Raw genomic sequence first — 101,354 nt, forward strand, 5'->3', positions numbered from 1 at the left:
GTCAGCAAACGCATCCATGATCGACGGCATCTCTCGTTCCGGCAAAAAGCGAGAGTAAACCTGAACACGCCGCAACGAACAACCGCTCCAGCCCTTTAGCCACGGGCCTCTTCATGCGGAAGCCCTGGTGTGCACGGCCGCCTGCTTGCGCCGCTGGGCCGCGCCGGCAAGCTCAGCTACGAGCTGTACCTGTTCCACCTGATCGTGCTCGGCGGGCTGCGCACGTTCTGGCCGCCGTCGGCCACGCATGGCGATGCGAAGCTGGTCTTGCTGATTGCGTATCTGGTGTTGTCGGCGGCGCTGAGCGCGGCGATCGCGCGCGGCTATGCGACACCGCTCGACCGCTTCATCAAGCGGGTCGCGTCGCGGCCCTCAACGCGCGTGCCGGACGGCGCGCGCTTCTAGCGCGTCATCGGCCGTCGCTGCCGGGTCGCCGGGAGAAGAAGAAAAAATCGGCCAGGGCCCGGCCGTATCGCTTGACGATACCGGCCGGCCTGACCGCAAGCCCCGCGTACAGACGGTCGACATCGTCGATCAGTCGAGATAATCCGCGTATTCCTTGCGCGTATAGCTGGCGAGCGTCTGCCACGGCAACGTCTCGCGCCGCGCGGCCGGTGCCGGTGTCAGCGTCAGCTTGCGCACGACGCGGCCATCGGCGCTCCGGTATTCGACCGACAGCGGCGCCTGTAGCGTCTCGCTCCACAGGATCCGGTTCACGCCGCGCGCGCCGGGCGTGTCGACCGCCTGCTCGTACCAGCGGGTGCCGGGGACGTCGCCGCGCTTCACCACCGCGAGCCGCTTCAACTGCGATGGCGGCGTGACGTAGTACGCGTTGTCCCACGAGCCGTCGAAGCCCGTGGTCTCGTACTCGGCCGGCGGCACGCTGACGACCGTCCGGTTCGCCGTGTCCACGTATTCGATGCGCGCCGTCTTGCCGTCGTACGTCACGTGCCGCGCGGCCGCCTGGAAGTTGAAATGCTTGTGGCCTGCATGGGCAGAGGCCGGCTGCACGCCGGCACGTTGCGGCGTCTCGCGCGAACCACCCGCGTCGTGGTCATGATCATGGTCGGGATCACTACCGTGACCGCCCGCCGCCGCGACGGGCAGCACGCGCTCGACCCACACGTGAGCGTCGCGCCGCACCATCCGTTCGCGATACATCGTCGTGCGCGTCACGCCATCGGCCGACACCGTGCGGCTCTCGTGCACCAGCACCGCGTCGAGATCGGCCGCTGCAAGGGCCGGCAGCGCAACCCACCCGCAAGCGAGCGCGCAGAGAAGCTGACGTTTCATCGGGCGTTCCCGTTCCTCATGCAGTCAACGGATTCAGAAACCGAACGCCGAGCGCACGAGACCGAACACCTTCGTGTTGTCGATCGTGCCCTTGAACGCCTTCGCGTCCGCGCCGTCGGCGAACAGCATCACGTCGCCGCCGCCGTGCGTCTCCGAGCCCGCGCTGCCCATCCGCACACCGACTTCCTGCAGATACGCCTCGTTCGTCGCGGTGGCCGAATCGACCGACGCGCGCACGTTCGGCCGGTTCGCGCCGTTGCCGAACACCAGCGTCGTGTAGGTGTTGCCGTCGGCGTCCTTGCTCGGCTGGCCGTCGCGATAGTTGCGGCTGATGTCGAGAATCGGGTTGCCGCGCTTCGAATAGCCGTTGATCGTCATCGTGTGGTCGTGGTCGGCCGTCACGACGATCAGCGTGTTCGACAGGTCGACCTTCGACAGCGCGACGCGGATCGCTTCATCGAACGCCGCCGTGTCTTCCAGCGCGCGCTTCGCATTGGTGCCGTGCAGCGCGTGGTCGATCCGGCCGCCTTCGACCATCAGGAAATAGCCGTTCGAATGCTTCGACAGCACGTCGATCGCCTTCGACGTCATCTCCGCGAGGCTCGGCTGCGTCGGCCCTTCGCCCTTGCCCGCGACACGGTCGAGTTCGTACTCGAGATGGCTCGTCGAACTGAAGAGACCGACCAGCTTGCCGTTGCCCGCCTGCGCGAGCTGATCCCGGGTCGCGACGACCGTGTAGCCCTTCGCCTTCATCTCGTTGAGCAGGTTGCGGCCGTCCGCGCGGCCGCGCTTGTTGGCCACCGGATCGAACGGCGTCCAGTGGTTGCGGCCGCCGCCCATCAGCACGTCGACGCCGTCGCCGAGCGCCGCGTTGTAGCCCGCGCCGCCCGGCGCCGCCTGCGCGGCGATGTCGTACTGCGCATCGCGATGGCAGATGTGCGAATAGGTCGCGGCGGGCGTCGCATGCGTGAGTTCGGTCGTCGTGATCGCGCCCACCGCCTTGCCGCGCGCCTTCGCGAGCTCCAGCAGCGTCGCGACCGGCTGGCCATTGCCCGGCGCGCAGTTGTTGACGGTCTTGTTGCCGTTCGCGTCATTGCCCGGCGCGACCGCGCGCGTGTCCGACGACATCGACAGCACTTCGTTGTTCATCTTCACGCCGGTCATGTACGCGGCCATCGACGGTGCGCTGTCGGTCGTCTGCGCGTCGTTCGAGAAGGTCTTGACGCGCGCGGTGCGGGCCAGCTTCTCCATCGTCAGTTGTCCCGACTCACCGACCTTGTAGATCCGGCTCGCCGTCACCGTCGTCGGCCCCATGCCGTCGCCGAGAAAGAAAATCACGTTCTTCGCCTGGCCGGCGGCATGCGCCGCGCCGCACGCGAAACCCGCGACGGCCAGCGCCGCCGCGATGCACTTGATGGTCGACATCCTGTATTCCCCTGTACCCGTATGGTCGGCGCTCACAGCTGCACCGCGTTGCGCACCAGCTCGAAGACCTTGTTGTTCTCGATCACGCCGTGGAACGCATCCGCGCCGCGGCCGATCGCACCCAGGAACACATCGGTGCCGCCATGCGTCTCGCTGCCCTTGTCCATGCGCACGACCGCCTCCTGGCGATAGTCGTCGGCGCCCGTCACCGCATCGGTGAGCGCCGTGCCCGCGCGGCTGCCCTGCACGCGGTTCTCGCCGTTGCCGAAGCCGATGATCGTGTACGGCGCGCCGTCCGCGTCCTTCGCGACCGAGCCGGTCTGGTAGCTGCGCAGCACGCCGAGCACGCCGGGCTTGCCCGCCTCGGTCTTGCCCGTGCGCGCCGCATAGCCGTTCAGCACCAGCGTGTGATCGTGATCGGCCGTGACGACGATCAGCGTGTTCTTCAGGTCGGGATCGGTCTTGCGCACCTTGTCGATCGTGGCCTTGATCGCGTTGTCGAACGCGACCGTGTCCTGCAGCGCGCGCTTCGCATTGGTGTCGTGCAGCGCGTGGTCGATCCGGCCGCCTTCGACCATCAGGAAATAGCCGTTCGGGTTCTTCTGCAGCACGTCGAGCGCGCGCGTCGCCATGTCGGTGAGGCTCGGCTCCTTGGTCGCGCCGCGATCGAGGTCGTAGCTCATGTGGCTCGACGAGAACAGGCCGACCAGCTTGCCGCCCTTCGTCGCGTCGGCGGCCAGCAAGTCGTCGCGGTTCTGCGCGACCGCATAACCTTTCGCCTTCAGTTCGTTGACCAGGTTGCGGCCGTCGGTGCGCTTGCCGCCGCCGTCCTTCGGCACGAAGAATTGCGTGCCACCGCCGAGCACGACGTCGACGCCGTCGCCCAGCGCGCCGTTGTAGCCCGCGCCGCCCGGCACGAGCTGCGCGGCGATGTCGTTCTCGGCGTCGCGATGGCACACGTGCGCATACGTCGCCGCGGGCGTGGCATGCGTGACGCGCGTGGTCGTCACCACACCGGTAGCCAGCCCCTTCGCCTTCGCGATCTCGAGCAGCGTCGTCGCCGATTTGCCGTTGTTCGCACCGCAGTTGCCGGTGAGGCTCGCGGTCGGCTCGATCGCCTTCGTGTCCGGCGACATCGAGATCACTTCGTTGTTGGTCTTGACGCCGGTCATGTACGCCGACATCGACGGCGCGCTGTCCGTCACCTGCGCATCGTTGGAATAGGTCTTCACGAACGCGGTTTCGGGCAGCGTGTCGATCGTGAGCGCGCCGTCTTCACCGACCGCATAGATGCGCGCGGCCGTCAGCGTCGTGATCCCCATGCCGTCGCCGAGGAAGAAGATCACGTTGCGCGCGGCCGCCTGCGCGGGGCCGGGCGCCGTGCTGGTCGGGCCGTCGTCGCTGCCGCATCCGGCCAGTGCAAAGGCGCCGGCACACAGCAGCGCCGCCAGTTTGATTCGATTCATGTCGCCGGTTCCCCCCGCCATTGATGCTTTCGAAATGAAAGGCGATGGTAGGAACCTGATGTGACGGCAATGTGAAGGGTGGCTGGAAGGATTCGAAGGGATTATGAAAGGAGGAGGCGAGGCGCCACGGCCGGGCGCCCCGCGCGCGGCGGCGTCATTCCGCGTGTTCGGCGGTGACGCTGCGCACGGTCACGATGCGCGCAGGCGGTATGTTTGCCCACACGATCCGGCTGCCGCAGGCAACAAATGCCGAGTCGCCGAGCGGATGACGGCCGGGCGGCCGCAGGTCGTACGTGAACTGAATCATCACGCCGTCGGCGGACAGCACGCGATGGCACTGATCGACGATCGCCGTCACGTCCTGACGCGGCAGCGTGCGCAGCGGCAGGCACGACACGATCGCGTCGACGCGCGCATCGGGCGGCAGCAGCCGCTCGAGCTGCCGCGCGTCGCCCGACACGATCGAGATGCCCGGAAAGCGTCGCCGCAGATGCTGGACAAACGCCGGCGAACGTTCGACCACCACGAGCCGCCGCGGCGCGACGCCGCGTTCGAGCAACGCCGCGGTGATCGCGCCGGTGCCGCCGCCGAGCTCGACGACCAACCCGTCGCCGTCCGGCACCGCGTCGGCCATCTCGCGCGCCAGCTGCCGCGAACTCGGGCACAACGCGCCCACCGCGGCCGGACGGCCGACCCACTCGCGCACGAACAGTGCCGAGACACGCCACGCGTTCGGCCACATCATCGGCGGGCCTCCGGCGCTTGCGCGGTCAGCGGCGGCGTGCCGATGACCGCGCGGAACTGGGCTACGGCGATACGGGTAGGGTTCATGCGCATCCTCCTGGGCGAATCGGTCCGTCGCTGTACACGCGACGGTCAATCGATTCTAGGAAACGCAAACTTAAGCTGACGTGAAGATTGACCCTGATTTGCCTGACCAATTCGTGCCGGATCAGCTGGCGCGCGCCCGGTCAGCGGTCGATGCGCTGCTGGAAATGCACCGGATAACGCTCGCCGACGATCCGGATCTGCTGCAGTGCAGTATCGATCGCGACGAGATCGTCGGCCGTCGGCATGCCCGCTCGCTCAGCGCGTCGCGCGCATCAGGATGTTCGCGAACGGCAAGCCTTCGTCATCCTCGTCGCGCCGCGAAACCTCCTCGAAGCCGAGCCGTGCATAGAACACGCGGGCATCGCGATTGTCGGCGTACACCTCCAGATCGAGCGCGCCCTTGAGCGCGAGCGCATGCTCGACCAGCGCGCGGCCGATCCCATGGCCGTGCAACGCCGGTGCGACGAACAATCCGCCGATTGAACCATCGAGCAGACCGATGAAGCCGACCGGTTCGCCTGCCCGGCACGCGACCCAGGTTTCCGCCTGGGGTAGATACACCGCTTCGATCAGCTTGCGCTGCTCGCGCAGCCGCGCCTCGCCGAGAAACGGATGCGCGAGCAGCGATGCATCGAACCAGATGGACGACAGCGTGTGCAGGTCGGATGCCTCGTAGGCGCGAATCTCGATTGCCATGTTTCTTGTGTTGTTCGATGCGTGTTGCGGACGCGAACGCACCCCGGCACGTTCGTCGATGCGTTACGCCGCGCGCGCTGCCCGAAGCATCGCGCGCGGTACCGCATTACCGCAGATTGGTTCTCGCGAGTTCGACGATCTCGTCGCCGCGCCCGCTGAGGATCGCGCGCAGCATGAACAGGCTGAAGCCCTTCGCATGCGCGAGTTCGATCTTCGGCGGCATCGCGAGCTCGTACTTCGACGTGACGACGTCGACGACCGCCGGCCCGTCATGCGCGAACGCCATGCGCAGCGCTTCTTCGACGTTCTCCGAATGCTCGACGCGCACGCTGAAGATGCCCGCGCCCTTCGCGATCGCCGCGAAGTCGGTCGGGCTCAGGTCGACGTTCGTGTCGAGATAGCCGGCCGCCTTCAGCTCCATCGACACGAAGCCGAGCAGGCTGTTGTTGTACACGACGATCTTGATCGGCAGCTTGAGCTGCCGCGCTGTGAGCAGATCGCCGAGCAGCATCGACAGCCCGCCGTCGCCGGACAGCGACACCACCTGCCGCCCCGGGTGCGCGCCCTGCGCGCCGAGCGCCTGCGGCATCGCGTTCGCCATCGAGCCGTGATTGAACGAGCCGTGCAGTTGCCGCTTGCCGTTCATCGTCAGGTAACGCGCGGCCCACAGCGTCGGCGTGCCGACGTCGGCCGTGAAGATCGCGTCTTCCGCCGCGACTTCGTCGACGATCTTCGTCAGGTACTGCGGATGGATCGCGCGGCCCGGCGGCTCGGCCACCGCGAGATCGTCGAGCCCCTTGCGTGCCGCCGCATAGTGCTTCAGTGCATTTTCGAGGAAGCGCCGCTGCGTCTTGCGCGTCAAGCGCGGCAGCAGCGCCGCGATCGTTTCCTTCACGGTGCCGACGAGGCCGAGCGCCAGCGGCGCGCGATGGCCGAGCTGCGAGCCCTTCCAGTCGATTTGCGCGATCTTCGCGTTCGACGGATAGAACGGCCGGTACGGGAAATCCGTACCGAGCATCAGTAGCGTGTCGCACGATTCCATCGCGTGATAGCCCGAGCTGAAGCCGATCAGCCCCGTCATCCCGACATCGAACGGGTTGTCCCATTCGACGAACTGCTTGCCGCGCAGCGCATGCACGACCGGCGCGCCGAGCGTGTCGGCCAGCGCGACCACTTCATCGTGCGCGCCTTGCGTGCCGCTGCCGCACAGCAGCGTGACCGCGTCGGACCCGTTGAGCAGCGCCGCGAGCCGGTCGAGATCGGCATCGGCCGGCAGGATTGACGGTGGCGCCGATTCGCTCCACGCCGGCGCCTCTTCCGGGCCGTCGCCGAGCGCGATGTCGCCGGGCAGCACGATCACCGCGACGCCGCGCTCGTCGATCGCGGTGCGCATCGCGCGCGCGAGCACGCGCGGGAACTGCGACGCGTTCGTCACGAGTTCCGCGAAGTGGCTGCATTCGCGGAACAGCTCCTGCGGATGGGTTTCCTGGAAGTAGCCGAGGCCGATCTCGGTCGACGGAATGTGCGCGGCGATCGCGAGCACCGGCTGGTGATTGCGGTGGCAGTCGTAGAGGCCGTTGATCAGGTGCAGGTTGCCGGGGCCGCAGCTGCCCGCGCACACCGCGAGCCGACCGGTCGACGCGGCATCCGCGCCGGCCGCGAACGCAGCGCTTTCCTCGTGACGCGTATGCATCCAGCGGATCGAGCCGATCTGGCTCAGGCTGAACGACAGGCCGTTCAGGCTGTCGCCCGTCACGCCCCAGATGCGCTCGACGCCCGCTGCCGCCAGCGTCTTCGCCAGATATTCCGCCATCGTCTGTTTTGCCATGCTGTCCTCGCTCGTTGATGGGTCGTCACACGAATGAATCGGCTGCGATGCCCGCCTTCGCCACCGAACGGACGAGCATACGCGATCGTTTCGCGACGCGTCGTGAAGGTGCGATGCGCTTGCGCGCGTGTCGTTCATTCCCTTTCGGCGGCGGCGGGCGACTGCCGCGCATACGATCCGGCATTCACCTACGAAGTCGCGACGATCATCGACTCGGGCACGCGCGAGATGGTCGAGCAGCAGCGCGATGCGTTCTGTTACGTAACCGTCACAAATAAAAACTACGCACAGCCGTCGATGCCCGACGACGATGCGGCCGCGCGACGCGACGGCATCCCTAAGGGCATGTATCGACTGCCGTCCGGTTCACACGCAACGGCGCGTGTGCAATTGCTCGGCGCGGGCGCAATCCTCGGCGAAGTGCTCGCCACGCAGCGGATGCCGAAAGACGACTGGGGTATCGATGCGGCCTTGTGGAGCGGGACGAGTTTCAGTGAACTGCAGCGCGACGGGATAGCAGCCGAGCGGCTGTCGCGGCTCGGTGCGACGACGGACAAGCCCTATGTCACGCGAATGCTCGATGCAACGCAAGGCCCAGTGATCGCCGCGACCGACTACGTGCATGCGGTGTCCGAGCTGATCCGTGCGTACGTGTCGCGCCGCTACGTGATGCTCGGCACCGACGGGTTCGGGCACAGCGACACGCGCGAAGCGCTGCGCACGTTCTTCGAGGTCGATCGCGCGAGTATCGTACTCGCCGCGCTGAAGGCGCTGGCCGATGAAGGCGAAATCAATGCAGCCATCGTCCGCACTGTGCGCGAACGGCTCCGCAAGATCATGCAGCAGCCCGGCGCGCCGTGGCAGCACTGATCGAGCGACACGAGCGCGCAACAGTTGCCGGCGATTCGTCGATCAAAACAATACGGCAGACTAACCGAAGAGGCGAGGATCCAGCGCGAACTCTTGCTTACTGATCACTTTCACACTCGAAGTAAAATCCGCATGCATCGGGTTCAGCAACAAGTTGAAGTCGGTTGGGCAGACGACGGATGGCACCCGCATCGCCAAGTGCTCGCCTGCTTCAAGCCAACGCTGCCCGATCCGAGTCGTCGAATCTGGATCCCGAGACAGTACCGCCCAATCGTCCGGCAGCTCCGGCTGGTACGCGTTGTCATGGATGGTATCGGGTACTTCCAGGGTCACTAGAAAAAATCCACCGGCGGGAAGCAAGCCGGACATATGGACGAGCGCCTCGAGCAATGACGTCGACGCGTGGCAACAGGTATACAGCACACGCATGCCGCGAGGATTCCAGCGCCCACCCGCGATCGACGCGCCGTTCCCGCTCAAGTCGTCAGCCAGATAACGCCCCTTCCGTTCTTTCGCGAGACGATACAGCCTCACGCGGTGACCCCGAATTGGGCGCGGCTCAGAATGTCGCGCACCCGGTCATAGCCGGGCTGTACGTCAAGAACTTCAATCGGCTTCAAACCGTCGAGCTCTGCGTTCACCCGACTCATCCACGCCGCCGCGCGCTCGCTGTCTTCAAACAGATCGATAGCGAGATTCAATATATAGAGCACGCGCGCAACGCGATCAGACTCGTTTTGTGACAACCGATCGTGTTTGGCAATCTTTCGCAAAATGGTCGAGCTGGGAAGGCTCAGCGCGCTCAAGAGGGACTGAACCGGCACACCGAGTAACTCACGTGCAACGCGCTCGATGATAATCGCATCGAAACCATCCGCGATCGCACGCCGCTGCGACATTGGTGCCATTTGACGAAAGGTGTCGAAATCGCCCTTGCCAGCGCCCAAACCTTTCAAGTTGCCCGCCGACGCCGTCGCGCGGGGCGCACCAGCGCGCTTGGCCAACTGACGGGCTGCAGGTGTGCTTGCTGTCATCGCGACTCCCGAATGGGATAATTTGAACTCCCATTATATACAACCAATCGGGAATTTTCAATCGACCAAACGGCATGGGTGTGACCAACTGGAATCGACGGTACTTCTCGCTATAGCGGGAGTGCATGTGTCGACAGGATCTCCTTGAGTACCATGAACGAGCGTACCTGCCGCACGCCTGGTAGGTAAAGCAGCTGCTCGGCGTGCAGCCGGTTGAAGCTGTCGTTGTCTCGCGTGCGCACCAGCATGAAGTAGTCGAATTCGCCGGTCACGACGTGACACTCGACGCACCCCGACACTTTCTGCGCGGCCTTCTCGAACGCGGCGAAGGCTTCGGGTGTCGAGCGATCCAGCACGAAGCCGATCACGACCAGCATCCCCGCTCCGAGCGGCTTCGGGTCGAGCAACGCAACGATGCCGCGGATCAGCCCCATTTCCTTCAGCCGCTCGACGCGCCGCAGACACGCCGGCGCACTCAGCTTCACCTTCGCCGCGAGGCTCACGTTGGAGATCGACGCGTCCTGCTGCAGTTGCCGCAGGATCGCGCGGTCGATGCGATCGAGCGCCGGTGCGGCGTCGGCCGGCGATGCGCTGCCTCGATCTAATTTCATTGCGTCATCCTCCTGCTCAACGAATCAAAATTGTTTAAGGCGTTTCCGTATCGTCGATAACGTAGGCCGCTGCAATTTATTTCGCAAGCTCATTTCTCGTGCTTCTGCCTATCATTTTTCTCGTCGGAACACGGCCTGCCGGCCGCGCCCGAACGATCCGATTTCCCGCCCCGTCCACTGCCTTCCGGAGCCCGCCGATGAACCTGCAACGTTTCCCCCGTTATCCGCTCACGTTCGGCCCGACGCCGATCCAGCCGCTCAAGCGCCTGAGTGAGCACCTCGGCGGCAAGGTCGAGCTGTATGCGAAGCGAGAGGATTGCAACAGCGGCCTTGCGTTCGGCGGCAACAAGACGCGCAAGCTCGAATACCTCGTCCCCGACGCACTCGCGCAAGGCGCCGACACGCTCGTGTCGATCGGCGGCGTGCAGTCGAACCAGACGCGCCAGGTCGCGGCCGTCGCCGCGCATCTCGGGATGAAATGCGTGCTCGTGCAGGAGCATTGGGTCAACTACGAAGATCCGCTGTACGACCGCGTCGGCAACATCCAGCTGTCGCGCATGATGGCCGCGGACGTGCGGCTCGTGTCCGACGGCTTCGACATCGGCATTCGCCGCAGTTGGGAAGAAGCGATGGAGAGTGTGCGGCAGGCGGGCGGCAAGCCTTACCCGATTCCGGCCGGCTGCTCGGAGCACCCGCTCGGCGGGCTCGGCTTCGTCGGTTTCGCGGAAGAAGTGCGTGCGCAGGAGGCCCAACTCGGCTTCAAGTTCGACTACATCGTCGTATGCTCGGTCACGGGCAGCACGCAGGCGGGGATGGTCGTCGGCTTCGCGGCCGACGGGCGCGCCGACCGCGTGATCGGGATCGACGCGTCGGCCACGCCCGAGCGCACGCACGAACAGATCACGCGCATCGCACGGCACACCGCCGAACTCGTCGATCTCGGCAGGCCGATCACCGAAGCGGACGTGGTGCTCGACACGCGCTACGCCGGCCCCGAATACGGACTGCCGAACGACGGCACGCTCGAAGCGATTCGCCTGTGCGCGCGGCTCGAAGGTATGCTGACCGACCCGGTCTATGAAGGGAAGTCGATGCACGGGATGATCGACAAGGTACGGCTCGGCGAAATCGAGCCTGGGTCGAAGGTGCTATATGCGCATCTCGGCGGCGTGCCTGCGTTGAGCGCGTATAGCGAGATTTTCCGGAACGGTTGACGAAATCGAGATGAAACGCCGTCGCGCCGAGGGTCGCGTGCCGGCACCTTGATCGCAGGGATCGTCCGATTGGTGACGAACGAAAGCAAGCGGGGCGGTCACCGTCTTACCGGTGCCCACCCCGCTGCGGAAAAGACAGGAAAGCGGCCGCGCGACGCAGCCGCCTGATTCGCTCAGTTCTGCGTAAGCGGATTCAGTGTCGTGCACAGGAAACCCGTGCAGTTCTTCGGCGTGAAATAGAACGACGCCATCGCGAGCGGCGGCGTGGTGCCGAGCGCCATGTCGCTCAGATACGCACTGCCCTGCGCGCCGAACGTGTTCGACTGCTGGACGAAGCTCGCGCCGGTCGACTGGATCGCGGCCGACTGGTACGTGAAGGTCGGCGACTGCGTCTGGTCCTTCACGTAGACCCACGAGATCGCCGTGCCGAACGCCATCGCGCCCTTCGCGCGATACCCCTTCGCCCCTTCGCTGTTGGCCTGCGCGATGAAGTCGCCGACGGTCGACGTCGGTGCCAGCGCGTCGTACGTATAGGTCGCGCTCGACGCGTTGTTCTTCATGTAGATGTTCGCCTGCACCGATGCCACCGCGATCGGCCCCAGAAACCAGTAGCCCGACTGGCCCTGGCCGTTCGCCTGGGTGAGGAACGCATTCGCGTCGGCCGGCAAGCCCGTCGTCGTGTACGTGTACGTGGCCGACGAGCCGCCATCCTTGCGATAGAGATCGCCGTACGTGAGCGGCCCTTCGTAGCGGTAGCCGCTCGACCCTTGCGCGTTGGCCGTGTTGACGAAGGACGTCATGTCGGCCGGGGCGTTCTGCAGCTGGTACGTGTAGGTCTGCGCGGTGCCATCGTTCACGAAGATCGATTGCGTCCCGCCGTTGCTCGAGCTGTAGTAGTAGTCGCCCAGATAACGGTAGCCCTTCGCGCCTTCGCTGTTGACCAGCGTCAGGAAGCTCGCCTTGTCGGCCGCGACAGGCTGCGCCTCGTAGCGCCATGTCAGCGTGCCGCCACCCGAGCCGCCCGAGCCGCCGGAACCACCCGAACCGCCATTGCCGCCGCTTCCCGCCCCGCCCGAACCCGTGCCGCCGGCGCCGCCATTGTTGCTCGAACCCGATCCGCCGGACGCCGCGGGCGAGGAATCGTCGCCGCCGCAAGCGGTCAACGCCAGACAGGTCAATGCAATCAGAGCAACGGCTTTCATCGGGATCACCTCGATGCAGAAAGGATGAACGAAACCGGTACGCGCGGATCACACCGCGCGCACGGAGGGTCAGGAATCGGGAATCGGCCGGCGGCGCACCGCCGGCCCGGGAACGTCAGTTGACCTGGAGCTGGCCACCGCGGCCGAGGCCGCCCTTGACGTCCTGCGCCTTGTAGCTGCGCAGTGCGACGACCATCTTGTTCCACGCATCGATGAACGCAACGACCGTCGCCTTGCCTTCCGGCGTCGTCGAGAAACCGGCGAGCCCGCCACCTACGCCGCCGCCGAAGCCACCCAGCGCCGCGCCGTAGTTCGTCGCCGTCGAGCTGCCTTCCGACGCCGCGATCTGCACCGCCGAGCGCACGTCGAACAGCGTCAGCGTCACGACCGACGCCTTTGTCTGCAGATGGCCCGCCACCGCGGCCACCGCGCTGTTGCCGATCAGCCCGCCGATCATGCTGCCGATCCCGCCGATCGGCGAATCGTTGATGACGATCTGCGGTTCCATGTAATAGTCGGCCGCGACACGCTGGCCCTTCTGCTGCTTCGAGCCCGCTCGGTATTCGCCCGAGTTGCGCTGCAACTGCGTGATGCGCGACAGGCGCGCGTCGCTCTTCTGGTTGCCGATCGACGTGATCACGAAGCAGTTCGACTGCTGCACCGCCAGGCGCAGCAGCGGGTCGATGCTCGTCACCTTGGTCGCACTGCCGAACGGGCCCCACCAGTCAGCGTTGCGCCCGTCGTCGACCGCGATCGTGCCCAGCGGCGACGCGCAGCGCTGCAGCTGCGAATCGGCGCCGGCGCTCGCGCCGCCGGCCGCCGCGCCCGTCACGCCGGCGTTCTGGCCGCCGGGCGTCACCACGCCGCCGCAGCCTGCGACGGACGCGCAAAGCGCTGCCACCAGCGCACCTTGAGTGAGACGTTGGGAAAGGATGGTCTTCATGTCGTTGTCGATCGATTAGAGTCGTTGTTCGGCTTATGTGTTCGTGCGAACTTCGATAAGCCCCCCGGCTGGCGCGCGATGGTGGTCTCCCCGCTGCTGCCCCCGTTGCTTCAGGCCCGGTCAGTAGTACCAGTACGTCTGCTGCCAGACGCCGTAGTACGGATAGCCCGAGTACCAGTAGCCGTAATAGCGGTCACGCCATTCCGTGCGCCATTTCCAGTCTTCTTCGTCTTCCTTCTTGGCCTTGCGCGCCAGGTCGAGCAGCTTCTTCGACTCCTTGTCGCCGCGCCCGGCCGCGATCGACAGCCATTTCTCCGCCTCGCGTGCGTCGGAGCCCATTTCCTCGAGGCCGAACAGGTAGAAACTGCCGAGCGCCTTCTGCGCCTGCAGGTCGCCACGCTCGGCGGACTCGCGCATCCACTTGAGTGCCTGGTAGCTGTCCTGGCGCACGCCGTCGCCGCGGAAATAACGCAGGCCGAGGTCGTAGGCGGCCTTCGGCTGGGTCTTCGCGGTCTGCTTCAACGCGGCGATGCGCGGGCTTTCCTGGTCCTCCGAATCGTCCCTTTTTTGATAGGACACCTGATCTTTAGGACGGTCGGAACAACCTGTGTCGTCGCAGATCCGCACCGTGTTGCTTGTGAGGGACGGATCCTGCGCGCACGCGGCCAGTAGCAACAGCAGCCCCGGTGCGATCAAACGGCGGTACATTGTTACTTTCCTCAGGTTTTATTGGCGCCGCAATTCTTCGAGCTATCCACCCCCGCGAGCTCGCACCCGGTGGCGTGCGGCGCAACGGATACAATCCGCCGACGCCGACACGCAGTCCAAGGCTCTCTCAGGTTCTCTCTTCGAATCGTTCCGTCACTGCTTCATTGCTGTCGCTTTTCGCCGGTCCGACTGTGGCCGTCGGTGATCTCCAAACATGACGCGACAAACAATAGTGACGTGGTGAGCAATAATAATGAAGAAAAAAGGCATGTCAAGGTCATTCGCTTTTTCAAAGCTTGCATGACACGTCAGTTTTGATATGCTCACCCTCGCCAAAACCCCCTGGAGACCCCATCGAGATGCCCAACAGCGAGCAGGCCAACGTCGATCTGATCACCGCCAACAAGGTGCGCGACCTACTGAACCGGAACGGCATCCCGCCGCGAAGTCACAACACGACGATCGCGAACGTGCTCGGCCTGAGCTTCTCGGTCGTCACGCGCAAGATGAAAGGCCTGATCCCGTGGAACCTGTCGCAATTGCAGGACATCGCGACGCACTTCGGCGTGCCGCCCGCGATCCTGCTCGACGACAAGGGCACGCAGCCGGCCGCCGCCGAGATGATCGACGCGACGCTCGTGATCGAGTCGCGGCGCTTCCGCTGCCGCGCCGCGATCTCGACCAAGGCCAGCAGCCAGAGCGAGACGGATTTCGTCGCGCTGCAGTGGCAGGGCGAGTGGCTCATCACCGAGCGTCAGCACGCGCGCGAGGGCCGCACGTATCCGGTCGACGTCATCGAGCTGCGCTCGACCCAGCCGAACGTGTATGCGGCGCGCATCGCCGTGGTCGACGATTCGCAGGACGTCGCCGAAACGGTATGTGAATATTTCATCGAAAAAGGTGTGAACGCGATCCCGTACTTCGACGGCGCGGCGTTCCGCAAGGCACTGGAGGTCGAGGATTTCGACGGCTACATCCTCGACTGGATGCTCGGCGACCAGACCGCCGCCGAACTCGTGCGCGGCATCCGTTCGAGCGAGAACAGCGGCGCGCCGATCTTCCTGCTGACCGGCAAGATCTCGACCGGCGAAGCCAGCGAGGACGAAATCGCGCACATCGTGTCGCACTACAACGCACGCTGCGAGGAAAAGCCGGTGCGCCTGCCGATCCTGTTCGCCGAAGTGGCGCGCGAACTGAAAATCACGCTGCCGGCCACGGCCGCCGCGAACTGAGACCACGGACAAATCACCATCGCACGACCGAGGGCAAGACATGCGAATCTCGACCATCTGGACCAAGTGCCTGCTGACGGCCTGCCTGCTCGGCATGGCCGCCGCGACCTGGGCCGCTTCGTCGTTTACGTTCACCGTCGACGGCAAGATCGACAAGCACAACCAGCAGGGCAAGACGGCGTACGTGTTTTCCGAGCAGGCGCTGATGGCGCTGCCGCAGCATACGATCGTCACGTCGACGAGCTGGACGCCGAAAGCGGCCTTCACCGGCCCGCGCCTGTCCGACATCCTGAAGGCCGTCGGCGCGCACGGCACGCAGATCGAGTTCCGCTGCATCGACGAGTACACGTTCACGATCCCCGTGTCCGACGCCGATCGTTACGGCGTGATCCTCGCGCGAACGATGAACGGCAAGGTGCTCGGCAACGACAACTATGGCCCGCTGTGGATCATGTACCCGCGCGACCAGTATCCCGATGAACTGAAGACGCCGCTCGGCGAAGCCAAGTTCGCGTGGCAGATCATCGGCCTGACGGTGAAATGACACGCCGGCGATGGAAAAATAGAAAAATCATCCTGGTCCTCGGCTCGCTGTGGATCATGGGGTTCGCCGCGTGGGCGTTCCTGCTGTGGGACCTCCTCGCCACCTCGGTCAACGAGGGCGTGCTCGAAGGGCCACGCGAAGGCGTGTTCTGGACGGCCGCGCAATACCGCAACGTCTATACGCGGTTCGACCGGCAGCTGATCCTCTACGCGACGCACCAGGACGACGATTTCAATCACGTGCAGATGCAGCTCGACAGCCTGTCGGTGTCGTTCGGCTTTCTGCAGCGGCCGTCGGAAGTGTCCGAATACTGGCTGCGCATCCCGCGTGCGCGCAACGAGATCAACGCGCTCGGCGAATTCATGACGCGCCTGAAGCGTGAAGTGCCGTTGCTGAGCGATTCGCCGAAAAGCGCGCAACAGGTGATCGACGAGGTCAATGCGTACTGGCCGAAGGTCAACGGCCTCGCGAACTACTTCCGTGCGATCGAAATGGCGCAGCGCGACTTCACGTTCCATCAGCTGAAGGAAAAGCAGCGCGCGATCCTGATCCTCGGCATCGTGCTCGGCGTGATCCTGTGTGCGCTGTTCCTGCTGCTGTTCTATACGATGCGCACGCGTGACGACCTGCTCGAGCGGCAGGACGCGGCGCTCGACGCGGAACGCAAGGCGTCCGACCGCGCGTTCGAAATGATCGAGGCGAAGAACGCGTTCCTCGGGATGGTCAGCCATGAGTTGCGCACGCCGCTGCAGGCGATCTGCGGATCGGTCGAGATCCTGCTCGCGCGCCCGCAGTCGGATGCGAACCTGAAGACGATCCGGCGGCTGCAGAATTCCGCGTTGTCGCTCGAGGCGCTCGTCAAGGATCTGACGGACTACATCAAGCTGCGCTCGACGAAGCGCCTCGCCGAACGGGAAACCGTCGGCATGGCGTCGCTGCTCGCCGAGGTGCTCGATCCATTGCGCGAGAAGATCGCGGCCAAGCGGATCGCGATCGCGCAGCAGGTCGAGCCGCACGACCTCACGATCCGTTCGGATCGCAAACTGCTGCGCCAGGTGCTGTCGAACCTGATCGAGAACTCGGTCAAGTACACGCTCGGCGGGTCGATCGACGTGTCGATCACGCTCGCCGATGCGCCGGCCGGCCCGCAATTGAAGATCGCGGTGCGCGACACGGGCGCCGGCATCGCGAAGCCGCACCTGTCGAAGATCTTCGAGCCGTTCTATCGCGCGAACGACGCGGTCGGGCTGCATGTGGACGGGATCGGCATGGGGCTCGCCGTCGTGCGCGAAATCGTGACGACGCTGCGCGGGCATGTGGACGTGCGCAGCGTCGTGGGCGAAGGCAGCGAGTTCGTCGTGACGCTGCCGGCCGAAGTGCCCGGCATCGACACGGCCGGCAACGCGGCCGGCGACGCGCTCGCGCTGCCGCACGCGGCCCAGCACCGCGACCGGCGCGCGCTGGTGGTGGACGACGACGACAACGCGCGCGAAACGCTCGGCGCGATGCTGTCGGCACTCGGCATCGAAGCCGATCTGTGCGGCACCGGGCAGGCAGGCGTCGCGCGCTTCGGTACGGGCCGTTACGACATCGTCGTGATCGATCTCGAGCTGCCGGACTTGAGCGGCTTCGAAGTCGCGCGGCGCATTCGCACGGTTGCGGTACCCGACGACGATGGCCGGCATCCGGCGATCCTCGGCGTCAGCGCATATGAATCGGCTGCGCTGCGCGAGAACAAGCAGGTATTCGACGCATTCCTGCCAAAGCCCGTCCACCTGCGCGAACTCGGCGCGCTCGTCGAGAAGCTGCTCGCCTGAGCCGGCGCGCCGGCGATGCGCCGCTGGTTGCCGCTTACTCCCCGATCAGGTGCAGCACGATATCCCGGCGGTGCGCCGCGCGGCGATGCTCGAACAGGTAAATCCCCTGCCACGTGCCGAGCACCATGCGCCCCTGCTCGACCGGAATCGACAATTGCACCTGCGTGAGCGCCGTGCGCAGATGCGCCGGCATGTCGTCGGTGCCTTCGGTGTCGTGCTCGTAGCGCGTGGCGTCCTCGGGCGCGAGCGTCGCGAAGTAGCGCTCGATGTCGCGCTGCACCGACGCATCGGCATTCTCCTGGATCAGCAGCGACGCCGAGGTATGGCGACAGAACACGGTGAGCAGGCCGGTACTGATGGCCTGCTGGTCGACGAACGCACGCACCTGCGACGTGAATTCGACGAGGCCGCTGCCGCGCGTGTCGATGCCGATATGCGTGATCGCCTGTTGCATCGTCGTGACCTCACTCAGGCCAGCGCGGCGAAGCCGTCGGCTTCGATCTGCTTCGCGTCGGCAGGACGCACGACGCGCGCGACTTCGACACCATCACGCAGGAACACCAGGGTGGGCCACAGCTTCACGCCGAACGAGCGGCCGAGCGGGCGGCCCGGGCCGTCCTCGATCTTCAGGTGTCGCACGGCGGGATGCGCGGAAAACGACGCCGCGATCGCCGGTTGCGCGCCCGCACAGATCCCGCACCAGTTCGCGCCGAATTCGATGACGGTCGGGCCGCCCAGTGCGTCGACTTCCGCGCGCGTCGGCGCGTTGGCGGTGTAGCGTTGCTCGGTATCCATCAGGCCCTCGTGTGCGTTGGCGGAACTAGGCCGCGCGTGCCCGTGTGACGCGGCGGGCGCGGCCTGCGATTTCCTACTGTAGCGGAAAAGCGCGCGCGATGCCGGGCGGTCCTGACCGGCGCAAATGGCGTTCCCGCGCACCTTCCGGAATGACACGACAAGATTCGGAGCGCCGTGCCGCCGCGACAGGATCAGCATGCGGACTGATCCCTCAACGAAGGCACCGATCATGAACGCTCCGCATTGCGTCACCGAACCGAACATCCTCTATTTCGGCACGCCCGTCGTGCTGGTCAGCACGCTGAACGAAGACGGCACGGCCAATCTCGCGCCGATCTCGTCCGCGTTCTGGCTCGGCTGGCGCGGCGTGATCGGCATCGCCGCCAGTTCGCAGACCACCCGCAACCTGCTGCGCACCGGCGAGTGCGTGCTGAACCTGCCGTCATCGGCACAGGCACACGCGGTCGACCGGATCGCGCGCACGACGGGCACCTACCCGGTGCCGGACGGCAAGCGCGCGAAGGGCTACGTGTACGAACCCGACAAATTCGGCACGGCCGGGCTCACCGAGGCGGTGTCGCAAACCGTCGCGCCGCCGCGTGCGCTCGAATGCCCGGTGCATATGGAAGCGGTCGTCGCGGCCACGCACGGGATCGGTGAGGAAACGCTCGACGTGCGTGGCCACATCCGCGTGTTCGAGTTGCGCATCCAGCGCGTGCACGTGCATCCCGACCTGCTGATGGACGGGCATCCGGACCGCATCGATCCGGACAAGTGGTCGCCGCTGATCATGAGTTTTCAGAAGTTCTACGGCCTTACGCCGCATCAGGTGCATGCATCGCGGCTCGCCGAGATTCCCGAGCGCGCGTATCGCAGCCCGGACATCGAGCGTGCGCGTGAAGCGGGCGTGTTGACCGGCACCGGCCGGTAACGAAGCGCCCAGGGGGATGCCAGGGAACCCGGCGCTTCGTCGCGCCTCCGCCGGCGGTGTCGATGCGGCTGGGCCGTCCCGGCACCGCCTCGTGCTGCCGGCCCTGTGCATCGCGGTGTCGATCGCGCGGATCGACACCGCGATCGGCTATCTCTCGACCGAACCGATCGGCACCGCGTTCGGCGCGCGTGTCGGTGCGCTGCCATGGGTCATCGATGCGTACAGCCTCGCGTATGCGGTGCTGTTGCTCACAGGTGAGCCTGGAAGTTGTGCCGCGTGGTCTGATCTGCGGGCCTATCCAGCCTCTCGGCTCGCCATGCCTTCCATCCATTCCTCGAACGCGGACACTGCGGCATCGTCGGCACGATCGGCGTTCGTCACCAGCATGTAGTCGTCGGCACGCCAAACAGGCGATGCGATCGGGCACACGAGGCGCCCCTCGGCGAGATCGCGCCCGATCAGCGGCAGGGAGGCCAGGGCCACGCCGAGCCCCTCGATGGCCGCGCCGAGCTGCAGATTCACATGATCGAATTCGACATGGCGCGCGGCCCGCAGATCGGATGCACCGGCTTCCCGCAACCAGTGCGACCAGGCAGAGCGCGTCGTGGCCGAATGCAGCAGGACATGATGACGCAGGTCGGCCACGCTCTGTATCGGATGCTGGCGCAGTAATGCGGGATTGCAGGCCGGCACGCGAAGGTCGGGCATCAACGGGCGCGATACGACGCCCGCACCTTGCTCGGGACCGGAACGCACACCGATATCGAAGGCGTCGGCGACATAGCGCAACTTGCGCGATGTCGTCGACACCCTGACGTCGATTTCGGGGTACCGCGAATGGAAATCGGCGAGCCGCGGCAGCAGCCAGCAAAGCGCAAAGCTCATCGGCACATTCACCCGCACGACGCCCGATATCCGGTGCGTGAACGTGTCGTGGCGCAGCCGCACCACCGCGGTACCGAGGCGCTCGAACGCGTGGCTGACGTCATTCAGCAACGCGGCCCCTTCGTCGGTCAGCACGACACCGCGCGGACGACGGTCGAACAATGGCAGGCCGAACCAGTCCTCCAGCAACCTGATCTGCTTGCCTACGGCCCAATGGGTGACATGCAGTTCCACCGCGGCCCTCGCGAAGCTGCCGTGCCGCGCGACCGCATCGAAAGCGCGCAGCGCGTTGAGCGGGGGCAACTCGCCCCAGTGCTTCGCAGCGTCCCGGTTTCCGCTCATGACGTGACTTTTTCTCTCCATTGACGCGATTTTAGCTCAATTGAACATACTGCCGCCTCGACCATAAAATTGCCCTATCGAGCGCGAAAGCGATACCGCCAGCGGCTTCCGCTGACCGCTCGCACGGAGCGAACGACGATGCGCCTGCCGGTTTTTTCCCCTCTCGCGATGCAGGAGACCGCGCCACCCCGACGGCGCGTGCTATGGCTATCCTGCGTTGCGCACGCCATGCACGATGGCTATACCGACATGATCTACGCGTTGTTACCGGTGTGGCAGTCGGAATTCGGGCTCGACTTTGCGGCCCTGGCGATCCTGCGCGGCATCTATGCCGGCACGATGGCGACGCTGCAGTTGTCCGCGGGGCGTCTCGCGCAACACCTGGGCAGCCGCACGACCCTCACAATCGGCACGCTGCTCGCCGCGCTCGGCTATGCGATCGCGGGCATGTCGGGTGGCCTGCTCGGTCTGGGCGTGGCGCTGGCGATTTCGGGCGGCGGATCCAGCACGCAGCATCCCATCGCGTCGGGCGCCGTCTCCCGCATCTACGGACGCGACGCGAGAGGCCCACTGAGCATCTACAACTTTTCCGGCGACCTGGGGAAATCCGCGCTGCCGGCCGCCATTTCGCTGCTCGTGACCCTGATGCCGTGGCGTCACGCGCTATGGATCGTCGCCGGTTTGGGCTGCGTCGTGGCCGCCGTCATCGCGCTCTGGTTTCCCGCCGTGCCGCGTGGCGCCGGAAAGCCGAGGGCCAAAGAGCACGCGTCCGCTCGACGCAGTGGCACCGGCGGAAGCGGATTCCCCACGCTGTTTTCCATCGGCGTGCTCGATACGGCGGTACGCATGGGACTGCTTACCTTTCTGCCTTTCCTGCTCAAGGCAAAAGGCGTCTCGCCTCAACTGCTGGGAACGGCCCTCGCGCTCGTTTTCATCGGCGGCGCGGCCGGCAAATTCATGTGTGGCTGGCTGGGCGCACGCATGGGTGTGGCCGGTACGGTATTGCTCACGGAGGGCGGTACGGCCGCGTGCATCGTCGCGGTGATGTATCTCCCGTTGGCACTGACCATGGTGCTGCTGCCGATTCTGGGTATGATGCTCAACGGCACGTCGTCGGTGCTGTACGGAACCGTTCCGGAGATGTCCGCGCCCGAGCGCACCGAGCGCGCATTCGCGATTTTCTACACGGGGACGATCGCATCGGGCGCGCTATCGCCTGTTCTCTACGGGTTCCTGGGCGACAGGATCGGTGTGCATGGCGCCACGTATGCGACCGCGTTGACCGCCCTCGCGATTTTTCCGCTCGCCCTCGCGCTGCGCCCGCATCTGGCGGATGACTCAACAGGATGAACACCATGACGAAGTCTGACTACCCGACCGTCGGCCTTGTCGGCCCGGGCGCAATCGGAACGACCGTCGCCGCGGCCCTTCATGAAGCCGGACGCACGCCGGTGATCTGCGGCCGCTCGGCGCACGAGCAGTTGAAATTGCGCTTCGATGGCGGCGAGATCGTCGTGCCCGGGCCCGTACTGACCGACCCGCAAGCAGTCAAGGAAAAGGTCGATCTCGTATTCGTTGCAGTCAAATCGACGCAGGTGGCGAGCGCGGCACCCTGGGTCTCCGCGCTATGCGATGCGAATACCGTCGTCTGCGCGCTGCAAAACGGCGTCGAGCAACAAGCCGCGTTCGCGCCGTATGCGGCCGGCGCCACGGTCGTGCCATCGGTCGTCTGGTTTCCGGCGCAGCGCGAATCGGGCGCATCGGTGTGGCTGCGGGGCAAGCCTCGGCTCACTCTGCCCGATACGCCGGCGAGCAACGTGGTGGTCTCGGCTTTGCACGGCACGCGCTGCGCGCCGGAGGTTGCGGAGGATTTCATCTCCCTCGCCTGGCGAAAGCTTTTGCAGAACGCGGTGGCGGGACTCATGGTGCTGACCGGTCGCCGCGCCGGCATGTACTCGCGAAGCGACATTACCGAACTGTCGCTCGCCTACCTGCGGGAATGTCTCGAGGTCGCGCGGGCGGAGGGCGCGAAACTGGGCAATGAAGTGCCGCAGGAGATCATCGACGGATTCCATGGCTTTCCGCCCGATTTGAGTACGTCCATTCTTGCCGATCGGCAAGGCAACCAACCCCTCGAATGGGACTGCCGGAACGGCGTCGTGCAGCGATACGGACGATCTCACGGCATTCCGACGCCGATCAGCGATCTGGTCGTTCCGCTTCTCGCCGCCGCCAGCGATGGGCCAGGCTAGCAACCAGGAAACCCGAGCGGATCGAATCGCCCGCGGAGTCACCGCGCCCGGCAACCGCGGACAACACAATCATCCTCAATGACATCCGTCACTTCACAACCTGTTCGTGCTGCCGTGTGGCAAACCGGCAAGCAGGCGCCGGTGTTCCCAGGATAGTCGACGAATCGGATGGTCGGACCAAGTGCAAATCGCTCGGTTACGTCGAAAAATGCATCGTGGCCGATCGGATAACATACGGCCGGCCACCTTCCCATGATCAAACCGACGGAGTGTTTTCAGTGATTCAACCGACCCAAGTATTCAAGGACAACCTCGCGCAACTGCCGGCCATCGACGGCGTCGCGCGCATCGATCTCGTCGGCGCGAACGGCGACGTGGTCGCAACCATCGAGAACCAGCCGGGCAAGCAGGGCTCGCTCGCGGTGTACAACTACCTGAAGCAGGCGTTCGGCACGCTCGACGCGAACGCCGCCGAGCACGGCCTCGCGATATTCGCCGAGCATACGGCCGACGCGCGCAACCGTCCGGGCGCGCACCCGAACGTCGATCGTCTGCTGGCGATCGCCGCCGGCGGCGAAGCGCTGCGGATCGACGTCGTCGCGAAAGGCTGAGTCGTCGGCGGCACGCGCGCGGAAAGCCGCGATCGTCGCGTCCGTATTCCTCGCTCCGGAGACTGCCCGCGTGCCGCGTTTCATTGCCCTGCCGTTGGTCCGCCGTTTCGCTACTGCCGCCGCGATCGCGGCCGTTGCCTGTACCGCATTCGCCGGCACGGCATCGGCCGGTCCGCTGCGAACGGCCTCCGAGATCGCCGGCGCATCGTTGGTGCCGCTCGGCGTGCTGCCGCATTCGCCGGAGAACGGGTCGCTCGATTCGTTTTGCACGCAATATCGCGCGAAGACGACCACCGCAGCCGGCCGCGAAGTCGCGAAGCGCGACTGGATCGTGACGTCCGAGGCGTCGCTCGGGCGCTACACGGTCGTCACGTTCTCGAGCGGCTTCAGCGCCGGCACGAGCGCGATCTGCTTTGCGCGCAACGGCAACATCGGCGTGTTCGACGGCACGACGCTCGTCGCACTCGGCTATACCGCGCGCAAAGCCGGCTGGCAGCTCGGCTCGGCCGACCGGCTGGACAGCGGCGCGCTGCTGATCTGGGGCGGCGACGGCCCGGCGCCGCCGGTCGGCGAACTGCACGAAGACAACGGCGGCCTGCGGCTGACCCGTGTCGCCGCCGAAAGCACGCACTGCAACGGCCGCGCGGTCGTGCCGAACGTGTACGGCAAGCCGCTCGACGCGGCACGCACGATCCTGATCGCGCATGGCTGGCAACCGCTGCGCCCGCGCGAAAAACCGGACGCGACGGACGGCGCGGCGACGCTCGCGAAGCACGGCATTATCGAAGCCGAAGCGTGTTCGGGCACCGGGATGGGGTATTGCGCGCTGCGCTACCGGAATGCGGCCGGCGTGCTCGGCGTGACGACGGTCGGTGGTGAACCGGACAAACCTTCGGCGAACACCGTGATCGACTATCAGGTGGCATGTCGCAAGCAGTGAGTGGTGCGCCGATCGCGCGTGCGCAATGCATGCGTCGCGATACGATCCGCACCGTCCGGCCATCGTCCGTTCGTTCGATTGACCGGCCCCGCGCGCGCTCCTAAACTGACCTCCCATTTACGTCGCACCGACAAAAGGGACGGCCATGATCGACCTCTCCACGCTCGCGCTGTTCTCCGGCGCGTGTCTCGCACTGACCGCCACGCCGGGCCCCGACATGCTGCTGATCGCGTCCCGCAGCGTGAGCCAGGGCCCGCGTGCAGGCTTCGCGACACTCGCGGGCATCCAGGCCGGCACCTACTGCCATGCGCTGGCGGCCGCGCTCGGGCTGTCGCAGCTTTTCGTCGCGGTGCCGCTCGCCTATGACGTCGTGCGCTTCGCGGGCGCCGCCTATCTGCTGTATCTCGCGTGGAAGACGTTCCGTTCGGATGCGACCGCACTGTCGCCCGTCGCGTCGCCGCGACGCCACTCGACCGCGGCGATCTTCCGCCAAGGGCTGACGACGAACCTGCTGAACCCGAAGATGGCGCTGTTCGTGCTCGCGCTGTTTCCGCAGTTCGTGCGGCCCGGGCACGGTTCGATCGCCGTGCAGATTCTCGTGCTCGCGACGGTGCTGAACCTGATCGGCATCATCGTGAACGGCGCGGTCATCCTGTCCGCGAGCCGGCTGAGCCAGCGGATCGGCGCGCGCCGCCGCCCGTCGAAGCTGCCGCAGTACCTGCTCGGGTCAGTGTTCGTGGGGCTGGCGGCGCGGTTGGCGGTGGCGGGGCGGAACTAACCCCCCCTCTTCCATCGCGCATAGCGCGCGCCGTCAACGAATTACGCACGTCGCCGACTCCGGATTGCCTGAGAACAGCCGGGCACACACATCCTCGCCGAAGCCCCCAGCTTACGTAACGGCGACTCCAACCCACCCGCACGTCTGACCAGCCGCCCTCATCCGCAGTCGCGGCTGGTCACTGTTCTTGCATCAACATAACATATTTGTTACTATGATGAACAATGCGTACGAAGTCCGGTTCGTCAATGAGCGTGTCGAAAAGGGAGTGGCAGCGCTACCCAAGACACTCATCGCCCGGTTCTATGCGCTCGTTGACCGCATGGAACAGTACGGCCCGAACCTGGGCGAACCCCACACGCAATCGATGGGAAACGGACTCTACGAAATGCGATTGAAGGGCGCGGAAGGTATCGCCCGGGTGTTTTATTGCGCAATCGTCGAGAGGCGTATCGTCATGCTTCATTGCTTTGTGAAGAAGACGCAAAAGACACCACCGAAGGAACTGGAAACGGCGCGCCGTCGATTGAAGGAGGTTCGAGATGGCAACGTATAAGGAACTGCGCGAGCGTGCATTGGCTGATCCCGAGGTGCGCGCCGAATACGAACGACTGAACCGCGAGGAATTCGCACTGCTCGACGCCATGCTGGCTGCCCGACGAGAGGCCGGACTGTCTCAAGCCGATGTGGCGGAGCGTATGGGTACGAAGGCACCGGCCATCACGCGACTGGAGCGCGCGCTCGCAACGGGCCAGCATTCACCGTCCATCGATACGCTGCGCAAGTATGCGGCGGCTTGCGGTAAAAAGCTCGTGATCAGTTTCGCCTGAACGTTTCGCAAACCGACGCATCGAAACGCTATATTCCACCACGTCGGCAGGCAGGGGCATCACCGAGTCCCACTCCGTCATCCTGCGTCACCAGCGCGCGTATCCGCCACCACCCGCAACGCCCCGCTACCCAGCAAACTCGCCGGCGTCACCGTGTGGCGGCGCCACGGAATCCGGCCGAAGTACCAGATCCTCCAGAAGCCCAGCGGATGGTCCGGATTCCGGCGCAGCAGCATGTCGAAGGTCTCGACGTCGCCGAGCACGATCCGCGTCGCGTCGCGCACGACTTCGCGCACGAACCGCGAGCAGAACTGCCGGCGCGACGCAAGATTGAACCCCGTGTCGTAGACCACGCCGATCCGGCGCATCGCAGCGTCCACGAGCCGGCGCCGCTGCGCGGCATCGAGCGGCTGCTTCAGCCGCGCGATCACGCACGCGCCGCGATCGGAGCGCGCAAGAAACCGCGACATCGTCGTGACGCGCGACAACGGAAATGTACTCTCCGCAATCAACGGCTCGCCGCCGCGCTCGCCGACGACGATCCCGACGTGATTCGTCCACGAGCGCGTCGCGCTCGCCACTTCGAGAAACGGTCGCACGGTGACGCGGATGAAGACGATGTCGCCGATCTCCGGCTCGATCGGCAGCGGCATGTCATGCGGATCGTGAGAACCCACGGGGAAGAGACGCCGCCGGCCCGCCGCGGGTGAGCGGATCATGAGCGGCCGGCAGCCGGTATCGACAACCATACGGACCTCGCGCGAGTGGAGATGACGCGAGCATGTCAGCAGCAGCCGGGTTCCGCATCCGCTTCATGTGCGGGAGCGGATATTCGCGCCGCCCAGTGGCGGATTTCGATACCGGCGTGAAGCGGTGCGCAGGTGCCAAAGCCTTCAGCGTGTCGCGCCCAGCGCCACGCGCAGCCGCTCCATCAACTGTGTGTAATACCGCAGCACGTCGTCCTTCGGCACGACATTCGCAGTCGCGAAACGGTCCGACCACGCCGGTTTCCATTCATACGAGCCGTGCACGCTGCGATCGCCGTCGGGCGCCTGGACCAGCGAACGGATCCGCGCATCGCGGCCCGGGCCCGTATGCACGTCGAACAGCGCGTGGATGTACGTGTGATACGCGTCGTACACGTCGTCGTCGAACAGGTAGCGGTAGATGTGGAAGGTGCGGTCGAGGTCGCGCTTCGCGCGGATCACGTCGTCCGGCGAGATGTCCTTCCAGTAGCCGATCCACGTGTAGAAGCACAGCAGCGCATTGAGCTGCGGCGCGACCGCGTCGTACAGCGCGAGCCGCTTCTCGATCAAGCGCTGGTTGGTCCACTGCACGAGTTCGAGCCGCTTCAGCCGGCGTGCGACGAGCCAGCCGAGACACGCGACCGACAACGGCGTCAGCACGCCCAGCACGAGCTTGACGATTTCCAGCGAATTCCACGGAGTGTTGATTGGCTGCATGAATGGCCCGACAAGAAATGACGCATTCGCGCCGACGCACGACCCGGCGCGCAGCGCCGCCTGCCCGATCGCGTCGACATTGACCGTTAGTTGCTTGCGCATCGAACGTCGCGCGCCATCACAGGCGACATGCTCGAAGCGGCGTGATTCGTCAGTCTATCGGGCGATTGTCACCGAGCCGTGACCGTTCGTCGACCCGTCCGTCTCGTAGCCGCGCACCCGCGTCGCGCTAGGTCGGTAGCGCCGACGTGAGCTTGACCTTCTGCATCGGGATGTCGGTCTTCACACTCAGCACCCCCGGAATACGCGTGAGGTATTCCATCTGGAAGCGCCGGTAATCGTCGATGTCGGCCGCGACGACACGCAGCAGGAAATCGCAATCGCCCGCCATCAGGTGGCATTCGACGACTTCCGGCATCTGCTGGACGGCCTCGGCGAAGCGGTTCACCGATTCTGCGTCCTGCCCCTTCAGCCACACGCGCGTGAAGATCGTCAGCCCCTTGCCGACTTTCGCGGGATTCAGCACGGCCACGTATTTCTCGATCACGCCGGCTTCCTCGAGGAGGCGCACGCGCCGCAGGCACGGCGACGGCGACAGCCCGACCTCGTGCGCGAGTTCCACGTTCTGCATGCGGCCGTCGCGCTGGAGCGCGCTCAGGATCCGGCGGTCGATGGCGTCAAGTTTCATTGGCATTCAATTCCAAAAAATTTGCGTATCACGTGTTCAATGCCAAATTTTGAGAAAAATCTGGCCACAACGCAACCCGATTCGAGTCAAAAAAGCAGACAATTCCTCCCCCGAAGGAGGAGTAATGAGCAGTAGCGTTTCAACGTCGTCAGGGCTTCGCGACAAGCCCGCCTATGTCGCCGAGATGGGCCGTGGTTTGCGCGCGGCGCTGCCCGTCATGCTGGGTTTCGTGCCGTTCGCGCTCGTGCTGGGCGCGCAGGCCGCGCAGAAAGGGCTTAGCCTGTTCGAAGTGCCGATGATGACCGGCATGAACTTCGGCGGCGGCTCCGAATTCGCGGCGATCCATCTGTGGTCATCGCCGCCGCACATCGCGCTGATCGTCGCGATGTCGTTCCTCGTGAATTCGCGCCACATCCTGATGGGCGCCGCCTTCGAGCCGTATATCCGCCGCCTGCCGCGCCGCCGCGCGTTCTTCGCGCTGTTCTTCATGTGCGACGAAAGCTGGGCGATGTCGCTCGCCGACGCCCGGGCCCGCTCGGCCACGCACATCAGCGTGCCCTATTACGCGGGCATCTGCGTGGGGCTCTACCTGACGTGGATCTCGATGACCACGCTCGGCGCGGCCGTCGGGCCGACGATCGGCAACGTCGAGCAGTACGGCTTCGACATGGCGTTCACGGCCGTGTTTCTGGTGCTGCTGCGCGGGATGTGGAAAGGGATGCGCGCGAGCCGCCCGTGGTTCGTGAGCCTCGTCGTCGCGGCGGCCACGCACCTGGCCGTGCCCGGCGCGTGGTACGTCGCGGCCGGCGCCTGCGCGGGGCTGATCGCCGCGCTGCTGTGGGAGCCGCGCGATGCCTGATTTCCCGGATTTCAGCACGGTCGCGACGATCGTGCTGATGGCGTCGACCACCTATCTGTCGCGTATCCTCGGCTACGTGCTGCTGCGCAACCGCACGCTGAGCCCGCGGATGGCGTCGGTGATGGAGAACGTGCCCGGCTGCGTGCTGATCTCGGTGATCGCACCGGCCTTCGTGTCGACGCGCCCGGCCGACCTGCTCGCGCTGGCCCTGACGCTGATCGCGGCGACGCGCCTGTCGATCCTGCCGACCGTCATCGTCGGCGTCGTGTCCGCCGGCCTGCTGCGGCACCTGCTCGGCTGAGCGGCTCCGACCCGCTGCGCACGCCGCGGCACGAATACCGACGAACGGGCGCGCGATGCGCCCGTTTTCACATCCGCGCCCGTCGCGCGACACGACGATCCTCACGCGGGAATGCTAGCCTTGTGGCTTGCGCCACGCTGCATTCCCCTCTCATTGCCCAACTCCGCGAGGATCGTCCCGATGCAAGAAACCCGCCCGCTGTTCGACCGCGTCCTGCTCACCAACGACGACGGAATCGACGCCCCCGGCCTTGACGTGCTCGAACAGGTCGCCACGCAACTGGCGCGCGAAGTGTGGATCGTCGCACCGGCGGAAGACCAGAGCGGCACGTCGCACTCGCTGAGCCTGCACGAACCGCTGCGCGTGCATCGCAAGGGCGAACGCCGCTTCGCGGTGCGCGGCACGCCCGGCGATTGCGTCGCGATCGCGATCAGCCACCTGATGAAGGGCGCGCGGCCCGACATCGTGCTGTCCGGCGTGAATCGCGGCGGGAACCTCGGCACCGAAACGGTGTTTTCCGGCACGGTGGGCGCCGCGATGACGAGCATGCTGGTCGGCGTGCCGGCCATCGCGCTGAGCCAGGCCTTCATCGATCGCAACGCAGTGCCGTGGGACACGGCACGCGCGCTTGCGCCGGACGTCATTCGCCGGCTCGTGGCCGCGGGCTGGGACAGCGACGCCTGCCTGAACGTGAATTTCCCGCCGCGGCCCGCGCAAGACGTGCGCGGCCTCAAGGTGACGAACCAGGGCGCCGGCACGCTGCAGGGTGTCGAGATCGTGTCAGGGTGCGACCCACGCGACATCGAGTATCACTGGCTGAAGCTCGCCCGCGCGCCGCGCGACGACGATGCGGATTCGGAAACGGTCGCGCTGGGTGAGGGGTATGTCGCCGTCACGCCGCTGAAATTCGAGCGCACGCACGATCAGGCACTTGCGCAACTGCGGTCGCGCCTCGGCTGATCGCGTCGGTCGGCAAGTTAGCGGTCGCGGCAATCGCGCGTGTGGCACCTGTGCGCGGGTGCGCGGCCGCATCCGCCTTCGGTGCTTCGGTGCTTCGGTGCTTCTGCGCTTCTGCGCTTCGGTGCCTCGGTGCCTCGGTGCTTCGGTGCCTCGGTGCCTCGGTGCGTCACCGACTCTCGCCTCACGTCAGATTCATTCCCCCGTCGAGCATCACGATCTCGCCCGTCACGTAATCGGACGCGACGAGCATCGCGACCGTCTGCGCGATGTCGTCCGGTGTCGCCGCACGGCGCATCGGCGCGCGCTCGCGCCAGAGCTGCTGCGCATCCGTCCAGTCGGCCGTGAGCGGCGTATCGACGAGCCCCGGCGCGACCGCATTGACGCGAATCGCCGGCGCGAGCGTTTTCGCAAGCAGCCGCGTCGTGTGATTGAGCGCCGCCTTCGCCGCCGCATACGGAATCGACGCGCCCTTCGGCCGCACGCCCGCATGCGAGCTGACGTTCACCACGCACCCGGCCCGCCCATGCGACGCCGCCTCGCGCAGCGCAGCCTCCGCCTCGGCGACGAGCCGGAATGGTGCGATCACGTTGATCTCGTGCATCTCGCGCCACACGTCGGGCGTCGCCGCAGCGAGATCGTCATGCGGAATCACGCGGCTCACGCCCGCATTGTTGACGAGCACGTCGAGCCGCCCGTGCACGGCAACGGCTTCGCGGATCAGCTGCACACGCTCGGTATCGTCGGCGAGATCGGCCTGCACATAGGCCGCACCGAATTCGCGCGCCATCGCGCGTCCCACGTCGGCCGAGCGGCGCGAATGCAGGATCACCGCGTAGCCGTCCGCCGCCAGGCGGCGCGCGATCGCCGCGCCGATCCCCGACGTCGATCCGGTGACGAGCGCGACCGGCCGATGCACGCGCGACGCGCGCGGCTCGGCGACGGTTTCGGTTTCAGGTTCCGTTTCGGAAATCGGGGCAGACATCGGCGGGAGCGGCGCGTCCATATCGGGGAACCCTGTCAGTGGCGTTCCCGCATCATAAGCGCGACGACGCCCCATGACACGAACGTGACGGCGGCCACCACCGGGATTGAATCGGTGAAGCCGAAGCGGTCGGCCGTCAGGTGCCCGATCCGGTCGATGCCGAGCCGGAGCGGCATGAGCGCGTTGCCGGCCGGGACGGGGACCGTCGCCTGCTGTCGCGCGCCCCGTTTGCGAGTGGGCCGCCGAAGCAGTCACCGCGTTGGCGCATGGCGTCCCCGCCGTGCGGCCCAAGGACAGATCCCCGGGGCAGGCCGCTTCCTGCCTCGCGGCCGCGCCCCGCACCGTCAAATGAAGGGAAGGAGAAGCGGCCCGCGTCGCAGCGGGCCGCTTGCGGCGGCTACTTGCCTGCCAACGCCAGCGACGGCGCGAGCGCGCTGTTCGGATCCTGCCCGTTCCAGGTGCCGACCCAGGCGTCGTTCGGCGTCGACCCCATCACCAAGTCGAGCGTGCCGCCGGCCTTCATCTCGTCGTACGTGATGTACGGCCGATGCAGCGGCGTGCCGTTCAGGCTGACCGACTGGACGTAGCGATTGACCGATGACGGCGCGCCGCCGCCGGCCGCATGCGCGGTCACCTTGAAGCGCCGCGTCGCGCCGAACTTCAGGCTCTTTCCGTCCCCGCCGCCCGACGCCACCGGGATGTCGATCGTCGCCTCCTCGAACAGCGGCGTGCTGAGGTAGAACACGCCGCCCACCGGATTCAGCGAATAGATGCCGAGCGCGGACAGCACGCACCACGCGGACAACTGCCCGCAATCGTCGTTGCCGGGAATCGCCGAATCGCGCACGCGGCGCGGATCGGCCAGCGTGGCCTTCAGGCTGTCGCCGCTGAGCAGCGCGCGATCACCGGCCGTCAGCGTCAGCGAGTACATGTCGTCCATCACCGAACGCACGCGATCCTGCGTCTTCGACGGCATGCCCGCGACGTCGCGGCGACCTTCGCCAGCGTCGCGGTGTCGACCGGCGCCAGCGTCGGCAGGAACCGCCCTTCGCCGCCCGAGCCGATACCGGTGCCCGACAGGTGCGTATGCGTGAAGCCGGTGATGAACGGATCGTCGTACTGGTAGCCCGACGTGCGATCCCAGTTCCACGGCAGCGTGTGCGCGCCGCCGGTCGTGTCCGGCCCGAGCTGCACCATCCCGAACGGCACGGTCGCGCCCGGGTACACGTGGCCGTGGCCCCGCACGCCGCTGCTCCAGTCCGCGTTGATGTCGAGATTCGCCGTGCCGATCATCGGGTCGACGCTGTGCAGCACCGACCGTTTGGTCGCGCCGCCGTTTTCGCCTTGATCGTTCTGATCGCCCTGGTCGTTCTGGTTGCCTTGATCGTTCTGGTTGCCCTGCGCGTTCGACCGCTGCGCGAGCACGCTCGCATCCGTCGAGCCCTGATCGCCCCCGCACCCCGACAGCACGGCAAGGCACCCGATACCCACCACATGACGTAGCTTCATCCGTTCGTCCATCCCTCTCTCTGCGTCGATCCTGCTGGCAAGAACCGTTCGTTGATCTCCCCCGGCTGTTACGGCGCGCTGGCCGCCTGCGGGAACGACGGCATCGCGGATGCGTCGGTGCCCCACGTCGTGGCGTTCGCGTCGGCCGTCATCGCATACGACAGCTTTCCGCCCTTCGCGATCTGCTCGAACGGCAGCCACGCGGCGGAGTAAGGTGCGCCGCTCAGCTTCAGCGACTTCACATAGAACGACGCGTTGTCGCCCGAGCCTGCCCCCGGCGCGATGATGTGCAACAGCCGGTAGCTGCCGTCCTTCTGCCCGACGCGCACCGTGATCTTCTCGAACTGCGGGCTCGACAGCGCGACGCCGCCCACGCCCGGCACGACCGGATAAAGACCAACCGCGGCCCACACGTACCAGCCCGAGATCGCGCCGAGATCGTCGTTGCCCGGCAGCCCGGCCGCGCCGGTGCCGAACTCGTTCGCGAGCGACGCATGCAGCACGCGCTGCGTATGGGACGGCGCACCGGCCCACGCATACACCCACGGCACGGCCATCGTCACTTCGTTGCCGACGTAGAAATACGGCTGCACGGTGCCGATGTTCAGGTGCGTGAAGAACGTGTCGAGCCGCTTGACGACCGGCGCGGCGCCGCCGGCCTGCGCGACCACGCCGGCGAGATCGTGCGGCACGTACCACGTGTATTGCTCGGCATTGCCTTCCATGAAGCCGGTGCCGTCGGTGACCCATGCGCCGGCCGACGTCTTCGGCTGGATCGCGCCCCGGTCGAACAGGTTTTGCCAGTTACCGCTCGACTTCAACAGCGTGCCGGCCGTCGCGGTATCGCCGAGCGCCGTCGCGAAGCGCGACACCGCGAAATCGCGCACCGCGTATTCGAGCGTGTTCGAGGCGGTCTGGTTGTCGCCCGAGCCCGACGACGGCACGTAGCCGAACCGGTCGTAGTCCGCGCGACTGCCCATCACCGGCGTGCCGGCGCACGCGGCGCCCGGCGCCGTGCTGTTTTTCATGATCGACAGCGCGGCCTGCGTGTCGAAGTTCGTCGCGCCGAACACATGCGCGTTCGCGACGATGATCGAGCCCGCGTCGCCCGGCATCACGGCCGTCTCGGTATTGAAGTACGCCCAGCGCGGGAACGCGCCGCACGCCTTCGCATCGAGCACGAGCGACTGCACGATGTCACCGGTCCGCACCGGGTCGAGCAGCGCCTGCAACTGGATGAACGAGCGGTCGATGTCCCAGCCGGAGAAGTTCGCGTACATCGTGCGGCCTTTCTCGACCTGACGTGTCGGCGCGGCCGCTGCGCCGTTCGACGCGTAGAAATCCGGGTATTGGCCGTTCACGTCGTTGAACACGTTCGGGTGCAGCGACGCGTGATACAGCGCGGTGTAGAACTTCGTCTTGTCGGCGTCGCTGCCGCCCGTGACCTGGATCGCGTTCAGGCGCGCGTTCCACGCGGCGCTCGCCGCGCCGCGCACGGTGTCGAAGCGCCAGTTCCGGCTGCCTTGCGCATCCGTCTCCGGATTCTCGGCACGCAGGTTCGCCTTCGCATTCGCTTCACTGACGAACGAGATGCCGAGCTTCATCATCACGTCAGGGTGCTTGCGGTCGACATTGAACGTCACGGTCATCGGGCGGTTGTTCGACAGCGCCGGCTTCGCCGCGAACGGCTGGCTGAATTCCGCGTAGTAGTAAACGGGCACCGCATGCCCGGCCCAGCAGAATCCGCCGCCCGCGATCGTGCCCGACAACGCGCGGTCGCCGACCTGGCTGATCGTGTCGCTCGTCGTGCCCTGCGCACGGTCGTTCAGCACGGTCGGATCGATCGCGATCGTCGCCTGCTGGCTCTGCGCGAGCGCCGGATACGTGAAGCGCGCGAAGCCGGTGCGCACCGTCGTCGTCAGCTCGGCCTTGATGCCGTTGCCGAGCGTGACGCCGTAATAGCCGGCCTGCGCGGTTTCGTTCGCGTGGCTGAAGCTGGCCGGCGTGCCGGCGTCGCCGGGCGCGAGCTGCGGCATCACGTTCAGGTAGCCGCCGTTCGCCCAGCAGCCGGTCCCGCTCAGGTGCAGGATGCTGAATGCGTTGATCGACGTGTCGCCGTACCAGTAGCCGCCGGAGAAGCCGGAGCCGTCGCCCTTGCTGCTGTCGTATTGGGCGGTCGGCGTCATCGGGCTCCATTGCATCATCCCGAACGGGACCGTCGGCCCGGGGAACGTGCCGCCGCCGAGGCCCGAGCCGACCGGGTCGGCCGGCTGGTCGGTCGCGTAGTCGGTGCCGATCAACGGATTGACGTATTGCGCGACGCGGATGTCGGCGTTTTTCTTCGACGACTCGTTGCTGTTGTTGTTGTCGCTTTCGTTGCCGTTTTCGTTGTCGCCGTTGCCGTTCTGGTTGCCCTGTGACTGCGCGGCAGCCGACAGGTTCGCCGCGGCCACCGACGGCGAATCGCCATCGCCGCCGCAGGCAGACAAGACAACGCACAGCGCCAGCAGCGCCGTTCCCAACCCCCAGTTCCTGGACATCGCCCGTCTCCGTATCGTTCTTGAATCAGGATGTTGATTCGAACTACTGAGCTTTAAATCAGGATGCTTTTGATGGATTCCGCTTGCCCGGACGATCGGTCGAAAATCCCGGGTGCGTGTCGTTATTTCCGAATGCGCGCACCTGGAAAAAGACGCGCCGGCATGTCGAAATACCGGCGCCCAGGAGCGGACAATGCGCACAAGCGTGCCCAAATAAACGCGCTTTCTCTACCCCGTGTTTTTACGAATTTTTATTTTGTTTATATAAACACGAGGTTATTGATTCGGTTTTTATGTGGAATGGAGCGTCAAATGCACGATTGGCGATCAAGGCTGCTTCGGCAGATCGACATAGTCCTCGAGTTCGCCAGCGATATACAGCCGCTTGCCGAGTCGCGGGTATTCGCAGACGTCGTGTTCGAGCCGCTGCCCGCCGACGAGCAGTTCCAGCGGCGTATCGCCGGTGTTCTGCACCGTATGCGCTTCACCACCGCGCGGAAAGCCGATGAAATCGCCCGGCCCGATTTCACTGGCGCGTTCACCGATCGTGACCGCGCCCGTACCTGACAGCACGTAGACGAACTCTTCTTCGTACAGGTGACGGTGATACTCGGCCGATTCGTGACCGGGCATCAGCGTGAGCAGGTGAATACCGATTTGCGTCAGGCCGGTCAGGTCGCTGAGTTGTCGCTTGAAGCGAACGGCATTGGGATTCAGCGAATGCACCGCGCGCGTCGGTTCCATCTTCGCAATATCGGCGGCCTTCAGCAGTTCCCGGGGAAAAGGAGTCGACATGGGGATCTCGCAAGCGTGAATGCTTCAGTTGAACGCGGCGCCAGCGTGGCGCGCGCAGCGGCCATTGTCCGACATTTTCACGCTTGCGGAGGGGTTGCGAGCCCCGCCATCTCGAGCGGCTAGCGCGCGTGAGTATGTGAACCTCCGCGCGCGCCGCCACTGCACTGTCGTCGCTCAGCGCACGTGCACGCCGCGCAGTTCCGTCAGCAAGGCCACGAGACGATCGATGTGCGCGTCTTCGGTACGCCATGACGACACGCTGATCCGGAACGCCGGCCGCCCTTGCCACACCGTCGCGCCGAACCACACGTCACCCGACGCCTGCGCGGCCGCGAGAATTGCCGCCGTTTCATCGTCGGTGCCGGCGCGCACGAGCACCTGGTTCAGCACGACGCGGTTCAGCACGTCATAGCCGGCGGCACGCAGGCCGTCCGCGACCCGCGCCGCCTGCGCGCAATGCTGCTCGACCATCGTGGCCACGCCGGCGCGGCCGAGCGAACGCAGCGCGGCCCACACGGGGATGCCGCGCGCGCGCCGCGAGAATTCGAGGTTCAGGTTCTTCTGCGCGTCCTGCGCGCCGCTCAGGTACACGGCGTCGCTGTTCATCGCGGTCGCGAGTGCGGCCGCGTCGCGGCAGATCACCATCGCGCCGTCGTACGGCGTGTTGAGCCACTTGTGGCCGTCGGTGGTCCAGCTGTCCGCGCCGTCGATGCCGTCCGTCAGCGCGCGCTTCGACGATGCGCGGGCCCACAGGCCAAACGCACCGTCGACGTGCACCCACGCGCCGGCCGCCTTCGCGGGCGGAATCAGCGCCGCGAACGGATCGAACTCGCCGGTGTTCACTTCGCCGGCCTGCACGCAGAGGATCGTCATGTCGTCGAGCGCCGGCAACTGCGCCGGGTCGATCCGGCCGTGCGTGTCGACCGGCGCGACGACGAGGCGCTTCATCCCGAAACCGAGCACGCGCAGCGCCTTCTTCACCGTGATATGCGCGAGCTCGGAGATCACGACCTTCACTTCGGGTGCGCCGATCAGACCATCCGCGTCGACGTCCCAGCCCTTGCGCGCGAGCAGCGCGCGCCGCGCGGCCACCAGCGCGACGAGCGTGCAGGCCGTCGCGCTCGTGCCGAAACCGACCGCGCTGCCTTCGGGCAACCCGAGCACGTCGACGACCCAGCGCGCGGCCTGGCGCTCGATCGTCGCGGCGACCGGTGAATTCGCGTACGACGACGCGCACTGGTCCCACGCGAGCATCAACCGCTCGGCCGCCGCCGCGGCCGGCAGCGCGGCGCCGATCACGAAGCCGAAGTAGTTCGGTCCGTTCGACGCGACGGTCGCGGGCGTGCCGCGCTCGTCGAGCAGGCGCAGCACGTCGTCGGCCGGGCGGCCCGTATCGGGCAGCGGCTCGTCGAACGCCGCCAGGCCGGCCAATGCGGTCGCGTCGGGAAACGCGCGCCGCTCGTTCGTCGCGGCCAGATACGCGTGCGCGCGCCGGTCGGCGTCGGCCAGCAATGCAAGTTCGTCCATGTCGGTTGCCTCGGTGGGAATCAGAGTTGCAAAAGATCGCGGCCGAGCTGCTGCAGCGCGCCGTCGATCCGCTTGTAGTACGTGAACTTGCCGGCGCGGGTCGCCTGCACGAGCCCGGCATCCGCGAGGATGCGCATGTGGCGCGTGGTCGTGGCCGGCGCGATGCCGAGCTTTTCGGTGATGTACGTGCAGCACACACCGAGTTCGTCGAAATCGCCGTGCGGCTGCGGCGGGAAATGCTTGCGCGGCTGCTTGAGCCAGCGCATCACGGCCAGACGGCTTTCGTTGGCCAGTGCGCTGATGCGGGTGACGTCGTCCATGGGGGCGGTTTCATTTAACGTTTCGAATATTAGCTAAATGACGAAATGTGTGCAATCGAGCGAACGCCGGCTTTGGCTGACGACGTCGCGCGCCGGATCCTCACGCTGGCCTTCGCTGCGAGCGTGGCAAGACAAACTGCCGCAACGCTCGGCGGATCGCATGAACCCTGCCTGTTCCTTTATGCGCCGCCCAGCGCCTGCGCCAACCTGTCGATCAGCGCCCGCACGCGCCGCGGCTGCACGGCGTTGCCCGGATAGACGATCTGCAAATCGACGTCGCCCGGCGAGAACGCACGCAGGACCTCGACGAGCGCGCCGGACGCCAGATCCTGCTCGACGTCGACCAGCGACTTCAGCGCAACACCGTGCCCCGCGACACACCACGCGCGCACGAGCGCGCCGTCGTTGGCCACCCGCCGGCCACGCACCGTCACACGCCGGGGTTCGCCATCGATGCTGAACGGCCATTCGGCATACAGGTCCGGCCCGAAGCGCATCACGATGCAGTCGTGCGCGGCGAGATCGTCCGGATGTCGCGGCGTGCCGTGCGCCGCGAGATACGCGGGCGACGCGCACACCACGCGCCGCGCACGGCCGAGCGAACGGCTGCGCAGCGAACTGTCGGCGAGTACCCCGCGACGGATCGCGAAATCCAGCCCCTGCCCGACGACATCCACGTAGCCGTCACCGAGATGCAGATCGACCGTGACGCCCGGATGCTCGGCCAGAAACGCGTCGACGACGGGCACCACGCGCTCGCGCCCGAGATCGGCCGGCGCGCTCAGGCGCACAGGGCCCGACAGCGTCTGCACGCCGAGCCGCACGCGGCTTTCGAGTTCGTCGGCTTCGGCCAGCAGGCGCCGCGCGCCGTCGACGAGCGTACGGCCTTCGTCGGTCAGGCTGATCGCGCGTGTCGTGCGCGTGAGCAGCGCCGCGCCGTAGTGGCGCTCGAGCGCGGTCAGCCGCTCGGACACGGTGGCCGGCGACAGCCCGAACTCGCGGCCCGCCGCGGCCAGTCCGCCTTTCTCCACGATGCGCAGGAACAGCGCGAGATTGTCGAGCAGCATTATTCGCTCCTTCCGAACGATATTTTCGAAGTCTGCCCAATTATCCGAAATATCCGCAAGCGATACAGTGTGCCAACGCGTGGCCTCGCGGCCACCCTCGACACGTCGATCACCCAAAGGAAACCCGCCATGGAATACCGCACCCTCGGCCGCTCCGGCCTGAAGGTTCCCGTCCTGAGCTTCGGCGCCGGCACGTTCGGCGGCACCGGCCCGCTGTTCAGCGCCTGGGGCAACACGGGCGTCGATGAAGCGCGCCGCCTGATCGACATCTGCCTCGAAGCCGGCGTGAACCTGTTCGACACGGCCGACGTGTATTCGGACGGCGAATCCGAGCGTGTGCTCGGCGCCGCGATCAAGGGACGCCGCGACCAGGTGCTGATCTCGACGAAAACGGGCCTGCCGACCGGCAGCGGCCCGAACGATGCGGGCACGTCGCGCGCGCGGCTGGTCCGCGCCGTCGACGACGCGCTGCGCCGCCTCGGCACCGACTACCTCGACCTGCTGCAACTCCATGCATTCGATGCGAGCACGCCGGTCGAGGAAGTGATGTCGACGTTCGACGATCTCGTGCGCGCGGGCAAGCTGCGCTACATCGGCGTGTCGAATTTCGCCGGGTGGCAGATCATGAAATCGCTGGCGGTGGCGGATCGGCACGGCTGGTCGCGTTACGTGGCGAACCAGGTCTACTACTCGCTCGTCGGCCGCGACTACGAGTGGGACCTGATGCCGCTCGGCGCCGACCAGGGGCTCGGCGCACTCGTCTGGAGCCCGCTCGGCTGGGGCCGGCTCACCGGCAAGATCCGGCGCAACACGCCGCTGCCCGAAGGCAGCCGCCTGCATGAAACAGCCAGCTTCGGGCCGCCGGTCGACGACGCGCGCCTGTACGACGTGGTCGATGCGCTCGACGCGATCGCGGAGGAAACCGGCAAGACCGTGCCGCAGATCGCGCTGAACTGGCTGCTGCAGCGCCCGACGGTATCGTCGGTGATCATCGGCGCGCGCAACGAGGAGCAACTGCGGCAGAACCTCGGCGCAATCGGCTGGGCGCTGACCGACGCGCAGGTCGCGAAGCTCGACGCGGCGAGCGCGGTGGAAGCGCCTTATCCGTACTTCCCGTATCGCCGCCAGCAGGCGTTCGCGCAGCTCAATCCGCCGCTGCGCGGGTAAGCGCCGACGGCCTGCGGAGCCGGCGAACGTGGCCGTGCAGCGCTAAGCCGGCACGCGCGCATCGCCGAGCCGCACGACCTTGTCGGCCGGCCCGATGACCGAGCGCCGGTGCGTGATCGCAACGACCGTGACGTCGCGCGCCAGCAGCCGCATGTGTTCCATGATGTCGCGCTCGGTGGCTTCGTCGAGCGCGGAACTCGCTTCGTCGAGGAACAGCACGGTCGGCTCGCCGTACAACGCACGGGCGATCGCGATGCGCTGGCGCTCGCCGCCGGACAGCTTCAGCCCACGCTCGCCCACCGTGGTGCGGAAACCGTCCGGCAGGCCCTCGATGAACGTCAGGATCGTCGCCTTCTCCGCCGCTTCGCGCAGACGCTGCGCGTCGCGCGGCCGGCCGAGCAGGATGTTGTCTTCCAGGCTTTCGTTCAGCAGCACGACATCCTGCGGCACGACGGCCACCGCGCCGTACCAGTCGGCGCGATCGATCTCCGCGAGATCGACGCCGTCGACGAGAATGCGCCCGCCGGTCGGCTCGATCGACTTCAGCGCGAGCTTGAAGACGGTGGATTTCCCCGCGCCGGTTTCGCCGACGAGGAACGTGATCGCCCCTCGTTCGGCGACGAAGTCGACGTCGGTCACGCCGCGGCCGTTGTCGTACGCATAGGCGACGCGGTCGAACACGATGCGCCCGTCGCGCGGCGCGAACGCCGACGCGTGCGACACCTGCCGCTCCTCGGGCGCCGTCCACAGCGCCGCGAACGGCCCGAGCGCCGCGCGGGAGCGTGCGCACTCGTCGACCGCGCGCGCGATCATCTCGAACGGCTGGTTCAGCTGCAGCAGCAACGTGTTGAACAGCACGATGTCGCCGATCGACAGCGCGCCCGCCGCGTGGCGCGGCAGCAACAGCCAGAACGTCACCGCGAACTGGATCGCGAGGCCGAGGCCCAGCACCGCAAGATAGCGTACGTGCTGCAGCACATACGCGCGCCAGCTGTCGCGCACGACACGTGCTTTCTCCGAGAAACGTTCGTTCATCCAGCGATGACTGCCGAAATGCCGGAGCGTTTCCATCGCGTTGATCGCGCCGCCGACGAAGCGCGCATTCTCCTGCCCGGCCTCGATCGCGCGATCGAGGAACGCGCGCGAGCGCCGCGCGCCGACAATCGCGATCGTCACCGCGACCGCACCGTAGGCAGCGGTGATGGCCACGACCTCGACATTGATCAGTGCGCCGAGCGTGACGAGCGTCAGCACGATCTGCAGCGCGCCGGGGATCAGTTCCATGAGGCTCAGCTGCACGATCACCGACAGCGCCCGGCTGCCGCGCTGGTTCGCGTTCTGGATTTCGGCGGGATTGTGCTCGACGAAGAACGCCGTGGTCTTCTTCAGGATGCGCTCGAAAAAGCGCGTGCTGGTGATGAAGCCCAGATTCTCCGAGCTCATGAACGCCAGGTACTGCACCACGCGTTGCAGTGCGCTGGAGAGGCCCAGCAGCACCGCGTAGAGCACGAAGCCCGGGATCAGCGCGTGGACCACGTCGCGGTGCGACAGCGCGTCGATCAGGCGTGAGAACAGATAGGGGGCGGCAACCGCGCTCGCGCTCGACAGGATGACGACCGCCACGACCGTCAGCAACATCAGGCGATCGGCCTCCCAGTAGGCCCGCAGGACCTCGGTGATCGGATGCGACGCACGGGTGTCGTTCATGGCGGGATGAACCGGGCACGGCGCAGCCCGGTTGGCGGCGATGGGCGAAAAAGTCTAACAGAGTGAAAGGCGTGGCGTCGTTCGGGCGGGATGGCGGCGGTGTTGCGCGGAAGAAAGCCCGCGGCTCCAGAATGCGCGAAGGCCAAACCTGACGGCTCCAAGCGCAGCCGACGTGATCGCCGCGGGTTCTGCCTGACGGTCGACGTCGTGAGAATGTGTCGAATCGTGGCACCATGAAATGCGGTCATCATGGGCCTACCCATGGAGCCGCGAACTTCCTATCGTGAGACCTGCGACGCGCCGGCCGGATCGGCAGCGCACCCTCTTCTCCTCGACAGGTCCGCCAACATGAACGCCAACGACACCGGACTGACCGTACGCGCGGTCACGGAACACGACTACGACCAGTGGCTGCCGCTGTGGGACGGCTACAACCGCTTCTACGGCCGCTTCGACGACACGGCCCTGCCGCTGCGGGTCACGCAACTCACGTGGTCGCGCTTCTTCGACGGTTACGAACCGGTGCACGCGCTCGTCGCGGAGCGCGCCGGCAGGCTCGTCGGACTCGTGCATTTCCTGTATCACCGCAGCACGACGCATATCGGGCCGACCTGCTACCTGCAGGACCTGTTCACGCTCGACAGCGAGCGCGGCGAGGGCATCGGCCGCGCGCTGATCGAAGCCGTGTACGACGCCGCGCGTGCGCATCGCGCCGAACGCGTGTACTGGCAGACACACGAGACGAACCACACGGCGATGCGGCTCTACGACACCGTCGCGGAAAAAACGGGCGGAATTGTTTACAGAAAGACGCTGCCGCGCTGAGTACAGTTAGTCGGGTATTTATCCCCCGCTCATTCGACGCATTGGCGACCCGCCACGTGCGCGAGACCGTCGGTGGACATGTGCCGTCCCAACCCACGGTAGCCCGCGGGATACGAATTCGTCCTTTCACTGGATATTTGTATCCCCAAGGACACCATTTCGATATGTCAGTTTTCGTCGCTCATAATGGGGCCAGATTAACCCTCTGGACTGGCCATTCCCCTGCTCTGGAGCTTCAAATCTCGGCTATACACTCCCCGCACGTCCAACGAAATCAAACGTCTTCGGTCTCATCCGCCGCCCTCCCCGTCCCCGGTTGTTCCATTGGCGTGCCGTTGATCGCAGCCACGAGCGCCAGCACCCCGCGTTTTTCACGCAGCTTCAATTCTCGGAAGCCCGCAAGCAGCAGTTCTTCGTCGCGGGTTAGCGCCAAAGTTCCGGGGTCGGACGTGCGGCCGGTAAGCAAATACTGGACATCTACACCCAATTCCGCGATCCCTACCAGATAACTCACATCGGGAAGTCTGGCCCCTTTTTCGTAGTTGACCTGCGCATGTTGTTGAACTCCTCCCGCCGCCGCGAATTCGGTCTGGTTCATCCCCAGTCGTTTCCGCTCCAGCCTCAGGCGTACAGAAAATATATCCAGTTGATTCATTTCCATTGACATATGCTCAATTGACTCATAACATGGCTGGTATGGTCGATCGGACACTGACGGTAGCGAGATGCATCTGACAATGCCGTCGCTCTTTCGCAGGAGGCGATATGACTTCCACCTATGAAATCTGCGGCGCACTCTCCGTTGTCGGTGGCTTCCGACGCAATCACGCGCAGCAGTTCGCGCAAAGCTTGCCCGCTTCCGCGACCGTGTACTGCGTCACTGACGCCGTCACGCATTCGGTCATGATCCGCGTTCGCGGTGCACTTACCGATCAAGAGGTCACCTCTATCGAAGGCGATCTGAAAGAATTCTCCCAGAAGTGGGCTCGAACCGCCGCCGTATTCAGTCGCATACGGTTCGGCGAACAATCCCTCATGCCCCTCGCGCCGGGCCGACACGTCGAACGGTTGCAGGATCCGGCGAAAGAATACGTCCGGCATCACACGCCTACGCCGCCGCATTCTGATAGTCAAAACACTCAGATACTGTCGGCTCCGCTCGGATGATCCGCCAAGGCTATCTAAAAGCTGAGATTTTCGCCCCAATCGGGACACTGGTTTCCCCCCAACCTCTGGAGGTTCGCAATGGAAGAGCCCGCACCGTACAGCCTCTCAGGCGCACTGCCCGTCCAAGACGACTTGAACGATGAACAACTCGATCGGGTATCCCGGCACCTGAGCGGTATCGCCACCGTGTACGTGAAACACGACACCGTAGCGCATACCGTTTCATTGTGCATCTCGGGTACGTTGATGCGTGACGATGCGCGTTACATCGAACAACGCATCGAACGCTTCGCCGAGGAGCATGCTCGTGCGGCCTCTATTCTACTTAGCGAGTGGAACGGTGTGACGAGCGAGCTTGTTGTCGGAATGAACTGGGACGCCCAGTGCCTCATCAAGCTGGCAGCGATCCAGGAACAACTTGGAAAGCTTCCGGAACGATATTTCGATTTTCTCTTGCGACTGGAACCCGCGGGTGCACCAGCGCGTGGCAAGCAGTTCTTGTCGGTTTCGATCGAGACCAGCGACGAACAGCAGGTTGTGTAACGCAAGATCAGCGTTACAGATACTCCGCGCGAATAAGATGTCGAGGTGCCGAAGCACGGCGTTGGCTACCGCTCATTTAGCAGGGGGCCGCCCGATAAGTCGGTAAACCATCCGAATTGAAAACCGCGCGAAACATCCGCGTCGCCGCTCATTCGCATGCGCTCAAAGCAGTGGCCGAGCCTTGATCCAGAGAAACAGCGGCACGCGCGCCCACTGTTTCAGTTGCTCCGTATCGGCATGATCGGGCGGCGGCTCGCGCAGCGACACGATCGCAAACCCGGCCGCTTCCAATGCCTCCATGTATGCCTGCAGCGGCAGCGACCAACCCGCGAAGTGCATCGACAGCCCGTCGCGCGTTTCGACGCCATCGAAATGCTCGCGCCCGAAATAGCTGCCCTTCAGCACGAACGGCGCATCGTGTTGCGGTCCCGCGAAGCCACCGCGATCGCGGAACGGATGCACGAGCGAGATGAACAGCGTGCCGTCCGGCTTCAGCACGCGGCGCGCCTCGTTCAACGCGCGCTGCATGTCGTCGAGATCCATCAGCACGTTGTACGCCATCACGAGATCGAAGCTGGCCGCGTCGAACGGCAGCGACGCCGCATCGGCCAGCTCGTAGCGATGCGCGGAATCCGCGTGACGCGCGGCGTCGAGCATCGCGGGCACCACGTCGGTCGCGGTCACGTCGTAGCCGAGCGCCTTCAGCTCGCGGCTCACGCGGCCTTCGCCACAACCGATCTCCAGCGCGCGGCCGGTGTCGCGGCCAATATAGGCCGCGAGCCCCGCGCGGTATTTCCAGAACGCGTCGTGCCCCGGCTTGCCGGCCCAGTCGATCCATTGGTCGGCGACTTGCGTCCAGTGTTCGGTGATGGCTGTCGTGTCGGTCATGTGCGCTCCCGCCCGGTGTGCGTCGTTGGCTCAGGATGCGCATGGTAAGCCGAAGCGGCGGAACGCGTGAGCGGAGTACGCCGCTTTGCCGGTTTCCGTTTCCGGCCACGACGTTCTACAGTGACATAAAACAATCTGCGCCGTTGCACGTCGCCGCCGCCCGACGATACGCACCCGATTCCGAGGACATCCCATGCCGAGCATCCTGGCCGCGCCCGCCACTCTCCCCCCGAGCCCCGTCGCGGCAGAAACGCGCATGGTGCACGACGTCGCGACGCTCAAGCCGTCCGACTACCGTGCGGCGGACGGTGCGTCGTGGGTCATCGCCACCCTCACGCCGGCCGCGGACAGCGGCGCGAACGTAACCGGCACGACGTACTTCGACACTGCGAAAGGCCAGACCGTCCCGGTACCCGACGCGCGGCGCCGCTATGCGAATCGCGGCACGTGGCAGGTCGTCGCGAGCTCGAGCCCTTCCGTACCCGCCACCGGACGCTACGACTGGCTGACGCTCGCGTGGCTGCCGATCAACCGGCGGCCGCTGCCGCAAACGCCCGAGCACCTGTATTCACCGTTCATTCGCGGCGGCACGATCGTGTATCGATGGAATCCGGCCGCGGAAGGCGGCGAGCAGTTCGGCAACGTGCGGATGATCTTTCCGGAATGGACGCAGCAGGTGGCCGATGCGTTGCGGTCTGCGACAGCAGCGTCACCGGACGGGGCCAACGCGTCGTCTGCACCGCCACCGCTCGATCGCCTGAAAGCGGACACGAATCCGATGACCGCCGTGCTCGACTTCAGCGATGCACTGCGTGACGAGCCGGTCGAGAAGGTCGTCGCGCAGCTGCCGGGCCTGCTGCGGGTGAAGGATCTGCACGAACTGTCGGCGATCGTGTTCCTGTGCCTGTCCGGATCACGCGCCGAAGACCGGCCGCGCTTCGCGGAAATGATCCACGAGTCGATCGCATCGACCGACGACAGCGCGCGGCTGCTTGCGATCGCCTATGGCGCATTCGCCGCCGGCCGGGCGCGGCCTTATCCGTTCAACGATGCGGGGCAGACGGCGCGTATCAACGACGTATTCGGCGCGTTGAAGCAGCGGACGGCGGCACTCAACGTGCCGGTTGTGGAAGGGTCGCCTTGGTATGAGTTCTTCACCGCGTATCGGCTCGGCGGGGCAGTGTCGGGAAACCGCCCATAACGGGCAGCGGCACAACAGGCACGGTCAAACCGTCGCGCAACAGCCGCGTCGTCGCCCAAACTCGCCGCCGCCCGCCGTCTGACCCTCGCTAAGACCCGTCCTACGCAAACACCTGCGTGAATCGGCCCCGGCCGAATGATCCAGAAGGTGCTGCGTCTTACCATGGCATGACGCACCAACGACCGGCCGACCGACGTGTCGTTCGCGCCTCCGTCCGCCCGCTCCGTCGCACCTGCCACCGGCCCCGCGCGATTCGTTCGCGATCTGCACAGAAGATGTTCACCCGGCGGTGACGCGATTTCGACCCGGCCTCCCTATAGTTCGAACCACTCACTTTCCACCAGGAGCACACACATGTTTTCCTTCTCGATCCGCAACCTCGCCCGCTATGCCGTCCTCGCGTCGGCCGCCACCATGCTGCCCGCCGCCGAAGCCGCATCCAGCCTGCCCGCGACGCCGACGATCCGCGCAATGGCCGGTGCGCAGCCGATCGACCATCTCGATCCGAAGACGACCGCGCTCGTCGTCATCGATTTCCAGAACGAATACCTGAACGGCAAGATGCCGATCGCCGACGTTCAACAGGCGATCGCCAACACGAAGCGGCTGATCGCTTTCGCCGATCGCAACGGCATGCGCGTCTACCAGGTGCAGCACATCGCGCCGGCCGGTTCGCCAGTGTTCGCGCTCGGCGGCAAGACCATCGAGTTCATTCCCGAGATGAAGCCGCGTGCGACGGACACCGTCGTGCAGAAGGAAACGGTGAGCGTGTTCGCGAGCACCGATATCGACAAGCGCCTGAAGGCAGACGGCGTCAAGACGCTGGTGATCGCCGGCCTGATGACGCACGCGTGCGTGGCCGGCGCCGCCCGGGATGCCGCGCCGCTGGGCTACAACGTCGTGGTAGCATCCGACGCGTCTGCCACGCGCGCCATCGTCCGCGCTAACGGCCAATCGATCGACAAGGACACGCTGCACCGTGCCGCGCTTGCCGAGATCGAAGACACGTTCGGCGACGTGAAAACGACGGCCGACATCCTCGCGCTGCCGCTGCGCTGATCGCCCGTCGTGCCGCGCCGGCCCTGGCTGGCGCGGCGAATCCGGAAACCTTCCTGACCGCGCATCGGAACCCGCCATGGATCAGCTGCTCGCGATGCGCGTCTACCGAAACCTGGTCGAAGCCCGGGGATTCTCGGCCGCGGCCGATCGCCTCGACACGACCCATTCGACCGTATCGCGCCAGTTGAAGCTGCTCGAAGCGAGCCTCGGCGTGCAACTCGTCAACCGCAACACGCGGAATTTCTCGTTGACGCCCGCCGGCGCGCGCTACTACGACGCATGCGTCGACATCCTCGAACGCGTCGCGGCGGCATCGGAAGACGTGACCGACACGCCTGGCCAGCCGTCGGGCGTGTTGCGCGTCAGCATGCCGCTGTCGGTCGGCACGCTGGAGATGCCCGCATGGTTGCCCGCGTTTCGCCGCGCGTACCCGGACATCCAACTCGACGTGTCGTGCAGCGACCGCTTCGTCAATCTGATCGGCGAGGGGTTCAACGTCGCGCTGCGCATCAGCAGCGGCCTGCCGGACTCCGACCTCGTCGCGAGAACGCTCGCGCTATCCGATGAAATTCTCGTCGCGTCGCCCGACTATGTCGCGCGTCGCGGTCTGCCACGCACGCCCGCGCACCTCGAGAAACATGACTTGCTCGCCTATAGTGGAAGCGACGACCGGACGAGCTGGCGCGCCACGCCGCCGCGCGGTGCACCCGTCACGATCCGGCTCGACGGCCCGCTGCGCATCGACGCGATCACCGCGCTGCATGCGGCAGTGATCGCCGGGCTCGGCATCGCCGCATTCACGCACCATACGGTGCGGGACGACATCACGCACGGGCGGCTCGTCCCCATCCTGCCCGGCCATACGCTGGCGAAACGCCACTACTACGCGCTGTATCGGAAATCCCGGCATGTAACGCCCAAGGTGCGCACGTTCGTCGATTTCGTCGCAACGCTTTACGACGCGCACGCATGACGCGGCGGCGCGTTCGCGCCTGCTGCGCCGTTCAGGCCGTCAGCCGCAGCGGCCGCCGGCGCGATATTCAGTCGATCCGATTCGGGGAAATCGCGGCTCACGTGATCGAGCTCGAAAGAAAGCCATGGTCGACACGTGCCGAATCGATTTTCGATCTATTCGACCTTTTGAATCGCATCGTCCCGTGCTAGATTTCCGCCCGGCCACAGAGCCATCTCAAATAACCCGAACTAAAAAAGACCAAATCATGAAATCTGTATTCCGTCATGCCGCACTGGCACTGGTAACGATCGGCTTCCTGTCAGGCTGCGCGAGCAGCGTGACACGCGACGCCAGCGATCAAGCGGGGGCCATCGCAACGGCGTCGACGCCCAAATTCGGCTCGAAACCCGTGATCGTGCAAGTCACGCTCGACAACGCCGCCCAGGAAGCGCTGAAAGACAATCTGAAATTCAGCCCCGAGAACCTGAAAGGAAAAATCGAAAGCGCACTGGCCGCACGCAAGCTGCTGGCAAAGGCGGATTCGACCGATGCGATGCACCTGAACGTGGAAGTCACCGGCATTCGCGTGCGCTCGAGCTTCTCGGCCGTCATGTTCGGCTTCATGGCGGGCAACGATCATGTCGATGGCACCGTGACGCTCGTCGACGCCGACAATCATCAGGTCGACCGCTTCAAGGTGTCGGCTTCGTATGCGCTCGGCGGCATCGCCGGCGGCATGGACGATACGCGCATGAATTGGCTCTACGAGAAGTTCACCGAGAAGACGCTGACGACGCTCGAACCGGCGGCTGACGCGCAACAACAGGCAGACGCCGCGCAGGCGAAGAAGTTGTAATCGTCGACGCCCGACGGGCCGCGCATGCGCGGCTCGTCGGGCGGTCACCCCGGCGCGCGCCGCTTCGACGACGAAGCGGATATCGAACGGGGAGACGTTCAGCGGGCGCGTTCGTCCTTCAGCATGCCCTTCAGCAGCAGACACGCGCCCCCACCCACCGCGCTCACGCATGCGACATAGCCGAAGTAAAGCTGATAGCCGCACATGCCCGGATACGCGGTGGTCAACCAGCCGTTCAGCAGCGGCAGGAACACATCCGGCGAATAGCCGAGCAGCGAGATGATGCCGATCGCGAGCCCCGTGATGCGGGCCGACACGTCGCAGCGTTCGAGCACGCTCCAGTAGAGGCCGCGCACCGCATACGTCAACAGGCCGATCACGATCACGACGCCCACGAGCAGCGCGATCTGGTCGAGCGACGGAAACACGATCAGCCCGACGAACGCGAGCGCCGCGCAGAACAGCGCGCCGCCGAGCACGTTCAGTGTGCCGATGCGATCGCCGACGAAGCCGCCGCCGATGCCGCCGATCGGCCGCATCCACAACTTCAGCGACGCGATGAAGCCGGCCGCGACGATCGACATGCCGACGCCCTTCTGCTGCAGATACGGCGTAATGCTGTAGGTCGCCCGCGACAGGTGGTAGCCGCAGAACACGATCAGCGCGAAGACCCGCAGCCGGCGATTGCGCGCGAGCGTGAGCAGGTCGCGGCCGAGGTGGCCTTTCTCCGCTGTCACCGCATCGTGCGCAGCCGCCCCGCCCGCATCCTTGACGAACAGCAGCAGCGCGCCGAGCGCGATGCATACCGTCGAATAGCCAACGACCACCTGTCGGAAAGCGCCGCCGTGCGACACGCCGCGCGTGTCGACGAGCCAGGCGAACAGCGCAAGCGACGCGGTCGCCAGTAGCGCCTCGATCAACCCGCGGCCGCCGTCGAGAAACCCGAAGAACCGACCCTGCTCGCTCGGCCGCGCGATCGTCTTCACGCGCTTGATCACGGACGCCCAGAACGTCAGGCCCGTCGTCACGCCCCAGCCGCAGAAAATCGCCATCAACGTCGCATACGACGGCGCGCTCGCATTCGCATACCAGAACCCGAGCGCGCCGGTGCCCACGAGCGAGAAGCCGATCAGCCAGCGCGGCGGCAGCCGATCGGCGAGCCAGCCGCTCGGCAGGTAGCAGACGAGGAAGGTGGTGCCGAGCGCCGAATAGAGATAACCGAGCTGCGTGCGCGTGATCTGGAACAGGTCCAGCATCGTGTCCTGGTAGAACTGGCGCAGGTACAGCATCGGGTAGATCGCGCCGGCGGCGCAGACGAGCAGCGCAAGCTGAACGTAGCGGCCAGTGGACGCAGTGGTGGCGGTGTCGCCGGGGGGCGCGGTGCGCAGCGCCGCGTCATGGTTCGTCATGTGTCTCCTCCATCGGGTGATCCCCGCCGGCCGCTGGCCGGCTTAATGCAATTCATGCAATGCGCGAGTGAATGCCCGGTGCTCGCATCTGGCAGCGGTCCTATTCCGTTTAATCAGCCGACATGAGTCGGTTCGCGGCCGCGCCCACCGGCCGCCACCAGGCATTCACGCCCGCACGCTTGACGACAAAAAATCGGCCGCCCGGGGAGAGCGGCCGCCAAGGAGAGATCCCTGTATGGGATGCCGGCGGATACCACTCCGGACCGGCCTGGGTATTGTTGACGAACGCCATTCCAATGACCATCAGACCGGTCTGAATTGCAGCCTGCCCGCCTGAAAATCACGGCGTCCCGAGCCTGCCGACTCCATCGAATCCGCAACGCGTCGTTACGTTCTCGACGGGAACCCCCATACGCGGCAACCTGTCGAATCGCCGCACGACCGTCGACGGCTTCATCGCCGTGGCGGACAATCACTTCTCCTCCTTCGCTCGTCCACGTCCAACTGTTCCTTTTCATGCTGAGCATCGGTCCCTTCTCGATCCGAGTCGTCGCGGTAGCCGCCGCCGCGCTGGTGGCGTGGCTCGTCGCGCGTTTCATCCAGCGCCGCCCGCCTGACGGGCATCACAAGACGGCATCGAGCTTGATCCTCGACGTGCTGCTGCTCGGGCTGATCGCCGCGCGCGTCGGCTATATCGCGCGGTGGTGGAGCGACTATGCGGCATCGCCGCGCTCGATCGTCGCGCTCGGCGACGGCGGCTTCGACTGGCGCATCGGCCTGGCGGCCGCCCTGGTATTCGCGGGTTGGCGCCTGCGCCGCTTGCCCGCGCTGCGGCGACCGGTGCTGGCCGGCATCGTCGCGGGCCTCGGTGCGTGGGGCATCGCGCAAGGCACGCTGGCGACGTTGCAGCAGAGTGCCCCGCCGCTCGCCGCGATGCAGCTTCAGGCACTCGACGCGACGCCCGTGTTGCCTGCGAGTTTCGTCGGCAAGCCGGTCGTCGTGAACCTGTGGGCGACATGGTGCCCGCCGTGCCAGCGCGAAATGCCGATCCTCGAACAGGCGCAGCGTGACCATCCTGGCATCACGGTGCTGATGATCAACCAAGGCGAAAATGCGCAGGCCGTGCGCGCGTTCCTCGAACAAAAGGGCCTGCGCTTCAATCACGTGCTGCTCGATCCGTCGTTGCACGCGATGCATGCCTATGGATCGCGTGGACTGCCGACCACGCTGTTCTTCAACGCAAAAGGCGAACTCGTCGAATCGCACATGGGCGAGCTGACCGCCGCGCGGCTGAAGGACACCGTCACGCAGCGCTTCGGGCAGTAATGCCCGGTGGCTGACCGGAAAGCGGCACGACGCCGCTTCGTCACATCCGCGCTTCGACCACGGCCAGCCGGTACACGAAGACCGATCCGATAGGCCTCATCGAAGGCGTCAGCCCGATCGTGTCCAACTTGCGCGACGGCCTGCACATCGGCCAGGAGACGGATGCCATCACGCCATATCTGTATGCGGCGCTCCGCCTGATGGCATCGCCGATGTGGCATCGGCCTACGCCGAAGGGCTCGACAAGAGGCCGCGTGGCTTCAACGCCGGACCAGAGAATGCGCGCAAGCAGATGCAAGCACTGCATGCGTCAGCACGAACGGCGCCGGCCTACGTCGTGGGCCGGTCAGACAGACGGACGCCTGCGCTTCACCCGGTGCCAATAGCCGGCGGCACCGCCGCACGACACCCGTGAACCATCAGCGCATGCACGCTAAGCGTAGTATCAGTCTCGGTCAAATGGCGGATCAGGTTCCGTTGGCCTGTCATCGACACTGCGCTGTCTTCCCGTGAAGTGGGCGATATACCTGTGCGCGACGGGGCGGTCACGATGTGAGCACTCGGTGGCCGGCTCGAGTCGGGTAGCGCCGGGATCCAATTGCCGTGCCGGCATGTGCTGCACAAAATCCACAATATCTATTGCCATGGTTCGGTCTTCAGGGATACCGGAATGTGCCAATGCTTGTGCGACCCCGCGCCAGACTGCCAATGTTTCGATATGTGCGTCCCATAACACCATTGTTGCCCGCTCATCGAGCACTGATAGGTAAAAGCGTGGGGCAACTCCACGAGACTGCATCCGTACAACGGCCTGCGTCCGAAAGCGTTGTGTCTCACCGCGAACCAGCCTCGGCGTTGCGTTGGCGTCGACCCCGTGTTCGCGCAACTGTCGCGCAAACACCTCGCGCCATGTGCGCAGATCCCGCTTGCGCGGATTCAGACACCGCCCGTCAGGACCACGCACCCGAACACACAGATGTACGTGCGGATGCGGTTGGTCATCATGCTGTGCGAACACGTACGATCGTCCGTCGCCGAATATCTCGCGCGCGAATGCCCTTGACGCCTCTCGGACGGCCGCGCGGTCCGTGCCCGCTGGCATTGATAGCATCAAATTGAAGGTTTCCCGGCGCCGGCTCTCTTCCGGCATCCCCCAACCACCCCACCGCCATTCGTCAAAAAGGTCCTGCAGGGCAGCGTCTCCGACCAACACGCGCGCGTCCTGGTCTTCCAGCTCGACATGGCCATCGCGTGAAATATATTGCAGATGTCGCCGCACCGCACCCATGCCCTGTGCGCCTGACGCTCTGTTGGTAATCTTGACCATGACCTCGGGCGCGCGTCGAAGCGTCAAAGCCAGCCGTTCGCGCAGACGCAGCGCATCGCGCGGCAATGCCACGCCGGGCAGATGCGGGGCGCGCACATGCCGCAGCGGCTCATGAAACAGTCGATCGCCCCAGTTGACGAGCAGCGCATCGACGTACTGTCTGGGAAACGGCATCTCAACGGCTCCATCGGTCCAGATTGGTTTGCAGCAACTGTGCGACAAAACGCAGATGTGTGAGGATTACGGCGCGCAAGTGCTCCCAATCGGACACGTGATGGCCCTCGCCCGTGTTGCGAGCAAGCTCACCCAGCCCCGTACGAATCGCGGCGAGCTGCCGATTCGATTCCGCAAGCAGCATCATCTCCCGGTTTCCCAGTTGCGGCTCGCCGGTCAGATGAGCGCGAATTAACGCAGCAATCCATCGATTTGCGGTGAAACCCTGAACATGGGCCAGTCCTTTGATACATTCCAACTCGGCCGGCATAAGGCCTACGCCGATTCGTACAAACGGCTCACTCGGCGCCGAAAGTACTGCAGACGTGTCGGGCGGCTCATGGGCGATGTCCAGTGCTTCGGCCACGAGCCGCCTGATCCCCTCGCCGGCGCTCACCCCGTTCTGCACACATCGTGCCTGCCACAAGGGCTTTAGCGGACCCAGTTCGACCGCAATGCGCGCTCGGTTTCGCGATCCCATGTTCGTCTACCGTTCGCCAGGCAACGGCATGGCGGGTGCCTGATCGATTTCTCGCGACGGGGCAGACGATTGCTGATGTTCGACCTTTTCCGCTCGCGCGGACGGTGCCGCCGGATCGAACACGCGAGGTCGGGGAAGCTTGACGCCCTCGGCGTGAAGCGCGTCGAGCATGCGCACAGCGCGACGCTTAACACGATCGACCGAATGATCACTGAAACCCTGCTCGCGCATGGCCGCCACAATCACGGCGAGATGAATCCCATCGTCCTCCCATTTCGCGTGGCGCACCGATGCATCCACGGGACGGGCTGGACTCTCGTCACGGACACTCCCAGGCGCTGAGATCGCCGCTGCTTGTGGCTGCAGCGCAAGATGCTCGGAATCGCGATCGCGCGTGTGTTCAGTCGGCCCGTTCAACTCAGCAAGGCGTGCGAGCTCGGCAGGCTTCGGTGTGTACCCGCTTACCTCAATACCGATTGAAGCGGCCTGCAGCCATACTTCGCGGCAAAAAGCGCCGTGTCCCGACACGCGAATGCGCGTCCACGCCTTCGCCTGCACCAGATCCATCATGGAAGCAACAATGTCTGTATGAGTGTGCGTCGTGACGAGATATCGCCCCCGATCCTCGAATGCCAGCGAGTATGGAGCATCCTTCAGGAAATATTGACCGCCGGCGCGCAGGTAGCTTCGCTTAACTCGCTCTGGCGCGTCGGCGATCTGCGTGAACTTCGGCGCCGAATTTATCGCGCCGGTGTCGGACACACCGTCCGTGCCGGCGTCGTCTCGCCCCGCCTCGACGCGGCTGCCACCAGCCTGCTCTCGTAGCAGGGCGCGCGCCGCATCAAACTCGCTGCGCCGACGCGCAAGCATTGCGAGGTAGCCGAATTGTTGTACTGGAAAGTGCTCCGACGGGGGGCGTCGCGCTATGTCGACGTCCGGAGTCCATTCAGGCTCGATGGCGTTCATGGCGAAGCTCGCACTGCGTGCGAAAAGCGTCGGCGACTGGGCATCATCCATCATGTACCTCACCGGTTTTGGGTCGCGCAATGCTGCGCTGCGCGGCGTCACCATACATATTGATATTGCGGACGACCGCATCGCTACCGCTGCGGGTCATCGACGTCGCCACGCCCGTCCACTCGTGACCTGGCTTGCGCGAGCGCGGCTGCACGCGCGGCTTTCACGCGAGCCCATGACGCTGCATGCAGCGCATCGAGCTTCGCGTCCATGCCATCGAATCCCATTTCCCGCGCAGATTTTTTCAGCGACGCAACCGCCCGCTCAAGCTGATCGCGGGCTCGGTCCCACAGGTAGAGCTTCGCGCGCTCACCTTCGTAGACAATCTGTACGTCTGCGCCGTTTAGGCGATGGCGCTCGTCCATCCACCGCAACCGGTCCGACACGAATGTCATCTTCCTCTTCGCGTGAAATACCACGCTGCGTGGTGCCACCTCTTGAACAAGGAAATGCTCGGTATTGAATACCTCCCCGCGATAGGGGCCTCCGTTCTCTCGTGGTGTGGACATCCTCAGCGCAGCCCCAAAACGCCGCTCGGCCGCCAACTTGACGTCAGTGGGCACGGCGTCGAGCCCGTATATGAGTTCGCCTGCCGCATGACGTGGCCCACGGTTCGAATGCTGCCCCTCGCCCGTGGTTTCGGTAATTGAGCTCGCCGCCGGTTCGTGAGTGAATGCCTGTTTCCCTTCCTCCGGGGTCCCGGATGGCCGTGTCGACGCGCGATCACTACCTGAGCTGTCGACCTCGGCGTGCCGGCGCACGTCGTCCGCCGCCGTACCCTTGCCCGCCTTCCTCGATCCCATATCTCCGTCTCCCGTCAAGTTAAACGCCATACCCTCGGTTCGCGCTCGGCTCGCCTTGGCCTCAGTCGACGCAGGCGCTGGCGTATCGAGTACCGCACGCCGCAACAGCTCGCCGACCGCGTCCTTTCCGTCGAGCACCGCCATATCGTTAAAGTCGGTCGGCAACTGATTGGCAATACGCGCCCCTGATGCAAACCGAGGAGCGACCAGTCGTGCATGCGCATCGCGCGCCGCGTGCTCCGCATGCGCATATCCAGCACCAAGATCGGCCAGAATCACAAGCTCATCCTTCGGGTGCTGCGCGCGCCATACCGTTGCCACTTTGGGCAAATTTCCGCTCGACAAAGCCGCAAGCGTGTACCACCCTGTCGCCTGCAATGCCGATACGGCAGTCGCCACGCCCTCGGCAATCAGAACCGGCAAGCACGCGTCGCGTCGACACTGTTCGGGCATAACCGACCACCAGCCCCCTGCCTTCGCACCGCCTGCCAGTGACGATTTACGCCCTTCGCAATCGATCAGTTCGAGTGTCGAGATCTGATGACCGATACGAACAGGCACGATCAACACACGTCCCAAGAGAGCGGCGTCATTGGATTTCGGGGCGTAGCCGAGCAGCACGTGCAACTCTTCTGCCTCAAGCTCGCGCAGGGTCGGCAACGGCGCAATCTGCTTGCGCGTCAGATAAGGATGATCGGGCGCCACGGGCCGTGCCCAATGCCAGATACTCAGCGCCTCACGGGCGACGGCGGCGCGGCGAGCCCGACGCTTACGCTCGAGCGGGGCTTCGGCGCCCACAATGAGGGCACGCGCCGGCGCGGGCCGAGCTGCGACATCGCCAACGGCGCGCGAGCCGGCCAGATCGAACCCATGCTCGCGGGCCAGCCAAAACAGCGACGCAAGCGTTATCGCCCCACTTTCGCTCGCCGAGCGCCATGTCGCACGCGCCGAGCGTGCATCGTAATTTGGCGCCGTCTGGCTCCATGCATCCCACAGATCAAAACCTGCCTCGCCAAGCCCCTGCTTCACGGCGAACGCCATATCGACCCATGTCGTATAGTCGTCGGCCGGAATCGTCGCCAAAGCCGCGCGCACGCGATCCGCCTCACTGATATATGCAACGCTCATTGAACACCACCACTTGCCCGCGCAGCAGGACTCCAGACGCGTTTGCGCGAGCCCGCCTCAGCATCGGTCATGCCGTCTTCGTCACGCGCTAACCGACGTCCGGCGCGCGCAACGTCATCTGCCGGCACCCCCAGCAGCGTGAAATGCCGATCCACATATGCAGCGGCCTCCTCGCAACTGATATCGTCCAAAGCCTGCGGCAACTCGCGCTGATCCCAGGCGTGTACAAGTTCCAGATAGTCCGGTCGCACATGCGCCAGCTCGCCTGTCTGATCATCGACTTCGTCATCGCTCAGTTCGCGCAGTCGCTGCTCAATTTGTGCACCAAATCGCACGAGATCGAGCGCAGGCACCGTAGGCGCGGCCATCAACCGTGAAGTGAACGCACGATCGCGCCAGTAGCAGATCCGGTCCGCCAAAATCGGCCTGGTATTCTCGAGAAGAATGATTTCCTTGTCGCGATCGAGCTCCTTGATCTCTTGCGGCAGCATTAGCGCACGACGTTGATCGGAAAAGCTCTCGCTCGCACCGCTGCGCGCACCGAACATGCCATTCGATCGGCTCGTCGTGCGCGATTGCTCCGTGCGCGTGCCGAGCATCTCGGAGTAAGCATTGGCGTCCTTCTGTTCGCGCGGGGCGAAGAGGATCTGCATCGCGTGATTCGTGACAATGGTCCGCGCGTCAGCTCGGCCATAAACAGATTCGAGCTGGGAGTCGGATTGCACGATCGAGAGCAGGCGCAGGTTGTAGCCCGCCATATAGGCCACCGCACGCGCGATAATCTGGATTTTTCCGATCGCCGTCATCTCGTCAAGCAGCAGCAGGCATTGAAATTTCAATGCCGGATTGTCCTCTGCCAACTCTTTGGTGTTCAGATTCACGAGCTGCGAGAACATCAGATTCATCAGTATCGCCGCCTCACTTAAGTGATCGGGCGTCACGCCAAGATATACGGACATCTTGCGGCGTCTGACGTCTCGAAGATCAAAGTCGTTCGCGCTCGTCGCCGCGTCAACAATCGGGTTGGCCCAGATCGTCAGTGGCGCATTAAAAGTCGCCAGAATGCTCGCTAGGACCTTGTCGTCATTCGCGAGGAACCGATTCAGTGCATCAATACAGGCTCGGCTCAAGTACTGTCGATGCTGTATAAGCATCCGATTCAAGTATGTTTTGACCGGCAGACCATTTCCCGATGATTGCCGCAGTACCTCGCCCATTGTGATCGGGTAGTCGGGCACCCCGCTCGCGCCAGCACGACGGGCCTCACGCCAATCGCACAGCAGCAGGACCAGTCCCAACAGAAGGTTGCGTGCCTGGTCCTTCCAGAATTCGTCATGCCCGCCGGCCGGATACAACACGTAACCGATCGCCAGAATGTCGCCGACGCGAAACATGCCGTCTGCCAATACCGACAACGGGTTGTAGCGGTGCGTGCGGCCATCCCCTGCGAACGGATTGAACAGGTACACAGCGTGTCCGTGCGCGCGCCGGAAGCCCGCCGTGAGGCGAAAATTTTCCTGTTTGATATCAAGCACGACCACGGAGTCGGAATAGGTCAGCAGATTCGGAATCACAATCCCCACGCCCTTTCCTGAACGAGCGGGCGCGGCGAGTAGCACGAATTGCTGACCGGCAAAGCGCAGATAGCGGCCACGCCAACGGCCCACCACCAGCGTCGGTTGAGACTTCGCGGGTGCAATCTGTCTCATAACAGCCCCGCCCGACGAATCTCCGCCTCGTTCGCGAAGCGCGCGTCGCCATACAAGGGTCCGCGGCCGGCTTGTTCCAGCCACGCATACACGGCAAGCGCAGGGCCGCCGAAGGCGACGAGCAACCCCATGAGGCCCGCACCGAGCACACGTCGCCCCATATTCGGAAGACGGCCGTCGTACCATGCCCCTAACGCGTCAAGCCATGTTGACCAGCCTGCGCGGATGGGATTGCGGTGCATGCTTGCATACAGTACACATGAGGCCAACCATTCGGCTGCGGCCAATCCGGCGTATATCGCGATCGTGATGGCAAGCGTGAGAACCGTCACACGCCACGCTTGAGTAAGCGTCTCAGACACGTCATGCATCGCAGCACCTTTCGGCCTGGTTAAATTCGACGGCGGCCTTCTCGCGCGGGTCGAACCAGACTTCGGTCATCGCCCAGCGTTTGCCGACCTGGACACCGTGCGAGTCCAATACGGGCTGCGCCTCCATGTGCGCGATCACGTCGATGGTCAAGCGCAGCACGCGCTTGAGCGAAGCAATGTCCCAGGCGGCTGCCTCGGGATGCTCCTTTGCCATGAGCGCAAACCGCTCGATGGCAATGCCCGCACTGGACGCATGAAAACTCGTCATGGAGCCGGCGTGCCCCGTGGTCAAAAGCTTCAGGAAGTCGTACGCTTCAGCTCCTCGGAGCTCGGCAAGCAACACCCGGTCGGGACGCATGCGCATGGCGCAGGCAATCAAATCTGCAGGCGTTACGCGTGCGCGCCCCTGCGAGCCTTTGCTATAGAGCAGATGGACGCAGTTTTCGAGATGCCGAATGAACAGCTCGCGTACGTCTTCGATCGTCACGATGCGCTCGCTCGCGCTCAGGAATCGGCACAAGCTGCGCATGAAGCTCGTCTTGCCGGATCCCGTGCTGCCGACAATGACAATATTGCGGCGTGCTTGCACGGCGCTTTCGAAGAAGGCGGCAAAATCACGCGCTTCGAGCCGCTCGACGAGCATCCGATCGACTCCGCGCAACGCCAAGCCGGTCTTACCGAGACCGTCAACGTGTCGCCAAACCGTGTTCTCGAACATGCCGTCGGCGCGATGGCACTCAAGCGTCTTTTCATCCGCGCTCGGGCGCCTGATGGTGACCGATACCGTGCGCGACGGCACCACGGGCGGCACTACGAGTTGGAGGCGCGCGTTGTCTGGTAACAGCGCGGAAAGCAATGGATGCTCGGTCGAGACGCCCTGATTCGTCAATGTGGCAATCGCCACGGCGAACGCCATTAGTCGTTCGAAATCGAGTTCCGGTAAATCATGTGCCTGCCATCCCCGATGGGTTTCGGTCAAAATGCGCTGCGGTCGGTTGATCACGAGCTCCGTTACTGCCTCGTCGGCGAGTAACGGTGCGAATGAACGCATCAGCTCCGTCACCGATGCATCATCTGGTAACACCGGCATCGCATCGGCTACGCGATCGGTTTGCGGCTGAAGTGTTGCCTCGAACGCCTTCATCGCACACCCTCCGGCTCCAGTGCATAGACCGAGCTGAAATCCAGATCGCGAGCCAGGACAATCGTGAACTCGGTACCCTGATGTTGCCTGAGAGTTGGGGCAATATTGATGGTCTGATCGAGTACGCGCGTGGCCATGTCGTTGCCTTGCGCCTGTGTGTTCTGGTAGACAATCGTGCCGTTGCCATTGCCGCCGCGCGTGGCCAGATAACCGATTGCGTCTTGACTCAGTCCGAGCATCATGGCCGCGCCCACGCGCGCGCCCCAGTGATTATCGATCGATCCATCCATACCCATGCGGCCCAGCGCGTCGGCTACTGGCGAATCGATCTGTACGGTGACACCGTGCGGTGTAGCAATCCGTGCTGACAGAATAAATACACGTCGTTGCCCGGGCGCAAGATTCGCGCGATATTCGCAATTGATTTGCGAGCCGCGCTCGATGAGCACCACGTGCCCGTCGTCGGAATAGACGTTACGTGCGACCGTGCAAGTCGATATACCTGCTTGGGTGGAATCGAACGCGGTGTCGCCCGCGCAATCGATCTTCGTGCCCTGAGCGAGTAGCAAACTGCGGTTGCCGATAAACGCTGCCATCACCTTCGGCACGCGCGTCGGCGTGAGCGCCTGAGACAACGGCTGTGAGAAGGATTTCGCCCGCTCCTCGACCATACCGACAGTCGTATTCGACGGCTGCTGGTCCGCGTGCACGGGCAAAATACTGGGGGCAGCTGACTCACTCTCGCTCGCGTCTGCCATTTGCCCATTGCTGGCCCCCACGGCAAGCAACGGCGCGTCGTAGTAGCTGCGTACCGGTGCAGCACGATCACTGGACGGCGCAGCCTGTACCGCGGCCGGTGCTAACGTCGGTGTGGGCATTGCAGCGGCCGACGCAGACTCGGCAAATGCCGGCGCCTCGTCGAACACCTTTTCGTGTGCGCCTCGCGCATGGAGCGCACTGCGGCGCGAACGCACAGCATCGTCTCGGTGAGCGAGTACACCGTGAACTGTCCAGACTGCGCCTAGTAGTGCAAGTACGATGATCGCGAGCGGTATCAGCCAGTTGATGAACGATCGTCGCCCGAACCCACCTAGGCTGGGCATGCCGCGATCGAGCATGACAGACGATTCGGATCCCGTACCTGTATTCATATCTGCCTGGATGTCGCGACGGATCCTGTCGTCCGCCGCCGCGCCGTTGGGCGAAGTGTCCTCAGTCATGTTCGCGACTCCGCAGCGTGCGGCGCACGCCGTCGACCGTCACGCCGTGCTGCGGCGCGACACCATCAATGTCGAATGCGTCGTTCCACAAACCAACCGCCTCATCGCCCAGACGCAACACAAGTCGGCGGGCAAGCTCATGGACGACCACCACGTCGCGGTCCATGTGCTTGTCCACTACGCGTTCGGTGCCATCGTCCTCGACTCGGAAGATCGCGGGTATACGACGATTGTTGGGGATTCGAATGTACGTAAAGCGACCGTCATCCCATACTGCGGACGGTGCGATATCCTCGGCGTGTGGCATGATCTGCATCGAGTACGCGGCGTTACGCACGACAGACGGCTGAGACAGCCGTTGCTGCACACACGCCAAGCGCGCGGCAATAGACGCATCCGACGCAGCGGTGTCTGGGTACACGAAACTTACCCGGTACATCTCATGCGCGTTGCCAAAGCGTGCTTTCAAGGGCAGAACGAGAAGATCAAAGCTGTAGCTGCGCCGATCGGTCCGAACAATGAGATTCGTGTCATGAGCGGCGAGTTTCGGCTTCAGATAAACGTCATGGTCTCCCCGATTGGCTACCACATACCAGCCATCGCGGTCCCCTGGCGCAACCACAAGAATGTGCTCGGTCGGATCCAGCGCGACGTGGGTGGCAAAGCCGCGCTGCGCGATAATGCGCACGACTTCGTCCGGCACATAACGCACTTTGCGCACTCTGGCATCGCGCGTCCAGCCCGGCATGACGTGCGCGTCGACCGCTTGCGTCGCAAAGCACGCCAACAGGATCGCCACGATTGCGAGCGCATTCATTGGCCAGCTCCTGCACCGGGATGCAGAGCAGGTGGCGTATCCTCCGCATCTCGGCTGTACGCCGTCACCTTGAAGCCGAACGGATTCTCGATTGCCGAACGCTCCCGCACCAGCACCGTGGGACGGTAGGTAAAGGCGAGCGTAATCACAAAGCGCTTTGCTGGCTCACCGGTATCGATGCCGTTCTTGCGCACCGTGCGCTCCAGATGCACGACGGCATGCCCCGGCTCGTCGGGCACGAGCGTCGTCGATACTATTCGGGTGCGGTATTGTGTTGATGCGCCCAGTTGCTGATCCAACGCATTCGGACCGCTGTAGATTTGACGATATGCGCGCGCTACCGATTCGTCGCTCATCTCCAGGACGCGGTCGTAATCCATTTGCAACAGTCCCCAGTCGTAGCGCTCGCGAGTGCGTACATAGACTTCGACCCAGTGCTTGTCTTCGATCTCGCGCAGCGGTACGTGTTTTGCGTCGAGCACCTCGATGAGTTGCGCCTCGCCGGTGAGCTTGTTCACCTCGATAGGCAACGGCACCACGCGATAAAACGGCATCATCACGGCAAGCGCCGCTACAGAACCGATCGCGACAATAACGGCGGCAAACGCCACTTGCCATGCGCGACGCTCGGAGCATGCCTGCAACGCGGTGAGCGACGCCTCAAAATCAAGCGCGCGCCGGTAATCGCTTTGGTCGTTCACGGACAAGCTCCATCCACCGACAGGCTCACCCCCGTCGGCACCGGTGGTTGCTGATTGACCGGTACCCGGTGAGCCCCATCGGGAAGCGCAAGCCCGGCCGGCACACTGTTGCACCCGGACATCGACATGCTCAACTCGATAAGCACGCATATCATCCAGCGTCGCGTCATCGCAGTTCTCCTTATCGGCCAAATGTGACCGGCACCATCTGATCCTGGAGTCGACGTGTGTTGCCCGCTCGCTTCAGGAGCAGTTCAGTCTGCTGTTCGGCAATCAAGCGATCCTCGGTTTCCGCGAGCATCTTGAACATCTGCAACTTCGTCATTTCGTTGCCGACTGCCACGCTCTCCGACTGGATTCGTGCTTGCAGTTCCGCGATACCCTTCGGATCCCGTGTCGTATCGATGTGCTGCATCAGACGCTCAATCCGGTCGAGTTCGGCAAGCTCAGTCTGATATGCCTCCAGGCCAAGTGCCTTATCCTGAAATGGCTTGTTTAACGCACGCTGACAAATTCGCTGATCGATGCCACGCTGGTCTTCACAGTCGTAGAGCTTGCTTTGCGCGCGCAGCGCCTGAGCCGGACCAGTCAGCCCGGCATACCCGCCCTCGCGAATCGCGGCATACACGCTCTGCCAATTGCCCGGTAGCGCATTGACTACTCCCGGTCGGTCCAGCAACGCGCCAAAGCCGCGCGCGCCACTCATGGAGCGGTACAACGCCATCTCCTGCTGCACTTGTTGTTTGAGCTGCCCGACCATCGCGATCGCCTGGGCAACGTTCTTCTCGTCATAGACCGAATAGACTTCCGCATTTGCCGGCTCAATAAAAGACGCCGCACCCGCAACAACGGCGCCCATCAGCACGGTATGCGTGAATAGGTATCGCTTCATGGCTTCGTCTCCTGTTCAGTCGTGCGCACGGTCAAGCTGCTCGCGTGCAGCCCGTTGATAGGCGGGGGAGTGCGGCGAGACGGTGCTCACCAATCCGCCTGGCCTCGATATTCGACCGCCGGAAGATGCGCTTCGGTTTGCACCGCGCAGTGCGAAGGCCATCGCACCGGCCGCCTGTCTGGATGCGTAGCCGGCGACAAACGCTCCAAAACCCGAGACAGTCGCACCGCCCGCAAGCCCCGAAGCCACGGCCGGCAACTGCCACCCAATCATCGCCAGCAGCACGGACGTAACAAACATGCCGAAAGCTGCCGCCCACGGGGCGCTTGCTTGAAGTGCTTGACGGGCTGCAGCGGCCAGCGCATCGGCAGAAGCTTCCGGATCAGCAGTCGTTACTTGAAACGGTGCGAGGTTAGCCGAGAACGCCGCGAGCGCGAGACCGAGAAAAGCCACAACCAACACCTGCAACAGCGCATAGTTCACGAGCTTGGCAGTCCACGCTTCGAAAAATCGGACAGTAGGACTAAATGCTCCACATGTAATGAATATGGGACCCAACGCGAGTACAAGGTCGAGCAGCATGCGCGCCATCATCACTTCGACGCCGAGCACCATCAGAAAGATTGCGCCACCGAAGGCGGCAACCAGACCACAAGCGAGGTCGCCGATACCTGCGACGATGCCGCTCATGCTCAGACCTTCATGGGTCGCCTTGTCGAAATAGGCGTCGACCACGAGGTTAAGCTGCCGGTCATAGCAATCGAGCGTCCGGTAAATTCCCGCGGCATGCTCGCTTGCCTCGCTCGGTTGCTCAACCGACCCGCATCCAATATTTCCCGCGCCGGTGTGAACGGCTGCTGTCTGAATTGCCTGGGCGACGCCAGTTGTCGCCTCGCTCACGGAGGTGACGACCTGGGACTGATACAGACCCGCACTTAGCGCGAATGCGAGCGTGATGACGACTTTCATACCTCGCCAGGCAAATGCCGGCACCGGCTCGTGCGCCTCTCCGCGAATCACCGCCATGCCATACGCGAGAATCCAGATCACCGCTCCCGTGGTAGCCACGGGTACTAACGCGGACGACAACGCAGACGATGCATCACTCACGTACGTGTGCATGCCATTTTCGAGCGTACCGCCCACCGCGCTGAAGAGGCCATTCATAGAACACCACCTTGCACGTGTGTAGCGGTGCTCGACAATGAGCTTTGAAACGCACTCGTCTGGCGCCGGCGAGCGGTCAGGGCATCATGAAAGCGCGGCAACCACACATCGGGGTCGTCCCCGACCTTGGCTCGGATCGCATTGAGCAACGCAACGTTGTCTGACGTGCCCGACAGGACATCGAGCACGTCACCCAATCCCGAGAGATCGAGTCGCCCGATTGCCGAACGATGACCCTGCTTGACCAAGAACAACCGGCTATGCTCGCCCATACGTCTCACAATGTTGAATTCGGCTTCGGTCAGCTTGAAACCGTGGACATAATCATCGTGGTCCGCGCTCGGGTTGGGCAGGAAGAAAAACGTAGCCGTCTGCTCCACGAGCGCACGAGAGATCGGACTGCTCAGCACGTCCGCAGGCGACTGGGTGTCGAAGATACCCAGTCCGTTTTGCTTTCGAATGGTCTTTTGCTTGTCGTTGGCAAACTCGCTGAACACCGGATCGCGCAGGCGCTTCCAGAATTCGGTCATCACATAGATGAAACGCCGCCCATCGATCAGGCGTTCGGTCAGATGCAGCAGCACCATCGTCAGTGGCGCACATACCTCCGGATCGTCGAGCAGTTCTGTGTCGTCAAAGCCGAACAATTGGTGCGCATGTAGATCAATCAGGTCAACCGGGTTATCAAGCACCCACCCGAGGCGCCCGCCGGCGCACCATTTGGCAAGCCGCGCATGAAGACTGTTATCTCCAACGTTTGGCAAGAGTTGCCTGACCATGGACAACCGACGCAGCGATCGATCCATGCGTGCGACCTCCCGGATCGCGCGAGAAATATCGAGCTCATCCTTCGCGGACAGCGGTACTCCGTTGTCGACCAGCTTGCACACAAGACGCATCCAAAAACTGTGTGTCGCCTCGCCCACCTCCAACTGGAACGGGTTCATGCCGGTGGGTGCGCCACGGTGAAATACCGTGTACTGACCACCCATAGCGCGAATCCCGATCTCCGCTCCTCGGTCCTTGTCGAAGAGCACGCCCATCACACCGTACTTCATTGCCATCGCGAGCAGGAACAGTTCAAGCACCGTCTTGCCTGCACCTGCTCGGCCGATGATCTGCGTGTTGGCAAGCGCCTTCTCGTCGTTTGAGTCGACTTTCTCGGGCGTTGCGTGAAAATTGAGATAGAGCGGTTGCCCGCTGGGCGTTTTGACAATCGTGATAGCTTCGCCCCACGGATTGCCATCTCGCTTTCCAGTCGCGAAATTATGCAAACTGGCCATCGCGCAAAAGTTGCGTGACGTGAGCTTCGCTTCTCGCGGTCGGTATCGCCAGTTGCCGGGGCACTGCGCGAACCACGCAGCATCGGCGACCAGATCAATGAGCGCACTCTGAAAGCCGGCGTCTGCAAGCTTCGTTCGCGCCTGAGCGACATGCCGCACTACCTCGTCCAAGGTATCTCCCAGCACAGCCAACGTGTAGTGGTACTCGCCCAAAACGAAATCGCCATTGACGAGATCGTTCGCGGCTCGATCCATTGCCTCGATCTGCGAGACAGCAACGTCATCTCCCGCAATCAGTTGGTTGCGCTGGCGCTCGAGTGCCTCCTTGGCACTGGGACGGTCGAGCACGGTAAAGCTTTGCGTTTCGATGTACTCGAAGTCGCCGTAGAGCAGTCCATTGAGCATGCCTGGCTCGGTTTGCTCCGGATAGTCCTTCAGGTCGAGCAATGCCGCATAGCGGGTGCTCGTAGGTGTGCGGATCTCGAGCTTCTCACGGTGGAAGAACAGGCGTGAGGTTGGTAAAGTGTCGCAAATTCGACTGGATCCAACTGGTACCGCCTCCCACGTTCCGTTCACCAGGTAGCCAAGCATCTCGAGCGTGGCGGAATAGCGACCGAGCCGCTTGGTCAATGGATCGCAGCGTTCATACACACTGAGCGCACGCGGCGACCACGGTTTGAGACCAGACTCGATCTGCGCGGCGATATCGGCCAACGCACGCAATGCGTCTTGCTGATCGCGCTGAATATCGTCAAGTGTACGGCGTGCCGCACGGCTGAACAGCCGCCCCAATCGCGTCCGGTGAGGACGATATACGACGCTCACGTAGAGCTCGTTGGTCATCATCGTGTAACCGGCAAAGCTCGCGTAGTAGCGCTCCGCCAAGTCCTGACAGAACCGGTTGGCATAGGTCGTCTCGAACCTGTCCGTAGTACCCCGCCGCAGCCGATGCGTCCATAGCGCGACGTGGCCACCCGGCAGATTGCGCACCAACTGGTTGAAGGTGACATGACGCGCGAGAATATCGGCAGGATCGGCCGTCTCGAATGCAATCCCGGGGACCTTCCAGATTTGTATATAGTCACCCTCGCGCGTGCGAATCACGCGGTCCGTGACATGCGACGAAAACGGGATGAAATCTGCGAGCACCACTTCGCGCGGTACGAGGGTTGCATGTGCCGACGGTGTTCTCATGTCACCCTCGCGCCTTAAACCGGATCGGCGCATAGGCATGCGCGCCCCAGAAGCGCCGGTTGCGCTGACGCAGTCTCATTTTCACGCGTAGCATGCGCTGTGCAAGACGTTGGTCGTCCTGGCGCGCAATCATGCGCATCGTCGCGAATACGGGAATGATCAACAATACGATTGCAACGCCCAAAGGCGCGCTCGCCATCAATACCCAGACTGCCGGGATCAGCATGCCGCCACTGACCATCAACAGCGGGACAAGTGGAACGCCCCATAGCATCGCTGGCCGCGTGCAGCCTTTGAATACGGGATCGGAGAGTGTGTCCACAATCAGCTCCGTGTTCATGTTAGGCCGTCGGAATCAACATGCCAGCAATGACCGTTGCGCAGCCAACGAAAAGGCCGCCGATGAAAACATGCGCGATATCGCCAAACCGGGCGTGCTGGAACATCATCTTGAAGCCGGCCCAGATGATGGAAATTGAACACACCACCCCGCCCACACCGAGCAACGTGTTCTGAATAGTGATCAGCAAGGTATTAACCTGACTGAGTTGCGCAGAAGCCGTGGGGGCCGCCACGACAAGCACGCTGAGCACGGCGATGCGGCGCCAATTTAATGAGATCCACGCAATACGTGCTTTTCTCAATCTCACATCGCTCATATTCATTAGTTGTACTGATTTCATAATGCACTCCATTCAGCCGAATTCCACCTGCCTTGCTCAGAAGATCACGGCACTGTTTTCAGTTCCACCGTCATTTGAGCTTCGCGCTGCGTCACCGGTCGGGGGCGAGGGCGAAGGAGCCACAGGTGTCGAGCGCCCGCGGCTCTCAGCCCGGGATCCAGTCACACGGTCGGGTATTACTGGAATCGGCTTTACCGATGACGACAGCGCAGGGACGATCGTGTCGTCCGACGCCGCGGCCTCCACGATCCGCCGTACATACCCGACGCGAAAGTCGGTTTCGAAATTCCCGCTCGCATAGCACGACAGCGCTGCGCGCAACGCCTCTTGTGGATCGACATGAATGACGCGAGCCCGCATGAAGCATGCTCGAAGAATTGCCGCACCAGCGCTCAGGTTCCGACAGACGTCGAAGACGGTCCTCGCGGTCAAATCGTAACGAGACCAGTTTTCGCGATTGATTTGCGTGAGGCCGGCGCTGTAGTTCCATCCTGCCGCTTGCAATGCCTTGACCGTGGCGATCGCTTCGTCCTCGCGCCGAGGCTGTCTCACCAAACGGCCATGGACAACACCGATTGCATAGGGATTGAATCCCGATTCGATCCGAACAACGGCAGCTAAAGTCTGCGGGGCGACTGCGGGCGCACACTGCTGAGCCATCGCCACGAAGTCTTGCGTGGTCATCGCCCATCTCCGCTCGCGCAGCCCGCGCTGATATTATCGCGTCGACATATCATCAATACGGACGGACCTGCCATCCGCATGGCAGTCGCACTCTCGGCTCGGCCGCGAAGCGATATCAGGCCCACATTGTCGTGCACACGCATGATCTGTCCCCTCGCCGTCGGTCCCGCGCAAACGATGGCGGGAACACGAGGGAATTCAAGCAGCGGTCAAGCACAGACCCAAACCCGTCTTGTCGACGGGTTTTCCCGTCGGGTTGGCTCTGTATCGCCGATTGAAAACGGAATCGACTCGAACGTGTGTGTCTATTGAACCGTGTCAGTGCGCCCCGGTTTGCCGCGCCGCTCGATGCCCGCTCACGGCGCTCCGAAGCAGCTGAAGGTCGATTCAGTTTGCGTGAAGTACCGCATCCCAACCGGCTCGTCGCGTTGCCCACAGACACAACAATGCGCGGGCCTGTGCCCGAACCCGGCACTATCAGGGCTCGCTTCCTAGGCTAACCAGCGGACTGTCAGGGTGGCGGCATCGGCGTAATTGAAGCCCCAATGTCCAGCTGAAATCTACTTCCATATCGCCGCAAACCGAATACTCGGTATGCCGGTGCGTTCAAGTGCGGAGATTTCGACCTAGGCACTACAAGGCTTTCCGGCGACAGATTCAATTATATCAATCGTAGCCCGAACCAATTAGCCTACTTGATGCACTTATAGCGTCGACCGTTGTACTGGTCGTCTCGGGCGTTCTCATCCGAGTAGTGATGAATCGGAGCATGGCATGAGCACGTCAGGCCGAGCCGAATTCACGAAAGCTACGAAGGAACAACTCGCGCAGGCAGCGGACAATCGCTGTGTTCGGCCGGGGTGCGCGAGAAAGACCCACGTTTTCAGTCGAGCGGCCGGCGTGTACCGGCACTTCGGGGCCGCCGCACACGATGCCGCGGCGTCGCGTAATGGCCCCGGCCTAACTACGAAATGACTGACGAGCAGCGTCGCGCGTACCAGAATGGCGCATGGCTCTGCATGAGTTGTGCGACCATCGTCGACGTTCTTCCAGAGTGGTTCCCGAGAACGCGTTTCTTTCGTTCAGGATGTAGCTCGTCGAGCCAGGCGACGAGCGTCCCGCGTCCTGGATATCCCAAGGCCTTTGTCGTTGCAGCCAGACACTGGCCATGGCTCATATAGTGGTCTGTGGCCGCCTTCTTTTGTTCCGCCGAATAGCGCGGCCTCAAGCAAATACGTTCCCTCGGCAAATCCAGACATCGCTCGTACGTGTGATACCACCGTTCGAGAGACTTCGTGGTGGGATAGCCCAATTGACGAACGGTCGCGGTAAGGCGCTTTCCAAGCTTCAAGTAGAGTTTGACTGCTCGGATGCGGTCTTCGTACGAATACATGGACTAGCTCCCAAATAGTCCAAGAATTCCGCCGCACCCCCTTTCCGCTAAATAAAAATGTCTTGTTTTTGACTGCTGGCATGCTGTACGGCTCGTTGAGCAAGCGCGGAGCCGACCATGCAGCCAGCCGGATTGGTGTCAGGCAAGCGTGGGCGCCCCAGCAATCATCAGTTGCCGGCTGGAAAGGTACAGCGGGCGCTGGCATTGATCCGCGGGCGCTACGCGGATTTTGGCCCGACGCTGGCTTGCGAGAAGCTGCGGGATGCCATGGCATTCGGCTGGCCAAGGAGACCGTCAGGAAGCTGATGATGGACGCTGGATACCGCGCCGGCAGCGTCCGCCGAAGGTCTACCAGTCGCGGCCGCGCGGAACGCGCAAGCACTGCTGGATTGCAGTCATTTGCACGCCCGGCTGCTGCGCGGCGGAGGCAGTCAGGCTTGACCGCCCGTCTTCGCGATCGGCGGTGACGTGCAGCACGTCACCCTCCGAGCGCCTGGTCACCCGCTATCCGATACCGGAAATACTGCTTATCGACACACTCGACGCCGCGTCGCCCGTCGGCGAGCATCTCGTTTTCCACGCGCACCGAGCCGAACGGCTCGAAACCGAGCCGCTGGTAAAGCCGGTGCGCGGCGAGCGCGTTGCTGTTGCTGCGCACGATGACGTCGCGATAGCCGGGGGCCGCCTCGTCGATGCAGCGCCGTACCAGCGCTTCGCCGAGCCCGCGTGAGCGCCAGTGCGGGGCGACGGCCAGTTCGGCGATCGACATCACGGGCCCGTCGCCGAGCGTGGCGCGCAGCGACACCGGCAATTTGCGGTCGTAGCCCGCTTCGGCGGAGAGCAGGAAACCTGCCAGCGCGTCGCCGGCCACCCACAGATGGCAACGCGCGGCATGCTCGATGAAGAGTCCGTAGATCCAGCCGCGCTCGGCCGCCTCGTCCAGGTAGTGACCGGCATACGGTCCCGTCGTAAACGCGTCCATGTAAAGCGCGAGCACCTGCCGCTCCCATGCATGGAACAGGCCGATTCCGCCGGACAGAATCTCGTTCGTCGTCATCTCGCCCGCCTACCAGTCGAGCCGATAAGCCGTGCTCACCAGCAGCGACGAGCACAGCGTGGCCTGCTTCACGAGCGGCAGCCCGGCCGAATCGAACCCGTAGTTCGGATAGAAATACTGGCCGAGCCCCTGCACCTGCCGCTCGATCACGATCACGCTGCGATCGCGCGGCGCCGTCTCGATGATCCGTTCGACGATCTCCACCTTGTTCTCGATATGAATCGACAGGATGACGATGTCGCACGCACCGTAGTCGTACGCCGCGCCATCCGCGTGAACCATCTCGATCGCCGCGCGGCGATAGCGCGCGGGGTTCGATGCGCACAGGTGATCGACGAACCGCTCTCCGGTCCTGAGCGATTCCTCGCTGAGATCCAGCCCGACGATGCGGGCGCCGCTGAACGACTGCATGAACAGGAGCGACAGCGGCATCCCGCCGGAGCCGACCATCGCCACCGTCGAATCGGCGGACATGTCCGACAGGAAGATCTCGGTTCGTGCGAGCAGCCGGTAAATCTCAGCGTAGTATTCCTTGATGATCAGGAGCAGCCCTTCGCTCGACGGCCCGGCGCGCAGCACGTCGCTCATCTGCCGCTCGAAGCGGACCTCGTTGTCGAGCGACAGCGCCTGAAAGCGCTTCATGTACTCACGCACCGTCGCGTCGCGCAGGAAGCGCTCGGTCTCGATCGCATCGAGCACCGGCGACAGCAGGTAGTTGCGGATCAGCAGCGTCTTCGCGAAACACGCTCGCAGATCGTGCCGGTCGGGAGACGTGAACATCTCGTCGATCCAGCGATGGATCTGGGTCTTCACGAAGTCGATGCGGCGCTGGGTATCGTTGGCCGCACAATGCAGCGCATGCGGCAGGTTGGTCAGCATGTCGGTGTCGATCCAATCTCGGGTTGAGGGGCGCCGGCGAGCCGGCGTCAGATCCAGGCCTTCGGCAGCGCGGCGAGGCGTTCGCGCGCCACCGGCCGGGTCTGGCCGAACGGCGGGTGCGCCTTCTTCTGCAACGCGTGCGCGAGCATCGTCGGCATCCGCGCAAACAGGAACACCGGCGTGGCCAGCACGGCGGGCATCCCCAGTTCGAGCAAGGTGGCCGCGGCGGCCGCATCGATGTTCGGCGGCAGCCCGCGCAGCTCCTGCATCGCGCCGCATACGGCCCGATACGCATCGAACGCCGCGCCGTCGACACCCAGCCGCACCGCGTGGCGCTCGAGCACGGCCGGTCGCGGATCGCATTCGAGCAGCGGATGGCCGAAGCCGGGAATCCGGTCGCCCGCCTGCACGCGCTGCGCGACGCGATCGCGAATCTCCGCAGGGGGCTGGCCGACGAGACTTGCGAGAAACCGCGTCGCGTCGCTGCACGCGCCCACATGCGCGGAACCGCTGCCCGTCAGGCCTGCGATCAGGTTCAGGTCGATGCTTGCGTAGGTGCTCGCCGAGAAGCGCGGCAGCGCGATGGTCGGCGCAACGAGGCCGAAGCCGCCGTGCAGCGCAACCAGCAGGACGTCGAACAGGCGGGCCTGTGCGTCGCTCGATTCGACGCCGCACAGGCAGTCCAGCACCGATGCGCTGAAACCTCGCGCGACATCTGTCGGCTGTGCCCAGGCCGGCGCCTCGTCGTCTGTCGCGCGCCACACCGCCAGCAGGCGCGGCAACGCGGCGACGATGCCAAGGCCCGTCGCCGCCTCGTCGCCCTGCCCGATGCCCGACAACGCGTCGGGCCAGGCGACCGGTCGCGACCGCGGCCCGGCGGTCAGCCCGGCCGCGATCGCCGCGACCAGGAACACCTCGGGCCGGCGCTGGCGGCGGGCCAGTTGTGCGGCGAGCAGGCCGTCGTCGGGTGGCCCGTCGTCGGCAAGCCGCGCCGCCAGTGCGCGATCGAGTGCGCGCACGTCGCCCGCGTCCGGCATCCGGCCCGCGAGCACATGCAGGATCGCAGCAGGGAAATCGACGGACTCGATCAGCTGCAGGAGATCGACACCGCGTACGGAAAGCCGGTCGGGCGAGATCGAGACCGCATCGATCTCGCTTTCGTCACGTGCGGCGCGCGGACGGGCGGCGTCCGGCGCCGGCAGATCGTGATCGGTTCGCATCGGCAAGGCCCCGCTCACTGCTGCGCCGGTTTCGCGATCAGCACCTCGAAGCCGATCGCGAGCATCCCCGATCCCTTCGATACGCTGGCGTGCTCGCCGATGCCGGCTTCGTGCAGGTGCCCGATCGACTCTGCGACGGTGAACTTGCCGTCGAGATGGACCGGATGAACGCCCGCGGCCGCGCGTCGCTCGTTGAAGAACGCGAGCGCCTCCGGCGCTGGATCGCTGCAGGGTTCGTGAATCAGCGCGAAACCGCCGGGCGCCAGCGTGCGGAAGATCTCCCGGTAAGCGCCGACAGGGTCGGCCCAGTGATGCACGACCGAACGGCCGATCACCGCGACGAACGTCCCGTCGTCGAACGGCAGCGCGTGGACGTCGCCCGCGCGGATCTCGATACGCCCTTCCAGCCCTTCCGCGCGCACGTTCCGTTCGGCGCGCTGCACCATGTCGTCGTAGTAGTCGACCCCGACGAAGCCCAGCGGCGAGAGCGACGGGACGCGGGCCAGCTCGATCAGCGTCCGCGCGGTACCGGTGCCGACATCGAGCAACCGGCCCGACGCGATGCGCCGCTGCGCGAGCTCGTGCTCGACGCGCTGCACCAGATTGCGGTTCCATTCGAGCGTGAACGTGTCGACGTAGCGATCGTAGGTGTCGGCGTTGACTTCGGCGGGGGTATTGGTACGCATGCAGGTCTCCAGTCGTGAGGTCTAGGGATACAACGGTCGTGGAATCATCCGGCCGCGGCGTGCACGCCGGCCGGCGGTGCCGCAGGCGCGGCGCCTAGCCTGCGCATGAGCCGCAGGAAAATCGTCAGGTATACGGCCTGGCGTACGACGCTCACGCCCGCGAGCAGCGCGAACAGTTGCGTGAGCGCGAGATGGTGCGTGACGCCGAGGTAGATCGCGCCCGGGGTGACGACCCAGGAAAAGAACAGCCCGAGCGCCATCGCGCGCGCCGGGCGTTCGAGAATCTGGAAGCAGCCGGTCACGAGGTTCGTCAGCAGATAGCTGAAGACGAACAGCGGCACGTAGTCGAGCAGCGCGGACGCAACCGCGATCACGCCCGCGTCCGACGCGAGAAAGCGCAGCGCGAGCGCGCGCAGCAGGAAGAACGCGATGCTGATCGCCGCCGTGAACAGCACGCCCAGCAGCATCACCGACTGCAGTGCCGCGCGGGACGGTGCCCGGCTGCGCACGAGATGACCGATCCGGATCATGAACACCATGCTCAGCCCCTTGATGAGGATGAATCCGATCGTCATCAATTCGAAGCCGATGCCGTACCCGCCGATCGCGCGCACGCCGTAGCGGGCGATCAGCGAATAGACGGCCGTATTCGCAAGAAAGGTCAACGCCTCGAGCGCGGCCGAAGGCAGGAAGATGCGCAGCAGCCGTCGCTGCGTCGGCCATTCCACGCCGGGACGCGGTAGCACGACCTGCTCGCGGCGCAGCCGCGGGCGGATACACCGGACGCACCAGCCGAGATACAGGCTCTTGGTGATCCACGAGGTCAGCGCGAGGCCGAACAGCTGCAGCGACGGATGCTGGCCGAACAGCCCGAACACGAGCAGCGGATCGAGGATGTTGTTGACCACGCCGCACGCGATGCTGATGCGGGCGGGCGACTTGGTATCGCCGTACGTGCGCATCGCCGCGGAAAGCGCGGTGCTGAGCAGCGTGAGCGGAAAGCTGCCGATTACGAGCGCGTAGTAGCCAAACATGCGCTCGCCGTGGAACTGGCCGCCGGAAATGAACGTCATCAGCGGCGCCCGCGTGCCGATCAGCACTAGCACGACCAGCGCGCCGATCGCGGCCGCGAACACCAGGCTCTGCACGAACAGCCGGCCCTGGTCCTCACGGGGCGCCTTGGCGAACACCGCGACGAACGACTCCTCGAAGCTCTTGCCGAGCAGGAACAGGAAAGTCGCCACGCTGCCGTTGACGAGCGCGAGCAGCGCCATGTCCTCCGACGGCAGGTCACGAATCCAGCGATAGTCGAACAGCGTCATGCAGTAGCCGAAAATCGACGACAGCACCATCGGATAGAGCATCAGCCAGGTCGCGCGCACCTCGGCCGCGAACTGTCGCATGCGGTCGGCCCGCGACGCGCGCGTCGAGGCCAACGCGGCAGTTGTCGCGGACGCGGCGGCCCCAGCGGGCCCGGCAGACGTGGTAGGCGCGACGGTGGCGCGATCGTCAGACATGGGCATGCCTCTCGTCGATCAGGCGCGGCAGCTTCTGGCGCGCGGAGAAGCGCAATGCATCGCGACCGAGCACGTCGAGGCGACCCTCGCCCTTGTCGATGCATTCGCGCACGTCCTCGATCTCGAACAGTGCGCCCGTCAGCCGCGACGCGAGCGGCGCAAGTTCGTCGTCGCCCAGGTCCAGCGCGACGGTCAGGCAGTCGCGCCCCTGCGCGTCGGCGTCCAGGCGAAACTGGCAGTCGAGCGGCCGGCCGACGCACGCCGCCAGCCGCTGTGCCAGCAGCTCGGTGCTGACGAGGTTGCCCGCGAACTTGAAGCGCTGATCCGCGCGGCCCTGCAGCACGACGACCGAGCCGCCCTCGCCGCACGTGCAGCGCACCGACGGCCCGACGCGCACGCGATCGCCGATCCGGTAGCGCAGCATCGCGAGGCCCGGGTTCGCGCGGCTCGTCACGAGGAGCTGCCCGTCCTCTTCCTCGAGGAAGAACCAGTCGTCGAGCACGTGGTAATGCCCTTCCGCGCAGCGCGGCGTGTGATAGCCGAGAAAGCCCGTTTCGGTGGCGCCGTACAGCCCGAAGAATGCCGCATCGCGCCAGCGCCGCCGCACGATCGTGCGCTTGCGCTCGGAGAATGCCTCGCCGGTGTAGACGATCTTCGTGACGTCGACATCGACACCGTGCGCGTCGAGCAGCCGCAGGCACTGCAGCACGCTCGTCGGCGTGCCGACCAGGACGTTGGGGCGGGCGCGGCCGATCAGGTTCAGCATCGCGGGCAAATCGGCGCCGTAGGCGTCCAGCCGCCCGATGGGGAGTACGTTCGCGCCGATCGCTTCCAGCAGCCGGTTCACGCCGTCGTACAGCGTGGAAAAGCCGCCGGCGGTAAACAGGTTCGCCACCCGGTCCGTCGGCGCGATCGCCGTTCCCGCCAGCGCGTTCGCGAGCGCCCGGCCATAGGTCGTGTCGAGCCGCTTGCGCGCCGGCGCGTTGAGCAGCAGCTTGACCTCGCCGCTCGTGCCCGACGTGGTGTAGAACGTCGCACCGGCCAGATCGTCGTGATCGAGACGGTCCAGCACGCGCCGCTTCAGGTCGTCGGCCGTCTCGATCTCGACCAGCGTGCGGAAGGCCGCGTAGCTGGCCACGCCCGTTGGCAGCGCATGCGCATAGCGGGCGTCGTACGAAAGCGCTTCGCTCACGGCGGAGGCATCGAAGCGGGTCGTGCGGTCGGACATCGTGGGCTCCAGGTTCAGGCCGCGGTCACGCGCTTTCGCGCAGGAGACGCAATGAGATCTTTCCGGTGCTCGTGACCGGGAGGTCGTCGACGAACTGCACGTCGGCGATGCGCGGATACAGTGGGAATGCGGCCCGGTAGCGGCTCAGGATGCGCGCCTTGAAATCCACCTCCGCACCGGCCGGCGCCAGGCCGGGCACGACGAACACCGTCAGCGCGCCGGTCTGCGGATCGGCGAGAAAATGGCTCTTCGCGATGTCGTCGAACGCGTCGAAATGCTGGTGCAGCAGGCTGACGTTGATCAGCCGGCCGTTGCACTTGACCGTCTCGTCCCGGCGGCCGACCCAGAACACCACTCCGTCGTCGCGGCGGAACACCAGGTCGCCTGATTCGAGCGTCGTGAAGCGCCGGAGGCTGCCGTCCGGCAGCAGATAGCCGTGCATCGCATACGGCGTGCGGTAAAGCAGATGGCCCGGCTCGCCGGGGGCGCACGGCCGGCCCTGCGCGTCGACGATCGACAGCTCGATGCGCGGATCGATCGGGCGACCCGGCGCGAGGACGCCCTCGAAGCAGTACGAATCGACGTGCGGCAGATCGTCCGGCGTGAGCGGCAGCGCGAAGATCCGCGGGCCCGATTCGGTCTGGCCGAAGTTGTTCCACACGCACGCGCCGAGCGCGAGCAGGCGGCGTACCTGCGCCGCGTAGATGCGGTCGGATGCATTGAGCACGACGATGCCGTCGAACCGCATGTCCGGCGTCACCTCGGCCAGGTCGCACACGCGTTCGGCAATGCTGCGGATCAGCGGCACGAAGCGGATCCGGCCGCTGCCCAGGTAGCCGAGCACCTCGTGCGCGGTCAGCGACGCCCGTTCGAGCCAGACGGTCGCGCCGGCCAGCAGCCCGTTCATCATCGTGGAGAAGCCGTACATGTAGTGCGTTGGGAACATGCACAGCACGCCGTCACCGGGCTGCACGCCCAGATAGCGGCCGACGGCCAGCGCGTTCTCGACGAGTTGCGCTTCGTCGTAGACGACCAGCTTCGGCGCGCTCGTCGTGCCCGACGTCATGAAGACGATCTGGCAGCGCGGCGCGCCGGCGTCGGCCCACGCGAACGCGTCGGGCCCGGACGCTTCGGCATCGGCCCGCGCCGGGTCGAGCACGACGACGGGCAGCCCGTCGCATGCGATCGACCGGGTCGCGACGACCGCGAGTGTATCGAGCCGGTACTGGCGCAGCGCGGCGGACAGCATCTTCGGGTCGCACAGGACGATCCGGCAGCCGAGCGTCGACGCGAGCAGCGTGAACAGGAAATAGTCGAACCCCGAGAAGCCGACCGCGATCAGGCAACCGCGCCCGAGCAGATGCGGCTCCAGCGCGCCGAGCGCACGCCGCGCGGCCCGCAGCCGCGCGCGCAGGTCTTCCGCCGTCAGGCGCGCCCCGTGCAGCACGATCTGCCAGTTCGCCTCCCGGGCAAGCAGCGACGCGAACTTCATGCAGCCGCTCCTTCCAGCACGAGCGAGGCCGCGAGGCCGCCCATCCCGAACGAGTTCTTGAGCACGCGCCGTGTGTCGCTCGGCGTCGGGGCGCGCACCACGTTGACGGGGCATTCCTGCGCCTGTTCGTCGAGGTTGATGGTCGCCGGAATGAAGCGCTCCCGCAGCCCGATCGCCGTGTTCAGCACTTCCATCGCGCCCGCCGTCGCGATCAGATGACCGTGCTGCGACTTGTTGGCGGTGACGGGTATCCCGGGCCGCGTCGGGAAGATCGCTCGGATCGCCTCCGATTCGTGCTTGTCGTTGAGCACCGTCGACGTCCCGTGCGCGTTGACGTAGTCGATATCGTCCGGCGCGCATCCCGCATCGTCGAGCGCGCGCTGCATCGCGAGCCGCATCTCGAGCGACTGCAGGTGCGGGATGACGATGTGCTCGGCGGCCAGGCTCGCCCCGTAGCCGGCCACACGCGCGAGCGGCGTATCGCCGCGGGCGCGCACGGCCGATTCGCGCTCGAGCAGCAACAGCACCGCGCCTTCCGCGAGCACGAAGCCCGAGCGACGCACGTCGAACGGCCGCGAACGGTGCCGGGGATCGAGATTCAGGTCGGTCGAGATCACGTCGAGCGCTTCGAGCCGCGCGAGATTGAGCGGATTGACCTTGCCGGACACGCCGCCAACGATGGCCGCGTCGACCCGCCCCTGGCGCAGCGCGAGCATGCCCATGCCGATCGCCTGCAGCGACGCGGAGCACAGGCCCACGTGCGCGAGCGCGCAGCCGCTGAACGGAATGTGGCGATGAATCGCGCCGAACACGGAGGTCGCGTCGCCGCTTACGAACTCGCTCATGCGCATGTGCGACACCAGCACGCGGATCAGCGCGTCACGCGATTTGTCGCCGTTGACCTTGTCGACGAGCTCAAGCGCACTCTGCACGTCGGTGGCCGGCACGTCGACGCCGACCAGGCAGCCGATGCGCTCCGGCGCGTAGTCGCGCACGACGAACGGCGCCTGCGCGAGCAGCCGCGCGGCGGCGAGATCGCCGTACAGCTGCTCGGTCCCGATCCGCCGCGTCGAAGGCCAGCGCACGCGCTCGTTGCCTTCGTCGGGCACGCCCGCGTGCTGGGTCGTGTAGGTCGAGCAATCGAATTTCTCGATCCGGCGAATGCCGGAGCGGCCTTCGCGCAGCGCGGCATGCAGTTCGGAGTAGCTGCCGCCGAGCGGCGTGACGGCGCCGAATGCACTGATGACGATGGCGTCCGATCGCGGCTTCATCGCCCCACCCCGCTCAGCTTGCGCACCAGGATCGCACCGAGACCCGATGACACGCCGATGCCGTTGACTAGCACCGGCGCGCCGACCGGAATGGCCGGATCCGCGAACGCGAGGACCATGTCGATCAGGTTGTTAGCCCGCCCGGTATAGCCGACATGCGGCTTGTACGCATGCGTGACGGCATTCGGCCACGCCTGCTGGACGGCGTTGCGCTCCGCCTTGCCCAGCGACGGCTCGCCGTTCTGGTACAGCACGACGTGCGGCACGCCGAGCGCGGCCTCGCCGGGAAAGCGGGCGAACAGCCTCGACCAGTCGGCGCTCGACACGGACGTATCAGGCTTGTACAGCGAGTGCACGTCGAGCACCTGCGCGCAGGGCGCGCATCCATCGCGTGGCATGCGCTCGACGACGGCGCCGACGGCCCCGAACGCGGGCACGATGCCGACCGGGTGCGAGGTCGTGCGCAACAGGCCCATCTTCTCGAACGCCGCGACGTTGTCGGCCGACGTCATGTCGCCGACGGCCGCGATGACGGCCCGGTCGATCGCGCCGCCCTCGATCTGCCGGTGCGCTTCCTCGAGCGCGCACAGGCTGGTCAGCGACATCCGTTGCAGCGGATAGCCTTCGCCGCGCAGCCCGAACAGCTTCGATATCTGGTACAGCGCGTTGGTGGTCAGCAGGCGCAGCATGTCGAGCGGATTCAGGTCCGCCTTGACCTCGCCGAAGTAGCCGCAGCCGTCAAGGCCGTGACGCGCGTGCAGCGGCGTGAGCACGGCCATCGTCGCGTCCTCGCCTTCGACACCCGTGAATACCGCGAACCGCTCGCGCTCTTCGTCCGTGTAGGGCCGGCCGGCCGATGCCGCGTCGAACGCCTCGGCGGCCACCTGCAACGCGAGACGCGAACCCGGGTTCAGCAGCGAACGATCCTCGCGCGCCATGCGCTGCACGAGCGGAAACGGCAGGTTGGCGCGCACGTAGTCGCCGGGCTTCGCGGCCGGCGCGAGCGGCGCGCGCGCGGCGAAGTCGACGTCCAGCAGCGACGCGATGTCGGGAAAAGCGGCCGTCGCGATGCCGAGGCCGGTGATGTACGACATGGCAAGTCCCCATTCACGTGAGTCGAAAGCCGGGCGGGCGCGCGATGCCGCGCCGCACGGTGCGGCGTTCCTGCGACGTGGGCGCAGCGCCCGGGTCAGCTGAGCTGCGCGATGCGGTGCTCGATGTAGTTCACCGAGAAGTGCTCGTAGAGATCCTGCAGGCTGCATTTCTCGTGACCGTTCCAGCTCATCACGTCGCACACCTGCTGCCAGCCGGCGTCGGTCCACTCGGTGCCGGTGTGGCACTGCGGATCGAGCAGCATCCGGTTGAACGGCCACAGGTTCTCGAGGCTGATGCGGTTGTCCACCTTGTCCTTGAGCTCGTAGCACAGGTCGACGTAGTCGATCGAGCTCATGTTCAGCTCGCGGAACAGCGACGCGGAATCGGTCACCTGCTCGGGACCGCTCAGATAGAGGATTTGCGCGACGATGTTCTTGATGTCTTCCTTCATGGTCCACTCTCCTTGAGTCACTGGGTCAGCCACTGATGTTTTCGCCATTGCCGAGATCGACGACGCTGCCGGTCGTTGCGAGCGAGCCGTTCGCGAGCAGCAGGACCGCGCGCGCGACCTGGTCGGGCTCGAGGATCTTTCGCATCGGAATCTGGCGATAGAACGCCGCCGCATCCTGCGACGCGAGGAAGCGCTCGAACAGGTCGGAGCGCACGAACCCCGGTGCGACCGCGTTGACGCGCACGCCGAAGCGCGCCATCTCGAGCGCGAGCGTCTTCGTGAAGCGCTCGATTCCCGCTTTCGACGCGCCGTACGCGCCGTTGCCGGCCTTCGGCTTGCGCGCGGCAACCGACGAGACGTTGACGATCGCGCCGCGCCGGCGCGCCTGCATTCCGTCGCCGAACGCATGGCAGAACGCCATCGTCGCGCCGAGATTGATCCGCAACGCCTCCCAGTAGCGGGCGAACGGGCTGCCGATCAGCAGCGTGTCATCGTTGATGCCCGCGTTGTTCACGAGCACGTCGACGGCCGCTTCCGCGTTCACGTGGTCGGCGAATGCCTGCACGGCGTTCCAGTCGCCGCCGTCGACCCGGAAGCCGCGCGCGGCGCCGTCGTACGCGCGCTCCAGTGCGTCGGCCAGCTCGGGATTCGATCGGTAGGTGAAGTAGACGGTGTAGCCGTCGGCGATCAACGCGTCGACGATCGCGCGTCCGATCCCGCGGGTGCCCCCCGTGACGATGGCGAGCTTCGTCATGCGTCGCGCTCCCAGCTGAAGATGCCGTCCATCACGCCGTGGCCGTGCGCATTGCGCAGTTCGACGTGCGCGGTGGTGCGAGCGCCGTCCTGCTGCAGGCGCCGCAGACGCGCGGTCAGGCGTTCGCCCGGCCGTACAGGGCAGATGAAGCTGACCTTTCGGAGTGTGAGTGCCGGGGCCGGCCGGTTCGCCGCGAGGCCGAGTGCGTCGAACAGCATCGCGATCACTAGGCTGAGGCTGAACGAACCGGGCAGCACGGGAAACTGCTCGAAGTGTTCGTCGAAGAGCGGTGCGGCGTTCGCCACGTCGATCACGCCGAACTGATCGCCGGCGATCGTGGTGGCCGCCGTCGCGGTGGCCGGCATCATGCCCGTTCTCCCGGTGCGGCGAACGCGGTCGGGCGAACCGGCATCAGCGCGACGAACACGGTACCCGACGCGACGGCCGGATACATGCCCGCATCGGCATCGCGCGCCGACACGTCGACCCGGTATCCGTCGCCGTGTTTCGCGACCGTACCGGCCAGCGCCAGCCGCGGATAGCCGTCGACACGGTGCAGCGTCAGCTCGCGCAACTGCGCCGGCACCATCAGCGCCGGCTCGCCGTGCATCGTGCGCGACGCCTTGACCGCGAACTGATGCAGCGCCTCGATGACGAGCAACGCCGGCCGTGCGCTCGACCAGTCGCAATACCGCCGCGGATCGGCATCGCCCGCGAAACGCGCCGGATCGGACGGATCGCGGACCACTCGACAAAGGGCAAGAAAGCCAGGCCGCGCCGTCTCGCTCCCCCTCTCAAACCTGGTATGTCTCATTTTTATGCCTTGTTATGTCTGTGTTTTGGCTTCTCGCCCCCCCGGTGACCGCTCTCAAGTCGGCCGATGTGGTGCGGATCAAATGCTGATCGGCTGCGAGTGTATCGATTCGTCGTCGAAAGAAACGATCATGCGACCAATTGCAGAAACGGGCGACGAACCGCGCATGGAGCCGATGGAATGCAACGCGGGCGGATGGCCGCCGGCGGGCCCTGACCGGCTCGCCGCGCCGGTGCGCGGCAGCGCCCGCCAACGGCCGCCGTTCGTCGGGGAAGAATGCCGTTCGTCCGCGCGTTCCGCCGTTCGTCGCACTGCGCAATACGGGGGTGAGGTTCCCGCTAAGGTGGCGACATCGATCGAAGACCCTGGGAGGTGTCCGTGTTGGCGGCCAGCTTGAGTCATGTCACGAAAACCTATGGAACCGGCCCGCTCGCGGTCGCGGCGGCCGACGATGCGTCGCTCGATATTCTCGCGAACCGCTTCACGGTGCTGTCGGGCCCGTCCGGCAGCGGCAAGACGACGTTGCTCAACCTGCTCGGCGGCATCGATCGCCCGGCGCGCGGCGCGATCACGGTCGCGGGCCGGCGAATCGATGCGATGGGCGAGAATGCGCTGGCCGATTTCCGTGCGCGCCACATTGGTTTCGTGTTCCAGTCGTTCAACCTGCTGCCCGTGTTCAGCGCGTTCGAGAACGTCGAATATCCGCTGACCCTGCTGGGCGTCGCCCGCGCGCGGCGACGCGAACGGGCGCTCGCGCTGCTCGACGCCGTCGGCATGGGCGACAAGGCGAATCGCCGGCCCGGCCAGCTGTCGGGCGGCCAGCAGCAGCGCGTCGCGATCGCACGCGCGCTCGTTACCGAGCCCGCGCTCGTGCTGGCCGACGAGCCGACGGCCAACCTGGACAGCGCGACGGGCGCGGCCATCATCGCGCTGATGCGCACGATGCAGCGCGAGCGCGCGACGTCGTTCGTGTTTTCGTCGCACGACCCGCAGGTGATCGCCGCCGCGGACGACGTCGCGATGATCCGCGACGGGCGCGTCGTCGAAACCCGCTCCGCCGCCCCGTACGAGGAGGCCTGCCAATGAGCCTCTTGGTCCTCGCCTTCCGCAACCTGTTGCGCAACCGCCGCCGCTCGTCCACCACGCTGCTCGCGATGGTCGTCGGCCTGACCGCGATCCTGCTGTTTGGCGGCTATGCGCGCGACATCAACTATGGGCTCCAGACCAGCTACGTGCGCCAGGGCGGCCATCTGCAGATCCAGCACCGCGACTATTTCCTGTACGGCAGCGGCGACCCCGTCTCATACGGAATCGCCGATTACCGGAAGATCATCGACACCGTGCTCGGCGATCCCGAGCTCGCACGCGAGGTGACGGTCGTGACGCCGGTGCTGACGATCAACGGCATCGCCGGCAACTTCGCGGCGGGCGTATCACGTACCGTCTCGGGCAGCGGGATCGTCGTGGCCGACCAGAACCGGATGCGGCAGTGGAACGACTACGGCTTCGCCGACCGGGCGACGCCCGTCGCGCTGACCGGCAGCGCCGCGAATGCCGCCGTGATCGGCACGGGTGTCGCGCGCGTGCTGCGTCTGTGCGACGCGCTGCGGGTACCCGATTGCCGCGATCCGGCGACGACCGCTCCGGCCGACGCGTTGGACCTGCCCGACGACATCGCATCGCTGTCGCGGGCCGAGGCCGCCGCGAAGCCCGCGCGCCGCAGCGGCGTCGCCCGTCTCGAACTGCTGACGTCGAATGCGTACGGCGCACCGAACGTCGCCGAACTGTCGGTGATCGCGGCGCAGAAGCAAGGCGTCAAGCAGATCGACGACTTGTTCGTGCAGGTGCATCTGCCGCAGGCGCAGCAGCTCGTCTACGGCGGCGGATCGAATGCGAAAGTGACGTCCATCGTCGTGCAGCTGAAACATACCGCCGAGCTGCCGGCCGCCCGCGGGCGCATCCAGATGCTGCTGCGCACCCGGCTTGCCGGCGAGCCGCTCGAGGTGCTCGGCTTCGCGACGCTGAATCCGCAGTACGGCCAGGTCACCGGCATGTTCGGCGCGATCTTCGGCTTCATCGCGGTGCTTATCGCCACGATTGTGCTGTTCACGGTCGGCAACACGATGAACATGGCCGTGATGGAGCGGACACACGAGATCGGCACGCTGCGCGCGCTCGGCCTGCGCGGCGCCGGCATTCGCCATCTGTTCGTCTGCGAGGGGTGCCTGCTCGGACTCTGCGGCGCGGTTGCAGGCACCGTCCTCGCGCTCGCGGCGGGTATCGGGATCAACCGCGCCGGCCTGCACTGGACACCGCCCGGACAGACCGATCCGGTCGCGCTGTCAGTACGCGTCTGGGGCGAGTTCGGGATGATCGCACGCTACGCGCTCGGCGTGATTGTGGTCGCGACGTTCTCGGCGTGGCTGCCCGCGCATCGTGCCGCCCGCCTGCCGATCGTCGACGCGCTGCGTTTCGCCTGACCAGGAGCCTTCAACATGACATTGCCGATCCGGATCATGCGCGCCGCCGCGATGCTGCTCGCGATCGCTGCGACCGCGGCGGCTGCGGCGGCGCCGTCGGCGCAACAGCTGCTCGCGCAAAGCGACGCGGTGCGCAACCCCGACAAGCCGTTCGGCCTGACGACGACCCTGCTCGAATTTCGCAACGGGCAGCAGACGGACGCCGAGGTGCTGAAGATCTACTCGAAGGCAGACCCGGCGACCAGCCAGTTCCGCACGCTAGTGCAGTTCGTCGCGCCTGCCCGCGACGCGAACAAGCTGATGCTGAAGAACGGCAACGATCTGTGGTTCTACGATCCGTCGAGCCAGGCCAGCGTGCGGATCTCGCCGCAGCAGCGCCTTCTCGGCCAGGCCGCGAACGGCGACGTGGTGACGGTTAACTGGGCGAACGACTACGACGCGTCGCTCGCGGGCGAGGAGAACATGGCGGACGGCGAGCACCAGACCCGGCACTGCTACCGGCTGCACTTGACGGCGCGCGCGCCGGACGTCACGTATCACGCGATCGACCTGTGGATCGCGAGCGACACGAAGCAGCCAGTCAAGGCGCGCTTCTTCGCGGCGAGCGGCAGCGTGCTGAAAATCGCGTATTACCGGCACTATCAGGATCAGCTGGGTGCGGCACGGCCGACGGAGACCGTCATCATCGACGGGCTCGATCCCGGCTGGGTCACGGTGATGCGCTACTCCGATTACGCGTGGCGCGACATTCCGGACGCGTGGCTGCAGCGCGCATACCTGTCCCGCTTCAAGGCCGACTAGACGATGTCGCGATCCCGGGTCGCGATGCTGGTCTGCGCGGCGGGCCTCGCGACCGCGCACGCCGCCCTCGCGGCCGACGACGCCGACGGCGACGCGCTGCGGCTCGCCGACACGGCGACGGCGACGCCCGTGACGCCGAGCAACTGGCGCGGTACGTTCGAGGCCGCCGTCGCGAACTACACGGCGGCGAACCAGACCGCGCCCGTGACCCTCAACGACAACGTGCGCGTGTCGAACACGCTGTCGTACGACGGCACGTCCGGCAACTGGCGGGCGATCGTGTCGAATCGCTTCGATGCGGGATGGCGCGCGGGCACGTCGCAGTACAACGCGGTCGACACGCTGAAGCAGGCCTACGTAAGCTGGCAGCCGAGCCCGAACGCGATCGTCGACGTCGGCCACGTGAACCTGCGCGAAGGCGTCGCGTCGGGCTTCAATCCCACCGACTTCTTCAAGGCCGGCGCGCTACGCTCGGTCGTGTCGATCGATCCCGAAAGCCTGCGCGAGAACCGGCTCGGCAGCGTGATGGCGCGCTGGCAACTGCTGTGGAGCGGCGGCTCGATGACCGCGCTGGTGTCGCCGCGGCTCGACACGCATCCGAACGATGCGACCTTCAATCCCGATCTCGGCGCGACGAACGCGCGCACCCGCTACATGCTGAGCGGATCGCAGCGCCTGTTCGGCAACTTCTCGCCGCAGTGGCTGCTGTATGGCGGCGAAGGCATCGCCCCGCAACTCGGCGTGAATGCCACCACGCTGATCGACGATGCGACGGTCGGGTTCGTCGAATACGCGATCGGCCGCGGCAGCGTGGTCGCCGATGTCGCGCAGACCGAATCGTCATGGACCTCGAAGCTCTCGACGGGCGTCACCCATACCTTCGCGAACAAACTGTCGCTGACGCTCGAATACGACTACGACGGCGCCAGCGCGAGCGCCGCCGCGTGGCGGGCGCTGCAGCGCGACCCGTCGCGATACTGGCGCTATCGCAACACCGCGAGCATCGCGCAGGAGCTGATGACGCGGCGCTCGCTGTTCGTCTACGCATCGATGCCCGACGTCTTCATCCAGCATCTGGCGCTGGCTGCGATGGCGCGCTACAACCTCGATGACCACAGCTACTTCACGTGGCTCGAAGCACGGTATCACTGGCCGCGCACCGATTTCGCCGTGCAATGGCAGGGCAACCACGGCTCGGCGCGCAGCGTCTACGGCGCGCAGGCGCAAAGCCAGATCGTGCAGGTGATCGCGACGTTCTTCTTTTGAACAGGAAAGCGTGGCCGCCGGCGCGCATCATGCTAGAACGCGCCAGGCGCGATGCGTGGGGCGCGGAAAACGGCGTGGCGGCGTGTAGCGCGCGGCCGCGTTTGCGCGGGAACGGGCGGCGCGGACCATTCCGCTCGCCGGGATTTCGCCGGGGCGCGATGTCCACCCTCGCCGGCGACCCGGCTTCGTTCAGCGCGACTCGAGCGCCGACCCTCCGCCTTCCCCCGACGCGCCGTTCGCATGACGGATACAGCGCGTCACCACGTTGATCGCGCGCCCGAGCGGCATGCCGACGAGCCCGCCCCAGACCGCGAACGACAGCGCCGCGAAAGCGCTGGTGGCCGCCCACGGCCGCGCGGTGGCGATCGTGTAATGAATGAAAGTTTCGGCGACGAACGTCAGCAGCAACGTGACCAGCAGGCTCGCGTCGCCCGGCAAGCGGACGAACATGCCTTCCGGCCCGGTCCTGAACTGCAGGCGCCAGCGGCGCGCGTGGAACCAGCCGCCCGCCGTGCCGGCCACGAGCATTGCGGAGACCGCCGCGTAGGCATCGATGCCCGCCCGTGGGAATAGGTGGCCGAGGCTCGACAGGCCGAGACCGACGAACACGACCGGAAACAGGATTGGACGCACGGGCCGAACTTCGCGCACGAAGCAGCGCTTCACGCCGATGTAGAGGAGCGCGCAGAACAATACGTAAACGTAGGTCGGAAGATGTGGCATGGGGTACCTGTTCGGGAGCGCCGCAATCTGCGGATATGTTGCGACTATAGTGGCCGGCCGGACCGCGCGCCGCGCATTGCGATGAACGGTGGAAATCGGCCGACGAACGGCCCTCACGCCCGGCGAACGTCCGTGCGAACTGCCGCATGCGCGTCGCGGCCGATCGCCAATGGCAATGCCGTCGAGAATTGCGCTACCATCTCCGCAATCCGCCCCTGCTCGCTGCCATGCCAAGCAAGCCGCTCGCCTTCCTGTCGTCCGAACCGCATGTCGGCCCCGCGCATCGAGGCCGCTCGCTGCTGGGCCTTTTGTGTTTCAACTCGGCGGTCGGGCTGATTTTCTGGGCAACGCGCCGCAACGAGGCGCTGCTGCCGTATCTGGTCGTCGCGAACGGCATCGGTTTCAGCGCGACGCTGCTCGGCATCGCGATCGACCGGCTCGTGCGCGGCAAACTCGCGCTGGTGCCGAAGATCCTGATCGTCGCGCCGGCCAGCGTGTTCATCGGTTTCGAAATCGCGGCCTCCACGATCGGGCACGTCCCGCACCTGCTCGGCCATGCAGGCGTCAAGGTCTGGCTGGCCTACGGCTCGTCGTTCATCGTCGCCGGTGCAGCCTGCGCGTTCGTGTCGGTGTTCGTGCAGGCCGCTCGCATGCGCACGTCGCTCGAAACCCAGCGGCGCGAGGCCGCCGAGGCGCGCCAGGCCGAAACGGCCGCTCGGCTCGCGCTGCTGCAGGCCCAGATCGAGCCGCATTTCCTGTTCAACACGCTGGCGAACGTGCAGAGCCTGATCGAGCGCGATCCGGCCCGCGCGACCACGATGCTCGACAGCCTGAACCGTTATCTGCGCGCGAGCCTCGGGCGCACGCGCAAGGCCACCTCCACGCTGGGGGAAGAACTGGAACTGGTCGAGGCGCTTCTGAAGATCGCGACGATCCGGCTCGGCGAGGAACGGCTGCGCTATGCGATCGACGTGCCCGACACGCTGCGGGCCCTGCCGCTGTCGCCGCTCCTGCTGCAGCCCCTCGTCGAAAATGCGCTGCTGCACGGCATCGAGCCGTCGGTCGACGGCGGCGAAGTGCGCATTCGCGGCACGCGCGACGACGGTCTGCTCATCCTGAGCGTGAGCGATACCGGCGCGGGACTCGGCAACGGCGGCACGAAGCTCCACGGCGGCGTGGGACTCGCGAACATTCGCGCGCGAATGATCAGTCTCTATGGCGAGCGCGGCTGCGTATCGGTCGGCACGAATGCCGACGCCATGCGGGGCGTGACCGCAACCTTGCAGATCCCGATTGCCTGATATGCCGACTGCCCTGATTGCCGACGACGAACCCAACCTGTCCGCCGAGCTCGCAGCGCGTCTCGGTACGCTGTGGCCCGAACTGGAGATCGTCGGGATGCCGCGCAATGGCGTCGACGCACTCGCCGAGCTGAATGCGAAGCGCCCGGATTTCGCATTCCTCGACATCCGGATGCCCGGTATCGACGGACTGAAGATCGCGAGCCTCGTGCCGCACGTGCACGTCGTATTCGTGACGTCCTACGACGAGTACGCGGTTCAGGCGTTCGATCAGTCGGCGATCGACTATCTGCTGAAACCCGTGACCGACGATCGCCTGCTCCGCTGCATCGTCAAGCTGCAGCGCGGCGGCCCCGCACCAGCCGACACCGCGCTGCTGGCCAGCGCGCAGGAGCAGCGCGATTCCGCGCCCATCCGGTGGCTGACCGTGGGCCTCCGGGACACGACCCGGCTCGTCTCGGTGGACGACGTGCTGTATTTCCAGGCGGCGGACAAATACACGGAAGTCGTGACCGCGAGCGAGCGGCACGTGATCCGCACGCCCCTCAAGGAAATGCTGCAGCGGCTCGATACCGAGCGTTTCGCGCAGGTGCATCGCGGCGTGATCGTCGCGTATGCGGCGATCGATCACATCGAACGCGACCTGCTTGGGCGCCTGCGCATTCATTTGCGAGGGAGCTGCGATGTACTGCCTGTCAGTCGGGGGAGTGCCGGGCTGTTCAAGCAGATGTAACGGTATTGTCAACTTGTTCGGCACGCGGACGGCGAGGTCAGCGGAAGCGAAGATCGCGTGCCTTACGCCGCCGTGCGGGCGCACGACGCCCAATCCAAAGCCCCGCTGGCTTGGGTGCGCGCCTCGCGGCTGTGTTGCGCATTCCGGTTGTAACTGTAGGAGTTCACAATCAATGCTAGCCGTGCCCAAAGGAGTGCTAGCAATGTTCACTAATACTGCTAGCGTAGTGTTTTGCTCAGCCTAAGCGGTGGGCATCGATAACGTGATATCGCCCGCAGCGCGGCCTCGAAATTCGGAGCTCTGGCGAAAATCGATTGCGGAACAGTCTCGAGCAGGCTGTGGTGCACCCGGCAGTAGTCGGCTGACGGATCGAGCCACTCCCTCTTCCACCGTGATGCAGTGACATCGGCGTCGTTCAGAACAAGACATCTGAAGCAATACACCAAGTACTTCTGGTCGAAGACCCACTCATGCGGCGTCTGGATCATGCTCAGAATGCCGTCGTTGAGCCGCGCAACGCGAGATAGACGGCTCAGGGCTGGGGATGGAACTGGGGGAAAGAGGATCCAGCCGGCCTTGGTCAGGCTAGGCATCGCTACGCCTGTGCCCGATTCCCAGATCAAGTCTACGCTCGTCTGATACCGCGCCGCGATTCGACCCAACCAGCTACCAAACGCCTCTTCCAGGAAGGGGCGAGGTGCGATGGGCCACGGCCTGTGGGTGTCAGACATGCGCGCGGGCAACTCGTTCAAGGTGAGCGATATCGATGCACTCGTCATCGTTCCTGATCGCCAACTCTGCTGCTTCGTTGAGGATCGTAGATATGGCACCAGTCAGCCCCCCGCTTATCTCGAGAACGAGCTGGACAATCTCACGTCGCGACAGATTCGATGGTTTTCGTAGCGGCAAGACTTTCTCGAACGCAGCCATGAGCCTACGAAGACTTTCACTTTCCCTCCACCTTGGGATCTCGAATGGTCTGTATCGGCTGATCATCTGTGAATCGGTCTGAAGCCCTAGAACGGCATCGCGCGTACCGACAAGGACCATGCTAATCTGCAGGTCGTTGGCCAGGTATTTTAGAAGGTTCAAAGAGGCACGTTGCTCACGGTACGTTCCGGCGAGCAGGTGATGAACCTCGTCTACGATTAGCATCTGCGGCGACATCCGCCGCAAGATATCGCGAGCGAGCCGCTCGAGTGTGGCAAGCCCCGCGGCGGGGTTATGTGGCGCACCGAGCTCAAAGAGCAAGGCGGCGTAAAAGCGGTGCTGATCAGGGGTGGGAGGCATCTGTACGCTCACGACCGGACACCGCTCTACCCCGGTTCTCTCGTCGAACTCGCTGGGGTGCGCTCGCCTGAACTTGGCCGTTATCTTGGTTTTCCCGATGTTCGAGTCGCCGTGCAACAGAAGACACGGCATGCGCTCACGTCTCGGCGTGTCATAGAGCCGCTGCAGTAGCTGCAAGGCTTCAGTCGCTCGGGGATAGTCGATCCACCGGTCACGTAGCAGACCCTTTATGCGATCCTCTTTTCCGAGCAGGACCTGATCTCTTGCTGCGGGTAGCAGATGCGCGAAATCACACTGCTTCATGCTGGCCCCCTACCACTGTTCAACGTCATACGCGGTAACTGGTGCGTCGTAGTTCACCTGCTCGACCTGCCGCTGTTCAGTGAGTGAAAGATCTTCGATGCTGCTCTTCGGAACCAAACCGCCAGCTTGACGTGCCATGCGGCGTCGCGCTCGAGTAGCCCGCTGGGAAGTGACGACCAGTTGTCGCTGCTGCTCAACAGTCTCGAATATCTCCCTCTCCGATACTGCCCGTTGTCCCCTAGCCCAGATAGCTCGCAAAGCTGCCCGCTGTTCGAACAGCGAGATGGGAGGCCGACGCAAGTCCGCGTATCGCACTTCAACGAAACTGCCTCTGCCAGCGCTTACGAAGATGCGCGAGAGATCTTCTGGGTGATAGCGGATCGTCACGGACCGGCGTGTTTCCCGCCATGCCGCGAACAAGGGATGCCAATAGCGGATCAGGAAGAGCTTCAGCCCGTCCCGCTGAATGGTCCTGGATGCGACTGGCAGGAACCGGATCAGAAACTTCAGTTCGGCATACCGCGCATCGGCCAGTCAGCCTCAACGCCTAGTCTTTCGAGCCACGGCTCTTTCCGTAGAACTACGCGCGAGAGGAGCAAGCTTAGCAGCCCAAAAGTTGACTCAGTGCCGCTCGTAGCCAGCGGCGCCGGCACATCCGACGTCGCCGACGATACGGTGTGGATGGATAGTAGCAGTCCGATAGCAGCGCCCGATTAGTGATCTGCCAGCTGCTCGAGTTCGTTGCTATCAGCGAAGAAATCTTGCTGTCCGGGAAGCTGCGCCGGCGGCCGGCGCACAGCGCGCGGCCGCGGATGGCCGGAACGCTTCAGCGTCCGCGCGATCGCCTGCAGCTGCGCCCACACACGGTCCGCCTCGGCGGCCGACATGGTGTCGGCCGCGACTTCGAGTGCACTGACGAGCGATTCCAGTTGCGCGGGCGCTGAGGCCAGCATCGCACGCGCTTCCGGGCGCGCCTGGCCTTCCCGGTAGACCGCGAGCCAGTCCGCGAGCGCTTCGCGTTCGTCGGGAGTTAGTGCGGCGAGCAGCTCGGGCGATACCCGTTCCGCAAGCTATCGAAGAACGGCTCACCCAGTTGATCGGTCAACTCGTTCAGTTCAACCTCGACAATGTCCGGCAGCTCGACGGTCGCCGGCTCATGAAGTCGGCTGAGCAGGTCCTCGATCGTCTGGATGAAGTAAACCCGGGCATCTAGGCCCCGCGCGAGCGCCTTGGCATGCAACCCGCGATCTTCCGTCACCAGGACGTGAGCCACGTCTCGCTGCAGGGCATACAGGATCGAGTTGTCGCACTGATCGTTCTCGGACAACCCCGCGCCATTGTTCCAAGGGCACGCGGGCCCTTCGGGTAAACGGTGATACTGGTTGACCCTCGCCAGTGTCCGTTCCCGCCGCTCCGGATCACGGTCCCGTTCGATGTCTCTTACTGAGGCAGGGTGATAGACAAGCCGATGGCGCCCATTGCACATCTCCATCACATGCGCCAGGTTGGGCACAAGCACGGCAAGGGAGTCCTGAAGCGGAATCAGGATATTGGTGTCCAGCAAGATTCGCAGTTGCAGCGGCACGTATGACCTCTCGTTATCTGTTCTTCTTTGCCATTGCCGCACTGCCGAGTCGCCCGCCACAAACGACGACGCCACCTTTCGGTGGCGCCTAGCTGGGTCAGAAAGACTGCGGTCGGCTACGACTCCGATTCCGCAGTGCGTCGCGTACGCACCCGCACTTTCGCGCGGTACGTTTCACGAGCCGTCTTTTCCGTCAGTGCGCCGCTCTCAGCCGCCGCCTCCGTACGCTGGAGGATCATGGCGACCCCGCGCTTCTGCAGCGCTATCACCTTCGGGCGAAGCTTGCTAGATGCGTTCAAAGCCATAGAAACCTCCTTCGTCAGACGCCGGCCGGGTCACGCAGCGAAACGATACCCCAAATTCGCCACGCTCGAATTTCCTAGCGAGCCTATTATATAGCGCGTCAAGTTTACCTGTCTGCGGCATATAAAAGTACTGCGTTGTCTCAGGGAACGCGTCGGCATGACCAATTAGGGCCATACCAAGTGCTTCGCTGAACTGCCATATCATCGCCGGATCGGGCAATGGCCACTCAGACGGGTAAAACATCGTCTCCTGATTCGCCTCAGCCCGAAAAAACTTAACCAGCCGAGACTGCGGGGCCGGGACGAATCCTCCGTTCCACGCAACCGCCGTGTCCTGAATGTATTGCTCGTCGTGGCCAGCGTACGCCATGACATCGGCAAAAAATACCAAGTGACGGGTTCCAGCAAAGTCGATCCCGCTCGCCTCGGTCCCTGCGTCGACCGCAACAGGCCCCACGACGCGCAAGAGATCCATCTCCCCAACGCCGGGCGGAAATAGCGCCGCCAGCAGGGCGTCGCTCACGTACTCGATCATCGAACTGAATTCTCCACTCGCAAGATTCGAAGCATTTTCTCATCAAGTGTGCTCAACCCAAGTTCCACGAGCCGTCCCGATATTGGTAGGCGCTTCCGAGGATACCGGCCAGCCATGTCCTGACTGTCGCTGTCTTCATACCCCCAAACAAGACCAGAAACTCGTTGTCGGTGCTCATCAACATAGCGACCGGTAACTCGGGCAGCATACCGGTCCCGATGCCTTCTCGCGGGAACACGTTGCCGAAATCGCGCTTGAGCAGCAGGCGTGTTGTCGACCTGCTCAAGGTAAGAAAAGTCTCATGGCGGACCAGCCAGTAGCATTCGACACCCGAGGCGATGTACCGCTCCTGGCGCCGCAGGAAGTCGCGCAGGTGCTGGTAGGAGCGTTGCAGCTCGATCACGATGGTGCGCCCGGCAACTGAGAAGAGCACATCCGCCGCCCATCTGTCGCCGCCTGGCGATGCCCCCGGCACCTCCTCGGCACCCGCGATGCCCATGCCGTTCAGCGCCGCGAGAACGGCGGTTTTGCCCGACCTATGCCATTGGGTCTCCGGCGCAGTGGCGCACTCGACCGACAGGTGAGCGAAGAAAGGTAAGCCGTTGATGCTCGTCTTGAGCACTGCCGGCGCCCTGCAACACGGCATCAGAAAGTCACCGAGCTGCGTCGACTCCTTGAGCAAATCCCACTCGGAAATCGAGAACGCGGCCGCGTCTACGGGACGCCCGTCGCGGGTCCAGGCTGCTTGCGTCATGAGCGTGATCGGGGAAATGGGTGCTGAGCGGTGCCCCGAGCGCCGGGGCTCAGGAGCGACACAATTTTAGTTGTCGGAGCGCGCCGGAAATAGCGTATATGCATGGATGTCCCGAAATGAAGGGTAACATAGTCCTTAATATGTTCTCCTTCATTTCGCTAGACGCCGTCTCTCGAATGCCTTCTTCGGAATACCTTAGCGCGATTGCGCGGCACTAAACCTACGGCAAAATTGTTCAGCCAGTCTCGCGTTGACACTATCGGAATCCAGCGGCGGCCACCGACCAACATCGCGCCGGTGCCGCTCCAAATCGTGTGCCGCGTATCAGCGATGCGGAACAATTTCACGCCGGCAGCCCGTAGAAGAGCTTCCAGAGCAGCTCCTCAACGCGCCGCGCGCCGAGTTCGGTAAGCGCAACATCAAGCGGGGTACGCCCTTCGAGTTCCGGATGCGGGGTCGACAAGAACTCACGTGCGTCATCCTCGTCGCTCAAGACAGAGGTGGCCGTCGCAACGATCCATGCGAGGCGCCCTGGACCGACCAGCCTTTCGACTTGACGTGTTTGCATAGCAAATCAAAACCGCATCCGCACGCCCGCTCCGAGGCCATTTCCTGATGAGGCATGCGTAATCGTGTCATAGCGCCAAGCCGCATAAATGTCTGTGCGCTTCGAGAGGGGGTAGTCGTAGCCCAACGCGAACGTCGACCACCGGATACCGGAACCGGTGACAGGACGCCGACGCGTGCCCGCCCACGACAGCAGCATACTGCCCATTCCGAATCGCGCGCTTGCTCCCACCTGCACGGTGTCGTCGGTCACGTTGCTATTGTTGCTCACCCGCTCGTACTGGAACATGAGCTTCGTTGCGTGGATCCGATAGGCACCGCCGACAAGCCATGCCGTTTGTGCCGTCGCACCGTTAAGAAAAAGCGAAGCTGTGTGCAAACTTTGCACCGCAGCCGTTGCCGAAAACGGGCCGGCGAAGTAAAGCACGTTGGCACTATAGTTCGCCTGCCCAGTGTGGCCGGCCACACCCGCATTGCTATAGAGCAGGCTTCCAGAGAGCCCGCCGACCTCCGGTGTCTGATACAACACCGAACTGTCGATCGCCGTATCGCTTTGCACGGAAGCCGCCCCCATAGCCGAGCCCAGGTATCCGTGGGAGATCATCGGCGAAAACGCGAACGAGTTACCGAATGGATTGAAGAGCAACGTGGAGACGAACAGGGGTGCCGTATTGCGCCCGAGCGTCACTTCCCCAAAGCCTCCGCTCAGTCCGACAAAGGCATTGCGGCCGAAGAATGACTGACCATTGAATGAACCGAGCTGACCGGCGTTGACTCTAAAAAAGCTCTCCAGCGTGAATACCGCTTTCATGCCCTGGCCAAGATCCTCCGATCCCGACACGCCCCAAAATGACGTCGTCATCCCGCCTGAGCCAACCTGCCAGGCACTGCCGGCAGCGCCTGGCGCATGCGTTTCGCCGACAAAGGCGTCGATCAAACCGTAAAGCGATACCGAAGACTGTGCGTGGACGATTCCCGTGGCGCCCCACATCCCAACCGAAACGGCGCAAGCGCGCGCCATGCCCCAAACCAACTTCTGCATAGGTTCTCCTCCTCGTTGTTCGTATCGATCGCGCGCAACCGGGGCGACGCGTCTACGCGGGCACGACGCGCGCAAGCGGCCGACCGTGCTCGGCCAATGCGACGGCCACCACGAGTTCATCCGGCGCAGGAGAATCCGGCAAAATCAGCGACGCGGTATCGAAGTGGTCGAAGTTCCACATGTCAACCGCGCCATGCAGCGGAATGTCCAGGCACGCACCTGCGGCGCCGCGCTTCGTGACTGACGGAATGAGCGAGGTAGTCCCCGGTAAACAGGCGCGTATCGCCTTACCCATTCGTGGATGTAACAGTGCGGCCGCACACTCGAGCGGCACCGCCGTGCCCACCAAGGCAGCCTTGCCGTACACTTGAATGGCCGAGCGTTGGACACCCAGTGCGCATCGGGCGTGTTCGGTTAGCGACGTCCCCAGCTCCGCACCGAGCTCGTATAGAAACTCGAGCGGATCGTCTGTTCGCCAGTTCTGCCGCGACAGGACCGCAGCCGCAATGGCCTGGCGGTGCGCTGGATAGATCGCGGTGCCCAACTCGGCACGCCGATCAACCAGATGCACCACGATCTTTGCGATTTGAACGCTCACGGGGTTACCTCCGTGGCCACTGCGTGCTCGCCCTGCAACAGGGGCGCCGTGGGAAACGCGCCGCGTGCCGACTCGTAGGCGCGTGCGGCGCGCAGCACGAGTGCATCCGCGTGCAGGCGCCCAACGATCTGCACCCCCGTGGGCAAACCACCGGGCAGGCCGCACGGTATGCTGGCGGCAGGCAGCCCGGTCTGGTTGCACCACGATGTCTGCTGAGGCGCCGTGAGCAATGTCTTCGGCAACCCGGGCACCGGCAATGGACCGCAGTGAAACACCGGTGTCACGAGCAAGTCGTAGCGCTCGAAGAACGCGGCCATCTCGACACCCAGCAGATGACGTGCACGCAGTGCACCGGCAAGTTCTGGCGCGGTGACTTGCAGACCGGACTGCACAAGGACCTGTACGTCCGAGTCGAGCTGCGCACGTTGCGTCTCGCTCATCGCGCATGCACGTTGCGCAAAGAACACCGACCACTGAATCGCGTGCATACGACTGTCCAGATAATTGGCCAGCGGCTTCACATCGACTTGCTCGACGTGCGCACCCAAGGCCGCGAATACGTCCGCGGCCTGAGCGACACTTGCAGCGACCATGGGGTCAACCGTCACGCCCGCAATGCTAGGGCAATACGCCACGCGCAACCCGGCGACGCCATCCTCCAGTCCAATGCGATAGTCCACCGGGCGATCTGACTCTGACCGAAAAAGATCGTGCGCTTCCGATGCAACGCTGAGCATCAACGCGGCGTCACGCACATTGCGCGCGATTGGTCCGAGCGTGGACAGTCGCGTCCAGGATCCGGCTACACCGGTCGGCACGAGATCGAACGTGGGCTTAAAGCCTACGACGCCACTCCAGCACGCCGGCACACGAATCGACCCGCCGCCGTCGGTGGCCAGCGACAAAGGACCCATGCCGAGCGCGACCGCAACCGACGAGCCGCCGCTGCTGCCACCCGGCGTCACGCGCCGATCCCAAGGATTGCGGGTAATGCCGGTGAGCGGGGAGTCCGTCACAATCTTGTTGCCGTATTCCGATGTCGTCGTTTTTCCGAACAACAATGCACCGGCGCGGCGAAGGCGCGAAACCGCAGGCGCATCGCTACGTTGCAGTGTGTCCGGGCTCGTCAATGAGCCATACCGTGTCGGAAATCCTTGTACATCGATGAGATCCTTGACCGATACCGGCACGCCATCGAGTAGCCCGCGCGGCTCGCCACGCATCCAGCGCTGCTCCGATTCGCGCGCTGCCTGCAGCGCCACATCTGCATGGAAGCCGCACATGCAATTCACGAGCGGATCAAACTGCTGGACGCGCTCCAGCACTGCCTCCATACACTCACGTGGCGACAGTGCGTGGCGTCGATACTCGACAAGCAACGTCTCGACACTCATCATGGATATATCATTCATATCGCACTCCTTCGTAATATAGATAAAGTAATGACGGGATGTTGCGACCGCTTTATCCCTGACAGGCTGGCAAAATCGGACCGACCGAATCCAAAAGCGCAAAGCTGTTATCCGCCTGCGCCTGAGCGATGCGCGTCATGCACGTGACGTGATCGCCCGCCCGGCTCACACCCGTCTTACCGCGCGGCAAATTCAGCGAAATACCCGACAACGCCGTCTTGACACGCATGACCTCGACGCTGCCAGCGTCCTGTGCGGCCTGCGCAAAGAGTCGAATACCCGCGTACGTGCATTCCCCGTGAGGCAGCATCACCGCATAGGGGCCTAATCGCGGCGCACGGGTGTCGGCCACACGCGCGGTGTAGCGAGCAAGAAAGCGATGATTTTCAGCGCTATCGATGCTCATAAAATACGACGACACACCGATGGCGCCCGTTGATGCGCCCGCAGTTGCAATCGATAGCGATTCGTGCGTGATATCCGTGACCAACTGCGGCCTCATCGCAAACGACCGATACTGTTTGACAAACGTGACCGGATCATCACCGATGCTGTGCCATACGAGTTGCGGCTGCTGCGCCGCAATCCGTTGAAGCACGGCACCGTAATCGCGCGTGCCGAACGGTAACCAGTACACGTTCAACAAGCGGCCACCGTGACGAGATACGGCCGCCTCCAGCGCGGGCACCAGCACCTTGCGGTTGCTACCGACGTCCGAGACCACCGCGCTGACGCTTTTTGCACCACCACGCATGATCCACGTAATGAGCGGTTCGACCCGCTGAGCAACGCTCAGACCGGTACTTAACAACAGCGGATCACAGCGGCTCTCGTCGAAATTCGGATAGACGACAAGACGCGCGGACGTCTTAGCGGCCTGCAGCGCCGCCTCGCGCTCGGACGGCAGCACCATGCCTGTGAGCATCGCCACTTCGTCACGCATCAATAGCTGCCTGGCCTTCTCGAGCGTCACTGCCGTCGACATCTGCGTATCTTCGACGGCCAGTTCGAGTGGCCGCCCGAGCAGCCCGCCGGCAGCGTTGATTTCTTCAATGGCGAGCATCGCACAGTGTCGATTGGTCTCGCCAACCCGGGTAAGTGGGCCGCTCAACGGCGCAAGCAATCCGATCTTGATCGGCGCCGCCGCTCGGACAAGGTTCGGACAAGCGGCGGCGCTCAACGCCCCAAGCGCGCCCCAAAGAGCAGATCGTGAAAAGTCGCGTCGATTCATGTAGGTTCTCTTTCAACGAATGCTGCTTGCGAATCAGCCGTTCGTTCAGCAGCAGGTGACAAGAATTGGGCCAACGGGTGCGCGCTGTCCGTGCCGCGTTGCGGTTCGATTTTTCCCGCATGGGCGAGCTGCCCGTTCTTGAGCACAATGCATCGCTGCGCGCAGCGCAAGACGAGGTCAAGATTCTGTTCGACAAGCAGCACCGCCAACTTCGAACGACGGCACAGCACCGGGATCACATCGCCGATCAGCTCGACAAGATTGGGTTGCACGCCGTCAGAAGGCTCGTCCAGCAACAACAGTTTCGGTCGACCACACAATGCACGCGCGATAGCCAGTACCTGTTGCTCGCCGCCCGACAGCGTTCCGCCATGTTGCGAGAGCCGCGTTTTCAATACCGGGAAATACTCGAACACCTCCTCCAGAATCTCGGCGTCGCCCGCCGCCGCGGTTCCCATCATGAGGTTCTCGCGCACCGTGAGCTTCGGAAAAATCCATCGCCCCTGCGGCACCAACCCGATACCCAGTCGAGCGATTTCATGCGCGCGCATGCCGTTGATGACGTGCTCGCCAAAGCGAACCTCGCCGCTCACGTGCGGCAAAAGGCTCATGATCGCCTTCACAAGCGTCGTTTTTCCCGCTCCATTGCATCCGAGCACCCCCACCACTTCGTTAGGCTGAACGGCAAGCGTGATCTGGTGCAAGACAGCGATGTCGCCGTATCCGGCCGACAGATTTTCAATGTGCAGCATGACTTGCCCCCTGCCCCAGATAAATGCGTCGGACTTCCTCGTCCTTCGCAATGTCGTCGTAGCGCCCTTGGCGAACGATTTGCCCCCGGTGCATAACCCACGTCTCGCAATTGAGCGACTGCACGAAACGCAGGTCATGTTCGATGGCAAGTACCGCACACTGCTCACGCAGGCGGTGGATGAGGTGCACAAGCCGCTGAGCATCAGTGGCGGATAAACCCGCAGCAGGCTCGTCGAGCAGCAATAAGGCGGGGCGACACATCATCGCCATGCCGATTTCCAACCACTGGCGCTCGCCGTGTGGCAGATGCATCGCCAGCATGTCGGCTTGCGCGGCAAGTCCGATTTGCTCGAGAACGCCATCGAGATCCCGTATCGAAAACGCCTGTCGATTCGACACACCGAGCGCGGCCACTTCGAGGTTCTCGCGTACGCTCATCATCTGGAAGACATTTGTTCCCTGGAATTTCCGTACGACGCCGCGCCGGCAGTATTGATACATCGGTCGGCCGGTCATTCGCTCGCCTGCGAGATACAGCTCGCCAGCCCCAGGCACAATCGCACCCGACATCAACCCGACCAGCGTGCTTTTTCCAGCGCCGTTCGGGCCGATAACGCAAAGCAAGTCTCGTGCGCCAATTTCTACGTCAACGCCCGCAATCGCGTTACTGACGAGTGCACCAAATAGTTCGTGGTGCGTTATACGGGTATGAAGACGAAAACTGATGCCCGAAAGTTGGATCAGGCGACGCAGGCGTACCTGAGGAAGACGGTGGTCGAAGCCGTGCGTGAC

Annotated in this window: 104 protein-coding genes and 6 pseudogenes; 33 read left to right on the forward strand and 77 right to left on the reverse strand. The window is 64.7% G+C overall.

What is annotated here, in order from left to right; genetic code table 11:
- Positions 1 to 135: 135 nt before the first annotated feature.
- Positions 136 to 405 (forward strand): annotated as a pseudogene (locus tag CFB82_RS31805) (acyltransferase family protein); the annotation flags it as partial.
- Positions 406 to 534: 129 nt separating this feature from the next.
- Here the strand turns inward: CFB82_RS31805 and CFB82_RS31810 are convergent.
- From CFB82_RS31810 to poxB, 6 genes are all read right to left on the reverse strand, one after another.
- Positions 535 to 1,293, reverse strand: a complete 759-nt coding sequence (locus tag CFB82_RS31810) for a hypothetical protein (RefSeq protein WP_089486662.1) — start codon at positions 1,291 to 1,293, stop codon at positions 535 to 537.
- A gap of 33 nt (positions 1,294 to 1,326) precedes the next feature.
- The gene (locus tag CFB82_RS31815; RefSeq protein ID WP_089486663.1) at positions 1,327 to 2,718 is read right to left on the reverse strand and encodes an alkaline phosphatase; all 1,392 of its coding nucleotides are present in this window, start codon (positions 2,716 to 2,718) and stop codon (positions 1,327 to 1,329) included.
- Positions 2,719 to 2,750: 32 nt separating this feature from the next.
- Positions 2,751 to 4,184 carry an alkaline phosphatase gene (locus tag CFB82_RS31820; RefSeq protein ID WP_069250595.1) on the reverse strand — a complete coding sequence of 478 codons (1,434 nt, stop codon included), beginning with the start codon at positions 4,182 to 4,184 and terminating at the stop codon, positions 2,751 to 2,753.
- Positions 4,185 to 4,338: 154 nt separating this feature from the next.
- On the reverse strand, positions 4,339 to 4,929 hold the full coding sequence (locus CFB82_RS31825) for a class I SAM-dependent methyltransferase (RefSeq protein WP_089486664.1): 591 nt from the start codon (positions 4,927 to 4,929) through the stop codon (positions 4,339 to 4,341).
- 341 nt (positions 4,930 to 5,270) lie between these two features.
- Positions 5,271 to 5,711, reverse strand: a complete 441-nt coding sequence (locus tag CFB82_RS31830) for a GNAT family N-acetyltransferase (protein ID WP_089486665.1) — start codon at positions 5,709 to 5,711, stop codon at positions 5,271 to 5,273.
- A gap of 106 nt (positions 5,712 to 5,817) precedes the next feature.
- Complete coding sequence (gene poxB, locus CFB82_RS31835) at positions 5,818 to 7,539, reverse strand: ubiquinone-dependent pyruvate dehydrogenase (RefSeq protein ID WP_089486666.1); 1,722 nt, start codon at positions 7,537 to 7,539, stop codon at positions 5,818 to 5,820.
- 135 nt (positions 7,540 to 7,674) lie between these two features.
- On the opposite strand from poxB, the pseudogene CFB82_RS31840 reads away from it, so the two are divergent.
- Positions 7,675 to 8,409 (forward strand): annotated as a pseudogene (locus CFB82_RS31840) (transketolase-like TK C-terminal-containing protein); the annotation flags it as partial.
- Between the two features lie 60 nt (positions 8,410 to 8,469).
- Here the strand turns inward: CFB82_RS31840 and CFB82_RS31845 are convergent.
- The 3 genes from CFB82_RS31845 to CFB82_RS31855 form a co-directional block, all read right to left on the reverse strand.
- Positions 8,470 to 8,943, reverse strand: a complete 474-nt coding sequence (locus tag CFB82_RS31845; RefSeq protein ID WP_089486667.1) for an RES family NAD+ phosphorylase — start codon at positions 8,941 to 8,943, stop codon at positions 8,470 to 8,472.
- Positions 8,940 to 9,443, reverse strand: coding sequence for a type II RES/Xre toxin-antitoxin system antitoxin (gene parS / locus CFB82_RS31850; protein WP_179254204.1), 504 nt, complete (start codon positions 9,441 to 9,443; stop codon positions 8,940 to 8,942). Before parS ends, CFB82_RS31845 begins: the two co-directional genes overlap by 4 nt.
- A 110-nt stretch (positions 9,444 to 9,553) precedes the next feature.
- Positions 9,554 to 10,054, reverse strand: a complete 501-nt coding sequence (locus CFB82_RS31855; protein ID WP_069250588.1) for an Lrp/AsnC family transcriptional regulator — start codon at positions 10,052 to 10,054, stop codon at positions 9,554 to 9,556.
- A gap of 197 nt (positions 10,055 to 10,251) precedes the next feature.
- Here CFB82_RS31855 and CFB82_RS31860 point away from each other — a divergent pair, with 197 nt between their 5' ends.
- Positions 10,252 to 11,268 (forward strand): 1-aminocyclopropane-1-carboxylate deaminase, encoded by a 1,017-nt coding sequence (locus CFB82_RS31860; protein WP_089486668.1) that lies wholly within the window; start codon positions 10,252 to 10,254, stop codon positions 11,266 to 11,268.
- A gap of 173 nt (positions 11,269 to 11,441) precedes the next feature.
- Here CFB82_RS31860 and CFB82_RS31865 read toward each other — a convergent pair whose 3' ends face one another.
- The 3 genes from CFB82_RS31865 to CFB82_RS31875 all read right to left on the reverse strand — a co-directional run bounded on the left by CFB82_RS31865 (position 11,442) and on the right by CFB82_RS31875 (position 14,121).
- Positions 11,442 to 12,470: a hypothetical protein gene (locus CFB82_RS31865; protein WP_069250586.1), complete on the reverse strand. Its 1,029-nt coding sequence runs from the start codon at positions 12,468 to 12,470 to the stop codon at positions 11,442 to 11,444.
- A gap of 115 nt (positions 12,471 to 12,585) precedes the next feature.
- Positions 12,586 to 13,413 carry a hypothetical protein gene (locus CFB82_RS31870; RefSeq protein ID WP_069250585.1) on the reverse strand — a complete coding sequence of 276 codons (828 nt, stop codon included), beginning with the start codon at positions 13,411 to 13,413 and terminating at the stop codon, positions 12,586 to 12,588.
- Positions 13,414 to 13,533: 120 nt separating this feature from the next.
- Positions 13,534 to 14,121, reverse strand: coding sequence for a tetratricopeptide repeat protein (locus CFB82_RS31875; protein ID WP_069250584.1), 588 nt, complete (start codon positions 14,119 to 14,121; stop codon positions 13,534 to 13,536).
- A 359-nt stretch (positions 14,122 to 14,480) separates the two neighbouring features.
- Between CFB82_RS31875 and CFB82_RS31880 the strand changes: the two genes are divergently transcribed.
- The 3 genes from CFB82_RS31880 to atsR are packed head-to-tail and all read left to right on the forward strand — an operon-like array spanning position 14,481 to position 17,714.
- Complete coding sequence (locus CFB82_RS31880; RefSeq protein ID WP_069250583.1) at positions 14,481 to 15,353, forward strand: response regulator; 873 nt, start codon at positions 14,481 to 14,483, stop codon at positions 15,351 to 15,353.
- 40 nt (positions 15,354 to 15,393) lie between these two features.
- Positions 15,394 to 15,897, forward strand: a complete 504-nt coding sequence (locus CFB82_RS31885; protein WP_089486669.1) for a molybdopterin-dependent oxidoreductase — start codon at positions 15,394 to 15,396, stop codon at positions 15,895 to 15,897.
- Positions 15,894 to 17,714: a hybrid sensor histidine kinase/response regulator AtsR gene (gene atsR, locus CFB82_RS31890; protein WP_089486670.1), complete on the forward strand. Its 1,821-nt coding sequence runs from the start codon at positions 15,894 to 15,896 to the stop codon at positions 17,712 to 17,714. The genes CFB82_RS31885 and atsR overlap by 4 nt, the downstream gene beginning before the upstream one ends.
- A 34-nt stretch (positions 17,715 to 17,748) precedes the next feature.
- Here the strand turns inward: atsR and CFB82_RS31895 are convergent, their stop codons facing one another.
- Positions 17,749 to 18,168 carry a secondary thiamine-phosphate synthase enzyme YjbQ gene (locus CFB82_RS31895; protein ID WP_089428528.1) on the reverse strand — a complete coding sequence of 140 codons (420 nt, stop codon included), beginning with the start codon at positions 18,166 to 18,168 and terminating at the stop codon, positions 17,749 to 17,751.
- Positions 18,169 to 18,182: 14 nt separating this feature from the next.
- Positions 18,183 to 18,509, reverse strand: coding sequence for a thioredoxin family protein (locus CFB82_RS31900; RefSeq protein WP_069250579.1), 327 nt, complete (start codon positions 18,507 to 18,509; stop codon positions 18,183 to 18,185).
- Positions 18,510 to 18,738: 229 nt separating this feature from the next.
- On the opposite strand from CFB82_RS31900, the gene CFB82_RS31905 reads away from it, so the two are divergent.
- Positions 18,739 to 19,440 carry a flavin reductase family protein gene (locus tag CFB82_RS31905; protein WP_089486671.1) on the forward strand — a complete coding sequence of 234 codons (702 nt, stop codon included), beginning with the start codon at positions 18,739 to 18,741 and terminating at the stop codon, positions 19,438 to 19,440.
- Between the two features lie 294 nt (positions 19,441 to 19,734).
- On the opposite strand, the gene gcvA is transcribed toward CFB82_RS31905, so the two are convergent.
- A complete protein-coding gene (gcvA, locus tag CFB82_RS31910; protein ID WP_174948406.1) occupies positions 19,735 to 20,667 on the reverse strand; it encodes a transcriptional regulator GcvA in 933 nt (310 codons plus the stop codon).
- A gap of 138 nt (positions 20,668 to 20,805) precedes the next feature.
- Here gcvA and CFB82_RS31915 point away from each other — a divergent pair, with 138 nt between their 5' ends.
- From CFB82_RS31915 to CFB82_RS31945, 7 genes are all read left to right on the forward strand, one after another.
- Positions 20,806 to 22,017: an MFS transporter gene (locus tag CFB82_RS31915; RefSeq protein ID WP_089486672.1), complete on the forward strand. Its 1,212-nt coding sequence runs from the start codon at positions 20,806 to 20,808 to the stop codon at positions 22,015 to 22,017.
- A 5-nt stretch (positions 22,018 to 22,022) separates the two neighbouring features.
- A complete protein-coding gene (locus tag CFB82_RS31920; protein WP_069252832.1) occupies positions 22,023 to 22,919 on the forward strand; it encodes an oxidoreductase in 897 nt (298 codons plus the stop codon).
- A 278-nt stretch (positions 22,920 to 23,197) separates the two neighbouring features.
- Positions 23,198 to 23,530 carry a DUF2322 family protein gene (locus CFB82_RS31925; RefSeq protein WP_089486673.1) on the forward strand — a complete coding sequence of 111 codons (333 nt, stop codon included), beginning with the start codon at positions 23,198 to 23,200 and terminating at the stop codon, positions 23,528 to 23,530.
- A gap of 70 nt (positions 23,531 to 23,600) precedes the next feature.
- Positions 23,601 to 24,470, forward strand: coding sequence for a hypothetical protein (locus tag CFB82_RS31930; RefSeq protein ID WP_089486674.1), 870 nt, complete (start codon positions 23,601 to 23,603; stop codon positions 24,468 to 24,470).
- A gap of 145 nt (positions 24,471 to 24,615) precedes the next feature.
- The gene (locus CFB82_RS31935) at positions 24,616 to 25,248 is read left to right on the forward strand and encodes a LysE family translocator (RefSeq protein WP_089486675.1); all 633 of its coding nucleotides are present in this window, start codon (positions 24,616 to 24,618) and stop codon (positions 25,246 to 25,248) included.
- 217 nt (positions 25,249 to 25,465) lie between these two features.
- Complete coding sequence (locus tag CFB82_RS31940; RefSeq protein ID WP_373558863.1) at positions 25,466 to 25,804, forward strand: type II toxin-antitoxin system RelE/ParE family toxin; 339 nt, start codon at positions 25,466 to 25,468, stop codon at positions 25,802 to 25,804.
- Positions 25,791 to 26,078, forward strand: coding sequence for a helix-turn-helix domain-containing protein (locus CFB82_RS31945; protein WP_089486677.1), 288 nt, complete (start codon positions 25,791 to 25,793; stop codon positions 26,076 to 26,078). Before CFB82_RS31940 ends, CFB82_RS31945 begins: the two co-directional genes overlap by 14 nt.
- 77 nt (positions 26,079 to 26,155) lie before the next feature.
- Here the strand turns inward: CFB82_RS31945 and CFB82_RS31950 are convergent, their stop codons facing one another.
- From CFB82_RS31950 to CFB82_RS31960, 3 genes are all read right to left on the reverse strand, one after another.
- Entirely contained in the window at positions 26,156 to 26,827 is a 672-nt protein-coding gene (locus CFB82_RS31950) for a YebB family permuted papain-like enzyme (RefSeq protein ID WP_089486678.1), read from the reverse strand.
- A 144-nt stretch (positions 26,828 to 26,971) separates the two neighbouring features.
- Entirely contained in the window at positions 26,972 to 27,541 is a 570-nt protein-coding gene (locus tag CFB82_RS31955) for a hypothetical protein (RefSeq protein ID WP_069252831.1), read from the reverse strand.
- Between the two features lie 229 nt (positions 27,542 to 27,770).
- Positions 27,771 to 28,229: an Lrp/AsnC family transcriptional regulator gene (locus tag CFB82_RS31960; RefSeq protein WP_006486309.1), complete on the reverse strand. Its 459-nt coding sequence runs from the start codon at positions 28,227 to 28,229 to the stop codon at positions 27,771 to 27,773.
- Positions 28,230 to 28,353: 124 nt separating this feature from the next.
- On the opposite strand from CFB82_RS31960, the gene CFB82_RS31965 reads away from it, so the two are divergent.
- From CFB82_RS31965 to surE, 3 genes are all read left to right on the forward strand, one after another.
- Positions 28,354 to 29,088 carry an AzlC family ABC transporter permease gene (locus CFB82_RS31965; RefSeq protein WP_011356490.1) on the forward strand — a complete coding sequence of 245 codons (735 nt, stop codon included), beginning with the start codon at positions 28,354 to 28,356 and terminating at the stop codon, positions 29,086 to 29,088.
- A complete protein-coding gene (locus CFB82_RS31970) occupies positions 29,081 to 29,389 on the forward strand; it encodes an AzlD family protein (RefSeq protein ID WP_089486679.1) in 309 nt (102 codons plus the stop codon). Before CFB82_RS31965 ends, CFB82_RS31970 begins: the two co-directional genes overlap by 8 nt.
- 180 nt (positions 29,390 to 29,569) lie before the next feature.
- A complete protein-coding gene (gene surE / locus CFB82_RS31975) occupies positions 29,570 to 30,349 on the forward strand; it encodes a 5'/3'-nucleotidase SurE (RefSeq protein ID WP_089486680.1) in 780 nt (259 codons plus the stop codon).
- A gap of 181 nt (positions 30,350 to 30,530) precedes the next feature.
- Here surE and CFB82_RS31980 read toward each other — a convergent pair whose 3' ends face one another.
- The 9 genes from CFB82_RS31980 to CFB82_RS32010 all read right to left on the reverse strand — a co-directional run bounded on the left by CFB82_RS31980 (position 30,531) and on the right by CFB82_RS32010 (position 39,089).
- Positions 30,531 to 31,352 carry an SDR family NAD(P)-dependent oxidoreductase gene (locus tag CFB82_RS31980; protein ID WP_089486681.1) on the reverse strand — a complete coding sequence of 274 codons (822 nt, stop codon included), beginning with the start codon at positions 31,350 to 31,352 and terminating at the stop codon, positions 30,531 to 30,533.
- Between the two features lie 14 nt (positions 31,353 to 31,366).
- Positions 31,367 to 31,507, reverse strand: a complete 141-nt coding sequence (locus CFB82_RS43465) for a hypothetical protein (protein WP_179255480.1) — start codon at positions 31,505 to 31,507, stop codon at positions 31,367 to 31,369.
- A gap of 221 nt (positions 31,508 to 31,728) precedes the next feature.
- A complete protein-coding gene (locus CFB82_RS44630) occupies positions 31,729 to 32,307 on the reverse strand; it encodes a glycoside hydrolase family 92 protein (protein WP_256990560.1) in 579 nt (192 codons plus the stop codon).
- Positions 32,271 to 32,840: a hypothetical protein gene (locus CFB82_RS44635; protein ID WP_256990561.1), complete on the reverse strand. Its 570-nt coding sequence runs from the start codon at positions 32,838 to 32,840 to the stop codon at positions 32,271 to 32,273. The genes CFB82_RS44630 and CFB82_RS44635 overlap by 37 nt, the downstream gene beginning before the upstream one ends.
- Positions 32,841 to 32,908: 68 nt before the next feature.
- Entirely contained in the window at positions 32,909 to 35,380 is a 2,472-nt protein-coding gene (locus CFB82_RS31990) for a GH92 family glycosyl hydrolase (protein ID WP_089486682.1), read from the reverse strand.
- A 327-nt stretch (positions 35,381 to 35,707) separates the two neighbouring features.
- Positions 35,708 to 36,175, reverse strand: a complete 468-nt coding sequence (locus CFB82_RS31995) for a cupin domain-containing protein (protein ID WP_089486683.1) — start codon at positions 36,173 to 36,175, stop codon at positions 35,708 to 35,710.
- Positions 36,176 to 36,349: 174 nt separating this feature from the next.
- Positions 36,350 to 37,702: a pyridoxal phosphate-dependent decarboxylase family protein gene (locus CFB82_RS32000; RefSeq protein WP_089486684.1), complete on the reverse strand. Its 1,353-nt coding sequence runs from the start codon at positions 37,700 to 37,702 to the stop codon at positions 36,350 to 36,352.
- A 20-nt stretch (positions 37,703 to 37,722) separates the two neighbouring features.
- A complete protein-coding gene (locus CFB82_RS32005; RefSeq protein WP_069250563.1) occupies positions 37,723 to 38,022 on the reverse strand; it encodes an ArsR/SmtB family transcription factor in 300 nt (99 codons plus the stop codon).
- Positions 38,023 to 38,201: 179 nt separating this feature from the next.
- On the reverse strand, positions 38,202 to 39,089 hold the full coding sequence (locus CFB82_RS32010) for a LysR family transcriptional regulator (protein ID WP_089486685.1): 888 nt from the start codon (positions 39,087 to 39,089) through the stop codon (positions 38,202 to 38,204).
- Positions 39,090 to 39,218: 129 nt separating this feature from the next.
- Between CFB82_RS32010 and CFB82_RS32015 the strand changes: the two genes are divergently transcribed.
- The gene (locus CFB82_RS32015; RefSeq protein ID WP_089486686.1) at positions 39,219 to 40,256 is read left to right on the forward strand and encodes an aldo/keto reductase; all 1,038 of its coding nucleotides are present in this window, start codon (positions 39,219 to 39,221) and stop codon (positions 40,254 to 40,256) included.
- Positions 40,257 to 40,298: 42 nt separating this feature from the next.
- Here the strand turns inward: CFB82_RS32015 and CFB82_RS32020 are convergent, their stop codons facing one another.
- Positions 40,299 to 41,963 (reverse strand): ABC transporter ATP-binding protein, encoded by a 1,665-nt coding sequence (locus CFB82_RS32020; RefSeq protein WP_089486687.1) that lies wholly within the window; start codon positions 41,961 to 41,963, stop codon positions 40,299 to 40,301.
- Between the two features lie 348 nt (positions 41,964 to 42,311).
- Here CFB82_RS32020 and CFB82_RS32025 point away from each other — a divergent pair, with 348 nt between their 5' ends.
- Positions 42,312 to 42,788 (forward strand): GNAT family N-acetyltransferase, encoded by a 477-nt coding sequence (locus CFB82_RS32025; protein ID WP_069250559.1) that lies wholly within the window; start codon positions 42,312 to 42,314, stop codon positions 42,786 to 42,788.
- A 274-nt stretch (positions 42,789 to 43,062) separates the two neighbouring features.
- On the opposite strand, the gene CFB82_RS32035 is transcribed toward CFB82_RS32025, so the two are convergent.
- Positions 43,063 to 43,449 (reverse strand): helix-turn-helix domain-containing protein, encoded by a 387-nt coding sequence (locus tag CFB82_RS32035; RefSeq protein ID WP_373452964.1) that lies wholly within the window; start codon positions 43,447 to 43,449, stop codon positions 43,063 to 43,065.
- A 104-nt stretch (positions 43,450 to 43,553) separates the two neighbouring features.
- On the opposite strand from CFB82_RS32035, the gene CFB82_RS32040 reads away from it, so the two are divergent.
- Positions 43,554 to 43,955 (forward strand): hypothetical protein, encoded by a 402-nt coding sequence (locus tag CFB82_RS32040; protein WP_069250558.1) that lies wholly within the window; start codon positions 43,554 to 43,556, stop codon positions 43,953 to 43,955.
- 78 nt (positions 43,956 to 44,033) lie between these two features.
- Positions 44,034 to 44,498 carry a hypothetical protein gene (locus CFB82_RS32045; protein WP_069250557.1) on the forward strand — a complete coding sequence of 155 codons (465 nt, stop codon included), beginning with the start codon at positions 44,034 to 44,036 and terminating at the stop codon, positions 44,496 to 44,498.
- A gap of 162 nt (positions 44,499 to 44,660) precedes the next feature.
- Here the strand turns inward: CFB82_RS32045 and CFB82_RS32050 are convergent, their stop codons facing one another.
- Complete coding sequence (locus tag CFB82_RS32050; RefSeq protein ID WP_069250556.1) at positions 44,661 to 45,386, reverse strand: class I SAM-dependent methyltransferase; 726 nt, start codon at positions 45,384 to 45,386, stop codon at positions 44,661 to 44,663.
- Positions 45,387 to 45,579: 193 nt separating this feature from the next.
- Here CFB82_RS32050 and CFB82_RS32055 point away from each other — a divergent pair, with 193 nt between their 5' ends.
- From CFB82_RS32055 to CFB82_RS32075, 4 genes are all read left to right on the forward strand, one after another.
- Positions 45,580 to 46,587: a hypothetical protein gene (locus CFB82_RS32055; protein ID WP_089446944.1), complete on the forward strand. Its 1,008-nt coding sequence runs from the start codon at positions 45,580 to 45,582 to the stop codon at positions 46,585 to 46,587.
- A 354-nt stretch (positions 46,588 to 46,941) separates the two neighbouring features.
- Positions 46,942 to 47,646: a cysteine hydrolase family protein gene (locus CFB82_RS32060; protein ID WP_083266038.1), complete on the forward strand. Its 705-nt coding sequence runs from the start codon at positions 46,942 to 46,944 to the stop codon at positions 47,644 to 47,646.
- Positions 47,647 to 47,722: 76 nt separating this feature from the next.
- On the forward strand, positions 47,723 to 48,619 hold the full coding sequence (locus tag CFB82_RS32065) for a LysR family transcriptional regulator (RefSeq protein ID WP_069250554.1): 897 nt from the start codon (positions 47,723 to 47,725) through the stop codon (positions 48,617 to 48,619).
- A gap of 247 nt (positions 48,620 to 48,866) precedes the next feature.
- Positions 48,867 to 49,457 (forward strand): DUF4410 domain-containing protein, encoded by a 591-nt coding sequence (locus CFB82_RS32075; RefSeq protein ID WP_069250552.1) that lies wholly within the window; start codon positions 48,867 to 48,869, stop codon positions 49,455 to 49,457.
- 98 nt (positions 49,458 to 49,555) lie between these two features.
- Here CFB82_RS32075 and CFB82_RS32080 read toward each other — a convergent pair whose 3' ends face one another.
- A complete protein-coding gene (locus tag CFB82_RS32080) occupies positions 49,556 to 50,866 on the reverse strand; it encodes an MFS transporter (protein ID WP_089486688.1) in 1,311 nt (436 codons plus the stop codon).
- Between the two features lie 516 nt (positions 50,867 to 51,382).
- Here CFB82_RS32080 and CFB82_RS32085 point away from each other — a divergent pair.
- Positions 51,383 to 52,192, forward strand: coding sequence for a TlpA family protein disulfide reductase (locus CFB82_RS32085; protein WP_089486689.1), 810 nt, complete (start codon positions 51,383 to 51,385; stop codon positions 52,190 to 52,192).
- Positions 52,193 to 52,637: 445 nt separating this feature from the next.
- On the opposite strand, the gene CFB82_RS32095 is transcribed toward CFB82_RS32085, so the two are convergent.
- The 17 genes and pseudogenes from CFB82_RS32095 to CFB82_RS32175 all read right to left on the reverse strand — a co-directional run.
- Positions 52,638 to 53,693: a relaxase/mobilization nuclease domain-containing protein gene (locus CFB82_RS32095; protein ID WP_089486690.1), complete on the reverse strand. Its 1,056-nt coding sequence runs from the start codon at positions 53,691 to 53,693 to the stop codon at positions 52,638 to 52,640.
- A gap of 1 nt (position 53,694) precedes the next feature.
- On the reverse strand, positions 53,695 to 54,213 hold the full coding sequence (locus CFB82_RS32100; protein WP_089486691.1) for a hypothetical protein: 519 nt from the start codon (positions 54,211 to 54,213) through the stop codon (positions 53,695 to 53,697).
- 6 nt (positions 54,214 to 54,219) lie between these two features.
- Positions 54,220 to 55,233, reverse strand: coding sequence for an LPD7 domain-containing protein (locus tag CFB82_RS32105; protein ID WP_179255482.1), 1,014 nt, complete (start codon positions 55,231 to 55,233; stop codon positions 54,220 to 54,222).
- Between the two features lie 80 nt (positions 55,234 to 55,313).
- Positions 55,314 to 57,161, reverse strand: coding sequence for a PriCT-2 domain-containing protein (locus CFB82_RS32110; RefSeq protein ID WP_089486692.1), 1,848 nt, complete (start codon positions 57,159 to 57,161; stop codon positions 55,314 to 55,316).
- Complete coding sequence (locus CFB82_RS32115; RefSeq protein WP_089486693.1) at positions 57,158 to 58,870, reverse strand: type IV secretory system conjugative DNA transfer family protein; 1,713 nt, start codon at positions 58,868 to 58,870, stop codon at positions 57,158 to 57,160. The genes CFB82_RS32110 and CFB82_RS32115 overlap by 4 nt, the downstream gene beginning before the upstream one ends.
- Positions 58,867 to 59,241 carry a hypothetical protein gene (locus CFB82_RS32120; protein WP_174948192.1) on the reverse strand — a complete coding sequence of 125 codons (375 nt, stop codon included), beginning with the start codon at positions 59,239 to 59,241 and terminating at the stop codon, positions 58,867 to 58,869. The genes CFB82_RS32115 and CFB82_RS32120 overlap by 4 nt, the downstream gene beginning before the upstream one ends.
- Positions 59,234 to 60,385: a P-type DNA transfer ATPase VirB11 gene (virB11, locus tag CFB82_RS32125; protein WP_089446937.1), complete on the reverse strand. Its 1,152-nt coding sequence runs from the start codon at positions 60,383 to 60,385 to the stop codon at positions 59,234 to 59,236. The genes CFB82_RS32120 and virB11 overlap by 8 nt, the downstream gene beginning before the upstream one ends.
- Complete coding sequence (virB10, locus tag CFB82_RS32130; RefSeq protein WP_089486694.1) at positions 60,382 to 61,605, reverse strand: type IV secretion system protein VirB10; 1,224 nt, start codon at positions 61,603 to 61,605, stop codon at positions 60,382 to 60,384. The genes virB11 and virB10 overlap by 4 nt, the downstream gene beginning before the upstream one ends.
- The gene (locus tag CFB82_RS32135) at positions 61,598 to 62,422 is read right to left on the reverse strand and encodes a TrbG/VirB9 family P-type conjugative transfer protein (RefSeq protein ID WP_089486695.1); all 825 of its coding nucleotides are present in this window, start codon (positions 62,420 to 62,422) and stop codon (positions 61,598 to 61,600) included. The genes virB10 and CFB82_RS32135 overlap by 8 nt, the downstream gene beginning before the upstream one ends.
- Positions 62,419 to 63,123 (reverse strand): virB8 family protein, encoded by a 705-nt coding sequence (locus CFB82_RS32140; RefSeq protein ID WP_089446934.1) that lies wholly within the window; start codon positions 63,121 to 63,123, stop codon positions 62,419 to 62,421. The genes CFB82_RS32135 and CFB82_RS32140 overlap by 4 nt, the downstream gene beginning before the upstream one ends.
- A gap of 181 nt (positions 63,124 to 63,304) precedes the next feature.
- The gene (gene virB5, locus CFB82_RS32145) at positions 63,305 to 64,015 is read right to left on the reverse strand and encodes a P-type DNA transfer protein VirB5 (RefSeq protein WP_089446933.1); all 711 of its coding nucleotides are present in this window, start codon (positions 64,013 to 64,015) and stop codon (positions 63,305 to 63,307) included.
- Positions 64,016 to 64,030: 15 nt separating this feature from the next.
- Positions 64,031 to 65,182 carry a type IV secretion system protein gene (locus CFB82_RS32150; RefSeq protein WP_089446932.1) on the reverse strand — a complete coding sequence of 384 codons (1,152 nt, stop codon included), beginning with the start codon at positions 65,180 to 65,182 and terminating at the stop codon, positions 64,031 to 64,033.
- Entirely contained in the window at positions 65,179 to 67,659 is a 2,481-nt protein-coding gene (locus CFB82_RS32155) for a VirB4 family type IV secretion/conjugal transfer ATPase (RefSeq protein WP_089486696.1), read from the reverse strand. The genes CFB82_RS32150 and CFB82_RS32155 overlap by 4 nt, the downstream gene beginning before the upstream one ends.
- Position 67,660: 1 nt before the next feature.
- Positions 67,661 to 67,981, reverse strand: a complete 321-nt coding sequence (locus tag CFB82_RS32160) for a type IV secretion system protein VirB3 (RefSeq protein WP_208450630.1) — start codon at positions 67,979 to 67,981, stop codon at positions 67,661 to 67,663.
- Positions 67,982 to 68,000: 19 nt separating this feature from the next.
- Positions 68,001 to 68,354 (reverse strand): TrbC/VirB2 family protein, encoded by a 354-nt coding sequence (locus CFB82_RS32165; protein ID WP_089446929.1) that lies wholly within the window; start codon positions 68,352 to 68,354, stop codon positions 68,001 to 68,003.
- Between the two features lie 24 nt (positions 68,355 to 68,378).
- Positions 68,379 to 69,026 carry a lytic transglycosylase domain-containing protein gene (locus CFB82_RS32170; RefSeq protein WP_089486697.1) on the reverse strand — a complete coding sequence of 216 codons (648 nt, stop codon included), beginning with the start codon at positions 69,024 to 69,026 and terminating at the stop codon, positions 68,379 to 68,381.
- Between the two features lie 1,051 nt (positions 69,027 to 70,077).
- Positions 70,078 to 70,419: pseudogene (locus CFB82_RS32175) on the reverse strand (IS3 family transposase); the annotation flags it as partial.
- A 123-nt stretch (positions 70,420 to 70,542) separates the two neighbouring features.
- On the opposite strand from CFB82_RS32175, the pseudogene CFB82_RS44205 reads away from it, so the two are divergent.
- Positions 70,543 to 70,786 (forward strand): annotated as a pseudogene (locus CFB82_RS44205) (ISNCY family transposase); the annotation flags it as partial.
- Positions 70,787 to 70,897: 111 nt separating this feature from the next.
- Here CFB82_RS44205 and CFB82_RS32185 read toward each other — a convergent pair.
- From CFB82_RS32185 to CFB82_RS32245, 13 genes are all read right to left on the reverse strand, one after another.
- The gene (locus CFB82_RS32185; RefSeq protein WP_089486698.1) at positions 70,898 to 71,476 is read right to left on the reverse strand and encodes a GNAT family N-acetyltransferase; all 579 of its coding nucleotides are present in this window, start codon (positions 71,474 to 71,476) and stop codon (positions 70,898 to 70,900) included.
- A 9-nt stretch (positions 71,477 to 71,485) separates the two neighbouring features.
- A complete protein-coding gene (locus tag CFB82_RS32190; protein ID WP_089486699.1) occupies positions 71,486 to 72,355 on the reverse strand; it encodes a class I SAM-dependent methyltransferase in 870 nt (289 codons plus the stop codon).
- Between the two features lie 47 nt (positions 72,356 to 72,402).
- Positions 72,403 to 73,575 (reverse strand): citrate/2-methylcitrate synthase, encoded by a 1,173-nt coding sequence (locus CFB82_RS32195; protein ID WP_089446925.1) that lies wholly within the window; start codon positions 73,573 to 73,575, stop codon positions 72,403 to 72,405.
- A 14-nt stretch (positions 73,576 to 73,589) separates the two neighbouring features.
- Positions 73,590 to 74,261, reverse strand: a complete 672-nt coding sequence (locus CFB82_RS32200; protein ID WP_089446924.1) for a class I SAM-dependent methyltransferase — start codon at positions 74,259 to 74,261, stop codon at positions 73,590 to 73,592.
- Between the two features lie 44 nt (positions 74,262 to 74,305).
- Positions 74,306 to 75,664 carry an MATE family efflux transporter gene (locus CFB82_RS32205; RefSeq protein WP_256990566.1) on the reverse strand — a complete coding sequence of 453 codons (1,359 nt, stop codon included), beginning with the start codon at positions 75,662 to 75,664 and terminating at the stop codon, positions 74,306 to 74,308.
- Between the two features lie 106 nt (positions 75,665 to 75,770).
- Complete coding sequence (locus CFB82_RS32210; protein WP_089446922.1) at positions 75,771 to 77,006, reverse strand: hypothetical protein; 1,236 nt, start codon at positions 77,004 to 77,006, stop codon at positions 75,771 to 75,773.
- Between the two features lie 25 nt (positions 77,007 to 77,031).
- A complete protein-coding gene (locus CFB82_RS32215) occupies positions 77,032 to 78,498 on the reverse strand; it encodes a class I adenylate-forming enzyme family protein (RefSeq protein WP_089486701.1) in 1,467 nt (488 codons plus the stop codon).
- Positions 78,495 to 79,769, reverse strand: a complete 1,275-nt coding sequence (locus CFB82_RS32220; protein WP_089446920.1) for a beta-ketoacyl-[acyl-carrier-protein] synthase family protein — start codon at positions 79,767 to 79,769, stop codon at positions 78,495 to 78,497. Before CFB82_RS32220 ends, CFB82_RS32215 begins: the two co-directional genes overlap by 4 nt.
- A complete protein-coding gene (locus tag CFB82_RS32225) occupies positions 79,766 to 80,863 on the reverse strand; it encodes a beta-ketoacyl synthase N-terminal-like domain-containing protein (RefSeq protein WP_089446919.1) in 1,098 nt (365 codons plus the stop codon). Before CFB82_RS32225 ends, CFB82_RS32220 begins: the two co-directional genes overlap by 4 nt.
- Before the next feature lie 95 nt (positions 80,864 to 80,958).
- Complete coding sequence (locus tag CFB82_RS32230) at positions 80,959 to 81,315, reverse strand: acyl carrier protein (protein WP_089446918.1); 357 nt, start codon at positions 81,313 to 81,315, stop codon at positions 80,959 to 80,961.
- A 25-nt stretch (positions 81,316 to 81,340) separates the two neighbouring features.
- Entirely contained in the window at positions 81,341 to 82,069 is a 729-nt protein-coding gene (locus CFB82_RS32235; protein ID WP_089446917.1) for an SDR family NAD(P)-dependent oxidoreductase, read from the reverse strand.
- Positions 82,066 to 82,437, reverse strand: coding sequence for a hotdog fold domain-containing protein (locus CFB82_RS32240; protein ID WP_089446916.1), 372 nt, complete (start codon positions 82,435 to 82,437; stop codon positions 82,066 to 82,068). Before CFB82_RS32240 ends, CFB82_RS32235 begins: the two co-directional genes overlap by 4 nt.
- Positions 82,434 to 82,817: a hypothetical protein gene (locus tag CFB82_RS32245; RefSeq protein ID WP_235986691.1), complete on the reverse strand. Its 384-nt coding sequence runs from the start codon at positions 82,815 to 82,817 to the stop codon at positions 82,434 to 82,436. The genes CFB82_RS32240 and CFB82_RS32245 overlap by 4 nt, the downstream gene beginning before the upstream one ends.
- Before the next feature lie 444 nt (positions 82,818 to 83,261).
- On the opposite strand from CFB82_RS32245, the gene CFB82_RS32255 reads away from it, so the two are divergent.
- From CFB82_RS32255 to CFB82_RS32270, 4 genes are read left to right on the forward strand one after another with little or no spacing between them, the layout of a single operon-like run.
- Positions 83,262 to 83,969: an ABC transporter ATP-binding protein gene (locus CFB82_RS32255; RefSeq protein WP_373452963.1), complete on the forward strand. Its 708-nt coding sequence runs from the start codon at positions 83,262 to 83,264 to the stop codon at positions 83,967 to 83,969.
- Positions 83,966 to 85,363, forward strand: a complete 1,398-nt coding sequence (locus CFB82_RS32260; RefSeq protein ID WP_089486702.1) for an ABC transporter permease — start codon at positions 83,966 to 83,968, stop codon at positions 85,361 to 85,363. The genes CFB82_RS32255 and CFB82_RS32260 overlap by 4 nt, the downstream gene beginning before the upstream one ends.
- A gap of 15 nt (positions 85,364 to 85,378) precedes the next feature.
- Complete coding sequence (locus tag CFB82_RS32265) at positions 85,379 to 86,164, forward strand: outer membrane lipoprotein-sorting protein (protein ID WP_089486703.1); 786 nt, start codon at positions 85,379 to 85,381, stop codon at positions 86,162 to 86,164.
- Positions 86,165 to 86,167: 3 nt separating this feature from the next.
- Positions 86,168 to 87,430 (forward strand): hypothetical protein, encoded by a 1,263-nt coding sequence (locus CFB82_RS32270; protein WP_089486704.1) that lies wholly within the window; start codon positions 86,168 to 86,170, stop codon positions 87,428 to 87,430.
- A gap of 189 nt (positions 87,431 to 87,619) precedes the next feature.
- On the opposite strand, the gene CFB82_RS32275 is transcribed toward CFB82_RS32270, so the two are convergent.
- The gene (locus tag CFB82_RS32275; RefSeq protein WP_089446909.1) at positions 87,620 to 88,153 is read right to left on the reverse strand and encodes a DUF6622 family protein; all 534 of its coding nucleotides are present in this window, start codon (positions 88,151 to 88,153) and stop codon (positions 87,620 to 87,622) included.
- A 227-nt stretch (positions 88,154 to 88,380) separates the two neighbouring features.
- Here CFB82_RS32275 and CFB82_RS32280 point away from each other — a divergent pair, with 227 nt between their 5' ends.
- Entirely contained in the window at positions 88,381 to 89,454 is a 1,074-nt protein-coding gene (locus CFB82_RS32280) for a sensor histidine kinase (protein WP_089448371.1), read from the forward strand.
- A gap of 1 nt (position 89,455) precedes the next feature.
- Positions 89,456 to 90,187, forward strand: coding sequence for a LytR/AlgR family response regulator transcription factor (locus tag CFB82_RS32285; protein ID WP_089446908.1), 732 nt, complete (start codon positions 89,456 to 89,458; stop codon positions 90,185 to 90,187).
- Positions 90,188 to 90,405: 218 nt separating this feature from the next.
- Here CFB82_RS32285 and CFB82_RS32290 read toward each other — a convergent pair whose 3' ends face one another.
- The 15 genes and pseudogenes from CFB82_RS32290 to CFB82_RS32360 form a co-directional block, all read right to left on the reverse strand.
- On the reverse strand, positions 90,406 to 90,918 hold the full coding sequence (locus CFB82_RS32290; RefSeq protein ID WP_089486705.1) for a TniQ family protein: 513 nt from the start codon (positions 90,916 to 90,918) through the stop codon (positions 90,406 to 90,408).
- Positions 90,911 to 91,780, reverse strand: a complete 870-nt coding sequence (locus CFB82_RS32295; protein ID WP_089446907.1) for a TniB family NTP-binding protein — start codon at positions 91,778 to 91,780, stop codon at positions 90,911 to 90,913. Before CFB82_RS32295 ends, CFB82_RS32290 begins: the two co-directional genes overlap by 8 nt.
- Positions 91,781 to 91,789: 9 nt before the next feature.
- Complete coding sequence (locus CFB82_RS32300; protein ID WP_306426988.1) at positions 91,790 to 92,314, reverse strand: Mu transposase C-terminal domain-containing protein; 525 nt, start codon at positions 92,312 to 92,314, stop codon at positions 91,790 to 91,792.
- A 179-nt stretch (positions 92,315 to 92,493) separates the two neighbouring features.
- Positions 92,494 to 92,733 carry a hypothetical protein gene (locus CFB82_RS32305; RefSeq protein WP_256990567.1) on the reverse strand — a complete coding sequence of 80 codons (240 nt, stop codon included), beginning with the start codon at positions 92,731 to 92,733 and terminating at the stop codon, positions 92,494 to 92,496.
- 77 nt (positions 92,734 to 92,810) lie between these two features.
- Positions 92,811 to 93,365, reverse strand: coding sequence for a hypothetical protein (locus CFB82_RS32310; protein WP_089486707.1), 555 nt, complete (start codon positions 93,363 to 93,365; stop codon positions 92,811 to 92,813).
- 285 nt (positions 93,366 to 93,650) lie between these two features.
- Entirely contained in the window at positions 93,651 to 94,205 is a 555-nt protein-coding gene (locus CFB82_RS32320; RefSeq protein WP_089446903.1) for a hypothetical protein, read from the reverse strand.
- 52 nt (positions 94,206 to 94,257) lie between these two features.
- A complete protein-coding gene (locus CFB82_RS32325; protein ID WP_089446902.1) occupies positions 94,258 to 94,959 on the reverse strand; it encodes a competence protein CoiA family protein in 702 nt (233 codons plus the stop codon).
- A 272-nt stretch (positions 94,960 to 95,231) separates the two neighbouring features.
- Positions 95,232 to 95,306 (reverse strand): annotated as a pseudogene (locus CFB82_RS44480) (RES domain-containing protein); the annotation flags it as partial.
- Positions 95,303 to 95,488: pseudogene (locus tag CFB82_RS32330) on the reverse strand (antitoxin Xre/MbcA/ParS toxin-binding domain-containing protein); the annotation flags it as partial. The pseudogenes CFB82_RS44480 and CFB82_RS32330, both read right to left, overlap by 4 nt.
- Positions 95,489 to 95,533: 45 nt before the next feature.
- Positions 95,534 to 96,568 (reverse strand): porin, encoded by a 1,035-nt coding sequence (locus CFB82_RS32335; RefSeq protein ID WP_069250544.1) that lies wholly within the window; start codon positions 96,566 to 96,568, stop codon positions 95,534 to 95,536.
- Between the two features lie 52 nt (positions 96,569 to 96,620).
- Positions 96,621 to 97,166 (reverse strand): amino acid synthesis family protein, encoded by a 546-nt coding sequence (locus tag CFB82_RS32340; RefSeq protein ID WP_069250543.1) that lies wholly within the window; start codon positions 97,164 to 97,166, stop codon positions 96,621 to 96,623.
- Entirely contained in the window at positions 97,163 to 98,578 is a 1,416-nt protein-coding gene (locus CFB82_RS32345; RefSeq protein WP_089446901.1) for an amidase family protein, read from the reverse strand. Before CFB82_RS32345 ends, CFB82_RS32340 begins: the two co-directional genes overlap by 4 nt.
- A 52-nt stretch (positions 98,579 to 98,630) precedes the next feature.
- Positions 98,631 to 99,809, reverse strand: a complete 1,179-nt coding sequence (locus tag CFB82_RS32350) for an ABC transporter substrate-binding protein (RefSeq protein WP_089446900.1) — start codon at positions 99,807 to 99,809, stop codon at positions 98,631 to 98,633.
- Entirely contained in the window at positions 99,806 to 100,561 is a 756-nt protein-coding gene (locus CFB82_RS32355; protein WP_089486708.1) for an ABC transporter ATP-binding protein, read from the reverse strand. Before CFB82_RS32355 ends, CFB82_RS32350 begins: the two co-directional genes overlap by 4 nt.
- Positions 100,548 to 101,264 carry an ABC transporter ATP-binding protein gene (locus CFB82_RS32360; protein WP_089486709.1) on the reverse strand — a complete coding sequence of 239 codons (717 nt, stop codon included), beginning with the start codon at positions 101,262 to 101,264 and terminating at the stop codon, positions 100,548 to 100,550. The genes CFB82_RS32355 and CFB82_RS32360 overlap by 14 nt, the downstream gene beginning before the upstream one ends.
- Between the last annotated feature and the right edge of the window lie 90 nt (positions 101,265 to 101,354).

The organism is Burkholderia sp. HI2714, assembly GCF_002223085.1.
Classification (GTDB): domain Bacteria; phylum Pseudomonadota; class Gammaproteobacteria; order Burkholderiales; family Burkholderiaceae; genus Burkholderia; species Burkholderia lata_D.

What these genes read in the sequence shown, in the direction of transcription:
- CFB82_RS31810 (WP_089486662.1), bottom strand. Translation starts at nt 1,293, where the DNA reads ATGAAACGTCAGCTTCTCTGCGCGCTCGCTTGCGGGTGGGTTGCGCTG.
- CFB82_RS31815 (WP_089486663.1), bottom strand. Translation starts at nt 2,718, where the DNA reads ATGTCGACCATCAAGTGCATCGCGGCGGCGCTGGCCGTCGCGGGTTTC.
- CFB82_RS31820 (WP_069250595.1), bottom strand. Translation starts at nt 4,184, where the DNA reads ATGAATCGAATCAAACTGGCGGCGCTGCTGTGTGCCGGCGCCTTTGCA.
- CFB82_RS31825 (WP_089486664.1), bottom strand. Translation starts at nt 4,929, where the DNA reads ATGATGTGGCCGAACGCGTGGCGTGTCTCGGCACTGTTCGTGCGCGAG.
- CFB82_RS31830 (WP_089486665.1), bottom strand. Translation starts at nt 5,711, where the DNA reads ATGGCAATCGAGATTCGCGCCTACGAGGCATCCGACCTGCACACGCTG.
- poxB (WP_089486666.1), bottom strand. Translation starts at nt 7,539, where the DNA reads ATGGCAAAACAGACGATGGCGGAATATCTGGCGAAGACGCTGGCGGCA.
- parS (WP_179254204.1), bottom strand. Translation starts at nt 9,443, where the DNA reads ATGACAGCAAGCACACCTGCAGCCCGTCAGTTGGCCAAGCGCGCTGGT.
- CFB82_RS31855 (WP_069250588.1), bottom strand. Translation starts at nt 10,054, where the DNA reads ATGAAATTAGATCGAGGCAGCGCATCGCCGGCCGACGCCGCACCGGCG.
- CFB82_RS31860 (WP_089486668.1), top strand. Translation starts at nt 10,252, where the DNA reads ATGAACCTGCAACGTTTCCCCCGTTATCCGCTCACGTTCGGCCCGACG.
- CFB82_RS31865 (WP_069250586.1), bottom strand. Translation starts at nt 12,470, where the DNA reads ATGAAAGCCGTTGCTCTGATTGCATTGACCTGTCTGGCGTTGACCGCT.
- CFB82_RS31870 (WP_069250585.1), bottom strand. Translation starts at nt 13,413, where the DNA reads ATGAAGACCATCCTTTCCCAACGTCTCACTCAAGGTGCGCTGGTGGCA.
- CFB82_RS31875 (WP_069250584.1), bottom strand. Translation starts at nt 14,121, where the DNA reads ATGTACCGCCGTTTGATCGCACCGGGGCTGCTGTTGCTACTGGCCGCG.
- CFB82_RS31880 (WP_069250583.1), top strand. Translation starts at nt 14,481, where the DNA reads ATGCCCAACAGCGAGCAGGCCAACGTCGATCTGATCACCGCCAACAAG.
- CFB82_RS31885 (WP_089486669.1), top strand. Translation starts at nt 15,394, where the DNA reads ATGCGAATCTCGACCATCTGGACCAAGTGCCTGCTGACGGCCTGCCTG.
- atsR (WP_089486670.1), top strand. Translation starts at nt 15,894, where the DNA reads ATGACACGCCGGCGATGGAAAAATAGAAAAATCATCCTGGTCCTCGGC.
- CFB82_RS31895 (WP_089428528.1), bottom strand. Translation starts at nt 18,168, where the DNA reads ATGCAACAGGCGATCACGCATATCGGCATCGACACGCGCGGCAGCGGC.
- CFB82_RS31900 (WP_069250579.1), bottom strand. Translation starts at nt 18,509, where the DNA reads ATGGATACCGAGCAACGCTACACCGCCAACGCGCCGACGCGCGCGGAA.
- CFB82_RS31905 (WP_089486671.1), top strand. Translation starts at nt 18,739, where the DNA reads ATGAACGCTCCGCATTGCGTCACCGAACCGAACATCCTCTATTTCGGC.
- gcvA (WP_174948406.1), bottom strand. Translation starts at nt 20,667, where the DNA reads ATGAGCGGAAACCGGGACGCTGCGAAGCACTGGGGCGAGTTGCCCCCG.
- CFB82_RS31915 (WP_089486672.1), top strand. Translation starts at nt 20,806, where the DNA reads ATGCGCCTGCCGGTTTTTTCCCCTCTCGCGATGCAGGAGACCGCGCCA.
- CFB82_RS31920 (WP_069252832.1), top strand. Translation starts at nt 22,023, where the DNA reads ATGACGAAGTCTGACTACCCGACCGTCGGCCTTGTCGGCCCGGGCGCA.
- CFB82_RS31935 (WP_089486675.1), top strand. Translation starts at nt 24,616, where the DNA reads ATGATCGACCTCTCCACGCTCGCGCTGTTCTCCGGCGCGTGTCTCGCA.
- CFB82_RS31940 (WP_373558863.1), top strand. Translation starts at nt 25,466, where the DNA reads ATGAACAATGCGTACGAAGTCCGGTTCGTCAATGAGCGTGTCGAAAAG.
- CFB82_RS31945 (WP_089486677.1), top strand. Translation starts at nt 25,791, where the DNA reads ATGGCAACGTATAAGGAACTGCGCGAGCGTGCATTGGCTGATCCCGAG.
- CFB82_RS31950 (WP_089486678.1), bottom strand. Translation starts at nt 26,827, where the DNA reads ATGGTTGTCGATACCGGCTGCCGGCCGCTCATGATCCGCTCACCCGCG.
- CFB82_RS31955 (WP_069252831.1), bottom strand. Translation starts at nt 27,541, where the DNA reads ATGCAGCCAATCAACACTCCGTGGAATTCGCTGGAAATCGTCAAGCTC.
- CFB82_RS31960 (WP_006486309.1), bottom strand. Translation starts at nt 28,229, where the DNA reads ATGAAACTTGACGCCATCGACCGCCGGATCCTGAGCGCGCTCCAGCGC.
- CFB82_RS31965 (WP_011356490.1), top strand. Translation starts at nt 28,354, where the DNA reads ATGAGCAGTAGCGTTTCAACGTCGTCAGGGCTTCGCGACAAGCCCGCC.
- CFB82_RS31970 (WP_089486679.1), top strand. Translation starts at nt 29,081, where the DNA reads ATGCCTGATTTCCCGGATTTCAGCACGGTCGCGACGATCGTGCTGATG.
- surE (WP_089486680.1), top strand. Translation starts at nt 29,570, where the DNA reads ATGCAAGAAACCCGCCCGCTGTTCGACCGCGTCCTGCTCACCAACGAC.
- CFB82_RS31980 (WP_089486681.1), bottom strand. Translation starts at nt 31,352, where the DNA reads ATGGACGCGCCGCTCCCGCCGATGTCTGCCCCGATTTCCGAAACGGAA.
- CFB82_RS43465 (WP_179255480.1), bottom strand. Translation starts at nt 31,507, where the DNA reads ATGCCGCTCCGGCTCGGCATCGACCGGATCGGGCACCTGACGGCCGAC.
- CFB82_RS44630 (WP_256990560.1), bottom strand. Translation starts at nt 32,307, where the DNA reads ATGCCGTCGAAGACGCAGGATCGCGTGCGTTCGGTGATGGACGACATG.
- CFB82_RS44635 (WP_256990561.1), bottom strand. Translation starts at nt 32,840, where the DNA reads ATGAAGCTACGTCATGTGGTGGGTATCGGGTGCCTTGCCGTGCTGTCG.
- CFB82_RS31990 (WP_089486682.1), bottom strand. Translation starts at nt 35,380, where the DNA reads ATGTCCAGGAACTGGGGGTTGGGAACGGCGCTGCTGGCGCTGTGCGTT.
- CFB82_RS31995 (WP_089486683.1), bottom strand. Translation starts at nt 36,175, where the DNA reads ATGTCGACTCCTTTTCCCCGGGAACTGCTGAAGGCCGCCGATATTGCG.
- CFB82_RS32000 (WP_089486684.1), bottom strand. Translation starts at nt 37,702, where the DNA reads ATGGACGAACTTGCATTGCTGGCCGACGCCGACCGGCGCGCGCACGCG.
- CFB82_RS32005 (WP_069250563.1), bottom strand. Translation starts at nt 38,022, where the DNA reads ATGGACGACGTCACCCGCATCAGCGCACTGGCCAACGAAAGCCGTCTG.
- CFB82_RS32010 (WP_089486685.1), bottom strand. Translation starts at nt 39,089, where the DNA reads ATGCTGCTCGACAATCTCGCGCTGTTCCTGCGCATCGTGGAGAAAGGC.
- CFB82_RS32015 (WP_089486686.1), top strand. Translation starts at nt 39,219, where the DNA reads ATGGAATACCGCACCCTCGGCCGCTCCGGCCTGAAGGTTCCCGTCCTG.
- CFB82_RS32020 (WP_089486687.1), bottom strand. Translation starts at nt 41,963, where the DNA reads ATGAACGACACCCGTGCGTCGCATCCGATCACCGAGGTCCTGCGGGCC.
- CFB82_RS32025 (WP_069250559.1), top strand. Translation starts at nt 42,312, where the DNA reads ATGAACGCCAACGACACCGGACTGACCGTACGCGCGGTCACGGAACAC.
- CFB82_RS32035 (WP_373452964.1), bottom strand. Translation starts at nt 43,449, where the DNA reads ATGGAAATGAATCAACTGGATATATTTTCTGTACGCCTGAGGCTGGAG.
- CFB82_RS32040 (WP_069250558.1), top strand. Translation starts at nt 43,554, where the DNA reads ATGACTTCCACCTATGAAATCTGCGGCGCACTCTCCGTTGTCGGTGGC.
- CFB82_RS32045 (WP_069250557.1), top strand. Translation starts at nt 44,034, where the DNA reads ATGGAAGAGCCCGCACCGTACAGCCTCTCAGGCGCACTGCCCGTCCAA.
- CFB82_RS32050 (WP_069250556.1), bottom strand. Translation starts at nt 45,386, where the DNA reads ATGACCGACACGACAGCCATCACCGAACACTGGACGCAAGTCGCCGAC.
- CFB82_RS32055 (WP_089446944.1), top strand. Translation starts at nt 45,580, where the DNA reads ATGCCGAGCATCCTGGCCGCGCCCGCCACTCTCCCCCCGAGCCCCGTC.
- CFB82_RS32060 (WP_083266038.1), top strand. Translation starts at nt 46,942, where the DNA reads ATGTTTTCCTTCTCGATCCGCAACCTCGCCCGCTATGCCGTCCTCGCG.
- CFB82_RS32065 (WP_069250554.1), top strand. Translation starts at nt 47,723, where the DNA reads ATGGATCAGCTGCTCGCGATGCGCGTCTACCGAAACCTGGTCGAAGCC.
- CFB82_RS32075 (WP_069250552.1), top strand. Translation starts at nt 48,867, where the DNA reads ATGAAATCTGTATTCCGTCATGCCGCACTGGCACTGGTAACGATCGGC.
- CFB82_RS32080 (WP_089486688.1), bottom strand. Translation starts at nt 50,866, where the DNA reads ATGACGAACCATGACGCGGCGCTGCGCACCGCGCCCCCCGGCGACACC.
- CFB82_RS32085 (WP_089486689.1), top strand. Translation starts at nt 51,383, where the DNA reads ATGCTGAGCATCGGTCCCTTCTCGATCCGAGTCGTCGCGGTAGCCGCC.
- CFB82_RS32095 (WP_089486690.1), bottom strand. Translation starts at nt 53,693, where the DNA reads ATGCCGTTTCCCAGACAGTACGTCGATGCGCTGCTCGTCAACTGGGGC.
- CFB82_RS32100 (WP_089486691.1), bottom strand. Translation starts at nt 54,213, where the DNA reads ATGGGATCGCGAAACCGAGCGCGCATTGCGGTCGAACTGGGTCCGCTA.
- CFB82_RS32105 (WP_179255482.1), bottom strand. Translation starts at nt 55,233, where the DNA reads ATGATGGATGATGCCCAGTCGCCGACGCTTTTCGCACGCAGTGCGAGC.
- CFB82_RS32110 (WP_089486692.1), bottom strand. Translation starts at nt 57,161, where the DNA reads ATGAGCGTTGCATATATCAGTGAGGCGGATCGCGTGCGCGCGGCTTTG.
- CFB82_RS32115 (WP_089486693.1), bottom strand. Translation starts at nt 58,870, where the DNA reads ATGAGACAGATTGCACCCGCGAAGTCTCAACCGACGCTGGTGGTGGGC.
- CFB82_RS32120 (WP_174948192.1), bottom strand. Translation starts at nt 59,241, where the DNA reads ATGCATGACGTGTCTGAGACGCTTACTCAAGCGTGGCGTGTGACGGTT.
- virB11 (WP_089446937.1), bottom strand. Translation starts at nt 60,385, where the DNA reads ATGAAGGCGTTCGAGGCAACACTTCAGCCGCAAACCGATCGCGTAGCC.
- virB10 (WP_089486694.1), bottom strand. Translation starts at nt 61,605, where the DNA reads ATGACTGAGGACACTTCGCCCAACGGCGCGGCGGCGGACGACAGGATC.
- CFB82_RS32135 (WP_089486695.1), bottom strand. Translation starts at nt 62,422, where the DNA reads ATGAATGCGCTCGCAATCGTGGCGATCCTGTTGGCGTGCTTTGCGACG.
- virB5 (WP_089446933.1), bottom strand. Translation starts at nt 64,015, where the DNA reads ATGAAGCGATACCTATTCACGCATACCGTGCTGATGGGCGCCGTTGTT.
- CFB82_RS32150 (WP_089446932.1), bottom strand. Translation starts at nt 65,182, where the DNA reads ATGAATGGCCTCTTCAGCGCGGTGGGCGGTACGCTCGAAAATGGCATG.
- CFB82_RS32155 (WP_089486696.1), bottom strand. Translation starts at nt 67,659, where the DNA reads ATGAGAACACCGTCGGCACATGCAACCCTCGTACCGCGCGAAGTGGTG.
- CFB82_RS32165 (WP_089446929.1), bottom strand. Translation starts at nt 68,354, where the DNA reads ATGGAGTGCATTATGAAATCAGTACAACTAATGAATATGAGCGATGTG.
- CFB82_RS32170 (WP_089486697.1), bottom strand. Translation starts at nt 69,026, where the DNA reads ATGACCACGCAAGACTTCGTGGCGATGGCTCAGCAGTGTGCGCCCGCA.
- CFB82_RS32185 (WP_089486698.1), bottom strand. Translation starts at nt 71,476, where the DNA reads ATGACGACGAACGAGATTCTGTCCGGCGGAATCGGCCTGTTCCATGCA.
- CFB82_RS32190 (WP_089486699.1), bottom strand. Translation starts at nt 72,355, where the DNA reads ATGCTGACCAACCTGCCGCATGCGCTGCATTGTGCGGCCAACGATACC.
- CFB82_RS32195 (WP_089446925.1), bottom strand. Translation starts at nt 73,575, where the DNA reads ATGCGAACCGATCACGATCTGCCGGCGCCGGACGCCGCCCGTCCGCGC.
- CFB82_RS32200 (WP_089446924.1), bottom strand. Translation starts at nt 74,261, where the DNA reads ATGCGTACCAATACCCCCGCCGAAGTCAACGCCGACACCTACGATCGC.
- CFB82_RS32205 (WP_256990566.1), bottom strand. Translation starts at nt 75,664, where the DNA reads ATGCGACAGTTCGCGGCCGAGGTGCGCGCGACCTGGCTGATGCTCTAT.
- CFB82_RS32210 (WP_089446922.1), bottom strand. Translation starts at nt 77,006, where the DNA reads ATGTCCGACCGCACGACCCGCTTCGATGCCTCCGCCGTGAGCGAAGCG.
- CFB82_RS32215 (WP_089486701.1), bottom strand. Translation starts at nt 78,498, where the DNA reads ATGAAGTTCGCGTCGCTGCTTGCCCGGGAGGCGAACTGGCAGATCGTG.
- CFB82_RS32220 (WP_089446920.1), bottom strand. Translation starts at nt 79,769, where the DNA reads ATGAAGCCGCGATCGGACGCCATCGTCATCAGTGCATTCGGCGCCGTC.
- CFB82_RS32225 (WP_089446919.1), bottom strand. Translation starts at nt 80,863, where the DNA reads ATGTCGTACATCACCGGCCTCGGCATCGCGACGGCCGCTTTTCCCGAC.
- CFB82_RS32230 (WP_089446918.1), bottom strand. Translation starts at nt 81,315, where the DNA reads ATGAAGGAAGACATCAAGAACATCGTCGCGCAAATCCTCTATCTGAGC.
- CFB82_RS32235 (WP_089446917.1), bottom strand. Translation starts at nt 82,069, where the DNA reads ATGACGAAGCTCGCCATCGTCACGGGGGGCACCCGCGGGATCGGACGC.
- CFB82_RS32240 (WP_089446916.1), bottom strand. Translation starts at nt 82,437, where the DNA reads ATGATGCCGGCCACCGCGACGGCGGCCACCACGATCGCCGGCGATCAG.
- CFB82_RS32260 (WP_089486702.1), top strand. Translation starts at nt 83,966, where the DNA reads ATGAGCCTCTTGGTCCTCGCCTTCCGCAACCTGTTGCGCAACCGCCGC.
- CFB82_RS32265 (WP_089486703.1), top strand. Translation starts at nt 85,379, where the DNA reads ATGACATTGCCGATCCGGATCATGCGCGCCGCCGCGATGCTGCTCGCG.
- CFB82_RS32270 (WP_089486704.1), top strand. Translation starts at nt 86,168, where the DNA reads ATGTCGCGATCCCGGGTCGCGATGCTGGTCTGCGCGGCGGGCCTCGCG.
- CFB82_RS32275 (WP_089446909.1), bottom strand. Translation starts at nt 88,153, where the DNA reads ATGCCACATCTTCCGACCTACGTTTACGTATTGTTCTGCGCGCTCCTC.
- CFB82_RS32280 (WP_089448371.1), top strand. Translation starts at nt 88,381, where the DNA reads ATGCCAAGCAAGCCGCTCGCCTTCCTGTCGTCCGAACCGCATGTCGGC.
- CFB82_RS32285 (WP_089446908.1), top strand. Translation starts at nt 89,456, where the DNA reads ATGCCGACTGCCCTGATTGCCGACGACGAACCCAACCTGTCCGCCGAG.
- CFB82_RS32290 (WP_089486705.1), bottom strand. Translation starts at nt 90,918, where the DNA reads ATGTCTGACACCCACAGGCCGTGGCCCATCGCACCTCGCCCCTTCCTG.
- CFB82_RS32295 (WP_089446907.1), bottom strand. Translation starts at nt 91,780, where the DNA reads ATGAAGCAGTGTGATTTCGCGCATCTGCTACCCGCAGCAAGAGATCAG.
- CFB82_RS32305 (WP_256990567.1), bottom strand. Translation starts at nt 92,733, where the DNA reads ATGCTGGCCTCAGCGCCCGCGCAACTGGAATCGCTCGTCAGTGCACTC.
- CFB82_RS32320 (WP_089446903.1), bottom strand. Translation starts at nt 94,205, where the DNA reads ATGATCGAGTACGTGAGCGACGCCCTGCTGGCGGCGCTATTTCCGCCC.
- CFB82_RS32325 (WP_089446902.1), bottom strand. Translation starts at nt 94,959, where the DNA reads ATGACGCAAGCAGCCTGGACCCGCGACGGGCGTCCCGTAGACGCGGCC.
- CFB82_RS32335 (WP_069250544.1), bottom strand. Translation starts at nt 96,568, where the DNA reads ATGCAGAAGTTGGTTTGGGGCATGGCGCGCGCTTGCGCCGTTTCGGTT.
- CFB82_RS32345 (WP_089446901.1), bottom strand. Translation starts at nt 98,578, where the DNA reads ATGAATGATATATCCATGATGAGTGTCGAGACGTTGCTTGTCGAGTAT.
- CFB82_RS32350 (WP_089446900.1), bottom strand. Translation starts at nt 99,809, where the DNA reads ATGAATCGACGCGACTTTTCACGATCTGCTCTTTGGGGCGCGCTTGGG.
- CFB82_RS32355 (WP_089486708.1), bottom strand. Translation starts at nt 100,561, where the DNA reads ATGCTGCACATTGAAAATCTGTCGGCCGGATACGGCGACATCGCTGTC.